This is a genomic window from Zoogloea sp. 1C4 (assembly GCF_009469605.1).
GTDB lineage: Bacteria > Pseudomonadota > Gammaproteobacteria > Burkholderiales > Rhodocyclaceae > Zoogloea > Zoogloea oryzae.
Map to the genome: position 1 here is coordinate 1 of NZ_SSXU01000015.1, position 105,338 is coordinate 105,338.

Genomic DNA, 105,338 nt, shown 5'->3' on the forward strand with positions numbered 1-105,338 from the left:
TTGCGGTGTTTGATGAACTGGACGTGCTCGATGCCCTGGCCCGCGGTGCCGAGCAGGACGCCCCCGACGCGCCGCCCTTCCTGCGCCTCGCCCCGGACGCCCTCGAAGCCTTCACCGACTGGCGCACTGGCCTTCCACCTGGCGGACGGGCACGCCGGCCCGGTGGGCTTCGCCTCCACCCTGCGCGCCCTGCATTGGGCCGTCTATCTCGAAAGCCACGCCCGCCGTTGCTACGGCATGGCCCACGACGGCGAAGCCGACGCGGCCCGGCGGATCGTGGAGCGGATCAAGAAGGGCGATCTGCCGCGGGAGGGGTTCGGGAGCCGGGACGTGTGGCGCCGGGGATGGTCCGGCCTGGCCGATCAAAAACGGGTCGCTGCCGGGCTTGATCTGCTGGTGGAGCTGGGGCACCTGGAGGCTTGGCAGGAGCCGACCCGGACCAAGCCCCGAACGCTGTACTTCGCCAACCCCAAGGCGAACCCGCCAGCCCGGCACTGATGGCAGAAAAAACCGCCCATACGTGCCGGGCGGGCACTGCCAAAACTGTCTTTTCTCAATTTGGCAGTTTTGGCAGTGACCCCGCGGGGGTGTTATGGGGGATATTTTCGTGGGCGAGCGGATGCGCTATCCCTCGCCCTGGCGATAGGGGAACGGGTTTGCTGCAGCTCGCTCAATGTGTATCCTACACACCATGAACAGCGCCGACGTGATCCGAATGCTCAAGGCCGATGGCTGGGAAGAAGTCGCCGTCCGCGGCAGCCATCACCAGTTCAAGCACCCTAGCAAGCCTGGCCGGGTGACAGTGCCGCACCCGAAGAAAGACCTTCCGGCCGGCACCCTGCATTCGATCCTGAAGCAAGCCGGCATCAAGTAACGGAGACCCTGCCATGCGCTACCCCATTGCAATTGAACCCGGCGACGATACGCACGCCTGGGGCGTAGTCGTTCCCGATCTGCCGGGCTGCTTCTCGGCTGGCGATACCCTTGATGAAGCCATTGAACAGGCCCGCGAAGCGATCATCCTTCATCTCGACGGCCTCCTTGACGATGGGGGGGCAATCCCCCAGCCGCACCCGGTAGGCGAGCACCAGGGCCGGCCCGAGTTCGCGGGCTGGGTGTGGGCAGTGGTTGAAATCGATCCTGCCATGCTCGATACCCAAGTCGAACGGGTGAATATCACCCTGCCGCGGCGGGTGCTGTCCCGCCTGGATCGTGCTGCCCGCGCTGCCGGCGAAACCCGCTCAGGCTACATCGCCCGCCTGGCCCTGGGGGAGCGGGTGTAGATCGCCCCTTCCGTACTCTCGATCCGAGCAACGCCGGGCACGCCCCGGCGTTGTGCTTTCTGGCCCGGTGTGAACCTTTCGAGTAGATCAAAACCCAAACCTTTTGAGCCACCCCAAAAGGGGCGCTTCCTCTATAGCTCAAAACAGTTGTTTTGAGTTTTGAGCTAGGCTAACATCTGACCCATAGATTTTGAGCCAGAAGGAAGCCTGCCATGTCTGCAATCGTCGCCTACGTCCGCGTCTCCACCGACGACCAAACCTGTGAGAACCAGCGCCGCACCATCTCGGCACGCTACACCGTGGGGAAGTGGTTCTCTGACGATGGCGTGTCGGGTGCGGTGGCTGCTACCCAGCGCCCGGCCATGTCCGCCCTGCTCGCCTACGTGCGCGAAGGTGACGTGGTGATCGTCGCAGCAATCGACCGTCTGGGCCGCAACACCATTGACGTGCTCTCGACGGTGGAAGCCCTGAAGGCGAAGGGCGTCTCGGTCGTCTCGATGCGGGAAGGCTTCGACCTGGCGACACCGGCCGGCAAGCTCATGCTCACGATGCTGGCCGCAGTGGCGGAACTGGAACGGGAAAACCTCAAGGCCCGCCAGCTCGCGGGGCTTGAGCGAGCAAGGGCCGAAGGCAAGAGCCTTGGGCGAACCAAGGCCATTGATGATGCCGCCGTGGTCGCATGGCGTGCGGAACACTCTGCCAGCATCAAGGCGACTGCGGATCACTTCGGAATTTCGGCCGCAAGCGTGAAACGGGCTTGCAGCAAGGGCTAAATGCAAAGCACGAACACGGTCAGGCGTGTGGCTGGCACAATCGCTGAAACCCCTTCAGCGATTGTGTAGCTAAGAGCGTAGCTAACAGCAAAACTAAAACGCGAAACCCGCTCCACTACTGGATTTCAAGCCTTCATGAAGATCGCCACCTGGAACGTCAACTCCCTCAAGGTCCGCCTGCCCCACGTGCTCGACTGGCTGGCCGTCAACCAGCCGGACGCCCTGTGCCTTCAAGAGCTCAAGTGCGAGAACAAGGCCTTTCCCCTGGCCGAGATCGAAGCTGCCGGCTATCAGGCCCAGTTCAACGGCCAGAAGACCTACAACGGCGTGGCCATCCTCACCCGCAAGCCGCTGGCCGACGTGAGCTTCGACATCCCCGGCTTTGCCGACGACCAGAAGCGCATCATCGCCGGCACGCTCGACGGCGTGCGCATCGTGTGCGGCTACTTCCCCAACGGGCAGGCGGTCGGTTCCGACAAGTTCGCCTACAAGCTGGCCTGGCTCGAAGCCCTCACTGGCTGGCTGCGCGCCGAGCTGCTCGTCACGCCCCGGCTGGTGCTGGCCGGCGACTACAACATCGCCCCTGAAGACCGCGACGCCCACCCAGACTGGGAGCACGAGATCCACGTCTCGGTGCCCGAGCGCGACGCCTTCAAGGCGCTGCTGGGGCTGGGCCTCGTGGATGCCTTCCGGCTCTTCGAGCAGCCCGAAAAAAGCTTCTCCTGGTGGGATTACCGGATGATGGCCTTCCGCCGCAACTTCGGCCTGCGCATCGACCACCTGCTGGTGTCGCCGCCGCTGGCCGAAAAGTGCACCGCCTGCGTGGTGGACAAGACCCCGCGCAAGCTCGAACGCCCCTCGGATCACGCCCCCGTGATCGTCGAGTTCGCCTGAGCCATGAACACCGACGCCCTGCCGGCCACGCTGCCCGCCCTCTACCCGATCCTCGCCGCGCTGCCCGAGGCCGCCCGCCAGCGCCTGGCCGAGCGCGCCCGGAAGATGCAGCTGCCGCCCGGCACGCCGGTGTTCGACGAGCGCCAGTCGTGCCAGGGCTTCCCCTTCGTGATCGACGGCAGCATCCGCGTCGTCAAGGCCGCCCCCAACGGACGCGAGCTGCCGCTGTACCGGGTCGCCCCGGGTGAGACCTGCGTGATCTCCTCGGCCTGCCTGCTCGGCCACACGCCCTACAACGCCCGCGGCATCACCGAGACCGACACCACCCTGCTGGTGCTGCCCAGCGCCGATTTCCAGGCCCTGCTGGCCGAGCCAGCGTTTCGGGATTTCGTGTTCCAGCTGTTCTCCGAGCGCATCGCCGATCTCATGCAGCTGATCGAAGAGGTGGCCTTTCGAAAGCTCGACCAACGCCTCGCCGCGCTGCTGCTGGGCAAGGGCCAGCGCCTGCACACCACCCATCAGCAGCTCGCCGACGAGCTTGGCAGCGTGCGCGAGATCGTCTCCCGGCTGCTCAAGAACTTCGCCGCCCAGGGGCTCGTTGCCCTGTCGCGGGAGCAGATCGAAATCCTCGACCCGGCCGGCCTGCGCCGGGTTGCCGGCGGCTGATCCGCCATCCGGCGGCTATGTAACCTTGGTTACAGACGCCCCAAGCAGCAGATGCTGAAATACGCTCACTCAACTAACCAGTGCGCCAGGAGGCCATCATGAAGACGAATGTGGGCGGTATCGACAAGGTTTTGCGGATTGGCGCAGGTGTGGCGCTGGTGGCCTGGGCGGCCCTCGGCGGCCCGGTTTGGGCGTGGATCGGCGTCGTGCCGCTGGCCACCGGCCTCACCGGCTTCTGCCCGGTCTATCCGCTGCTGGGCATGAACACCTGCCCCATGAAGAAGGACTGAGCATCCGCCGGCGGCCTGCGCCGCCCGATGTCGAAACCCGGCTCCGCCCTGTGGCGCAGCCGGGTTTTTTTACGACATTTAACGGCAGATGGCTGCGTGTTTTGCAAACTTTTGTCCCTCTTGCAGACGTTGCCACAGGGCATCCTGGCGCCCCCTCCTATCCTGCGGCGGTCCCGTTCCGGGCTCAACTCGCAAGAAAGGATAACAACGATGAACAAGATTTCCATGCTGGGCATCGCCTCCCTGCTGGCCTGCGGTAGCGCCTTTGCCGACGCGCCGCCCGCCGATGGCCAGTGGCGCGGCGCCGGTGGTGCCGGCATGTCGATGTCCACCGGCAACGCCCGCAACAGCAGCCTGAACCTGGTGGTGGACGCCGCCCGCGTCACCGCCGTGGACAAGCTGTCGGTGTACGGCCAGGCCCTGTTCGCCCAGTCGAAGAAGGACAACGACACCAGCACCACCGCCAACATGTGGCGCGCTGGCACCCGCTACGACCACAACCTCAACGAGCAGCTCTTCGGTTTCGGCGGCCTCGACCTGGAACACGACCAGCTCAAGCACCTCGCCCTGCGCGGCGTGCTGAGCGGCGGCCTGGGCTACCACCTCATCAAGAACGCCGACACCACCTGGGACGTCTTCGGCGGTGTGGCCTACAAGATGGATCGCTACATGTCGCCCGGCGTGATCATCGACAACGACAGCCGCCGCAGCTACACCAGCCCCGAGCTGATCCTCGGCGAGGAATCCACCCACCGCCTCACCGAGACCACCAGCTTCCGCCAGCGTCTGGTGCTGTTCCCCAACCTGCGTGACACCGGCGAATACCGCGCGATCTTCGACGCCGGACTGGCCGTCGCCATCAACAAGACGATGAACCTGACGCTCAGCTTCCAGGATCGCTACGACAGCCTCGCCACGTCCCCGGCCAAGCAGAACGACACCCTGTTCATCGCTGGCGTGAACGTGAAGTTCGGCGCCCAGTAAGCTGCACCACCCTGCGTGCTGCTCGCCCGGGCGGCACGCATCCTACGCGCCTTCAGCGCACGCTCCAGAACCCGATCCGCCCCAGGCTGGCCGCCAGCCGCAGCCGCGTTGCCCGCCACGTTGCCAGGGTATTGATGCGCTGCTGGGCCGCGTCGGCCATCGCGCGCTGGGCCTCCAGCAGCTCGAGGGTCGAACCCACGCCCGCCTTGAAGCGCCCTTGGGCCACCTCCAGGGATTTGGTGGCGTAACCCAGGAGCTTCTCGGTGCTGCCCAGGGCCTGGGTCTCGCTCTGCAGGCCCTGCCAGGCCTGCCAAACCTCCAGCGCCACCTTCTGCTCCACGCTCTGCAAATCGGCCGACGCCAGATCGAACTCGGCCTTCGCAGCGCGGGTCTGGTAGTGGCGCGAGAAGCCGTCGAAGATCGGTACCGAGAGCTGCAGCGCCACGCTGCGGTCGCGCTGGGCGATGTCCGGCAGATCGGCGCTGAAGTCGCGCCCTGTGTGGCTGCGGCTCGCCGCCACGCTGAGGGTCGGCAGGTAGGCCCGCTCGGCCACCGCGATGCGCGACCGGGCGGCCGCCAGCCGCGCGCGGGCCGCGGCGAGCTCCGGATGGCTGGCCTGGGCCAGCTCGAGCATCTCGCCCACGCCCTTCACGAAGCTCGTATCCGGCAGCCGGGCGTCGTCCGCATCCACCGCCAGCGGGCGATCCGGCGATTCGCCGATCGCCACCGCCAGCCGGCCGCGGGCGTTGGCCAGCGTGCCCTCGGCCCGCACCCGGGCCAGCACGGCCTGGGCGAAGGCGGTCTGGGTCTGCAGCTTGGAGGTCAGGTCGCCCACCCCGGCCGCGTGCTTGGCCTCGGCCGACATGAAGCTCTGCAGGTTGATGCGCTCCACCTCCTGGGCCACCGCCAGCTCGCCCTGGGCGCTGAGGAGCGCGAAGTAGGCGTTGGCGGCGTCGAGAAAGACCGTCTGCACGCCCAGGTTCTGGCTGGCGACGGCGGCCAGCAGGGTCTGGCGGACGCTGTCCACGTTGGCCTCGCGCTGGCCAAAATCGAACAGGTTCCAGGCGAGGTCGAACTGGGCGACGCGGCTTGAGCCGTCGTTGCGCGCCGTGCTGCCGCCCTGGGCAACCGTCTGGCCAGTCTTCGCCCGCGAGAGCGTGCCGTTGATGGTCGGCAGATAAGCCGACCGGGCCGCGCCCAGCCGGGCCGCCTGAAGCTGGCTCTCCGCCCACGCCGCGCGAGTGCGCGGATCGCGGCACAGGGCGCGCTTGACCACCTCGGCAAGGCTGATCGTGCCGCCCGCCACTGGCGCCGGCAGCGGCCCCGGGCAGGCCGGGCCGCCCACCAGCTCGGCGTCCAGCGGCAACTGGCCCGGCTGGGGCAGGCTCGCCAGATCACGCCCGCTCACCAGCGGATCGAAGGCGGCGGCGCTGCCCCAGGCAGCCGCGAACATCAGGGCCAGGGCGAGGCGGCGCATCAGGAGGCCTCCGCCACGGCCGGCGCACCGTTCTGGCGAGCCAGCAGCTCGGTGATGGTCATGTCCTCCACCACCTTGCCGCCGCCCAGCGCCACCACGCGCTCGGCGCTGAGGATGGTCTCGGGCCGGTGGGCGATCAGGATGCGGGTCAGGTTGAGGGACTGGATGGCCTGGTTCACGGCCTGCTCCTTTTCCACGTCCAGGTGGCTGGTGGCTTCGTCGAGGATCAGGATGCGCGGCCGCTTGTACAGCGCCCGGGCCAGGAACAGGCGCTGCTTCTGCCCGCCCGAGAGCACCGTACCCATGTCGCCCACCAGCGTGTTGTAGCCCATCGGCAGCGCCGCGATCTCTTCGTGCACCTGGGCCATGCGGGCGCATTCCTCGATGCGGGCGCGGTCCGGCGTCGGGTCGAAGAAGCAGATGTTGTCGGCGATGGAGCCGGCAAACAGCGTGTCGTCCTGCATCACGGTGCCCACCACGCTGCGCATCGCCTCGCCGCCGTTGCGACGCAGGCTGGCGTCGCCGATCATCACGTCGCCCTCGCCGGGCGGAAACACGCCGAGGATCAGGTTGATGAGCGTGGTCTTGCCGCAGCCCGACGGGCCCACGAAGGCCACCGACTGGCCCGGCGGGATGGTCAGGTCGATGCCGTCCACGACCCACGGGTCGGTCTCGGCGTAGCGGAAGCGCACGCCCTGCAGGCGGATCTCCGGCACCGGCACGGTGTCGGCGGTCTGAGCCAGGGCTGGCGCGGATTCGGGCTTGGTAAGCACGATGTCGGCCAGCCGCTCGCCCTGCAAACGCAGCATGCGCAGCTCGAAATACTTTTCCACCAACCCGGCAACGCGGTTGTCGAACTGGTCCTTGTAGGCCTTGAAGGCCATCAGCACGCCAACGGTCATCGCCCCGTCGAGCGCCAGCCGGGCCCCCATCCACAGGATGGCGATGCCGACGAGCCCGAAAAGCAGCCCGTTGGTGGTCTGGAAGGCGATGGACAGGCGCTGGGTGCGCACGCCGGCATTGACCTGCTCGGCCACCAGCCCGAGCCAGCTCGAACGCCGCTCATTCTGGCGCTGGAACAGCTTGACCGCCTTGATCCCGCGCACCGTCTCGAGGAAGTGCGACTGCTGGCTGGCGTGATGGACGATCTCCTGCTCGGTGGCGAGGCGCAACGGGCGGAACCACATCGCGCGGATCAGCCCGTAGGCGACCATCGCCCCCACCGCCAGCCAGGCCAGCGGCGGGCTGTAGATGAACATCATGGCCAGCGTGACCGCCGACATCAGCCCGTCGATCAGCGCCGAGAAGAAGGACGCGGTGAGCTTGGACTGAATCTCGTCCACCGCCCCGAAGCGCGACACGATGTCGCCCAGATGGCGGCGCTCGAAGTACGACACCGGCAGCCGCACCAGATGGGCGAACACGTTGGTGCGCCACTGCAGGCTGAGGTTGGTGCCGATGTGCAGCAGGATCCACGAACGCAGTGCGCCGAAGATCTCCTGAATGATGAGCAGCAGCCCGAAGCCCAGCGCCAGCGTGGTGAGCAGGTCGCGGTCGGCCGACACCAGCACGTGGTCGATCACCCACTGCAGGTAGAAGGGGCTGACCAGCGCGAAGATCTCCAGCGCCACCGCCAGCGCCAGCACCTGGGCACCGGCGCCGAGCAGGCCATCGACGCGGCCGATGAGATCGCGAAAACGGATCGCCGGCGGCGGCGCCGAGGGTTTGAAATCGGCCGACGGCCACAGCTCCAGCGCCACGCCGGTAAAGCTGCGCGAGGTCTCGTCCAGACTCACCCGACGCAGCCCGCTGGCCGGATCATGGATGAGCAGGCCGCGGCGGGTCACCTTCTTGAGCACCACGAAGTGGTTGAGGTTCCAGTGCAGGATGCACGGCGTGCGCAGCTGGTCCAGGTCTTCCAGATCCAGCCGCAGCGGCCGGCTGGCGAGACCCAGGGCGCCCGCGATGCCGATCAGCTGGCCGAGGGTGGCGCCATGCTGGGAGATCGAAAACTGGCGCCGCAGCTGGGCCAGATCGGTGCGCCGGCCGTGGTAGCCGGCCACCATGCCGAGACAGGCGAGGCCGCACTCGGTGGCTTCGGTCTGCAGGATGACCGGCAGGCTGCGGCCAAGGAAAGGGGGCAGGCTCGGGATCAGGGACATGGGCGGGAACAGGTTGAGGTCGGCATCACAGCTTGCCGGTGATGCTGATGAGGGGCTCGAGCACCCATTCGTAGAGCTTGCGGCGCTCCTGCATGATGTCGGCCTGCAGCTGCATGCCCACCTGCAGCGGGCGCGCCTCGCCGTAGGCCTGGATGGTCTGGGCGTCCAGGTCGGCGGTGATGCGATACACCGGCTCGGCGCTGGCCGTCTCGCTCATCAGGCCGAGGGCCGACAGCTCCTGGCTGGACAGCGACACCCGCGCCACCTGGGCCACCCGGCCCGGCAGGTGGCCGAACTTCTGGTAGGGGTAGGGATCGAGGCGGATCATCACCCGATCGCCCTCCCGCACGAAGCCCACCGCCTTGCTGGGCGCAAACAGATAGGCCTGCAGCCGCCCGCCCGGCGGCACGATGGACACCACCGGCCGGCTGCCGTCGACGCTGTGGCCCACTTCGGCGGTCACCGCGGTGGCCACGCCATCCCGCGGAGCAACCACCAGCACCTGACGGCGCAGTTCGCTCTCGACCAGCTCCTGATCGGTGCTCGACAGGCCCCGGCGCAGCTCGGAAATCTGTTTGGACTGCTCCAGCGGCAGGCGCGTAAGCTCGCCCCGCAGCAGGGTGAGTTCGCGCTGCACATTGAGCCGGTCCCGCTCCAGCGCCTGCAGGCGCGAGCGCTGGTCGATCAGGTCGGCCTCGCGCAGCTGCACCTGCTCGGCGGCGATGTAGTCCTTGTCGAGCAGGCCCTTGTAGCGGCGCAGGGTGTCCTCGGCCAGCGCGACGCGGCTCTTCTGGCCGTCGATGGACTGAGCGATGACGCGCAGCTCGGCATCGAAGGCGGCCTCCTTGCGCTGCAGGTTGGCGCGCTGCTCGATCTGCAGGGATTCGGTCTTGCCCAGCTCGGCGCGCAGGCTGTTGCGACGGGCGGTGACCTGCTCCGAGATTCCAGCCAGCCCGCTGGACGCGGTGTCGCTCCGGCGGTCGAGGGACAGCACATAGAGCACGTCGCCCTGGCGCACGGCCTGCCCTTCCTGCACGCGCTTCTCCACCACCACCCCGGCCTCGCGGGGATAGACCTTCGACCATCCGCCGGCGGGCAGCAGCTGGCCCGGCACGGTGGCTCGCTTGGTGTAGCTGCCAAAGGCAAAGAAGGCGATCAGCGCCGCGCCGCACAGGGCTGCGACAAGCGCGAACACCGCAAAGGACAGCGGCTGGGCCAGCACCACGGGCCCGAGCCAGTTGGTCCGCTGGGCCTCGAGGGCTTCGGTTCGAAACAGGGAATCGTCGTTCACGGAATGCGGCAATCAGCGCTGGGCGGGGTCATGGCGCGCAGGATGGCAGCGCTGCCCGAAACGGGCGAAGAACTATTCCATAGGGAACAGCGCCAATCCGGCCAGAGCGTGCGAAATGACCTACTGCCTGGAAATGACAACGGGCCACCTCGAGAACCGGGGTGGCCCATCGGTGCCGGGCACCTCAAAAGGCGACCGGCTCAACCCGATTCAGCAGCGATCAGCAGCCGTACTTCGGGGCGGTGTAGCAGGTGGTCGGAGCCGGCTGGCAGGGGGTGGGGGCCGGCTGACAGGGCGTCGGGGCCGGGGTGCTGCAGGACTTGAACAGGCTGGAGAGCAGGTTCAGCTTGAAGGACAGCAGGCCACCGAGCAGACAGAAGGTGCCACCGGAAACGTTCTGGACTTCCTTGGCGGACAGTTCGCGAATAGCCATTTGAAACCTCACTTGGTTGATTGAAGGCGAAAATTTTATTTGCCGCAACGCCCCGGAGTGGGTTTCGCTGCGACACCTCCAATCTATTCGTCCCCTGCCGGGCGGGCCGTGATGTATTCACGCCCCTGGAAGCCTATTTTTCAAATTTGACAGCAACCAACAAAACCACCCGAAAGACATCTTTAACTGCTGTCAATTTACGGGTTTTGCCGATTAACCCGATTTTTTCGCCACGTGATTGGCGATGCGCACGAAGTCCTCGACGCTCAGGCGTTCGCCGCGCAGGCCGGGGTCGATCGCCAGCGCGGTGAAATCCCCTTCGTCGAGGTAATCCCGCAGGGTGTTGCGGAGGGTCTTGCGGCGCTGGCCGAAAGCCGCGGTGACGATCTTGCCCAGCAGCGCGTAGTCGTCGGCGGTGCATTCGGCTGCCGGGCGCGGCACCATCCGCACGATGCTCGACATCACCTTGGGCGCGGGCCGGAAGGCCCCCGGCGGCACGTCGAACAGCCGGGCCATGTTGAAGCGATACTGGAGCATCACCGACAGCCGGCCGTACTCCTCGGTGCCGGGCTCGCCCACCATGCGCATCACCACCTCCTTCTGCAGCATGAAGGTCATGTCCTTCACCTTCTCGGCAAACTCGGCCAAGTGAAACAGGATCGGGGTGGAGATGTTGTAGGGCAGGTTGCCCACCACCCGCAGCGGCACGCCGTCGGGCACGATGCTGGCGAAATCGAACTTCAGCGCGTCGCCCTCGTGGATGGTCAGCCGCTCGGGCGGGTGCTTCTCCTTGAGGCGCGCGATGAGGTCGCGGTCGATCTCCACCACGTGCAGGTGGCCCATGGCCTCCATCAGCGGCTCGGTCATGGCGCCGAGGCCGGGGCCGATCTCGACGATGCGCTCGCCCTCCTTGGGGCGGATCGCCTCGATGATCTTGCGGATGATGTTGGGGTCGGACAGGAAGTTCTGGCCAAAGCGCTTGCGCGCCTGATGTTGCTCGCTCATCCGGGTTTCCTTCCGGTGTGGTTGCACTGCCCGTGGCGGGCAGCGGTGTCAGTTCCTGCGTTCCCAGGCGGCGATGGCCTCGCGCACCCGCGGCACGGCGGCAAAGCCGGCCTTCTCGCCTTCGAGGATGGCCTCGTGGCGCTGCTGGAAGTTGGTGGCCGCAAGGCCGCGCAGCTCGGGGCGGATCACGATGTCGGCGGCAGTGAGCTCGTGCTTGCCGAGCGCCCCGCCCATGATCGAGATGGTGTCGAGGAGCAGGTCCAGCGTGCCCTGATTACGCTTGCCGCTGGGGCGCGCCGAGATGTCCACGGCGATCACCAGATCGGCGCCCAGCGCGCGCGCCTCGCGGGCCGGGATCGGTGCCACCAGGCCGCCGTCCACGTATTCGCGCCCGCCGATGACGACCGGCGGAAAGACGCCGGGGATCGACGACGAGGCTCGCACCGCAGTGCCGGTGTTGCCGCGCTGGAAAACGATCGGCTCGCCACTCGCCAGATCGGTGGCGACCGCGGCAAAGCGGCGCTTCAGGCCATCGATGGGGCGGTTGCCCACGTTGGCGTTGATGAACTGCTCCAGCCGCTCGCCCTTGATCACGCCGCGATCGAACAGGCTCCAGTCGGTGACGGACGCCTCATCGAGCTGGATCGCCAGCTTCTGCAGCTCGAAAGGCCCGTGGCCGGCGGCGTAGAGGGCGCCGACCACCGAACCGGCGCTGGTGCCGATCACGATGTCGGGCGCGATGCCGCTGGTCTCCAGCGCCTTGATGACGCCGATGTGGGCAAATCCGCGGGCCGCGCCACCGCCCAGGGCCAGCGCGATCTTCGGCTTGCGGGCGATGCGCGGCTCGGGCTTGACCGGCTGGGCGCCGCAGGCCGCGAGGCCCAGCGCGGCAAAGCCGCCCAGAAGGATGCGACGACGGTCGATCATGCCCGCCCCCGCGCCTTGGCCATGGTGATGGCCAGCTCGACGGCAGCGAACAGGCTGCCCGGATCGGCGCGGCCGGAGCCGGCGAGATCCAGCGCGGTGCCGTGGTCGACGGAGGTGCGGATGATCGGCAGGCCGAGGGTGACATTCACCCCGCCGCCGAAACTGGCGTGCTTGAGCACCGGCAGGCCCTGGTCATGGAACATCGACAGCACCGCGTCGCCCTGCTGCAGGGTGTGGGGCACGAACAGGGTGTCGGCGGGCAGCGGGCCGACGAGATCCATGCCCTCGGCGCGGAGTTGTTCGAGCACCGGGATGATGGTGTCGATCTCTTCGGTGCCCATGTGGCCGCCTTCGCCCGCGTGGGGGTTGAGCCCGGCGACGAGGATGCGCGGCGCCGGCAGGCCGAAGTCGCGCACCAGATCGGCGTGGAGGATGCGCAGGGTGTCGCTGAGGAGCGGCCGGGTGATGGCGGCGGACACGTCCTTCAGCGGCAGGTGCGTGGTGACCAGCGCCACGCGCATCCCGCCGCCCACCAGCATCATCACCACCAGCGGCGTGCCGGTGGCTTCGGCGAGGTATTCGGTGTGGCCGGAGAAAGGCACACCCGCATCGCAGATGATGCCCTTGTGCACCGGCGCAGTGACCATCCCGGCGAACTCGCCCGACTTGCAGCCGGCGATGGCCCGGTCGAGGATGTCGAGCACGTAGCGGCCATTGGCGGCGTCGAGCCTGCCGGGCACGGCGGGCACGGCCAGCGGCACGTGCAGGACTTCGATCGCGCCGGGCCGGGCGCTGCCGCCGGGCTGGTAGTCGATCACGTCGACCGAGGGTTCGACGGCATGAACCCGCGCCGCGATCATCGCCCGATCGCCCAGCACGACCAGCCGCGCGGGCCATTCATGCCGCGGCAAGGCCGCACAGAGATCGGGACCGACGCCGGCCGGCTCGCCGCTGGTGATGGCCAGGATGGGATGGGACATGATGTTCAGGGCTTTCGGGAGCTTCAAGGGCGAAGGGCTGGCACCTGGGCCAGCCCTTTGTCGGGAATCACCGCGGGCCCGACGGCGAGGGCCGTCGAGCCGGGCGGCTTACTTGTCTTCGAGCCGGTATTCGACGTAGGCCCGGTCGCGCAGCTGGCGCAGCCAGTCCTGGTAGGCCTCGTCGGACTTGCGCTCGCGCAGGGCGTTGCGGGCGGCGGCGCGCTTGCGGTCGTCGGAGACATCCTGCACCCGGCGTTCCTCGACGAGGATCAGGTGCCAGCCAAAGGGCGATTTGACGGGCTGGCTGAGCTCGCCGGGCTTGAGGGCGTCCATGGCCTGCTCGAAATCGGGCACGGTGTCGCCCGGGTAGATCCAGCCCAGATCGCCACCCTTGGCGGCGGAGATGTCGGCGGAGTGCTGGCGGGCCAGATCGGCAAAGCTGGCTCCACCCTGGACGACGCGCTCGCGCAGGTCGGTGAGGCGGCGCTTCGCGTCGGCGTCGGACACCACTTCGCTGGTCTTGATCAGGATGTGGCGGGCGTGGGTCTGCTGCACCTGGGCGGGCGGCACACCCTGGCTGCCGCCCTTGCGCTCGATCATCTTGACCAGGTGGAAGCCCGCCGCGCTGCGCAGGATCGGGGTGACCTCACCCGGACGCAGGTTGGCGATGGCCTCGGCGAACAGGCCGGGCAGCCGCTCGGCGCTGCGCCAGCCGATGTTGCCGCCAGACAGGGCGTCGGGCGCGTCGGAATAGCTGGCAGCGAGTTTGTCGAAGGCTTCGCCCCGGGCGATGCGGGCGGCGACGTCTTCGGCCTTGGCGCGCAGGCGGGCGAGCTGCTCGGGGCTGGCGCTCTCGGGGGCGCGGAACAGGATGTGGGCGAGGTTGTACTCGGCCTGGCCGACCACGTTCTCGGGGTGGGACAGGAAGTTGTTCACCTCGGCGTCGGACACCACGATGCGGCTCTCGACCTCACGCTCGCGCACGCGGCCGAGGAGGATCTCGTTGCGCACTTCCTCGCGGAAGCGTTCCCAGGTGATGCCGTCCCGCTCGAGGGCTTTGCGGAAATCGGTCATCGACAGCTTGTTGTTGTCGGCGATGCGGCCCAGGGCGCGTTCGAGGGTGACGTCGTCCACCCGCAGGGAGGTTTCGCCGGCGAGCTGGATCTGCAGGCGTTCGATGATCTGGCGTTCGAGCACCTGACGCTCGAGCACGTCGGACGGCGGCAGCGGCGTGCCCTGGCGATTCAACTGGCGGGTGACCTGTTCGACCCGCTGACGCAGCTCGGCCTTGGTGATCACCTCGCTGTTGACGACCGCCACGATTCGGTCGACCTCGACCGGGCTGGCTGCCAGGGTGGCGTGGGCAAACAGGGACGCTGCGATCAGGGTAGCGATGAGTTTCATGGGGTTGGGGTGGTCTTTCAGAATTCGTCGTCGTCACTGCCAACGTAGGGCGTCGAGCCCTCGTTGATCTTCCCATATCCGGGCACGTTGCGCTTGAGCATGGTGAGCGGGCTGGAGCCGATGCTGCCGGCGCCGTTGAACTCGAGCTGGAAGAAGAACGAGCGGTTCACGTCGGTGGAGGTGGTGACGAGCTGCTGCACCACGCCGCGGAACACCCAGCAGCCGGCGTTGTATTCGATACCGGCGATCCCCTGGGTGAGGCGGTGGTCACGCAGGTTGCGGTTGTATCGGGCGACGCCGTACAGGTTGCCCCACAGCGGCCACTGGCCGGAGATGTCCAGATCGCGGAAGCCGTCGGGCGACTTGGGATCGGTGGAGTAGTTGTGCTTGTAGCGCCAGCTGACCGACACCGCCCGGGCGTAGGCGGGCTGGAAGCGCACGCCGACATTGAAGCGCTCGGTCCAGTTGTCCCGCGGGTTGTACTGCCACGCGGTGTCGAACTGGAACTTGGGCATGAAGGTGGCGCTGAAGGCGGCGAGCAGGTCGGCCTGTTTGCCGGTTCGCATCGGCGCGCCGTCAGCGAGGGCGACGCGCTGATCCACCAGGTAGTAGCGCTGGCCCAGCGCGGCACGCACGGTCTCGGCGCCGGTATTGGGGTCGATCAGGCGGCTCTGCAGCGCGGTGGTGACCTGGTTGGCGTTGGAGATGCGGTCGCCGCCGGTGTAGACGTTCTCGGCGAAGATCTGCGCGAAGTTGAAATCGTAGAAGCCGGAGTCGAAGTTGGGGATCTTCGACTGGTCGGTGTAGGGCACGTAGAGGTAGTACACCCGCGGCTCGAGGGTCTGGATGTAATCCCGGCCGCCGAAGCTGGTGTCGCGCTCGAAGGTCACGCCGGAATCCACCGAGAAGATGGGCAGCGAGCGCGACTGGCTGGTGTCGCCGGTGGGGGTGCCCCGGTAGTCGATGTCGTAGCGGGTGGCGTGGACACCGATCTTGGGCGTCACGTAGAAAGCGGAGGTCTGCAGCGGCAGCGACAGCTGCGGGTAGAGCGTGAGGCGGCGGCCTTCGGTCTGGGTCGGATGCGAGAAGGAGACGAACTCGCTGGCCAGATGGAAGGTGGTGCCGCCGGGCAGCTCGGGCCGCAGGGCGTTGAGGGTGAGCTGCGGCAGGCGCTTGTAGGGCTCGGAGCGGACGCCGGTAAGGGTGTCGGGCAGGGTCTGGAACGACTGCAGCATCGCGCTGGCGTTCCACCAGCCGCCCCCGCCGTAGGTCAGGCTGGCCTGGCGCGGGATGTTGACAGTGGAGGTGAGCGTCAGACGCGTGGAGAGATCGGTGAAGTACTTCGGGTCGGAAATGCCCGCAAAGTTGATGTTGCCGGCCCAGCCATCGCCGAAATTGTGATCGTGGCGGATCGTGCCGGCGTAGCGGCTGCGCTGTTCGACCTGGTCGTTGGGCAGGTATTCGAGGTAGGTGATGCCCCGGTAAGTCGGCGTGACGTAGCGCGTCTCGTTGCGCATCTGCAGGCCGCGCAGGCCCATGTAGCGCAGCGTGAGGGTGTCGTCGTAGTTGGGCGCCAGGTTGAAGTAGTAGGGCACCGACAGATCGACGCCGACCTTGTTCGAGGTGCCGAAGGTGGGCGACAGCACGCCCGAGCGGCGCGCCTCCGACAGCGGGAAATCGGCCCACGGCAGGTAGCCCAGGGGCAGGCCCTTGAACACCAGGGTGCCGCCCTTGGCTTCGCCCACTTCCCGGTCGTAGTCGAGCTGCAGCTCGTTGGCGCGGATGTACCAGTCGGGCCGCTCGGGCTTGCAGCTGGTCCAGGTGCCATTGAGGAAGCGGAACTGGTTTTCGCCTTCGAGTTCGAGGCTTTCGGCCGAGCCGTGGCCGGTGAGGGGCTGCTGGGCGCGCGGCACGGACTGCCCCGGCAGCAGGATCTGCCCCGGCGGCGCCGGGCGGCCCGGACGGCTGATGGTGTACTCGGGCGAATCGAAGGTGCCGACCTGCTCCTCCACCTTCATGCGCATGTGAGGGCCGGTCATGGTGTCGCCGGCGCGGGTCACGCGGACGTTGCCGGTGGCCTCGACCTCATCGGTCAGCTCGAAGTAATGGAGCTTCTCGCCCTCGACGCGGGTGTTATCGCGCCGCAGCTCGGCAGCACCTTCGGCCACCGCGTCCACATCCTGCAGGCCCGACACCTTGTCGCCGGTGATGACCGTGGTGCCGGGCTTCAGCGCCTGGACGGGGGCTGGCGCGACCGCTACGGGCACGCCCCGGCTCACCCGGGCCGGCGGCACGGGCTTGTCGGCAGCCTTGGCTGCGGGCCTGGACGTGGCGGCGGCCGGCGTCGGGGCCGGTTTCAAGGCCTGTTTGTCGGTGACCACCGCGGGGGCCGGATCGGAGACCGCCGGTGCGGCCGCAGGCGTCGGCGCGGGGCCGAGCAGTGCAGGCGACACAAAGAAGGGCGGAAGCGTTTCGGCTCCGGCACGCCCCCACAAGGCGAACAGGGCGATCGACAGAAAGCGCAACTGGGTACGAGGTTTCATCCCGGGACAGGAACCAGCCGGCGAGCCGACCGCATGGTTTGATAAACTGCGCGATTTTACACGAACCCCTCACCGACTCCCGTGGAACGACGCCAACAACTCCAGTCCTGGATCGCCGCCGAATTTCCCGGCCGCGCCTTTGAAATCGCTCCGGCCAGCGCCGACGCCAGCTTCCGGCGCTACTTCCGGGTTACATTCGCTGACGATTCCGTGCCGCTGATCGTCATGGACGCCCCGCCCGCCCACGAAGATTGCCGGCCCTACATCAAGGTGGCCGAGCTTTTCGGGGCCGCCGGCGTGCATGTGCCGCACATCCACAAGCAGAATCTCGAAGAAGGTTTCCTGCTCCTGTCCGACCTGGGCAGCACCACCTACTTCCAGGCGCTCACCAAGGACAACGCCCACAACCTCTACGCCGAAGCCCTCGGCGCGCTGATCTCGATCCAGCTCGCCAGCCGCCCCGGCGTGCTGCCCGAGTACAACCGCGAGCTGCTGATGCGCGAGCTGGAGCTCTTCCCGGTGTGGTTCGTGGGCCGCCACAAGGGCGTCACCCTCACCGAGAAGCAGACCGCCGACCTCTACGACGTGTTCGACCGCATCGTCGACGTGAACCTCGGCGAGCCGCGCGTCTTCGTTCACCGTGACTACCACTGCCGCAACCTGATGGTGAGCACGCCCAACCCCGGCGTGCTGGATTTCCAGGACGCCGTGTACGGCCCCCTCACCTACGACCTCGCCTCCCTGTTCAAGGACGCCTACATCCACTGGGAAGAGGATTTCGTGCTCGACATGCTGGCCCGCTACTGGGAAACCGCCCGCCGCCTGGGCCTCCCGGTGCGCCCCGATTTCGCCGAGTTCCATCGCGATTTCGAATGGATGGGCGTGCAGCGCCACATCAAGGTGCTGGGCATCTTCGCGCGGCTGTATCACCGCGACGGCAAGGACGGCTACCTGAAGGACATGCCCCTCGTCATGCAATACCTGCGCAAGGCCTGCGAGCGCTACGGCGAGCTCAAGCCCCTGCTGCGCCTGCTGGAGCAGCTCGAGCCCACCGTCACCGAAGTCGGCTACTCCTTCTGAGCGCCCCGCGATGAAAGCCATGATCCTGGCCGCCGGCCGCGGCGAACGCATGCGCCCCCTCACCGACACCTGCCCCAAGCCGCTCCTGCCGGCGGGCGGCAAGCCGCTGATCGTCTGGCACATCGAACGCCTCGCGGCCGCCGGGGTCACCGGCCTCGTCATCAACCACGCCCACCTGGGCCAGATGATCGAGGACGCGCTGGGCGACGGCGCGCGCTTCGGCCTGCCCATCGCCTACTCGCCGGAAGGCACGGCACTGGAAACCGCCGGCGGCATCGCCCGCGCCCTGCCGCTCTTGGGTGACGCGCCCTTCATCGTGGTCAATGGCGACGTGTTCTGCGATGCCGACTTCGCCGCCCTCGCCCGGGTGGCAGAAGGCCTCGCTGCCGACGGCCCGCTCGCCCACCTGCTGCTGGTACCCAACCCCACCCACAACCCCGCCGGCGACTTCGGCCTGCTGCCCGACGGCCACCTGGCGGACGACGGCCGCGGCGAACGCCTCACCTTCTCGGGCATCGGCGCCTACCACCCCGCCCTCTTCGCCGACGTGGCCCCGGACCAGCCCGCCAAGCTCGCCCCGCTGCTGCGCGCCGCGATGGCCGCCGGCAAGGTCACCGGCGCCCGCCATGACGGCCGCTGGGTGGACGTGGGCACGCCCGAACGCCTCGCCGAGCTCGACGCCAGCCTGCGCACCGCCTGAACAAACCACCAAACCTGTCGCCCCCGATATTTGCCCTGGATCAACACGCAGTAATTCAGGGAGAATAAAGTGAAATCCGCTGCCGCCTTTGGGCCTGGCGGCGCCTTTCATCGTCGGGAGAACAACAATGCGCGCCAGGCACCTGCGCCACCTGATCACACTGGCCGCCGCCGCCATCCTCGCAGCCTGCGGCGGAGGCGGCGGCGGTTCGTCGCCCACCACCCGCGCGCCCCTGCCCCAGGTGGTGTCCGACACCAATCCGGTCGGCGACCGGATCGACCTGCGCAGCCGCAACTACTTCCCGGCTGCGGCAGGCGACAGCTGGACCTACGACTACATCCAGAACGGCGTCACGACAAGCAACCTGGTCACCCGCACGGTCGGCAGCACCACCGCCGACGGCTACACGATCTCGGAGCGCGTCGGCAGCGACCTGCCCGATACCGAGACCTATCGCCGCACCGGTGCAGGCCTGGCAGTGCCCGACTTCACTGACGGCAGCACGCCCGCCGCCGCACGCACCCTCATCGGCGAGATCCTGATGTATCCCGAGCCCTTCTACCCGACGGGCGCCACCCGCAGCATCGTCCGGCAGGGGGACTGGGGTGCCGATGCGGACGGCGACGGCATCAACGAGAGCTTCCGGCTGGAGATCACCCAGCAACTCGTTGGTCTCGAGAACATGGCGCTGCCGCAAGGCGCCGCCGAGACCGCGCGTTTCCGCACCGTCACGGCGCTCACCCTTTCGCCCTCGTCCCTGGCGAATACCCCCTACACCGTCACCGCCACCGAAGAGACCTGGTGGGCGCCGGGCATCGGCCTCGTGCAAGCCGACCGCACGGCAGTGGACTCCAGCAGCGCAACGGTCATCGCGCCGTACCGGCTGCGAATCGCGAGCGGCACTGTCGGCGGCACGACGTTATTCGAGCTGCCGCCTGACGGCACCGTCACCAAACTCACCCTGACCCACAACGCCCTCGTCTTCGACGCCACCCGCAACCGCTACTACGCGTCGATTCCCGGCAGCGTGGCGGGCACCGGCAACAGCATCGCCACCATCGACGCCAGCACCGGCGCCGTCAGCAACTCTCTGGCAGTGGGCTCGGAGCCCTTTGCGATGGCCCTCGCGCCGGATGGCTCGGCCCTCTACGTGGGCCTGAACGGAAGCGGCGAAGTGGTCAAGCTCAGCCTGCCCGGCATGACCGAACAGTACCGGACGCGCCTGCCAACCTCCTACTTCTTCGGACGACAACTGGTGGCCAAGTCCATCGCCGCCTCGCCAGCAGAGGCCGACGTGATCGCCGTCTCCCTTCTTGATCCGCAGTCGTCCCCTGGCAGCGCGGGCGTTGCCCTCGTACGCACGGGCACGCTCCAGCCGCAGATCGCGGGCGGATTCATCTCGACCTCGGCAGCGATCGGCCCCATCGCATTCAACGGGACGGGCACGACGGTATATGGCTACGAGGATGAGACCAGTGGATACAACCTCTACGCCATGTCCGTCCGTGGCGACGGCCTGGTGATGGCCAATTCCACCGGCACCACTGGAGACTTCAGCTTGCGCAATGTGGACTGGACCAGTCAGGGCATCCTCATTGGCCGCAGCATCTACCGCGATGGCGACCTCGCCCTGCTCGGCACCAGCCCGTACGGCAGCTGTCGCCCCCTGCGGGTAGCCAACCGGATGGTGTGCGTTGTCAATTACGGCACCGGAAAACTGGTGACGGTCGACACCACGAGCTTCGCCACGGTCACGGTGCTCACTTTCAACACGGCGTACCGTCCGGACGATCCGAGCCAGCTCGTCCCGGGCGCCGCCGGCCAGGTCGCGATCCGCCTCGGCAGCAACTACCGCACCCAGCCCGCCACCGCCATCTGGCTGTTCAACAGCCCGATGCTCCAGTAAGCCGCCCTTTTCGCCGGGCGCGGACTTCTGCGCCGCGTCCGGCGATTGTCAGCAGGGGCGGAAGCGGCATATCCTCGCCGGTTCCCGACGCATCAACGGTTCTGCCCCATGCCCGTAGACATCGCCCCCTTCCAGGCCCGCCGCGCGCGGCTTCTCGCCACCATGCAGGCCGCCGGTGGCGGCGTGGCGGTCATCCCCACGTCGCCCGAGCGCCATCGCAACCGCGACACCACCTACGCCTACCGCTTCGACAGCTATTTCTACTACCTCACCGCCTTCCGCGAGCCCGAGGCGGTGCTGGTGCTGGTGGCCGGCGACACGCCCCGGAGCATCCTGTTCTGCCGCACCAAGGACGTTGAACGCGAGATCTGGGACGGCTACCGCTTCGGCCCCGACGCCGCCCGTGACGCCTTCGGCTTCGACGAGGCCCGCCCCATCGACGAGCTCGACGAGCAGCTCGGTCAGCTCCTCGCCAACCAGCCGGCGGTGTTCCACTCCATCGGCTACGAGCCCGAATGGGACCGGCGCATCGCCGACGCCCTCAACCGGGTGCGCGCCCAGGCCCGCACCGGCGCCCACGCCCCGGCCCAGATCCGCGACGTGCGCAGCCTGATCGACGACATGCGCCTCATCAAGGACGCGTCCGAGATCGCCACCATGCGCCGCGCCGCCGAGATCTCCGCCGGCGCCCATATCCGCGCCATGCGCGCCGCCCGCCCCGGCGTCTTCGAATACGAAGTCGAGGCCGAGCTGATCCACGAATTCCGCCGCCACGGCAGCCAGGCACCGGCCTACAGCTCCATCGTCGCCACCGGCCCCAACGCCTGCGTGCTCCACTACGTCGAGAACGACCGCCAGCTGGCCGACGGCGACCTGCTGCTGATCGACGCCGGCTGCGAGCTCGACGGCTACGCCTCCGACATCACCCGCAGCTTTCCGGTGAATGGCCGCTTCAGCGGCCCCCAGAAGGCGGTGTACGAGCTGGTGCTCGCCGCCCAGGCCGCCGCCATCGCCGAAATCCGCCCCGGCGCCAGCTGGAACGCCGGCCACGACGCCGCGGTGCGCGTGCTGGCCCAGGGCTATCTCGACCTGGGCCTCCTCACCGGCAGCCTCGACGGCGCCATCGAATCCGGCAGCTACCGTCAGTTCTACATGCACCGCACCGGCCACTGGCTGGGCCTCGACGTGCACGACGCGGGCGAATACAAGCTCGCCGGCGAGTGGCGCAACCTTGAGGCCGGCAACGTCCTCACCGTCGAGCCCGGCACCTACATCCGCCCGGCCGAAGGCGTGCCCGAGGCATTCTGGAACATCGGCATCCGCATCGAGGACGACGCCCTCGTCACCGACACCGGCTGCGACATCATCACCCACGCCACACCCAAGTCCGTGGCCGACATCGAAGCCATCATGGCAGCGCGCTGAAATGGAACGACACGACATCGCCATCGTCGGCGCTGGCCCGGTGGGCATGACCCTCGCGCTGGCCCTCAAGGACGCCGGCCTCGACCTCCTGCTGCTGGACGCCCGCACCCGCGGCGCCGCGCGGAGCGATCCGCGGGTGCTGGCCCTGTCCCACGGCACCCGGCTCACCCTGGAGCGCCTGGGCATCTGGGCGCAGCTGCCCGCCACACCCATCGAGACCATCCACGTCTCCCAGCAGGGCGGGCTCGGCCGCACCGTGCTCGACGCCCATGAATACGGCCAGCCGGCCCTGGGCTACGTGGTCGGCGCCGGCCCCCTCGCCGCCGCGCTCGACGACGCCCTCGCCGCCGCCGGCATCCCGATCCGCGACCACGCGGCGGTCACCGGCCTCGCCGCCGGGGCCAACGACGTGATCCTCAGCCTCGCCGACGGCAGCAGCGTCACTGCGCGCCTCGCCGCCTGCGCCGAAGGCCTCATCGACGGCGCCGACGACGCGCAGCTCGTCGAGCGGGACTACGCCCAGCACGCGGTGATCAGCATCGCCACCCCGGCCACCGGCCACGGCCGCCGGGCCTGGGAACGCTTCACGCCGCAAGGCCCGCTGGCCGTGCTGCCCTGTGGCGACGACTGCGCCATCGTCCACACCGCCAGCCCCGACGACGCCGACACCCTGATGGCCCTCGACGACGCGGCCTACCTCGCGCGCCTGCAAAGCCACTTCGGCGACCGCCTGCGCTTTGCGTCGGTGGGCGAGCGGGCGCGCTACCCCCTCAAGCTGCGCTACCGGCCGGAGCCCGTCGGCCAGCGCACGGTGTGGCTCGGCAACGCCGCGCAAACCCTGCATCCGGTGGCCGGCCAGGGCTACAACCTGGCCCTGCGCGACGTGTGGGCCTGCGCCCAGGTGATCCTGCGGGCCGGCGGCGATCCCGGCGCGGCGGAAACCCTCGCCACCTACGCCCGCGAACGGCGCGTCGACCGCAGCGGCACGATCCGCTTCACCGACACCCTGGTACGCCTGTTCAGCAACGCCGTCGCGCCGCTCCACCATGCCCGCGGCGCCGGCCTCTTCGCCCTTGATCTGCTGCCCCCGGCGCGGCATTTCGTGGCCAAGCGGATGATGTTCGGGGCCCGCGCCTGGCCTTGATCGCCGGGGCGCCGCGCGACGTGCATTTGCAGGTCGCCGCGGCGCAGCAAACCCCGTAGAATTCGCCTCCCTGCGCGCCGCCCGGCGCCCCGCCGCCCACGGGAAGTTCCAGCATGGCCGATACCGACGACCTCCAGCACCACGACGACCTGGACAGCCACCTGAAGGAGGTCCAGCACCTGCTCGCCCGCCACAAGCTGGTGGAGGGCCTCGTGCACCGGCAGGACATGCCCAAGCATGATCTGGTCGAGAGCCTCGTCCACAAGCAGCACGTCCAGGAACTCACCCACAAGCTCGACAGCCTCCACTCGGCCGACGTCGCCCACATCCTCGAAGCCCTGCCCCTCGAAGACCGCCTCTTCGTCTGGGATCTGGTCAAGGCCGAGCGGGACGGCGAGATCCTCCTCGAAGTCTCCGACGCGGTGCGGGAATCCCTCATCGAGTCGATGGACCCGGCCTCCCTACGGGCCGCCGCCGAACAGCTCGACGCCGACGAGCTCGCCGACCTCGCGCCCGACCTGCCCCAGGAGGTGATGGAGGACGTCTACCGCGGCCTCGACCCCGAGGAGCGCGAGCAGCTGCGGGCCGCCATGTCCTACCCCGAGGATTCGGTGGGCGCGCTGATGGATTTCGAGATGGTCACCGTGCGCGAGGACGTGACCCTCGAAGTGGTGCTGCGCTACCTGCGCCGCTTCGAAGAACTGCCCGATCACACCGACCAGCTCTTCGTGGTCGATCGCGACGAACACCTGCGCGGCGTGCTGCCCATCAACCGGCTGCTGCTGAGCGACCCGGAAACCGAGGTGAGCGACATCATGCTCACCGACACCCTCACGCTCGAACCCGCCGACGAGGCCGAAACCGCTGCCCAGGCCTTCGAGCGTTACGACCTCGTTTCCGCACCGGTGGTGGATTACCACCGCAAGCTGGTGGGCCGGCTCACCGTGGCGGCGGTGGTGGACTTCATCCGTGAAGAAACCGAGAACGAGCTGCTCTCCCAGGCCGGTCTGAAAGAAGGCGAAGACATCTTCGCCCCGGTGTGGGATTCGGTGAAGAACCGCTGGGCCTGGCTGGCCGTCAATCTGGTCACTGCCTTCTTCGCCAGCCGGGTGATCGGCGCCTTTGAACACTCCATCGAGAAGCTCGTCGCACTTGCCGCGCTGATGCCCATCGTGGCGGGCATCGGCGGCAACTCGGGCAACCAGACGATCACCATGATCGTGCGCGGCATCGCCATGGGCCAGGTGCAGGAAGACGCCCTGACCCGCCTGCTCAAGAAGGAGATGGGCGTCGCCCTCATCAACGGGCTGGTGTGGGGCGGGCTGCTTGGCGTGCTGGCGTGGATTCTCTATGGCAGCGGCAAGCTGGGCGCGGTGATGACCGCCGCAATGACCCTCAACCTGCTCCTCGCCGCCTTCGTGGGCGTGATGGCCCCGATGATCCGCCACCGCCTGGGGCAGGACCCGGCGGTCGGCTCCAGCGTCATCATCACCGCCGTCACCGACTCCGGCGGCTTCTTCATCTTCCTCGGGCTGGCGACGATCTTCCTGATGTAGGGCACGCATCAGGAAGATCTCGGACATGTAGGTCGGACTTCAGTCCGACACTACGCGTTGATCCCGCGGCGGCTGTCGGACTGAAGTCCGACCTACAGGAACGCCCCCACCCACACAAACATCGTTTCAGCGCGAGAAACGTCGATTCAGCGCCTGAAACCGAGTTTCAGGGGCGCGCAATAAAGATTCAGGCGCTGAAACCTGGTTTCAGCGCCTGAATCGAAGACCTTCTGCCGGGAAACTGCGTTTCAGCGTCCGAAACGACGCCTACGGGCCGAGAAACGAAGTTTCAGGCCCGATCAGCCCGCGTTGGCCGCGAACCACGCGTCGGCAGCGGCGATGGTCGAGTCGATGTCGGCCTCGGAGTGCGCCGCCGACACGAAGCCCGCCTCGAAGGCCGAGGGGGCGAAGTAGTGGCCGGCATCCAGCATGGCGTGGAAGAAGCGGTTGAAAGTCTCGCGGTCGGAGGCCATCACGTCGGCGTAGCTCTGGGGCACGGCCTTGGCAAAGTACAGGCCGAACATGCCGCCCACAGAATCGGCGATGAAGTTCACGCCGTGCTTCCTGGCTGCGGCGTTGAGGCCGGCCACCAGCCGCTCGGTGCGGGCGGTGAGGGTTTCGTAGAAGCCCGGGCGGGCAATCTGCTCGAGGCTGGCGAGGCCGGCGGCCACCGCCACCGGGCTGCCGGAGAGGGTGCCAGCCTGATACACGCCGCCCAGCGGAGCGATCTTCTCCATGATGTCGCGACGGCCGCCAAAGGCGCCCACCGGCATCCCGCCGCCGATCACCTTGCCGAGGGTGGTGAGATCCGGCGTGATACCGTACAGGCCCTGCACGCCCCGCGGGCCGACGCGGAAGCCGGTCATCACCTCGTCGAAGATCAGCACCGCGCCGTGCTCGGTACACAGCCGGCGCAGCAGGTGCATGAAGTGGGCCGATGGCTTGACGAGGTTCATGTTGCCGGCGATGGGCTCGATGATCACGCAGGCGATCTCGCTGCCCCGGGCCTGGAAGGTTTCTTCCAGCTGGGCCGGGTTGTTGTAGTCGAGCACCACGGTGTGCTTGGCGAAGTCTTCGGGCACGCCGGCGGACGACGGGTTGCCGAAGGTGAGCAGGCCCGAGCCGGCCTTCACCAGCAGGCTGTCGGCGTGGCCGTGGTAGCAGCCCTCGAACTTGATGATCGCGTCGCGGCCGGTGAAGCCCCGGGCGAGGCGGATCGCGCTCATCGTGGCTTCGGTGCCGCTGGAAACCAGGCGCACCATCTCCATGCTCGGCAGCAGCTCGCACAGGCGCTCGGCCATGTCGATCTCGCGCTCGGTGGGGGCGCCGAAGGACAGGCCCTCGAGCGCGGCCGAACGCACCGCCTCGACCACCACCGGATCGGCGTGGCCGAGGATCGCCGGGCCCCAGGAGCCCACGTAGTCGAGGTATTCCTTGCCGTCCGCGTCCCACACCCGCGCGCCCAGCGCCTTCTTGAGGAAGCGCGGGGTGCCGCCCACCGAGCGGAAGGCACGGACCGGCGAGTTGACGCCGCCGGGAATGGTGCGCTGGGCGCGGGCAAAGAGTTCTTCGTTGCGACTGGTCATGCTGGGAGCTTCCTGAGAGGTCAATCGAACAGCCCGGCGTAGGCCGCCGCGCGGGCGGCCGGGTCGGGCGCAGAGAATACGTCGCTGATCACGGCGAGGAGATCGGCACCGGCCGCCACCAGGGCCGGCGCGTTGTCGAGGGTGATGCCGCCGATGGCCGCCACCGGCAGGCGCAGCTCGCGGTGGGCGCGGGTGAGCAGGTCGAGCCCGGCCCGCGGGGCGTCGGGCTTGGTGGAGGACGTGAACATCGCCCCGAAGGCCACGTAGTCGACACCCGCCGCGGCGCCGGCCACCGCCCGCTGCCATTCGTTGTAGCAGCTCACGCCGAGGATGCGCCCCGGCCCCAGGGCCGCGCGGGCGAGGGCCGGATCGCCGTCGTCGCGGCCCAGGTGGGCACCGTCGGCACCGATCTCGAGGGCCAGCGCGAGGCTGTCGTTGATCACCAGCGGCACCCCGGCGGCCCGGCACAGGGCCAGCAGGCGCGTGGACTGCTCACGCTTGAGGGCGGCGTCGGCGAGCTTGTTGCGGTATTGCACGATCGCCGGGCGCGACGGCAGCACCGTCGCCACGGCGGCGAGCAGGGCGTCGGTGTCGAGGAGATCGGGCGTGACGAGATAAAGACCGCGCCGCATCTTCAGCCCCCGCCCCGGTCGGGCGGGCCGGCCCAGAAAAAACGGTCGGGAATGTACTGCCCCATGCCGGGGCGGAAGGCCGCCGAGAGGGTCTGCCAGGTGAAGCCCTGGGCCTCGAAGACGGCATTGGACATGTCGAGCCCGTGGGCCAGCGCGGCCGCAGCCGCCGACGCCAGGGTGCACCCGGAACCATGGTAGCTGCCGGGCAGACGCTCCCACGGATCGGCCCGCAACACCCCCTTCGCCCCATAAAGGGTATTAACCACCTGCGGGGTGTTGGCGTGGGAACCGGTGATCAGCACATACTCGGTGCCCATTTCGAGCAACATCGTGGCGCAGTCGGCCATGCTGCGCTCTTCACCGTCATCGCCGTAGCTGGCGACGAGACGCCGGGCCTCCATCGTGTTGGGCGTGATGAGGGTCGCCTGGGGAATGATGAACTCCCGCAGCGTGGCCAGCATGAGCTCGGAGGCCAGCTCGTCACCCCGACCCGAGGCGACGATCGGATCGACGATGACCGGGATATGAGGGTAATCGGAGATGATCTCGGCGATCACCTCGATGTTCTCGACGCTGCCCAGCACGCCAAGCTTGAAGGCCTGCACCGGCATGTCTTCAAGCACCGTGCGGGCCTGTTCGATGACGAAATCCGCGTCCACGGGCAATACCTCCTCGACGCCGACAGTGTCCTGGACGGTGAGGCCGGTGATGACCGTCAGGGGATGACACCCCATGCTGGAAATCGTCATTATGTCTGCCTGGATTCCGGCGCCACCGGTAGGATCGGAGGCGGCGAACACGAGAACCAGGGGAGGAGAGGGATCGCTGCGGTTAGTAGTCATTCCGGGAAACGAGGACGCACAATTTTGACTGCGACTGCGCTACCATTCACGATCCAAGCGATTCTAGCCGAAATCACAGCGACGCACCCACATGGCAAGCCCCCCGTACAAGACCTGGATGTGCCTGATCTGTGGCTATATCTACAACGAAGAAACCGGTTCCCCCGAAGAAGGCATCGCCCCCGGCACCCGCTGGGAGGACGTTCCGCCCAACTGGACCTGTCCCGAGTGCGGCGCACGCAAGGACGATTTTGAAATGATCGCGATCTGAGGGCCCGAGGCCCCACTCGCGGAAGGCATTGACAGCAGCAAGAAGACCGGAGGGTCATGTGAATCTCAGCGGAATCAAGGTCATGGTCATCGATGACAGCAACACCATCCGCCGCAGCGCAGAGATCTTCCTCGCCCAGGCCGGCTGTCAGGTCGTGCTCGCCGAGGACGGCTTCGATGCACTCGCCAAGATCACCGACCACGCGCCCGACCTGATCTTCGTCGACATCATGATGCCGCGCCTCGACGGCTACCAGACCTGCGCCCTCATCAAGAAGAATCCCCGCCTCAAGGCCACACCGGTCATCATGCTGTCCTCCAAGGACGGTCTCTTCGACCGCGCCCGCGGCCGCCTCGCCGGTTCCGACGAATACCTCACCAAGCCCTTCACCAAGGAAAGCCTGCTGCGTTCGGTTGCCAGCCACACGCAGTCACGCCAGCTTTCCGCCCTCGACTGAACCCACGAGACGCTGCGCCCATGCCGATCAAGAAAATCCTCGTCGTCGACGACTCCCCGACGGAACGGCTCGCCCTGTCGGAAGTCCTCGTCAAGAATGGCTACCAGGTCGTGACCGCCGACAGCGGCGACGAAGCCGTCATCAAGAGCAAGACCGAACACCCCGACCTCATCCTGATGGACGTGGTCATGCCCGGCACCAACGGCTACCAGGCCACCCGCACCATCGTGCGCGACGAGGCCACCCGTGACATCCCGGTGATCATCTGCACGAGCAAGGGCCTCGAGACCGACAAGATCTGGGGCATGCGCCAGGGCGCGTTCGACTACATGGTCAAGCCCCTCGACCACGCGGCCCTGCTCGACAAGATCCGCGCCTTCAGCTGAGAAACCCCATGGCGAAGCGGATCAGCCTCCACGAATTCCAGGCCGGCCTCGCGCGGCGACTGGCCGACGCCAAGGACAGCCGGGCATCGGCCCTGCTCGGCGTCCAGGCCGGCAAGCGCAACTGGCTCATCGACCTCACCGAGGCCGGAGAAATCCTGGCCGTCCCCCCTCTTGCAACGGTTCCCCTCGCCGAGCACTGGTTTCGCGGGCTCGCCAGCGTGCGGGGCAACCTGTTCGGCGTCGTCGATTTCGCAGCCTTTCACGGCGACGCGCCGATCGCGCCGGTGGGTCAATCCCGGCTGCTGCTGATCGGGGTTCGCCACAGCCTCAACTGTGCGCTGCTCGTGACACGGGCCCTGGGCCTTCGGGCCGTCGAGGATTTCGAACCCCTCGCCACACCGCCCGACCCGGACCAGCCATGGATCGGCGATCAGGTTCAGGATGCCCACGGCACCCACTGGACCCGCCTCAAGGTTTCCGAACTACTGAATCACGCGCGTTTTCTCGACGCCGCCCAATCGTGACCAAACAATCTGGAGGAGCAGCGGGTCGCACCCGCTGAAGGAAGAAAAAAATGGCATTCAAGCTACCGGGACTGTCGCTGGGCGGCAACAAGGCCGCCACGACCAATGTGGACACGATCATCGACACCAGCGACGGGGCGCAAACCAGCGCACTCCCCTTCCTTGCGGGCAAGAGCGCATCCGAGCAGCTGCGTACCCTGCGCGTCCCGTTCCTGATCTTTGCCGTCCTGACCGCCGCGCTGGTCATCTACCAGATCCGGGTCAGCAGCTTCGGTACCGCCTATGTCACGGCCGCCGGCCAGATGCGAACCCTCTCCCAGCAGATCGCCAAGGCCAGTCAGCTCGCCCTGCAGGGTGACACCAACGCCTTCGGCGAACTCAAGCAGAGCCGCGAACAGTTCAACGCCCTGCACGGTGCCGTCACCGACGGCGGCGATGTCAACGGCACCGGCGTGCCCGGCGGCAGCAGCGCCGTCACCGCCGAGCTCGAAGCCGTCACCACCCTCTGGAAGAAGACCGACGCCGACGCCGAGAAGCTCCTGAAGGAAGAAAAGAAGCTCACCGACCTGGGCAAGGCCGTTGCCACCATCAACAACAAGAACCCCCAGCTCCTCGAACTGTCCGAACAGGTCGCCACGCTCAAGCTGCAGGGCGGTGCCGCCGCACGCGAGATCGCCACCGCCAACCAGGTGGTGATGCTCACCCAGCGGATCGCCAAGAACGCCAACGCGCTCCTGATCGCCAACGCCATCGACCCGGAAGTCGCCTTCCTCCTCGGCAAGGACACCAACACCTTCCGCGAGCAGATCGAGCAGCTCCAGAAGATGACCGCCGACGGCACCGACGCCAAGGCCAAGCTCGCCGAACTCGAAACCGTCGGCAAGGACAACCTCTCCGCCGTCCAGACCATCCTCGGCAGCATCCAGCTCCTCGTGAAGGCCAAGGAAGCCGGCAGCCACATCTTCAAGGATTCCGGCCCGCTCCTCGAAAAGACCTCCGAACTGGCCGAAGGCTACTCCAACGCCTACACCGGCTTCTTCACCTGGGTATCCCTGTCGATCATCGTCTGCGCCCTGCTCGCCCTGGCCTGCCTGGCCCTGATGGCCAAGACCTACAACGACGACATCGCCCGCCGCCGCGCCGCCTCCGAACAGCTCCGGGAAGCCGCCGAAACCGAACGTAACGGCACCCAGCAGGCCATTCTGCGACTGATGAACGAGATGGGCGACCTCGCCGACGGTGACCTGACCGTCCGCGCCACCGTCACCGAAGACATCACCGGCGCCATCGCCGACTCGGTGAACTACACCATTGAAGAACTCTCCGTGCTGGTGCGCCGGATCAACGACGCCGCCATCCGCGTGACCACCGCCACCGAATCCGCCCAGCGCACCTCCGACGAACTGCTCTCCGCCACCGAACGTCAGGCCCAGGAACTGCGCCTCGCCGGTGAAACCGCCCAGAGCATGGCGAGCTCCATGAGCGCGGCGTCCGAAGACGCGCTGCAGTCCGCCCAGGTGGCCCGCCGCTCCCTCGAAGCCGCCCAGAAGGGCGCCGCCGCGGTGGAAGACACCATCAAGGGCATGAACGACATCCGCGAGAAGATCCAGGAAACCTCCAAGCGCATCAAGCGCCTCGGCGAATCCTCCCAGGAGATCGGCGAAATCGTGGAGCTCATCTCCGACATTACCGAACAGACCAACGTCCTCGCCCTCAACGCCGCCATCCAGGCCGCCTCCGCCGGTGAAGCCGGCCGTGGCTTCTCGGTGGTTGCCGAAGAAGTGCAGCGCCTCGCCGAACGCTCCGCCGAGGCCACCAAGCAGATCGGCGCGATCGTGAAGACCATTCAGACCGACACCGGCGACGCCGTGGCGGCAATGGAAAACGCCACCCGCGACGTGGTCGACGGCGCCCGCCTGTCCGAAACCGCCGGCCAGGAACTCGCCGAGATCGAACGCGTGTCCGCCGAAACCGCCGAGCTCATCGAACGCATCTCGGTCAGTACCGAAGTCCAGGCCAAGGCCGCAACCCAGGTGGCCGAGAAGATGCGCGGCATTCTGGCGATCACCGACCGCACCACCACCGGCACCCAGCAGACCGCCGTGTCGATCGGCGAACTGGCGGATCTCGCAGTTGAACTCAAGGGTTCGGTCTCCGGCTTCAAGGTCTGACCCGCACACCCCGACCAGGAACGGAATCCGTCCCCCACGTACCGATGAGCTCAGCACATGAACTCGACCTGGGTCCGCTGACCTGGGTCAAAGGCGAAATCGACCTGGCCCTCGAAAGGGCCCTGGGCGCGCTCGCCGAGGCCGGCAACGCGCCAGACCGTCCTGGTCGCATCAAGTTCGCCCAGACCCACCTGCACCAGGCCCACGGCGCCCTGTCCATCGTGGGCCTCGACGGCCTGACCCAGTTCTCCGAACAGCTCGACCGGCTGCTCGGCGAAATGGCGTCCACCCAGGTGCCTGCCACGCCTGACACCATCCGTCTGGCGACCCGCTGCATCGCAGCCATCGGCAACTATCTCGACGAGCTCACCCGTGGCCAGCCCGACCAGGCCCTGCGCCTGTTCAGCCTGTACGGCGAACTCGCCCACGCCCGCGGCCAGGACGCCCCCACCGCCGGCGAGCTGTTCTTCCCCGATCTGACCCTGCGCCCGGCCTTCCCGGCCGCCGCCGAAGGCGGCGACGATCCCAAGCGCCTGCGCGCACTGCGCGGCCGCTTCGAACGGGGCCTGCTCAAGTGGTTCCGCAACGCCGACGATACCGCCGGCCCGCAGGAGATGCGCGAATCCGTTGCCGGCATCGAAAGCCTCCAGGCCGTGCCCGCGTCCCGCGCCTTCTGGGCCGCCGCCACCGCCTTCTTCGACGCCCTGGGCCAGGGCGCCCTGCCCGCCGACGCCGCCACCAAGCGCCTGTGCGGCCGGATCGACGCCCAGATGCGTCGCGTCATGGAAGGCTCCAGCATCGTCGCCGAGCGCCTGATGCGCGACGTGCTCTACCACGTCGCCACCACCTCGGCCCACTCGCCGGCCATCGACAGCATCCGCGGCACCTACCAGCTGCAGGACCTGATCCCCGACGCCGACCGGCCGATCCGCGACACGCCCATCGCCCCGATCCTGCGCAAGCTGCGCGAAGCACTCTCCGATGCCCGCGAAGCCTGGGACCAGTTCTCCAAGGGCGGCGCCATCGGCCTGCCGCGCTTCCAGGACACCATCGCTCCGATCATCGACCAGGCCCGCACCGTGGGCCAGCCCGAAGTCGCCGACCTCGCCGCCGCCCTGGGCGAGCTCGCCCGCTGGCTGCGCCAGGACCCCCTGCGCCTCACCGACGCCCTGTCGATGGACGTCGCCACCGCGATGCTGCTCCTCGACACCCGGCTCGACGCCCATGCCCGCGCCGACAACCGGGAAGACGTGCAGATCGACGCCATCCTCGAGCGCCTGCGCGCCCATCAGCGCGGCGAGAAGCTCGCCCCGATGGCCATCTCCGAGCCCGACGCCCAGGCCCGCCAGGTCAATCGCCAGCTCGCCCACGAGATCCTCACCAGCCTCAACGAAGTCGAGACGAGCCTCGACGGCTTCTTCCGCTCGCCGGGCAACACCGACATCCTCGCCACCGTCCGCGCGCCCCTCAAGCAGGTCGAGGGCGCCCTCTCGGTGATGAACGACGACGGCGCCGTGCGCCTCGTCCAGGACGCCGCCGCGCGCATCGCCGCGCTGCCCGCCGAAGCCGGCGACAACACCCGCGCCTTCGAAGAGATTGCCCACCGCCTGTCGGCCCTCGGTGTCTACATCGAAGCCCTCCAGCACGGTCCCGCCGACCTCGCCCGCATCCTGCGCCCCGACGACGTGCCCGACGTGGCCGACAGCGTCGAAGCCGAGCTCGCCCAGCAGAAGCGCGAAGCCGCGGCCCTCACCGCCGCCCTCAAGGACAACCCGGACGACATCGGCCTGCGCACCGAGCTCCAGCTCAACCTCGAGAGCCTGCGCCAAGACGCCTCCCTCACGGCCGACCTCGAACTCGAAAAGCAGGCCCGTCAGGCCCTCACGATGCTCGACGCCGGCGAGCTGTTCAGCGCCCCCGCACCGATCGCCGCAGCCCCCGCCGCGCCAGCCCTGTCCGCCGAAGCCACCCGTCTCCTCGACGCCAGCGAAGAGGAGATCGACGCCGAACTCCTGTCGATCTTCATCGAAGAGGCCATCGAAGTCCGCAGCACTATCGCCCGCAAGATCGTCGAACTGCGCGAGCGTCCCCGCGACGTGGAGGTGCTCACCACCATCCGCCGCAGCTTCCACACCCTCAAGGGCAGCGGCCGGATGGTCGGCCTCAAGGACTTCGGCGAAGCCGCGTGGAGCATGGAGCAGACGCTCAACCACTGGCTGCGCCTCGAACTGCCCGTCAACGCCGAGCTCCACACGCTCATCGACGACGCCCATGCGGCCTTCTCCGCCTGGATCGACCAGCTCAATGCCGGCGCCGGCACCCACAAGGACGTCAGCCAGCTGCTCGCCGACGCCGAGCGCCTGCGCTCCGAGGCCCCCGCCGAGGCACCCGCCCGGGTCACACCCGCGCCTGCCGCCCCCGCCACGCCCCCGAGCGCCGCCGGCGACACCGAAGAGATGGATCTGGAATCCACGATCATCGTGCCGGATGCCAGCTTCACCGAAACCGACATCGGCACGCCAATGGCCCTCCATCACGAGGCCCCCGACGCACCGCCGCTGATCGAACTGCAGTTCCCCGACCTGAGCTTCGTCGAACCCGAAGCCGAGCCTGCCCCCGCGGCCCCGGCCCCGGCTCCGGCCGACGACTTCAGCCTCGACTTCGACCTGCCCACCGACTTCCCCGCCGAAGCACCCGCAGCCGAAACGGCCCCGCCGACGCTCATCGAAGCCCCGCTTCCCCTCGAAGATCTGGCCCCCGAAGACGAGCCCGAAGCCCTGCCAGCGCTGCCCGACAGCATCCAGACCGTCGAGGAAGCCCTCGCCGATCTCGAAGAGAGCATCGAGCTGCCCGACACCTTCGAAGCTGTCGAAGCCCTGCCAGTCGAAGCCATCGACGCTCCGACCATCGAGATCCCGACCCTCGACGAAACGCCCACCTTCGATCTGCCCGTCACCGACGAACCGCTGGAGCCCCTTGAGCCGCTCGAAACGGTGGAAGTCGAGGCCGCCGGGATCGAAGCCGAGCCCGAAACCGAAGAAGCCATCAACATCGAAGAGATCGACGCCGAAAACGTGGCCGACGACGACATCAGCCAGGACGAAGTGCGCCTGGGCGATGTCGTGCTGTCCCGCCCGCTGTTCGACCTCTACCTCGTCGAAGCCCGCCAGCACGTGGCCACCCTGCGCCACGAGCTCGCCCGGCTGTCGGTCAACCCGAGCCTTGTCCCGCCCCAGTCGGCGATCCGGGCCGCCCACACCCTCTCCGGCATCTCCGGCACCGCCCGCTTCGTCGCGCCCCAGGCGCTCGCCAAGGCCCTTGAGCTGGCCGAACAGCGCCTGTCCGACCACGACCGCGCGCCCACGGCCGACCAGACCATCCTGCTCAACAGCGCGGCCACCGCCCTCGAAGGCATGCTGGTCCAGCTCTCAGCCCGCAGCCTGCCCCAGCCCGCACCGGATCTCGTCGAACAGCTCGACGGCATCCTCGCCTCGCATCTGGCCGAAGTCATCAGCCTGCGCCCCGAAGCACCGCCGGCCCTGGTGACCACGCCGATCAATCCGGTGCCTGCGGCGCCGCGTCCGGCCGAACCCACTGCCGCGGCACCGCAACTGCGCGACGAGCTCGACACCGACCTGCTGCCGATCTTCCTCGACGAAGGCAACGAACTCCTCGACCAGCTCGACGTCGCCGTCCACAACTGGCGCGGCAACCCGACCGACACCACCAACGCCGCCGGCATCGCCCGTCTGCTGCACACCCTCAAGGGCAGCGCGCGGATGGTCGGCGCGATGAGCCTCGGCCAGAGCCTGCACGATCTCGAAACCCGCCTTGAGCGTGTGCGCGGCCAGAACGCCGCCGAGTCCGGCATCCTCGACGAGCTCGAAACCGCCCTCGACCAGACCCGCCAGGCCCTCGACACCCTCGGCAACCCCGAGGCCGCCGCGCCGGCGCCCGAGCCCGTCCAGCCGGCAAGCCCCGTCGCCACCCACATCGATCTGGACGACACCGCCCCGGCCCAGCCCGGCGAACTCGCCGCCCAGGCCGCCCGCACCATGCTGCGGGTCGAAGCCAGCCGCATCGACCAGTTCGTGAACGAGGCCGGCGAGATCTCCATCGCCCGAACCCGGATCGAAGGCGAACTGCGCACCCTGCGCCGCTCCCTGCTCGACCTCACCGAAAACGTCATCCGCCTGCGCAACCAGCTGCGCGAAGTCGAAATCCAGGCCGACACCCAGATGCAGTCCCGCCTGTCCCAGGTCGAGACCCATCACACCGAGTTCGACCCCCTGGAGATGGACCGCTACACCCGCCTCCAGGAACTCACCCGGATGATGGCGGAGAGCGTCGGCGACGTGACCACAGTCCAGCAGAACCTCCTCAAGAACCTCGACGGCGCCGAATCGGCCCTGCACGCCCAGTCGCGGATGGCCCGCGAGCTTCAGCAGTCGCTGATGTACGTGCGGATGGTGCCCTTCGACAGCCTCGCCGAGCGTCTCTATCGCCTCGTCCGCCAGACCGCCAAGGAGCTCGGCCGGCGCGCCAACCTCGACATCATCGGCGGCCAGATCGAAATCGACCGCAGCGTGCTCGAGGCCATGACCGGCCCCCTCGGCCACCTGGTCCGCAACGCCGTCGCCCATGGCATCGAGCCGCCCGACGTGCGCCGCGCCGCCGGCAAGCCCGAGATCGGCCAGATCACCCTGCGCGTCGCCCACGAAGGCAACGACGTGGTGATCGAATTCCGCGACGACGGCGCCGGCCTCGACTTCGCCCGCATCCGCGCCCACGCCCTCGAAACCGGGCTGATCGAAGCGGGCGAGGAAACCGACGACAAGCGCCTCACCAACCTGATCTTCGTGCCGGGCTTCACCACCGCCAGCCTGTCCAGTCTTGCCGGCCGCGGCGTCGGCATGGACGTGGTGAAGAGCGAGACCGCCGCCGTCGGCGGCCGCATCAGCGTCGCCACAGAAGCCGGCCAGGGCACCACCTTCCGCATCCACCTGCCGCTCACCCTCGCCGTCACCCAGGCGCTGCTGGTGCGCGCGGGCGGCCGTACGCTGGCGATTCCGTCGTCGATGGTGGCCCAGGTGCTCGAACTCAAGCCCAAGGCCCTCGAAGAGGTCCGCGCCAAGCGGGGCACCGAATGGCTCGGCGAGCACTTCAGCTACCGCTACCTGCCGCGTCTCCTGGGCGATAACGAATCCCAGCCCCAGCTCGACCGCTTCAACTGGGTGCTGCTGCTCCGGGCCGGCTCCGAAACCCTCGCCCTCCACGTGGATGCCCTGCGCGGCAACCAGGAAGTCGTCGTCAAAAACGCCGGGCCGCAGTACGCCCGGATGGTCGGCTACTCCGGCGCCACGGTGCTTGGCGACGGCGAGATCGTGCTGATCCTCAACCCGGTCGCGCTGGCCGGCCGCGCCCACGCCAGCGCCGAAGACGTCCTGCCGGCCACCAGCCGCAGCAGCCTCACCCCGGCCCAGCCGACGGTAATGGTGGTGGATGACTCCCTCACCGTGCGCAAGATCACCGGCCGCCTGCTCGAACGGGAAGGCTACCGGGTCATCACCGCCAAGGACGGCGTGGACGCGCTGGAGCAGCTCCTCACCGCCAGCCCCGACGTCATCATCGCCGACATCGAGATGCCGCGGATGGACGGCTTCGACCTCACCCGCAACATCCGCGCCGACGCCCGCCTGAAGGCCGTGCCGATCATCATGATCACCTCCCGCACGGCCGAGAAGCACAAACGTTACGCGGAAGAGATCGGCGTCAACCACTACCTCGGCAAGCCCTACGACGAGGACGTGCTGCTGCAGCTGATCCGGGATTTCGTCACCAACGCCACACTCTGACCCGGACTAAAGCGCCGCTTTCGTCCGGGGCGGGCCCCGGCTTGGCTATAATCGGTCGTTTTCCCTGCGCGACCGCCCCATGAACCTGCTCTTCGAAGAGGATGGTGCCTTCAAGACCGGCACCATCCTGACCGACAACGACGCCTCCCTGCAGGTGGAAACACCCCACGGCAAGCGCCTCAAGCTGAAGAGCAACCACGTGCTGATGCGTTTCGCGCAGCCGGGTGCGGGCGATCTGCTCGACCGCGCCGAGACCGAGGCCGAAGGCCTCGACACCGAATTCCTTTGGGAAGTCTGCGGCGACGACGAGTTCGGCTTTGCCGAGTTCGCCCGCGAATACTTCGGCCACGAGCCCAGCCCCGTCGAATCCGCCGCAGTGCTGCTGCGCCTGCACGCCGCGCCGATCTACTTCCACCGCAAGGGCCGCGGCCGCTTCCGCAAGGCTCCGGCCGAGATCCTCCAGGCCGCCCTCGCCGGCCTCGAGAAGAAGCGCCAGCAGGCCGCCGCCGTCGAGCGGATGCGCGACGAACTCCTCGCCGGCCAGTTGCCCGAAGAGCTCAAGCCGCTGGTGCGTCAGCTGCTCTACAAACCCGACCGCAACCGCCTCGAAACCAAGGCCCTCGAAGCCGCCTGTGCCGAAAGCGGCAAATCGCCGGCCCGGCTGCTGCTCGCCTGTGGCGCGCTGGCCTCGTCCCACGAGCTGCATTTCGACCGCTTCCTGTTCGAGTACTTCCCCGCGGGCACCGACTTCCCGGCCTTCGAGCCGCCGGTCGCGCCGACCGACCTGCCGCTCGCCGACGTGCGCGCCTTCTCCATCGACGACGCCGCCACCACCGAGATTGACGACGCCTTCTCGGTCACGCCGGTCGATGGCGGCTGGCGCATCGGCATCCACATCGCCGCGCCCGGCCTCGGCTTCGGCCGTGATTCCAGCCTCGACGCCATCGCCCGCGAGCGCCTGTCGACGGTCTACATGCCGGGCAACAAGATCACCATGCTGCCCGACGCCATCGTCGAGGGCTTCACCCTGGGCGAAGGCCGCGACTGCCCGGCGCTGTCGCTCTATCTCGACGTGAGCCGCGACCTCATCGTCACCGGCAACCACTCGCGCATCGAGCGCGTGCCGGTGGTCGCCAACCTGCGCCACCACGACATCGAGCCGGTCTTCAACGAGACCACCCTCGCCGAAGGCGGCCCGGACTTCCCCTGGAAGACCGAGCTCACCCTGCTGTGGGAGCTCGCCACCGTGCTCGAAGCCGGCCGCGGCAAGCCCGCCGCCAACCAGAACCTCGTCGATTTCAACTTCAGCGTCGATTGGTCCGAAACCACCGCCGACGGGCCCGGCCGCATCGAGATCGGCCGCCGCTCCCGCGGTTCGCCCCTCGACAAGCTGGTGGCCGAGCTGATGATCGCCGCCAACAGCACCTGGGGCAAAGCCCTCGCCGACGCCGGTATCCCGGCCCTGTATCGGGCCCAGACCGGCGGCAAGGTGCGCATGACCACCGCCGCTGCGCCCCACGAAGGCCTCGGCGTCGATTGCTACGCCTGGTCCAGCTCGCCCCTGCGGCGCTACGTGGATCTGGTCAATCAATGGCAGCTCATCGGCTGGCTCAGCGGCAGCACGCCGGCCTTCCCGCCCAAGTCGCCCGAGCTGATCGCTGCGATGCGCGACTTCGAGCTCACCTACGCCGCCTACGCCGAGTTCCAGCGCGGCATGGAGCGCTACTGGTGCCTGCGCTGGCTGCGCCAGCAGGGCCACCCGGCCATGAGCGCCCGGGTGCTGCGCGAGAGCCTCGTGCGCCTCGAAGCCATCCCGCTGATCTTCAAGGTTCCGTCGATGCCCACCCTGCCGCCGGGCACCCGCGTGCAGCTGGCCATCGACAGCACCGACCTGATCGACGTGGACGTGCGCGCCACCTATCTCGAAACCCTCGCGCCGGCCGGCAGCGAGCCCATCGAGATCGACGACGAAGACCTGCCGGAGGCCGAGGCTGCGCCCTCAGCGCCGGAGGCCCCCGTCGCCACCACCGAGGCCCCGCCCGCCGCCTGAGTCCGCCATGCAGCCGCTCCAACGTCCGCCCGCCCCGTCGCCCTCCCCGACGCCCGTCTCCGGCCCTGCCGCCGGCGCGGGCGGCGCGTGGCCGACCTTCGCCGGGCGGTCGGCGCGCTATGCGCTCGAATGGGGCGTCGGCATCTCGCTGGCGATCCACGCCGTGCTGCTGTCGATCCACTTCGTGATGCCGGACCCGGCCAAGTTCAAGCGCAACGACAAGGGGCTGGAGGTCGTGCTGGTCAATTCCCGCCATGCCCAGCGCCCCGACACCGCCGACATCCTCGCCCAGACCAACCTCGACGCCGGCGGCAACTCCGACAAGAAGGCCCGTCCCGCCACCCCACTGCCGCCCATGGAGCAGACCCGCGCCGGCGACAGCCTGATCGAAGCCCAGCGCCGCAGCGAACAGCAGCAGGCACCCCAGGTCCAGGCGATGACCACCAGGCAGGCCAAGGCCGCGCTCGCCGTCGATCCCCGCCACGCCAACCCCTCCGAGGCCCCGCGCCAGGTGTCCGGCTACGACCTCCTCGACAGCTCCGCCGCGGTTGCCCGCATCGAGGCCCAGATCGACAAGGATCTGATGGACTACGCCTCGCGGCCGCGCAAGAAGTTCATCGGCGCCCGCGCCCACGAATACCGCTTCGCCCAGTACGCCGAGGACTGGCGCCAGAAGATCGAGCGCGTCGGCACGCTCAACTACCCCGATGCCGCCCGGGGCAAGCTCTACGGCAGCCTGCTGCTGTCGGTCACCATCCGCGCCGACGGCAATGTGGAGAGCGTCGAGATCCTCCGCTCCTCCGGCCACAAGCTCCTCGACGACGCCGCCCGCCGCATCGTGCAGCTCGCCGCGCCCTACGCCGCCTTCCCGCCGGACATCCGCAAGGACACCGACGTGATCGAGATCACCCGCACCTGGACATTCACCAACGCGGACATGCTGCAGACCTCCGCCCGCAAGGATTGACCCGATGGACCGTTACGCCGTGATCGGCAACCCGATCGGCCACAGCAAGTCGCCCCGCATCCACGCCGCCTTCGCCGCGCAGACCGGCCAGCAGCTCAGCTACGAGGCGCTGCTCGCCCCCCTCGACGGCTTTGCCGCCACCGTGCGCGAGTTTCAGGCCGCCGGCGGACGGGGGATGAACGTCACCGTCCCCTTCAAGCTCGAAGCCTTCGACCTGGCCGACCGGCTCACCCCCCGCGCCCAGGCCGCCGGCGCGGTGAACACCCTGGCCTTCGGCGCTGACGGCACCCTCGGCGACAACACCGACGGCGCCGGCATCCTGCGCGACATCACCGTCAATCTCGGCTTCGCCGTGACCGGCCGGCGGGTGCTGCTCCTCGGCGCCGGCGGCGCGGCCCGCGGCACCGTGCTGCCGCTCCTCGACGCCCGCCCGGCCAGCCTCACCATTGCCAACCGCACCGCCTCCAAGGCCGCCGAGCTGGCCGACGAGTTCGCCACCGCCGGCACGGTCGCGCCCACCGGCAGCGGCCTCGCCCAGCTTGCCGGCCAGCAGTTCGACCTGGTCATCAACGCCACCAGCGCCAGCCTGTCGGACGCCGCGCCCGATCTGCCCGCCGGCCTCTACGCCCCCGGCAGCCTCGCCTACGACATGATGTACGGCAAGGGCGAGACGCCCTTCCTCGCCGCCGCGCGCGCCCAAGGCGCCGCTCGCCGCGCCGACGGCCTGGGGATGCTCGTCGAACAGGCCGCCGAGAGCTTCTTCCTGTGGCGCGGCGTGCGCCCCGAGACGGCCCCGGTGCTCGCCGACCTGCGCGCCAGCCTCTGAGCCCGCCCGCCATGGCCCGAGTCTGGCACTGGACACGGCGCGCCCTCGTGGCGCTGGTGCTGCTGTTCGTCGCCTATCAGGTCTGGCTGCTCGGCCACGTGCTGTGGTGGAAGTGGAACCCGCCCTCCGGCACCAGCTTCATGAGCCTGCGCCTGGACGAGCTCGCCGCCGACAAGCCCGACGCCGAGCTCCACTACCGCTGGGTGCCCTACGAGCGCATCTCGATCCACCTCAAGCGCGCCGTGGTGGCCGCCGAGGACGACAAGTTCGTCGATCACGAAGGCTTCGACTGGGAAGGCATCCAGAAGGCCATCGAGAAGAACCAGAAGAAGGGCAAGCCCGTCGCCGGCGGCTCGACGATCAGCCAGCAGCTCGCCAAGAACCTCTTCCTCAGCCCCGCCCGCAGCTACTTCCGCAAGCTCGAAGAGGCCATCATCACGGTGATGATCGAGACTTTGTGGGACAAGCGGCGCATCCTCGAGGTCTATCTCAACGTGGTCGAATGGGGTAACGGCATATTCGGCTGCGAGGCCGCCGCCCAGCGCTACTTCCGCGTCCCGGCGGCGCAGCTGGCGCCCAACCAGGCCGCCCGGCTGGCCGTGATGCTCCCCAATCCGCGCAAGTACGAGAAGAATTTCAGCCCCCGCCTGGCCGCCCACGCGGCCCGCATCCAGGGGCGCATGCAGTACTCCGACGTGCCCTGAAAAGCGCCGTCGCGCCCTCCTTGCGGAACTTGAGCCCCTGCCCGACGTCCCGCCCTTCGGGTAGAATGTCGCGTTTTCCCAAGCACCGCCTCCCCCGATGCAATTCGCCGGATTCACCTTGCGAAACAATCTGTTCGTTGCGCCCATGGCCGGCGTGACGGACCGTCCTTTCCGCCAGCTCTGCAAGAAGATGGGGGCCGGGCTCGCCGTCTCCGAGATGGTCACGTCCAACTCCCTGCTGTACGGCAGCGCCAAGACCCAGCGGCGCGCCAACCACGACGGCGAAGCCGATCCGATCTCCGTGCAGATCGCCGGCGCCGATCCGGCCATGATGGCCGAGGCCGCCCGTCACAACGTCGACCGCGGCGCCCAGATCATCGACATCAACATGGGCTGCCCGGCCAAGAAGGTCTGCAACGTGATGGCCGGCTCCGCGCTGATGCAGGACGAGCCCCTCGTCGCCCGCATCCTCGAAGCCGTCGTCGGCGCCGCCGGCAACACCCCGGTCACCCTCAAGTTCCGCACCGGCTGGAACAAGGCCAATAAAAACGCCGCCACCATCGCGCGCATCGCCGAAGAGTCCGGCATCCAGCTGATCGCCATCCACGGCCGCACCCGCGCCTGCCAGTACACCGGCGACGCCGAGTACGACACCATCGCCGACGTCAAGACCCGCGTGCGCATTCCGCTGATCGCCAACGGCGACATCACCACGCCCCAGAAGGCCAAGTTCGTGCTGGATTACACCGGCGCCGACGGCGTGATGATCGGCCGCGCGGCCCAGGGCCGCCCGTGGATCTTCCGCGAGATCGAACACTTCCTGAAGACCGGCGAGGAGCTTCCTCCCCCGCTCGTCTCCGAAATCCTCCAGGTGTGCAAGGACCACCTCGCCGATCTCTACGCCTTCTACGGCGAAGACACCGGCGTCAAGGTCGCCCGCAAGCACATCAGCTGGTACACCAAGGGTCTGGTCGGATCGGCGCAGTTCCGCCGCGTCATGAACACCCTGCCCACCGTACAAGAACAGATTGCCGCCATTGACGAGTTCTTCGGCCGGCTCGCCGACAGAGACAGCCGCCTGGTTTACACCGAAGAAGAATTCCCTCAGGAGCTTGCAGCATGAGCAGCACCAGCAATGACATCGCGGAATCTGTCTGCCGCGCCCTCGACACCTACTTTCGCGATCTCGACGGCGAGAAGCCCAACGCCCTCTACGAGATGGTGATCAAGAACGTCGAACGCCCGATGCTCGAGTTCGTCCTCAAGCAGGCCGGCGGCAACCAGACCCTCTGCGCAGAGATGCTCGGCATCAACCGCAACACCCTGCGGCGCAAGCTGTCCGAGCACGAACTCCTGTAATCGCCTTTCCGTCATTTTCGAGCCGCGTCCTCCGCGGCCATCCAGAGAACACCCCATGAAAGTCACCCAAGCCCTGCTCAGCGTCTCCGACAAGACTGGCGTCATCGAATTCGCCCGCGAACTGTCCGCTCTCGGCATCAAGCTGCTGTCCACCGGCGGCACCGCCAAGTCCCTGCGCGATGCCGGCCTGCCGGTCACCGACGTGTCCGACTACACCGGCTTTCCCGAGATGCTCGACGGCCGCGTCAAAACGCTGCACCCGAAGGTCCACGGCGGCATCCTCGCCCGTCGCGACCTGCCCGAGCACCTGGCCAAGCTCGAAGAGCACAGCATCCCGCGCATCGACCTCGTGGTGGTGAACCTCTACCCGTTCCAGGCCACCGTCGCCAAGCCCGACTGCAGCCTCGAAGACGCCATCGAGAACATCGACATCGGCGGCCCGACCATGGTCCGCGCCGCGGCCAAGAACCACGGCAATGAAGCCGGCGGCGTCGGCATCGTGACCGACCCGGCCGACTACGCCGGCATCGTCGCCGAGCTCAAGGCCAACGGCGGCGCGCTCAGCTACAAGACCCGCTTCGACCTCGCCCGCAAGGCCTTCACCCACACCGCCCGCTACGACTCGGCGATCTCCAACCACCTCACGGCCCTCGCCGACGACGGCAGCAAGATGGCCTACCCGGAGCGCTTCCAGCTGGCCTTCGACAAGGTGCAGGATCTGCGCTACGGCGAGAACCCCCACCAGACCGCCGCCTTCTACCGCGAATCCGAGCCTCAGGCAGGCGCCATCGCCGCCTACACCCAGCTGCAGGGCAAGGAGCTGTCGTACAACAACATCGCCGACTCCGACGCTGCCTGGGAATGCGTCAAGGCCTTCGACTCAGTTGCCAACACTGTGGCCTGCGTGATCGTCAAGCACGCCAACCCGTGCGGCGTGGCCGTCGCCGCCAGCCCGCTGGAAGCCTACAAGAAGGCCTTCTCCACCGACCCCACCTCCGCCTTCGGCGGCATCATCGCCTTCAACACCACCGTTGACCGCGCCGCAGCCGAAGCCGTCAGCGCCCAGTTCCTCGAAGTGCTGATCGCCCCCGCCTACACCGACGAAGCCCTCGAGCTCCTCAAGGCCAAGCAGAACGTCCGCGTGCTGGTCAATCCGCTGGGCACCGTCAAGCAGCCCGACTACAAGCGCGTCGGCGGCGGCCTGCTGGTGCAGAGCGCCGACTTCGCCCCGATCACCGCGGCGGATCTGAAGGTCGTCACCAAGCGCGCGCCCACCGAACAAGAGCTCGGCGACCTGCTGTTCGCCTGGCGCGTGGCCAAGTACGTCAAGTCCAACGCCATCGTCTACTGCAAGGACGGCATGACCATCGGCGTCGGCGCCGGCCAGATGAGCCGCGTGGATTCCGCCCGCATCGCCAAGATCAAGGCCGAGAACGCCGGCCTGGTGATCCCCGGCTGCGTGGTCGCGTCGGATGCCTTCTTCCCGTTCCGTGACGGCCTCGACGTGCTGGCCCAGGCCGGCGCCACCGCCGTCATCCAGCCGGGTGGCTCGGTGCGTGACGCCGAAGTGATCGCCGCGGCCGACGAGCAGGGCATCGCGATGGTCCTCACCGGCTTCCGCCACTTCCGTCACTGATCCGGGCACACCCATGAAGATCCTCGTCATCGGCTCCGGCGGACGCGAACACGCGCTGGCCTGGAAGCTCTCCCGCTCGCCGCGCGTGCAGAAGGTGCTGGTCGCCCCGGGCAACCCCGGCACCGCCCGTGAGCCCGGCATCGAGAACGTCGCCGTCACCGCGATCCCCGAGCTCATCGAGCTCGCCCGTCGCGAGCAGATCGCCCTCACCGTCGTCGGCCCCGAGGCACCGCTGGCCGCCGGCGTGGTGGATGCCTTCCGCGCCGCCGGGCTGCCGATCTTCGGGCCGACCAAGCTCGCCGCCCAGCTCGAAAGCTCCAAGGACTTCGCCAAGCAGTTCCTGATCCGCCACAAGATCCCGACGGCCAAGTACCAGACGTTTGCCGACTCCGCCGCCGCCCACGCCTACGTGGACGCCGAAGGTGCGCCGATCGTCATCAAGGCCGACGGCCTGGCTGCCGGCAAGGGCGTCGTGGTGGCGATGACCACGGACGAAGCCCACGAAGCCATCGACGCCATGCTCACCCACAACACGCTGGGCGTGCAGTACGACGAGCGCGGCCCGCGGGTGGTGATCGAGGAGTTCATGGACGGCGAGGAAGCCAGCTTCATCGTGATGGCCGACGGCCGCCACGCCCTGCCGCTGGCCACCTCCCAGGATCACAAGCGCCTGCGTGACGCCGACCAGGGCCCCAACACCGGCGGCATGGGTGCCTACTCGCCCGCCCCGGTGGTCACGCCCGAAGTCCACGCCCGCGCCATGCGCGAGATCATCATGCCGACCCTCGTCGGCATGGCCGCCGAAGGGCTGCCCTACACCGGCTTCCTGTACGCCGGCCTGATGATCGACGCCAAGGGCGCACCGCGCGTCGTCGAGTTCAACTGCCGCATGGGCGACCCGGAAACCCAGCCCATCATGATGCGGCTCAAGACCGACCTGGTCGATCTCGTCGAAGCCGCCATCGCCGGCAAGCTCGACAAGATCGAAGCCGAATGGGACCGCCGCTTCGCCCTCGGCGTGGTGATGGCCGCCGCCGGCTACCCGGACAGCCCCCGCAAGGGCGACGCCATCCACGGCCTGCCCGCCAGCGCCCCGGAAGACGTGCACGTCTTCCACGCCGGCACCACCGAGAAGGACGGCCAGGTCGTCACCAACGGTGGCCGCGTGCTGTGCGTCACCGCCCTGGGCGACAACGTGCGTAGCGCCCAGAAACTCGCCTACGAACAGCTCGACCAGATCCACTTCGACGGCATGCAGTGCCGCCGCGACATCGGCTACCGCGCCGTCGCCCGCAAGGGCTGAGCCATGCCCCACCTGCGCATCGAGTACAGCACCAACATCGCCGGCCGGTTCGACCCGGTCGCGGTGCTGGTCGCCGCCACCGACGCGCTGGTGGCCAGCGGCGTGTTCGCCCCCGCCGACGCCATCAAGGCCCGCCTGATGCCCGTCGAGCACTTCCGGGTCGGCAGCGGTGCCGATCACGGCTTCATCCACGCCGGGCTGGCCCTGCTTTCCGGTCGCGACAGCGCCACCAAGCAGCGCCTCACCGCCGCCCTGGTGGACGCCATCGCGCCCCTCGTCGCACCTGGCCCGCAGGTGGTGCAGATCACCTCCGAAGCCCGCGACATGGATCGCGACACCTACTCGAAGCGCCTCATTCCCGGCGCCTGATCTCTGCCGGCCGCTGGCCGGTTTTTTCCATCCCCGGAGCCCACCCATGCCTGACCGCGCCGCTGTCAAAGCCTATCTCCTCGACCTTCAGGAGCGCATCGTCGGCGCCCTCGAAGCCTTCGACGGCAAGCCCTTCGTCACCGACAGCTGGACCCGCCCCGCCGGCGGCGGCGGCCTTACCCGTCTCATCGAGGAAGGCAACTTCTTCGAGCGCGGCGGCTGCAACTTCTCCCACGTGATGGGCGAAGGCCTGCCGCCTTCCGCCACCGCAGCCCGGCCCGAACTCGCCGGCCGCAGCTACGAGGCGATGGGCGTCTCACTGGTGCTCCACCCGCGCAACCCGTACTGCCCCACGGTGCACATGAACGTGCGCTTCTTCATCGCCTCGGCCCCGGGCAAGGCCGACGTGTGGTGGTTCGGCGGCGGGATGGACCTCACCCCCTATTACCCGTTCGAGGAAGACGTTCGCCACTTCCACGCCACCTGCAAGGCCGCCGTTCTGCCCTGGGGCGAGGCCGAATACCAGCGCCTCAAGGACTGGTGCGACCGCTACTTCTTCCTCAAGCACCGCAACGAGCCCCGCGGCGTGGGCGGCCTGTTCTTCGACGACCACGGCGCCGACGGCAAGGTGGATTTCGACGCCGCCTTCGCCATGACCCGCAGCGTCGGCGACGCCTTCCTGCCGGCCTACATCCCCGTCGTCGAACGCCGCCGCGACACGCCCTATGGCGAGCGGGAGCGCGACTTCCAGGCCTACCGTCGCGGCCGCTACGTCGAATTCAACCTCGTCTTCGACCGCGGCACACTGTTCGGCCTGCAGTCCGGCGGGCGCACCGAATCCATCCTCATGTCCATGCCGCCCATCGTGAAGTGGCGCTACGACTGGCACCCGGAAGCCGGCAGCCCCGAAGCCCGGCTGTACACCGACTTCCTCGTCCCGCGCGACTGGGCCTGACCAGGTCCATGTTCGACGCCGCCCGCCAGCAGCTCAAGGCACAGCTGGCGACGGGCTTTGAGCTCGGCATCGGCGTGCTGTCAGCCCTTGGCGTGCCGATGGCACTGATCCTCGGCAAGCTGCTGCTGGCCGGATTGCTGGGAATGATTGCGATCGGTGTCGGGCTTCGCTTTGTCCGGGCTCGCAAGCCGACCGCCACGGATCAGTGAGCCGGCGCGACGAGCCCGCCCGGCGGATAACTGCGCAGATAGCCCAGCAGCGTCTCCACCCGCCCGCGGATCAGCGCGGCCCGGTACGCCGCCCGCGACGTGGCCGACGACGAGCCAAAATCCTGCGGCGTCCAGTTGTTGGCGATGAAGCGCAGCTCCGCGTCGCGAAAGATCAGCCAGCTCTTCTGGCTGCGCACCAGATCCTGCCGACGGCTGTCGCGACCCTGGCGCACCAGCGCGGTGTAGGCGAGGTTCAGCTCCCGGTCGAGAAACTGCTCGTACTGGGCATAAACCGCCAAGGCATCCCGGTCCGTCCCCGCGCCAGCGATGCGAGTTTCAAAGTCGCCCGCACGGGTCGCAAACTCGGCCACCGGATCGGGCCGGTCCGGGTTGTCGATGGCCAGCGCCGCACCTGCGGGCAAGCCCAGCGCAAGCACCAGCGCCCAACCGGCCAGCCAGGCCGGAAAACACTCACCAGTTCTTCTCATATTTCCCCAGGGAATAGACGTTCCACTCGCACTGCCGGCGCCGCTCGAGCCCCAGCATCACCTTGCCCTGGGACTTGTTCCAGGACTTCCAGGCCGCTTCCAGCGTCTTATACATGGTCTGGGCGGTGGGGTCATTGACCATCTTTGCCACCGACGAGCGGGCCAGGTTGGCCGCGCCGATGTTGAAGGTGAGGATCACCAGCGCGTCAAACTGGTTCTGGCTGAGCCTAGCGGAGATCGTCGAATTCACCGCCGCCTCGAAGGGCTGCAGATCCTTGTCGAGCAACGCGTTGGCGCCCGCCTCGGTGATGCCACCCTTGTAGGTATCCCATTCTGCCTTGGCGATCAGGTGGCCATAGCCGATCGTCGCACCCTTCACCCACACATGGGTCGCCTTGCCGGTCTGGTCGTCGTAGGTGAACAGGAACAGGCTCTCGAGCTTGCGCAGCAGCTCCCGCGCAGCCGTGCTCATGCGCATCGAGCCGGTCGGCTGGGCGGCAGGCGGCTGGGTCGGCGGCGTAGGGGTGACGACCACCGCGGGCGGCTGGTTGAGGGCCTGCCAGGTCTTGCCACCCGGGTCCACCCGGCCGTCGGGCTTCTTGAGCTTCATCACCCGGCGCTGGAACTCCTCGATGGCGCCGTAGGTTTCATCGCCCTGGCCGCCATCTTCGGCGATCCTCGGCAGGGACGGCGGTCGATGGCGGTTGAGCAGCTGCTGGACGAGCAGGACTTCGCGCTTGAGCGGCTTGTCGGCGCCGCGCCCGACCGCACGTGTGAGACTGGCCATGAACCTCTCCCCAACAGGAATGGATACGCCATCTCACTATAGCCAGCCCCACCGGCAGCAACCAGGACGAGAATGCAAAAAGGCCTCCCGGGCGGCAACACCCGGGAGGCCTTTGCCGGCAACTGCCGGCGCTCAGTTGCGGATCAGGTGATCGAAGGCCGACAACGACGCCTTGGCGCCCTCGCCCATCGCGATGATGATCTGCTTGTAAGGCACGGTGGTCACGTCACCGGCGGCAAACACGCCCGGCACCGAGGTGCGGCCGTGGTCATCGACGATGATCTCGCCGCGGGACGACAGCTCGACCGTGCCCTTCAGCCACTGGGTGTTGGGCAGCAGGCCGATCTGCACGAAGATCCCGGCCAGCGCCACCTGATGCATTTCGCCGGAGACGCGATCCTTGTAGGTGAGGCCGGTCACCTTCTGGCCGTCGCCATTCACCTCGGTGGTCTGGGCGTTCACGATGATCTTCACGTTGGGCAGGCTTTCGAGCTTCTTCACCAGTACCGCGTCGGCGCGCAGCTTGCTGTCGAACTCCAGCAGGGTCACGTGGGCCACCACGCCGGCGAGGTCGATGGCCGCCTCGACGCCCGAGTTGCCGCCACCGATCACCGCCACCGGCTTGCCCTTGAAGAGCGGGCCGTCGCAGTGAGGGCAGTAGGTCACGCCCTTGGTGCGGTACTCGGTCTCGCCGGGCACGTTCATGTCGCGCCAGCGGGCGCCGGTAGAGAGGATCACCGTTTTCGACCTCAGGCTCGCGCCGCTCGCCAGCTTCACCTCGATCAGCTCGCCCGGCACCAGAGCCTCGGCGCGCTGCAGGTTCATGATGTCCACGGCGTACTGTTTGACGTGCTCCTCCAGCGCCGCGGCGAGGCGCGGACCTTCGGTCTCCTTCACTGAGATGAAGTTTTCGATGGCGAGTGTATCCAGCACCTGCCCGCCGAAGCGCTCGGTGACCACGCCGGTACGGATGCCCTTGCGCGCGGCATAGACCGCCGCCGCCGCGCCGGCCGGCCCACCGCCCACCACCAGCACGTCGAAGGCTTCCTTGGCGGCGATCTTCGCGGCGGCGCGGGCTTCGGCGCCGGAATCGACCTTGGCGAGGATCTCCTCGAGCTCCATCCGGCCCTGGCCGAACTCCTGACCGTTGAGGAGGATGGTCGGCACGGCCATGATCTGCAGGCGGGTCACTTCATCCTGGAACAGCGCACCATCCACCGTCTCGTGGCGGATTTTCGGATTAACCAGCGCCATCAGGTTGAGGGACTGGACGACCTCCGGGCAGTTCTGGCACGAGAGCGAAATGTAGGTGACGAAGTTGTACTCGCCGTCGAGGTCACGGATCTGGGCCAGCACCTCGTCGCTCACCTTGGGCGGATGGCCGCCCACCTGCAGCAGGGCCAGCACCAGCGAGGTGAATTCGTGGCCGAGGGGGATCGCCGCGAAGCGGATGCCGATCGGCTCGTCCGGGCGGGTGATGCGGAACGAGGGCTTGCGCTCGGCGCCGTCGTCGCGCTCGACGAGGCTGACCAGCGGCGACAGGCTGGCGATCTCCTGCAGCAGTTCGCGCATCTGGCGGGCGGTGTCGCTGTCATCGAGGGACGCGACGATCTCCACCGGGCGGCTCACCCTGGTCAGATAGGCTTGCAACTGGTTCTTGAGGTCGGCATCCAGCATGACGAATTCCTTTCTTGTTCGAAGCGCAGAAGTAAAAACGCCCGGCGCGCCGTGAGACGCCCGGGCGTTCTGGAACAGCGTGAAGCGCTGTCCGGCGGAAGACTTAGATCTTGCCGACGAGGTCCAGGGACGGCTTCAGGGTCTCGGCGCCTTCCTGCCACTTGGCGGGGCAGACTTCGCCCGGGTGGGAGGCAACGTACTGGGCAGCCTTGACCTTGCGCAGCAGCTCGGACGCGTCACGGCCGATGCCCAGGTCGTGGATCTCGGCGACCTTGATGACGCCTTCCGGGTTCACCACGAAGGTGCCGCGCAGCGCCAGGCCGGCTTCTTCAATCATCACGTCGAAGTTGCGGGCGATGGTGCCGGTGGGGTCGCCCAGCATCGGGTACTTGATCTTCTTGATGGTGTCGGAAGCGTCGGCCCAGGCCTTGTGCACGAAGTGGGTGTCGGTGGAGACGGAGTACACCTCAACGCCCAGCTTCTGGAATTCGGGGTAGACGTCGGCCATGTCGCCCAGCTCGGTCGGGCAGACGAAGGTGAAGTCGGCGGGGTAGAAGAAGAACACGGACCACTTGCCCTTGACGTCGGCTTCAGTCACGTCAACGAACTTGCCATTGTGGAAAGCGGTGGACTTGAACGGCTTGATTTCGGTGTTGATCAGGGACATTGATGTTTCCTTCACGGGTTGGGAGTTGGGTCTTCGGAAGTCACATGATAGGCCCGGATGCGCCATCGCTCAAATTGATTGATGAAATCATCCAGATTAAAAAAAGCTATCAAGGAACACGCCCCGCTGGGACGCTCCGGAATGACAATATTATTCCGGCTGAAACAAAGTGGGAAGACGGGAAAGTGCGGGAAATACGCGGGGCGAAGCAGGCTTCGCCCCGGAAAGATCAGCGGCGCGAGAGCACTGCCGCGGCGCGGTAATGCCGATTGGCATCGTCGGTGCGGTTGATGCGCTCGGCCAGATGGGCGAGCTCCACGTGGGCTTCCCAGCCCGGCTCGATGGCCAGCGAGGCCTCGAGATAGCTTTCGGCCTTGCCCCACAGCTGCGACTGCACGCACAGCCGGCCAAGGGTGAGCAGGAGCTGCGGATCGCGCGGGTTGCGGGTGAGCCAGTCTTCGGCCTTGGCGAGCCGGCTGCGCACCTCGCCGCCTTCGCAGCGGCCGTAGATACCGGCAAGGGTGGTGTCCCAACCCAGCGCGAGCTGCGTCTCGATGGCCTTCTGGGCACCGCTGCCGTCGCCGGCCGCGATCAGCGCGCGGGCCAGGGACGCGACCAGCCGCGGGTCGCGCTGCTCGTCGCGGGGCACATCCTGCCAGTAGGTGTTGATGGCGAGGGCGTCGCCCGTGCGCTGCTTGAGCCCTTCCTGGTGGGCGCGGCGCTTGACCGGTTCGGCCAGTTCGGGCGTGAGCGCCTTGACCTTGACGAGCTGACGCACCACGCGCACGGCCTCGCCCCAGTCGCCCTTGGCCTGGGCGGTGCGCAGCGCCAGGCGCAGCGCGGCGATGTGACGCTGACCGCCCACCTGGAGTTCGGCAAGGCTTTCGGCCGCGTCGTCGAAGCGGCGATCCTCGACGGCCAGCTTGGCCTCGGTCATCAGGCGGGCCAGACGCATCTCCTCGCCCTCTTCGGCCACCTTGCCGAGCCAGTAGCGGTAGCGCGTCTCGTCACGCAGGGAATGGGCCGCGCGGGCTGCCAGCAGTGCCGCGAGGCCGCGGGATTCGCCGGCTTCATAGGCCGCAGTGGCCTGCTTGAGGGCCTGGCCGAAGCGGCCTTCGATGCGCAGCCGAACCGCGTCGTAGATCGCCTGGGCGGCGCGCTCGCGGCCGACCCGCTGGCGATAGCGCTGCACCGCCCGCGGGAGGGCCATGGTGCGAGCGACGAGCCGGGTAAGGGCGTAGATCGCCGCAAACCCGCCCACCAGCAGCACGATCAGCAGGTTGAGGGAGATCTGGATCCGATACGGGGGCCACACCAGCAGGGCGTAGCCTTCGTTGTAACGGCCGGCCACCGCAAGGATGGCGGCCAGGGCGAAGAGGCCGAGCAGCCAGAGCAATCCGCGCATGGCTGCCTCAGTTCTTCTTCGCCGGGGCGGCGGGCTTGGCCGCGGCCGGGGCGTGCGTCGGCGCGGCCGCTTCGATGCGTCGGTCGGGCACCGCCTGCAGACCGCGCAGGGCGGTGAGGCTGGCCTGCAGGTTGGGCAGATCGACGCCCACCGGGGTCTTCTGCAGTTCGATCAGATCGGCCTTGGCCGCTTCGACGCCGGCATTGGAGAGGTCGAAGTAGCGGCCCATCCACTCGGCGCTGATCCGCATGTCCTCGCGGAAGGTGTTGCCGTCGCGGGAGAGCAGCGCGAGGCGGGCGTTCATCAGGCGCAGCTTGAGGTTTTCGCGCAGGAACACGGCGTTGCTCGGGGCGAGGAGCGCCGGATCCGGGCGATCCATGCGCTCGACCCGCACCAGCTGGCTGAACTCGGCCCAGAAATCGAGCCAAAGCCGCTTTGCCCAGGAGGGCGCGGCTTCGTCGGCCTTGACGGCTTCGGCCTTGGGCCGGGCTTCGAAGGCCAGCGGCAGGTTGTCGATGCGGCCGATGAGGGTTTCGAGCTTGAGGGCAACGCCGGCGGAATCCACCTGCGGCAGTGCCTTGAGGGTATCGAGATCGCTGGCGATGGCCTTGCGCAGCGGCAACCAGTGGGGCCGGTCGACGGTGCCGAGGCGGGCGTCGGCCGTTTGCAGCGCGAACAGCGCGGCCTGCACGTTGCCGGCCAGCTGGAGCTGCTGGGCGGCGATCAGCACGGCCTGTTCGACTTCGGACAGCAGGCGGTCGTCCCGGGAACGGGAGAACTCGTGGTACATGGCCTCGAGGGCCACCTGCTGCCCCTGGGATTCGGAGAAGCGGGATTCCAGCGCGCCGATCTTGGTCTGGATGTCCTGCAGGTTTTCCTGGGCCAGCTTGGCCAGCGCGCGGCTTTCGGTGGCGGCGGTGTCGCTCGTGGAAAGGCGGCGGGCCAGCTCTTCCTGCATGTCGGCAAGGCGGCTGCGGGTTTCGACCCACTGCCAGCCGAGGAGCGCGAGCGCGACGGCGGCAACGATGGCGGAAGGGCGGCGCCACAACGAGGGCGCGGGCGCCGGCCGGGCGTCGGCGGGCGGGAGGCTGGGGTTTTCGCTGCTCATGGGCGTGAGTTTAACCCGGATAGGCGTTGTGGTTGCGCGCCGAGAAGTGGTCGATGAGGCCGTCGATGAGGCCCTGGTCGCCCGCCCCGGTGGCGATGACGGTGGAGAATCCGGCGTCCCGGGCCGCCGCGGCGATGCGCGGGTGGGGCACGAAGACGGGCACCGGACGCAGTTCGGCCGCGCCGGGCAGAGCCGTCAGATGGGCGACGCCTTCGCTGCTGGTGAGGGTCAGGGCGTCGAGCCGGCCGTCGCGGGCCCGGGCGACGAGGGGCGCGGGGTCATCCGCCGGACCACTGCGGTGGTAGCAGGTGAGGTATTCGACGGTGGCGCCGCGCTGGACGAGGGTGTCGCCGAGGAGATCACGCCCGCCATCGCCGCGCAGGATCAGCACGCGCCTGCCGGCCACGGCGCCAGGCTGGAAAGCCGGCAGGGCAAGCACGGATTCGCTGTCAAAACCGCTCTGCGGCGCGATCACGTCGGCAAAGCCGCGGGCCGCCAGGGCTGCTTCACTCCCCTTGCCCACCGTGGCGACCAGGGTCGAGCCCGGCCACGGGGCGATTGGCAGCATCGCGTCCAGCGCCAGATTGACGGCGTTGGGGCTGACGAAGAAGGCCAGCGCGAAATCCGCCAGCCGCCGGGCCGCATCCTGCAGCGGGGCTGGATCGGCCACCGGCGTGATGGTGAGGAGCGGAAAGCGCAGGGGCTCGGCGCCGAGGGCCGCCAGCGCCGCGCACAGGCTGTCGGCCTGCCCGGCCGGGCGGGTGACGACGACGCTGCGCCCGGCGAGCGGCTGGCCAGCCATGCTGCGAACCTTAGAGCCCGGCGAGGATTTCGTCGGCGCCGTCGGCACGCAGATCTTCGGCCAGCGCGAGGCCAAGGGCTTCCGGCTGGTCGATCGGGCCACGGCGCTCGGCGCGGGCGATGCGCGAGCCATCGGGCAGGGCGACGAAGCCGCGCAGCCACAGCTCGCCGTCCTTCACCTCGGCATAGGCGCCCAGCGGCACTTCGCAGCTGCCGGCCAGCGCGCGGGAGGTGGCGCGCTCGGCGCGCACGCAGGCGGCGGAGTTGGCGTCGGCCAGCGGGGCGATCCAGGCGGCGACTTCGGGCCGGTCGGACAGCGCCTCGATGCCCAGGGCGCCCTGGCCTGCGGCCGGCAGCGAGACCTCGGACGGCAGCGTGCCGCGGATGCGGCTGGCGAGGCCCAGGCGGGTGAGGCCGGCGGCGGCGAGGATGATCGCGTCGTACTGGCCTTCGTCGAGCTTGCGCAGGCGGGTGTCGAGGTTGCCACGCAGGCTGGTGACGGCCAGCATCGGGTACTGGGCGTGGATCTGGGATTCGCGGCGCAGGCTGGAGGTGCCCACCACGGCGCCCGGCGGCATGTCGTCGAGGCTCTCGTACTTGTTGGAGACGAAGGCATCCAGCGGCACTTCGCGTTCGGCGATGGCCACCAGCGCGAACTCGGGCGCGAGGGTCATCGGCACGTCCTTCATGGAATGCACGGCGATGTCGGCGGCGCGGTCGAGGAGCGCGGTTTCGAGTTCCTTGACGAACAGGCCCTTGCCGCCCACCTTGGCCAGCGGCCGGTCGAGGATCTGGTCGCCGCGGGTGGTCATGCCCAGCAGTTCGACCTTGCAGGACGGGTAGAGGGCTTCGAGGCGGGCCTTGACGTGCTCGGCCTGCCACAGGGCGAGGCGGCTTTCACGGGTGGCGATGACGATGCGGTCGGGCGTAGGGGCGCTCACGGTATTCGGGCTCGGCAAGGGTTGAGGGGTGGTTCGGGGATGGACAGCGGCGGCCTTGGACGGCAATCTGCAGCTTCTGCAGTGCAGCATCAGGGTTGCCACCTATGGCGGTCATCCGGGCCGCGATTCTAGCATGGCCCCCTGCTGCGCCTCCCGCGCCGACCGCAACCGACTGGACAGGATTTCCGATGAGCGAACACAACAAGAGCGACGACAAAGACCTCCCCCTGCGCGACGACATCCGTCTGCTCGGCCGCATTCTCGGCGACACCGTCCGCGCCCAGGAAGGCGAAGCCGTGTTCGATCTGGTCGAGGCGATCCGCCAGTGCTCGATCCGCTTCCGGCGCCACGAAGACCACGCCGCCCGCCGCGAACTGGAAGCCACGCTCGATTCGCTCTCCCGCGACCAGACCATCGACGTGGTGCGCGCCTTCAGCTATTTCTCGCACCTGGCCAACATCGCCGAGGACCAGCACCACATCCGCCGCTCCCGCGCCCACCAGATCGCCGGCTCCGCGCCCCGCGAGGGCAGCCTGGCCCACGCCCTGGCCCGGGCCTTCGACGCCGGCATGGGCAGCGCCGAACTCACCGCCTTCTTCGAGACCGCCAACGTAGTGCCGGTGCTCACCGCCCACCCGACCGAAGTCCAGCGCAAGAGCATCCTCAACTGCCAGATGGTGATCGCCCGCCTGCTCGACGAGCGCGACCGCATGCAGCTCACGCCCGAGGAGCAGGAGGCCAACGACGAGGCCCTGCGCCGCGCGGTGCTCACCCTGTGGCAGACCCGCATGCTGCGCACCGAGAAGCTGTCGGTGATGGACGAGGTGACCAACGGCCTGTCGTACTTCGACTACACCTTCCTGCGCGAGCTGCCGCGCCTCTACGCCAACGTCGAGGATCGCCTCGCCACCCGCGACCGCAGCTGGGGCGCGCTGGAGCTGCCCAATTTCATGAAGGTCGGCAGCTGGATCGGCGGCGACCGGGACGGCAACCCCTTCGTCACCGCCGAGATCCTCGAGAAAGCGCTGGCCGTGCAGGCCGAGAAGGTCCTCACCTACTACATGGACGAGGTGCACACCCTGGGCTCGCAGCTCTCCATCGCCCAGGGCCTGGTGAGTGCTTCCGACGCCCTGCTGCGCCTCGCCGAAGCCTCGCCCGACGGCTCGCCGCACCGCTCCGACGAGCCCTACCGCCGCGCCCTCACCGGCGTGTATGCGCGCCTCGCCGCCACCTACGCGCGCCTGCTCGGCCACCAGCCGCCGCGCCACGCCGTGGCCCCGGCCGCGCCCTACGACAGCCCCGACGCCCTGGCCGACGAGCTCGAAGTCATCCACCGCTCCCTCACCGCCAACGGCCTGGGCAGCCTCGCCCGCGGCCGCCTGCGCATGCTGCGCCGGGCAGTGTCGGTGTTCGGCTTCCATCTGGCGCCCATCGACCTGCGCCAGAACTCCGACGTGCACGAGCGCGTGGTGGCCGAGCTCATCAAGTCCATCGACCCCGCCCGCGACTACCTGGCGCTGGACGAAGCCGGCCGCATCGAGATGCTGCTCGAAGAGCTCGCCACCCCGCGCCTGCTCGCCTCGCCGTGGCTGGATTACTCCGACGAGACCCGCGGCGAGCTGGCGATCTTCCGCGCCGCCCGCGCCGCCCACCTGCGCTACGGCAAGGCCGCGGTGCCCAACTGCATCATCTCCAAGACCGACGACGTCTCCGACCTGCTGGAAGTCGCCGTGCTCGCCAAGGAAGCCGGCCTGCTGCGCCCCGCCGAAGGCGTGCTCGACGTGAACATCATCCCGCTCTTCGAGACCATCGGCGACCTGCAGAACGCCGCCGGCGTGATGGACCGGCTGTTCGCCATCCCCGCCTACATGGCGCTGCTGGAATCCCGCAAGCTGGAGCAGGAAGTGATGCTCGGCTACTCCGACAGCAACAAGGACGGCGGCTTCCTCACCTCCGGCTGGGAGCTCTACAAGGCCGAGATCGGCCTCGTGGATACCTTCGCCCGCCACAACGTGCGCCTGCGCCTGTTCCACGGCCGCGGTGGCTCGGTGGGCCGCGGCGGCGGCCCCAGCTACCAGGCGATCCTGGCGCAGCCGGGCGGCGCCGTGCAGGGCCAGATCCGCCTCACCGAACAGGGCGAGGTCATCGCCTCCAAGTACGCCAACCCCGAAGTCGGCCGCCGCAACCTGGAGGTGCTCGCCGCCGCCACGCTGGAAGCCACGCTGTTTGCGCCGCGCGATCCGGCGCCGCGCCCCGAGTACCTCGAGGCGATGGACGAGCTCTCGGATGCCGCCTTCAAGGCCTACCGCAACCTGGTGTACGAGACCGACGGCTTCGAGCGTTACTTCTGGGAATCCACCGTGATCTCGGAAATCGCCGCCCTCAACATCGGCAGCCGCCCGGCGTCGCGCAAGAAGTCGACCGCCATCGAAGACCTGCGGGCGATCCCGTGGGTGTTCAGCTGGGCCCAGTGCCGGCTGATGCTGCCGGGCTGGTACGGCTTCGGCTCGGCGGTGCAGGCCTATATCGCGAAGCACGGCGACGCCGGCATGGCGCGCCTCTCGGCGATGCACAAGGAGTGGTCGTTCTTCGCCACCCTGCTCTCCAACATGGACATGGTGCTCGCCAAGAGCGACATCGCCATCGCCAGCCGCTACGCCGATCTGGTCAAGGACGGCGCCCTGCGCGAGGCGATCTTCCCGCGCATCGAGAAGGAGCACGCCGACACCCTGGCGGCCCTGCTCACCATCACCGGCCAGCAGGCACTGCTGGACGCCAACCCGCTCCTCAAGCGGTCGATCCACAACCGCTTCCCCTACCTCGACCCGCTCAACCACGTGCAGGTCGAACTCCTCCACCGCTACCGGGAAGGCCACCAGGACGAGCGGGTACAGCGCGGCATCCTGCTGTCGATCAACGGCGTGGCGGCGGGGCTGCGCAACAGCGGCTGAGCACGGCCTCCGGTCGACAAGGTGCAATACAGCCGGTGCAGGCTAGCCCCTGCAACCGGCTTTTTTGCGCACTCTGACCAGAGACCCCATGGACAATCAGGAAATCGGCGACCTGCACCGTCGCCTGGAACGCGAACTCCTCGACAGCTACGACGAAGAGCTCGAGCTGGAACTCGACGACCGTCGTTTCGAGGAAATCGGCAGCGGCACGGCGCACCCACCCACCGACGAGGAGAAGGCTCAGCGCCAGCGCTATTTCAAGGAGCTGCTGCGCCTGCAGGGCGAGCTGGTCAAGCTGCAGGACTGGGTGGCCACCACCCGGCACCGGGTGGTGATCCTCTTCGAAGGCCGCGACGCCGCCGGCAAGGGTGGCGTCATCAAGCGCATCACCCAGCGCCTCAACCCCCGGGTGTGCCGGGTCGTCGCCCTGCCCGCCCCCAATGACCGGGAACGTACCCAGTGGTACTTCCAGCGCTATGTTCCGCACCTCCCCGCAGCAGGCGAGATGGTGCTGTTCGACCGCAGCTGGTACAACCGGGCCGGCGTGGAGCGGGTCATGGGCTTCTGCTCCGACGACGACTACGAGGAGTTCTTCCGCTCGGTGCCCGAGTTCGAGCGCATGCTGGTACGCTCCGGCATCCAGCTGATCAAGTACTGGTTCTCGATCACCGATGAGGAACAGCACTTCCGCTTCCTGTCACGCATCCACGACCCCCTCAAACAGTGGAAGCTGAGCCCCATGGATCTGGAATCCCGCGCCCGCTGGGAGAAATACACCGAGGCCAAGGAGATCATGCTGGAACGCACCCACATCCCCGAAGCCCCCTGGTGGATCGTCCAGGCCGACGACAAGAAGGCCGCCCGCCTCAACTGCATTCACCACCTGCTGGGCGAGATCCCCTACGCCGAGGTCGAGCGGCCGCTGGTGGATCTGCCCGAACGGGTGAGGCACCCGGACTACGTGCGCCACGAGGTGCCGCCCGAGATGTTCGTGCCGGACTACTTCCGCTGAAGGCGAGGCTCAGTCCAGCACCTCCAGCCCCCGGGTGGCCCAGTTGAGCACGGCCGAGTGCACCGTCATCCGGGGCGCCAGATCGGGCAGATCGCGGCGGATCACCTCGGCGGCAAAGTGGGCCATGAAGCGCGCCTTGAGCTCGGCCCGGGCCCGGTCCGAGCCGATGTCCTGATAGGGGGAGGACGCCAGCAGCAAAAAACCGTCGTCCGGAATGCGCCCCTTGTGCATGTTGGACGCAATGATCGCGCCGGCCTTGCGGATGGGGTCGGCGAGATCGGGGCTGTAGGGGCCGATGATCAGCGCCAGGTTGGGGGCATGCAGGAAGTCGAAGCCGCGCCCCACGCAGATCATCCACTCCCGGTGTTCGATGTCGAGCTGTCGGTCAAGCTTGCGCACCTCGGCCACGTGGGCGACATTCCCCGCCACCAGCCGGGCCAGATCGGCCAGCATCGCACCCGGCATGTCCGGAAACAGGGGCTGCAGGCGCGCCCGCAGGCTGGCCTCGGTTTCGTCGGCCCCCAGGGTGGACACATCCAGGGTTGCCCCCCCGGCCCCGTGCAGCACCAGCGCGTCCTCGTCGGTTTCGAAACCGCAGACCAGGGGATAAACCGTGGCATGCCCCCGCCCGAACACGTGCTCCACCTGGCCCTTGACGCCGAACACGTGGGCGATGGCCTGGTCCGTGTGATAGTTGAAGCCGGCGCAGCAGCGGTGGGGCTCGCCCCGGGAGAAGTGGTAGGTGATGAACATCAGCACCCGCTGACCACTGCGCACCCGGTCGTGGACGTAATGCTCGATCACCTCGCCCAGGTGCGGCCACCCCAGATCAAAGAAGCCTCCCAGGTTGCGGAAGGGCTGGATGATGCCGGGCGGGGTGTTGGTGGCGATGGGAATGTTGATGCGTCCGTCCATGCACTTGAGCACGGCGATGGCGGTGGGATGCCGCGCCCGATGGCGCTCCCGGGCCATGCTGGCCTCCGGGTCACAGTAAGCCGCCGAGTACCGGCGTGCCACGTCGTAGAGCCAGTCGATGCGTTCGCCGATGGGCTTCCGGTGGATGCTCATGATGTCTCCCGCCTTGTTTTCTTGTAACGGGGAAGGTGCATCACCCCCGCCGCCAGGTCAACGGCACGCAGCTCACCTTCAGCAGCGCCATGCCCGAGCCGGCCACCGCGGCCCTCGCCGCCCTCGGTCTGGCCGGCCTGGGCGCACTCCGCCACCGCCGCGCCCGAGCGATCCGCAAGACCACAAAACAGAACGGCCAGGCGCGCAAGCCTGGCCGTTTTGCTTTGATCTGTCGCGGTGCCGCTCAGACGCCGATGGCGTTCCTCACGTCGCGGATGAAGGGCTTCACGTCCTTCAGGCTCCACACGTAGTAGCACACTGACGGGCGCAGGAAGTCGCCCACGAAGCGCAGCACCTCGCGCACCGGACGCACCTGGAAGGTCCGATCGCGGATCTGCCCCGGCTGCAGCAGGATGCGCCGCAACCGCTTGATCTCGGTGGCCACCATCCGGCAGCGCAGGTTTTCGCGCAGAGCCGGCAGGCTGGGCATCACGCCCTGCCCCTGCAGGCTGTAGGCCAGCAGGCCGAAGCCGGCGCCGCTGTACATGGCGAGGGGGAAGCTGCCCCAGAAGCGGCCGTTCACCTCCATCAGCACCGCGCGGCCCGAGGCCGGGTCGTAACGGTACTCGACCATCGCCACGCCCTCCCAGCCGATCGACTGGAGCAGGCGGATGGACTTCTCCTGCAGATCCGTGAACTGATCCAGCGGCACCCCATCGCACACGCTGGAGAACCCGCCCTCGGGCGGCCACTCGGCCACCCGCAGGTGCTGGAAGCGCCGCACGGCCTTGCCTTCGTGCATGAAGAAGAACTGACCAAGACCCACGCCGGGGCAGTACTCCTGCACCAGCGGCCACATTTCCACCGGCCGGTAGCGCTCGGCAGCGCGCAGGAACTCGTCGGCGGTATAGACATATTCGGCCTTCACCAGCTCGATGCCCGCCGCGTGAAGCGCCAGCGCCACGCCGTTGGGGTCGGACCACTTGAGCACCGCAGGAAAAGGGAAGCTCGCCGCCACCCGCTCCACATCGGTCCAGGTGGCCGGGCTGGCGCTCTTCGGCACGTCGATGCCCACCGCCGCGGCGGCTTCGAGGGTGCGCCCCTTGTCGAGCACGATGGCGAAGGCGTCCTTCGAGGGCAGCAGCGGGGTGATCACGCCGAGCCTGTCGCGGTTCTCGATCAGCCAGGTGGTATTGGCTTCGGAGACGGTCAGCAGATAGCCGGCGCCGTGGCGCTCGCCGCTGGCGCGCAGCTCGGCCAGACCCGCATCGGTGCGCGGCTTTTTCAGGATCTCGCCGTGGGCGAGGTAGCGCGACTGCAGGCCGATGGCCTTGTCGCCCGTGGCGATGCCGATCACCGGCACGCCGGCCTCGCCCAGTTCACGGACGAGGCTCAGGCCAATCTGCGTCTCGATGCCCAGCACGTAGCACGGCGGGCGGACTTGCTTGTCGGTCATTCGGGATACTCGTTGAAACATGCGCCCAGATCGGGCTCAGCGCCGCACTCTGCCAGCAACGGCCAGGGCGATCAACACACCGAACGATGCCATCGAAATCCAGCGGGCCCGCTCGAAAAGCGGCGTTTCGGTCCAGATCAGGCGCACTTCGTGGGGGCCGGGGGCAAGATCCACCTGCATCAGCCCGTTTTTGGCATCAAACTGCGTCGGAACCGGCTGCCCGTCCCGCTCCAGCGCCCACATCGGGAAGTAAAACACGGGCAGATGCACGGTAGTGTCCGCCAGCGCCTCGATTTTCCATGTGACGGTGTTGGCCACGTGGTGCGCGGGGCCGCAGCGGGCGCCATCGTTTTGACATTCCTTTTCAAAACCGGCCACGGCGTAGTCCACCCAGGCCGGTGGCGCAAAACGCGTGAGGTATTCCGAGGTGCCCCGGAAGGCCCCGGCACTGAAAGGCAGCGCCTCACAGGCCGCAGGCTCGAGATCGCAACGGAAACCGCCATTCGGCGTGCGCTTCCACTGGGCCAGGTGGGCAAAGGTGTACTCGTCCTTGACTACCGTGGACGGCAACGGGCCACCGTCGAGATAGGTGGCCTTGGCGGCGATCAACAGGCCCAGAACACCAATAGCCAGCACCGACCGCACCAGGCCGGCGGCCCAGCCCTGTCGCCCGACCTTGCCGGCAACCTGGGCGGCCACCACGCCGATGACGATCACCATCACATAGCCCACCGACAGGAAACGGTAGGGCAGCTGGATGCGCAGCAGCGGCCATTCGAAGGTCCACAGGGGATACGACAGCTCCGACGCAAAGAACACCGACACCGCCAGCACCATGAACAGCCGGATCAGCAGCGGATTGGCCCCCTGCCCGGCACCCGCCCGCAGGCGGAACAGGAACCAGCCCTCGACGATCACCAGCGCCAGCACCGGCACCGCCAGCGGCCACTGGAACGAGAACCACTGAACCCCGTTGATCAGCGCCGAGAACGTCGGCCACGCAAAGGCCTGCAGGATGTGCGGGCCCGTCCAGCCCTCAACATTGATCAGCGAGGTCGAACCCAGCGCCGGCAGCAGGTAGAAGGCGCCCAGCCCGAGCCCGATGGCCACCGTGCCGGCCCACGCCAGCAGCCGCCGCACGAGGCCGGCAAAGCTCACCCCGCCCCACGCCGTGGGCGCGACGAACACCGCCGCCGAGTAGGAGATCAGCATCACCAGGGTGCTCATGGTGTGGCCCACCACCGCGATGCCCAAGGCCGCCGCGGCCCACAGGTTGATCCGCTCGAACGAGGCCTTGGGGCGGAACATCGACCACAGCAGCATGCCGTGGGCCGCGTAGCCCACCGACGCCCACGCGAAGCCCTGGAACTTGTAGTGCAGCATCACCAGAAAGGGGTTGGCGGAGGCAGCAAACGCCGCCACCAGCGCCAGCCGGTTCGAGGTGTAGTGGCGGCAGGTGAGGTAGATGAAATAGCCGAACACCGCATTGCTCAACACTTCCACCACATGCATGGCGTTCCAGGTGCCGAGGCCCGTCAGGGTGATCAGCGCGGTGAGCAGGTAATACAGCGGCGAATAGAACACGAAGATCGGCTCGCCCAGCCCGTAGCGGGCGAAGAAGGTCCATCGCGGATACAGCCAGCCTTCGGCAAAGCGCTGGGCGTACTCCTTGGCCCAGTGGTAGTGCAGGTAGAAATCGAAGTTCGGGTCGCCGGTGTGCGACCCGAAATGGGGGAAATGCAGCACCAGCGCCAGCGCGAGGAGCAGCCCGAAGGCGATCACGCCCTGCCGGAGGCTCATCGGCGCCGGGGCCGAAGGGGAGTAGATCATTCACCATCTCCAAAATCGCGGCCGCCGGCGATCACCAGCGGCGGACGCTCGCTGCCGCCGCCGTGGGGCGGGTGGAGTCGCGGGCGGCGGATGATGAACATCGGCCGCTGCTTCTGTTCGTCGTACATGCGCGCCAGGTAGATGGAAATCACCCCCAGCGCGGTCAGGATCATGCCGCCCAGCATCACCTGCACGGCGATCACGGTGGTGAAGCCGATCGCCGCGGTGCCGGAGAAGTAGCGGTAAAGCGTCTGGATGAGCAGCAGCGTGCCGAGGCCCACGGTGGCAAAGCCCACGTAGGCCACCGCCACCAACGGCAGCGACGAGAAGGCCAGCAGGTTGCCGAGGGAATAGCGGATCAACCCGCCCAGCGACCACTTGGTGCTGCCGATCTCGCGCTCCTGCACGTCGAACTCGACATCGGCGACCCGGTAGCCGACCCACGTGACCATGCCGCGGAAGAACCGGTTACGCTCGGGAAACTGCAGCAAGGTGTTGACCACCTGCCGGTCGAGCAGCTTGAAATCGCTCGCCCCCGCCATGTCGCCCCCCACCGCGTGGCTCATCAGCCCGTTGAAGATCGCCGCAAACTTGCGGTAGAGCGCCGGCTCGTGGCTGCGCCGCCGCTTGCGGCCATTCACCACGTCGAAGCCTTCGCGCCACTTGGCGAGCATCTCGGGCAGGGCTTCGGGCGGATGCTGGAGGTCGGCGTCCATGAACACCACGCATTCACCGGTGGCCACCGCGAGGCCGGCGGCCAGGGCGGCCTCCTTGCCGAAGTTGCGCGAGAAATTGACCGGCACCACATCCGGACGATGCCTGGCGATGTCGGCCAGCACCCGCTCGGTGGCATCCCGCGAGCCGTCGTTGACGATGACCAGTTCGGCGCGGACGTTCAGCGGCGCGAGCACCCGGTCGAGCACCTCGACGAAACGGCACAGTCCGTCCGCCTCATTGAAGGCGGGCACGACCACCGACACATCGACCCTGTCCGCACCGAGCTTCATCGGAACACCTTACTGAGGCAGAAGTAATTGAAGGCCACCATGACCACCTCGGTGCCGAGCTTGGCCACCAAAAGGTTGTCGATCAGCGCGAGCAGCCCCACCAGCACCAGCGGCGAGATGGAGATCGTCACCACCGTCACGAGACCGTATAGCAGCGCCTGACGCAGAGGGACTGCCGCGCCACGCCCCCCATTGCCGAACGAAAAATACTTGTGCCCGAAAAATCCGGCTACCGCGCCGGCCGTCCGCGCAGCCAGCTGAGAGTACGCCGGCGCCACCATGAAGACCCTGGCCAGCACGAAGAACACACACATGTCGAGCACCAGCAACCCGACGCCGGTCAGCGCGTAGCGGGCTACGGTGGCCCGCCGCCGGTCACGCAGCAGCGGCGCAGGCCCGGTCACAAAGGGCTCCGCGCAGATGGAGTCCGCGCCGGACGTTGGCGAAAGGCTGGTTTCATGGCACACCACGGGCTGGATTCAACAGATCGCCCGTTCCGCTCGGCCAGGCGCTCAGGCGCGGGCTGGGCGGTCAGGTGACCGGCCTCAGCCAATAAAACGCCGCGCGGCCTGCTCGCCAAGACGCCACAGCGTTGCCGGCAGGCCAACGGAAGGCAACGACACCTTCTGCGGGTTGGCCTTGAATGTTGGCAGCATAGCCGTGGTCGAAACAGTAAATTCGTCACGCCGCGCCGCCAAAAGTTTGCACAATTTTTCAAACCGGCGCACGACGATACCATCCGGATTGCTTCGTCCCTGTTTCAGCATCTCGAAATTGTGGGACAGCAGCACAAAATGGCCGATGCCCAGCGCGCGGATCGATTCCAGCGCGCCTTCCAGCTCAGCCACGCTGCAGCTGCCCAGCTGAGCCGGACGCAGGCGTCCGGTGCCGTCGCGGAAGATCGTCATCGGCACGCTCTTGACCGCCCCGATGTGGCTGGGCTGGAGGAAATCCGCCTGCCCGCGCAGGTCGGGCGCGCTGTCGGCGCTCACCTCGTTGAGGCTGAAATCCAGCCCCAGCCCGCAGGCCTCGAGGGCGCGGAAGGTGTCGGCGCTGGCGGCAAAGCTGCCGGCGCGAAAGGCGATCGGGTGGCAATCGACCTGGGCCATCAGGTCGAGCCCCTTGCGGATCAGGATGGTCTGCTCTTCGAGCGTGTAATAGGCCAGATGCTGGCGCTTGCGGCTGGCGCCAGGAAACGGCAGCGGCCGCAGCTCGTCCGACCATTCCGGGTGAAGATGCAGCTGAACATCATGACCGCCCGCGCGGATCAGGTCGACGATGGTCGCCAGATGCTCGACGCCAAACCGGGCGGCAAACAGCGGCTCGACGAAGAACACGCCTTTCAGGCCGTTACGGTCGAGGATCTCGAGGGTTTTCGGCAGCGCGTAGTCGCCGGCCGACGAGCGGCCGTACACGTAGCGCTCGAAGCTCGCCGGAAACTTTGCGTCGAGATCCTTCCAGCCTCCACACCAGACTTCGATGTCGAAGGTCAGGTAGACCTTTACCGGGTCAGGCATGGGCTTTCCCCCTCGCGCAGCTCCTCGATCAGATTGGCCACGGCGGAGTGGATGATCGCGAAGCAGGTCCGGAAATACTGATCGGTGTGCAGGTGCGGATCGTGGATGTGGATGCGGTGCGGGCGCGACCAGTGCCCCAGCAGGGCGATGGCGTCGGCGGGAATGCCGCGACGGATGAGTTCGTGGGCGTGGCGCACTTCCATCGCCAGCAGCAGGTCGCCGGGCTGGTATTTGAAGTCGGTGAAGTTTGTGGCCCGGTGGGCGGTGAGATCAAAGCCATACACCGGCGCAGCGGCAATGGCCTTCTCGAAGGCCGGCGCACCGGTGGTGGTGGACAGCCCCAGCGACGCCACCCGGGCACCCATGCCCTCGGCCACCACGTGGCCAAAGGCGCTGCGGTTGATGTTGCCGAGGCACACGAAGACCAGCCGCTTCACCGCCTTCGGGCGAATCTGCACGAAGGGGCCGAGACGTCCGCCGAGAAACTCGAGCTCGCCCAGGACCAGCCGCACGAAGCCGCGGAAAGTCCCGAAACTCACATCGATCAGCGAGGCGAGCCGTCCGGAGAGACTCGGGCTATAGACCAGCTTTTCCACTCTTTCACCACCCGTATTTAATGGACATGAGGTGTCCGCCTGCGTGAGCGTAACAACACTTCATCGACAAATGAAACCGTCACGCGCCGCGGAAGCCGGCTTATGTTGCCTACCGCACACACGCGAGAACCCACTCGACATGGGTGGCCGGATGATACCGGCGACAGGAGAGTGCACCCCGTGCAGCCCTGGCGCTGCGACGCACAAATTTACCTTATCGCGTCGGCTTTCCGCCACGGCGGGGTGGTGGCGCCCGGCGCGCGCCCACCGGGCTGGCGGCCTTGCCGGTACGACGCGCGCCGCCACCGGGGTTGCCGCCGCTCCGGTCGAGCACCACCGGCTGGTCGCGGGGCACCAGATGGCGCGGCGCCGTGCCAATCAGGTCGGACCGGCCCATCGCCCGCAGGGCCTCGCGGATCAGCGGCCAGCCTTCCGGATCGTGGTAGCGCAGCAGCGCCTTGTGGAGCCGGCGCTGGCGGCCGGACTTGGGCGTATCCACGGCCTCCGAATCCGCCGACACCTTGCGCAGCGGGTTCTTGCCGGAGTGATACATGGTGGTGGCCATGGCCATCGGTGTGGGCAGGAAGGTCTGCACCTGGTCGAGCTTGAAGTTGTTGGACTTCAGCCACAGGGCCAGGTTGACCATGTCCTCGTCGCTGGTGCCCGGGTGGGCGGCGATGAAGTAGGGGATCAGGTGCTGCTTCTTGCCGGCCTCCTTCGAGAAGCGCTCGAACATCTCCTTGAAGAGGTCATAGGTGCCGATGCCGGGCTTCATCATCTTGCCCAGCGGGCCGTCCTCGGTGTGCTCCGGGGCGATCTTGAGCAGGCCGCCCACGTGATGGGTGACGAGCTCCTTCACGTATTCGGGCGAGCGCACCGCGAGGTCGTAGCGCAAGCCGGAACCGATCAGCACCTTCTTCACGCCCGGGATCGCCCGCGCCTTGCGGTACAGGCGCACCAGCGGGCCGTGGTCGGTGCCGAGGTTTTCGCAGATGCCGGGGAACACGCACGACAGCCGGCGGCACGACGACTCGATCTTCGGGTCCTTGCAGGCCATGCGGTACATGTTGGCGGTGGGGCCGCCGAGATCCGAGATGGTGCCGGTGAAGCCCGGCGTCTTGTCGCGGATCTCCTCGATCTCGCGCAGGATCGACGCCTCGGAGCGGCTCTGGATGATGCGCCCCTCGTGCTCGGTGATCGAGCAGAAGGTGCAGCCGCCGAAGCAGCCCCGCATGATGTTGATCGAGAAGCGGATCATGTCCCACGCCGGGATGCGCGCCTCGCCGTAGGCCGGGTGCGGCCGGCGGGCGTAGGGCTGGCCGAAGACCCAGTCCATCTCCTCGGTGGTGAGCGGGATCGGCGGCGGGTTGAGCCAGACGTCGCGGCAGCCGGGTCCGACGCCGTGGGCCTGGACCATCGCCCGGGCGTTGCCGGGGTTGGACTCGAGGTGGAAGGTGCGCGACGCATGGGCGTACATCACCCGGTCGTCCTTCACCACCTCGTAGGCCGGCAGGCGGATCACCTGCTTCGCGCGGTCGGCCTTGCGGGCGGCGACGCGCTCGGCAGCCGGGATGATGCGCACCGGTTGGGCGCCGTCGGCGGCGGGCGCCGTCTGCTGGGGCTCCATGGCGTAGGGATCGGGGTGCGGCTCGACGGGGCCGGGGCGGTCGATGGCGATGGAGTCCACCTCGACGAAGCCTTCCGGCCGCCAGCCGGGCTTGACCATGAAGGCGGTGCCGCGCAGGTCGCGGATCTGTTCAATCGGCTCGCCGGCCGCAAGGCGATGGGCCAGCGCGATCACCGCCCGCTCGCCGGAGCCGAACACCAGCAGATCGGCCTTGGAATCGGGCAGCACCGAGCGGCGCACCTTCTCGGACCAGTGGTCGTAATGGGCGATCCGGCGCAGGCTGGCCTCGATGGAGCCGATCACGATGTTGGCGTCCGGGTAGGCCTCGCGGGCGCGCTGGGCGTAGACCACGACGGCGCGGTCCGGGCGCTTGTCGGGCTCGGCGCCGGGCGTGTAGGCGTCGTCAGAACGGGGTTTGCGATCCGCGGTGTAGCGGTTGATCATCGAATCCATGTTCCCGGCGGTGATGCCGTAGAACAGGCGCGGCTTGCCGAGCGCCCGGAAGGCGTCGGCCGAGTGCCAGTCGGGCTGGCTGATGATGCCGACGCGGAAGCCCTGGGCTTCGAGGGCGCGCCCCACCAGCGCCATGCCGAAGCTCGGGTGGTCGATGTAGGCGTCGCCGGTGACGATGATGATGTCGCACGCGTCCCAGCCCAGGGCGTCCATTTCCGCCCGGCTCATGGGCAGGAAAGGCGCCGGCTTGAGCTCGGGCCGGTAGCGGGGATACGAAAGCAGGGAGGGGGTGGTGCCGGGGTTTTCCATGGGGCGCGATTGTACGGGAGCCCATGTTGGAACACCCGCGAAAGCGGACGTTCCCGCCCCGGAATCAGGCCATCGCCACGCCGCGCCGCTCGAAAAGCCCGAGCAGCCAGCCACGCAGCCGGTAACGCTGCGCCTCGGTCTGGCGGCTGATCAGCACCACGCTCGCCAGCATCAGGCCGGTCACCGTCAGCCAGTACCACGGCTGCGCCGGATTACCGCCCACGACCGCGCTCCACATGAGGAACAGCGGCATGTGCAGCAGGTAGAGCGTGAAGGTGCAGGCGGCGAGCAGACGCACCGGGCGCTCCACGGCAATCAGCCAGCCGCCCGACCCGGCCAGCAGATTGCGCATGCCGGCGAAGTTCATGCACACCAGCAAGGCCAGCAGGTAGTCGCCGACAACGTAGTTGGCAAACCCCAGGTACTGGGCCCGATCCTGCCCCAGCGTGGCCTTGAGCCACTCGCAACTCCAGGCGTCGATCCCCCGGGCGTGGAACTGCCAGATGCCGATCAGGCTGAGCGCCACCAGCGCGAGGGACGGCCACTGCCCCAGCCGTCGCGGCCAGCGCCAGCGGTACAGCACGACGCCCGAGCACCAGATCGGCGCCAGCAGGATGAACTTCGGCCCCAGCCCGAGCGCCAGCAGCGCCGCCGCCACCCAGCCTTTGCGCCGGGGCAGGAAGACCACCAGCGCAAACGCGGCGTAGTACCAGAACTCCACGCAGATCGACCAGAACGGCAGGTTCGAGAAGCTCATCACCGACATCAGCCACACCTCGTTGAGCATCAGCAGGCTCAACACGACCCGCGCCAGCACCTGGCCGGACGCGCTGTGCGCGTAGATCGCCGGCTCGACGGCGCGGCCAATGGCGTCGCAGATCAAGGTGAGGAAGATCGCCGGCACGGTGACCGAGAAGATGCGGGCGATGCGACTGGCGGCGTAATCCGGCCAGTGCATCTCCTTGGTGTCGGTGACGTGGCGGATGACGAACCCCGACAACACGAAGAACACCACCACCGCGCTGTGGCCGTAGCCACTGAAGGGAAGCTCGGTTTCGCTCAGGAAGCGCTGGTTCGAGTGGTACAGATAGACAAGAAACGCTGCAGAAACACGTATCAGATCAAGATAGATCGAAAAGGACCGCCCCACTCCACCGCTCCGTCATCATATGCGAACGGCGAATTTACAGTTTTTTACGTTGATGCCATCCGGTAATCAGCAGATCACCGTGACATTATTGACGACCGCACGACTCAGACGCCGAGCGCCTCCTTCACCGCCGGCCACTGGCGGCGGCTAACCGGCAGCTGCTCAGGCAGGCCTTCGAGGAGGATCACCCAGTGGGCCTCGCCATCCACGCCGGTGGTGGCCCGGGCCACGCCGCGCACGGCGTCCCGGGCGATCAGGCAGTTGCGGTGGATGCGCAGGAAGCGGCCGGGGAACTCCTCCTCCAGCTGCACCAGGGATTCGTCCAGCAGGTATTCCCGCTCCAGGCTGCGGGCCACCACGTACTTCTGCTCGGCCTTGAGGTACAGCACCTCGGCCACCGGCACCAGCAGGATGCGACCCCGCTCGCTGACGCTGAAATGGCTGCGGGTGGTGGGCGCGATCCGGCGCAGCACCTCGTCGGCCGGCGGACGCAGGCGGCGGGCCTTGGCGATGGCTTCGGCGAGCCGCCCGGCGCGCACCGGCTTGAGCAGGTAATCCACCGCCGCCAGTTCGAAGGCCCGCACCGCGTATTCGTCGTAGGCGGTGGTGAAGATCACCGCCGGCGGGTGCTCCAGACGCCCCACATGGCGGGCCAGCTCGATGCCCGCCATCACCGGCATCTGGATGTCGGTGAGGATCAGATCCACGGGCGTCTTCTCGAGGATCGCCAGCGCCTCGACGCCATTGGCCGCCATCCCGGCGACGCGGGTCGGCTGGGTGTCGGCGATGTCGCCGAGCAGATCCTGGAGCCGCTCCCGGGCCGGCGCCTCGTCGTCGACGATCAGCACCGAAAGCGGGGCGAAAGCGTGGTCGGCCGGCTCGCTCATGGCGTACTCCGGAAAGGCAGGCGGATGCGCACGCGGAAGGCATCGGCATCCTGCTCGGTATCGAGGGTGGCTTCGAGGTCGTAGAAAAGCATCAGTCGTTCGCGGATGTTGTCCAGGGCCATGCGGTTGCCCGCGTGGTGGCTTTCGGCGTCGAGCAGCGGGTTGGCGATGGTGATGAACACCTCCGCCCCGCGCCGCGCGATGGTAATCGAAACCGTGCCCGGCGCCGCGCCGGGCTCGATGCCGTGATAGACGGCGTTCTCGATCAGCGGCTGGAGCAGCAGCGGCGGCACCAGCGCAGCCCCCGCGGAAGTATCCCGCTGCCAATCCACCTGCAGGCGGTCGCCCAGGCGCAGCCGTTCGAGGTTGAGATAACGCTCGCACAGGGCGATCTCGTCGGCCAGGGGCACCAGCTCCCGGTTGTCCTGCATCAGCGCGCGGAACAGATCGGCGAGCTCCTCCAGCCCTTCCTCGGCCCGCCGCGGATCGCGCCGGAGCACGCCCAGCACGCCGTTCAGGCTGTTGAACAGGAAATGCGGCCGGATGCGCGCGGTGAGCGCCAGCAGACGCGCTTCGGCCAGCACCGGCGCCAGCGCCGCGCCGCGCAGGTGAAAGTAGATGAGCACGATCGCCCCCACCACCAGCGACCACACCAGCGGCCGCGGCCCCTCGTCCACCTCGACCGGCGCCAGCAGGCTGCCGCTCAGCAGCGCAACGCCCGCCACCAGCAGCATCACCACCGCCACGCCGCCCGCGTAGGGCAGCCGAAGCAGCAGCGGCTTGAGCAGGAACAAGGCCGCCACCGAGAGAATCAGCGGAAACTCGACCCTCACCGCCATGTCGAGGAATTCGCCGAACAAGGCCTCGATCTGATCGTTGCGCACGAGCACCGCGGCCAGCCCAAGGGCATTGACCAGCACCACCGTGCGCAGCACGACGCCAAGGTTGTGAAAATCAGGCAGGCTCGCCGGATACCGGCTTCGACCGGCGGGGCGCGCTTTTTGCTTTATACTCATGAATCGAAATCCGGGCCAACAGCTTGAATCCACGGGATTCTCGCCGCAGATAGCCCCCCTTTATCGCAGAGAGCATTTTCAATTATGGCAGATCAATCCGTACCGCAGGACGGCGCCGCCAAGGCCTGGTCCGGTCGCTTCTCCGAACCCGTCTCCGAGCTCGTCAAGCGTTACACCGCCAGCGTCTTCTTCGACAACCGCATGGCCGCGCAGGATATCCGCGGCTCGATCGCCCACGCCACCATGCTGGCCCGCCAGGGCATCATCGGCGCCCAGGATCTGGCCGACATCGAACGCGGCATGGCCCAGATCGCCGGCGAGATCGAACGCGGCGAATTCAACTGGAACCTCGACGACGAGGACGTCCACCTCAACATCGAGAAGCGCCTCACCGCCCTTGTGGGTGACGCCGGCAAGCGCCTGCACACCGGCCGCAGCCGCAACGACCAGGTCGCCACCGACATCCGCCTGTGGCTGCGCGACGCCATCGACACCATCCTCGGCCTGATCCGCGAATTCCAGCTTGCCGTGCTCGACCTCGCCGAACACCACGCCGACACCCCGCTGCCCGGCTTCACCCACCTGCAGGTTGCCCAGCCGGTCACCTTCGGCCACCACCTGATGGCCTACTACGAGATGACCCGCCGCGACGCCGAGCGCTTCGCCGACTGCCGCAAGCGCGTCAATCGCCTGCCGCTGGGTTCCGCCGCGCTCGCCGGCACCACCTACCCGATCGACCGTGAATACGTCGCCGAGCTGCTGGGCTTCGAAGAAGTCTGCTTCAACTCGCTGGATGCCGTTTCCGATCGCGACTTCGGCATCGAATTCTGCGCCGCGGTGTCACTGCTGATGACCCACCTGTCGCGCCTGTCGGAAGAGCTCATCCTGTGGATGAGCCCGCGGGTCGGCTTCATCGATCTCGCCGACCGCTTCTGCACCGGCAGCTCGATCATGCCGCAAAAGAAGAACCCGGACGTCCCCGAGCTCGTCCGCGGCAAGACCGGCCGCGCCAACGGCAACCTGATCTCCCTGCTCACCCTGATGAAGGGCCAGCCCCTGGCTTACAACAAGGACAACCAGGAAGACAAGGAGCCGCTGTTCGACTCCGCCGACACCGCCATCGACACCCTGCGCATCTACGCCGACATGATGGGCAGCCGCGTTGATGCCGCCACCGGCGAGAAGGTCTTCAACGTCCGCGTGAAGCGCGAGGCGATGCAGGCCGCCCTCACCCAGGGTTACGCCACCGCCACCGACCTGGCCGACTACCTCGTCAAGAAGGGCCTGCCCTTCCGCGACGCCCACGAGGCCGTGGCGCTGGCCGTGCGCGCCGCCGACGCCAAGGGCGTCGACCTGCCCCAGATCCCGCTGGCCGAGCTGCAGGCCGCCATGGCCCACGTGCCCGGCGCGGTCGAACGTCTGGCCGACGACGTGTTCCAAGTACTGACGGTCGAAGGTTCGCTGGCCGCCCGCAACCACATCGGCGGCACCGCCCCGGCCCAGGTGCGCGCAGCCATCGCCCGCGCCCGGCAGCGGCTGGCCTGAGGAGGGAACGAGGCATGGAAAGGATCGGCAAATACGAGGTGCGGCGGCTGCTGGGCGCGGGGGCGACCAGCAACGTCTATCTCGGCTACGATCCTTTCGCCCAGCGGGAGGTGGCCATCAAGCAGCTTCACCCGGAGATGCTGCGGGTCACCGACCACACCACCCTCTACCACCACATGCTGCTCAACGAGGCCTCCCTCGCGGGCAAGCTGCAGCACCCCCACATCATCCAGATCCACGACGCGGTGATCGACGAGCGCGACGCCTACGTGGTGATGGAATACGTCCCCGGCGGCACCCTCGAAGCCTTCACCCAGCCCGACCACCTGCTGCCCTCCGAACGCCTCGTCGAGATCATCTTCAAGTGCACCCGCGCGCTCGACTATGCCTATCTGCACGGCGTCACCCACCGGGACATCAAGCCGGCCAACATCCTGCTCGTCTCGCCCGAGGGCCAGGACATCAAGATCTCCGATTTCGGCGCCGCGATCTTCACCGCCACCGAAACCACCCAGCTCACCACCCTCGGCTCGCCGGCCTACATGTCGCCCGAGCAGGTGCGTGAACAGCCCCTCGACCACCGCACCGACATCTATTCCCTTGGCGTGGTGATGTACCAGCTCCTCACCGGCCGCCTGCCCTTCGAGAGCAGCAGCAACGTGGGCCTGATCTACCAGATCGTCCACGAGACGCCGCCGCCCCCGTCGAGCATCCGCCCCGAGATCCCGCCCGAACTCGACGCCATCGTCTGCAAGGCCATGAGCCGCGACGTGGCCGGGCGCTACGCCACCTGGCTCGAGTTCTCCCACGACCTCGCCCAGGCTTACCGCAACCGCGGCCTCACCACCGCGCCCCACGAGATGCCTGACAGCGAGAAGTTCGAGCGCCTGCGCGCCTTCCGCTTCTTCCGCGAGTTCACCGACGTCGAGATCTGGGAGATCGTCCGCTTCGCCGAATGGCGGCAGTTCCCGCCCGACTCGGTGGTGATGAAGGAAGGCGAGCCCGGCAACTACTTCTGCTTCGTCGTCGAAGGCACCATGCGCATCGTCAAGAAGGGGCACCTGCTCAACACCCTCAGCCCCGGCGACTGCTTCGGCGAAATGGCGCTCTTCGCGGCCGGGCGCGGCGCCCGCACCGCCTCGGTCGAAACCATCAGCGAGACGCGCATCCTGACCATTCGCGCCCCGGCCCTGCTGCGGGCCACCAGCCTGTGCCAGATGCACTTCTACAAGGGATTCCTCGAAGTCCTGGCCAGCCGCCTGTCCCTCGCCAACAGCCGCATCGCCAACGTCTGAACCCGCATCGTCGCGCCATCGGCGCGGCGGAACGGATTTTGTCGGCATTTTTTACACGCCCCCGCCGTTTTCCGCCCCCGATTTCGTCGTGCCTTTTTATACCCTTAAAAATCATGACCATACTCCCCAAAGGGGGAAGCGGAACGAAACTTGCTTGACCTAATCCGACCAAAAAGCGGACCCACGTCACACTCGTGACTGGCGGGCCTGCATATACTGCAAATAAATCACGCCTGTCATGGCGCCAGTTGAACGAGGTTTAGGATGAATCTGGAACACCCCGAAAAATCTGCCGAGCAGCAAGCCAGCAACGACGGCCAGACGCCCAAGGCCAATCGCCGCAAGCTCATCCAGACCGGCCTGGCCGGCGCGCCGCTGCTGATGGCCCTGAAGAGCGTTCCCGCGCTGGCCGCCGAGTGCAAGCAGCCGTCCGGTTTTTCCGCGTCCGGCAACCTGAGCCAGAACGGCACCACCCCCTGCGCCCCGAAGATGAACGGCGTGACCTTCTGGCAGGCCTACGCGGCCGCCAACCCGCCGACCGTCGACGACCTCGACAACAAGACCTTCGGCAGCGTGTTCACCGCCTCCGCCGGTCGCACCGAAACCATCCGCGCCATCATCACCGGCTCCGACACCGCGGGTGACGCCCCCCTTGAACGGCAGATCGTCGCCGCCTGGCTCAGCGCCAAGGCCGGCAGCCCGCTGTTCACCGCAGCCCAGGCCATCGCCATGTGGAACGAAGGCGTGGTCGGCGGCTCCTGGCATCCGAACCCGAGCGTGCCCAGCGTCTCGTGGGGCAAGACCCAGGTCAAGCAGTACCTGGATTACGTCCTCAACGCCTGATCCTGCATCGAGTCTTGCTTTCGGCCGGCGCCCAGTACATCGCCTCTGAAACCCTGTTCGAGGGCCTGGCCGAAGTACGTTGGAAAGAAGTGGATGAAGGATGGGTCCGTTACGACCCATCCGCTGGTGAGACCCTGCTGCTCGCCCCGGTCACCCGGTTCGTGCTCGACCAGCTGGCCGTCCCCGGCCAAAGCCTGAACGCCGACGACCTCGTCGCCGCCGTGCTGCGCGAAGAACCCGAAGCTGCCCCCGAAGCCTGCCGCGAATTCGTCGCCACTGCCCTCGAGGCACTGCTCGGCGCGCGCCTCATCCGAGCCAAGTCGAGCCCCCGCCTTGAGAATCCGTGACCTGTCCCCCGCCGAGTTCCGCCAGCGGCTGACGGGCGACGGCATCCGGCTCGCCGCCGGCCCGTTCAACTGCTGCCTCCAGAGCGGCATCCCCGAGATCGCCGACGAACTCGCCCGGCTCTACGCCCACCACCCGCTGGCCGACGCCTCGGATTTCACCGACTTCCACGTCGCCGTCCAGCCCGGCCACGGCGTGCGCCGCTGGGTCAAGCCCCAGGCCCGCTTCGTGGTCGATGCCGTCGAGCCCTTCACGCCGCTCCCCCGCGCCCAGGCCCTGCCAATGCTCGAGTGGGGCCTCAACTGGTGCGTCACGGCCTACTGCCACCACATCCTGGTGATCCACGCCGCCGCCGTCGCCCGGGGCAACCGGGCCGCGATCCTGCCGGCGCCGCCGGGCTCGGGCAAGAGCACCCTGTGCGCCGCGCTGGTCAATCGGGGCTGGCGCCTGCTGTCGGACGAACTCACCCTGATCCGCGTAGACACCGGCCAGATCATGGGCCTCGCCCGGCCGGTCAATCTCAAGAACGCCTCCATCGACATCATCCGCGCCTACGCGCCGGACGCCTTCCTCACCCAACCGGTGCGTGACACCACCAAGGGCACCGTGGCCCTGATGGCGCCCACCCGGGCCAGCGTCGAAGCCGTCGGCGAGTGGGCCGATCCCGCCTGGATGGTGCTGCCCCGCTACCGCGCCGGCAGCGAGGCCGTGCTCGCCCCGATGGGCAGTGGTGCGGCCTTCATGCAGCTCGCCGACAACGCGATGAACTACCACGTGCTGGGCCCCGAGGGCTTCGACACCGTGGGCCGCGTCATCGACAACTGCCGCAACTACAGCTTCGAATACAGCCGCCTCGACGACGCCATCGCGGTGTTCGACCGCCTCGCCACCGAGGACGCCCGATGAACCTGCTCCTCCAGGCCTACCGTGATCCCCAGTCGGTCCGCCGGCTCGGCCCCTCGCAATGGGATCTGCTCGTCCGCCAGGCCCGCCACGCCAATCTGCTCGGCCGGCTCTACCTGCGCCTGCAGGCCGCCGGCGTCGAGGATGACATCCCCGAGCGCCCGCGCAACCACCTGCTGTCCGGCGCCCAGATGGCCGGCGAGCAGCGCCACGCGATCCGCCGCGAAGCCCGCTTCCTGCGCGAAGCCCTCGAACCGCTTGGCATCCCGGTCATCCTGCTGAAGGGCGCCGCCTACGTGGCCGGCGCGCTGCCCGCGGCCCAGGGCCGGCTGTTCTCGGACGTGGACATCCTGCTGCCCAAGGCGCGCCTGGCCGACGCCGAATCGGCGCTCCAGCTCAAGGGCTGGATCAGCAGCGCCACCGACGACTACGACCAGCGCTACTACCGCCGCTGGATGCACGAGCTGCCGGCGATGCGCCACGTCTTCCGCGGCTCGGCCCTCGACGTGCACCACACCATCCTGCCGCCCACCGCACGCCTCAAGCCGGACGCCAAGCTGCTGATCGAAGCCGCGGTGCCGCTGCCCGACCTGCCCGGCGTGAGCACCCTGTCGCTGCCCGACCTGATCCTGCACAGCGCGTCCCACCTCTTCCACGAGGGCGAACCGGACAACCTGCTGCGCGACCTGACCGACCTCGACCTGCTGCTGCGCCACCTGGCCCGCGACCCCGCCGCCTGGGACGTGCTGGTCCACCGGGCCGAACAGCTCCAACTCGCCGGCCCGCTGCGTCTCGCGCTGCGCTACTGCCACCAGATGCTCGACACCCCGCTGCCCGAGCGCGTCCAGGCCCGCACCCGCTGCCTCGAAGGCGGCATCCGCCAGCAGTTGCTCGACGCCATGTACGCCCGCGTGCTGCGCCCCCAGCACCCCAGCACCGCCGACGCCCTCACCCCGCTGGCCCGCCGCAGCCTGTACATCCGCGCCCACTGGCTGCGGATGCCGCCGCTGCTCCTGGCCTACCACCTGGCCCACAAGGCGGTTTTGCCCGCCAGGCAGGAAACCCACCCCCTCAGCACCGAGCAGGTTGCGCTGCCGGCAGACGTAAAAAAAGCGGCCTGAGCCGCTTTTTTTACGTGAGCGAAAACCCCGCTCAGGCGGCCAGCATCTGCTGGAGTTCGCCCGACTGGTACATCTCGCGCATGATGTCGGAGCCGCCGACAAACTCGCCGTTGATGTAGAGCTGCGGGATGGTCGGCCAGTTGGCGTATTCCTTGATGCCTTGGCGGATGCCTTCGTCGGCCAGCACGTCCACCGCAAAGATTTCCTTCGCGCCGCAGGCCTGCAGGATCTGCACGGCGGTGGCGGAGAAGCCGCAGCGGGGCATGGAGGGCGAGCCCTTCATGTACAGCACGACCGGGTGGGTTTTGACTTGTTCGTCGATGATTTGTTGGACGTCCATCGTGGTCTCGCAAAAATAGTTGAGCAATTCAGTCGGAAAAGTCTAGGCCCGACCGCCTGCCACGTCAAGGGCGGCGGCCGAGGGTGATGCGTTCGATCCCGGCGAGATCCCGCGCCGACGCCACCTCGGCAAAGCCGCCGGCCAGCAGCAGCTCGCGCACCGCTGGCGCCTGATCGTAGCCGTGCTCCAGCAACAGCCAGCCCCCAGGTTCAAGAAAGGCCGGCGCGGCCGCCACGATACGCACGATGTCGTCGAGCCCCGCCGGGCCCGAGGCCAGCGCACTGGCCGGCTCGAAGCGCACATCGCCTTCGGCGAGATGCGGGTCGCCCGCGGCCACGTAGGGCGGGTTGCTGACGATCACACCGAAGCATTCACCTGCGGTCAGCGCAGCAAACCAGTCGCTTTCAACGAAACGCACCCGGGCGCCGAGGGCCTCGGCGTTGGCCCGCGCCACAGCCAGCGCGGCGGGCGAAAAATCCACCGCCGTCACTAGGGCGGCGGGCAGTTCGAGGGCCAGCGTGACCGCCAGGGCGCCGCTGCCGGTACCGAGATCGAGGATCGCCGGCGCTGCGTTGGCGGGAACGCGCTCGCGCACCAGATCGACGATCAGCTCGGTCTCGGGCCGGGGGATCAGCACCGCGGGGCCCACCTTGAAATCCCGCCCGTAGAACTCCCGCACGCCCAGCAGGTAGGCCACCGGCTCGCCGGACTCGCGGCGCGCCAGCAGATCGGCAAAGCGCTCGGCCTGTTCGGGCGTGAGGGTGTCTTCCGGATAGGCGGCGATGCGGGCGGCGGAGACGCCGAGGATCTCCCGCAGGAAGAGCCGCGCCTCGCCCGCGGGGATACGCCCGCGAGCGGCGGCCAGCGCCGCGCCGACGGAGGTGGGCAGATCAGCCATTCTCGTCGGCCAGCTGGGCGAGGAGTTCGGCCTGGTGCTCGGCGGTGAGGGCCGCGACCACCTCGCCCAGATCGCCCTGCATCACTGCATCGAGCTTGTAGAGGGTGAGGTTGATGCGGTGGTCGGTGAGCCGGCCCTGGGGATAGTTGTAGGTGCGGATGCGCTCCGAGCGGTCGCCGCTACCTACCAGACTCTTGCGGGTGGCGGCCTCCTTGGCCTGCTGCTCGCGCACCTGGATGTCCTTGATCCGCGCCGCCAGCACGCGCAGGGCCGAGGCCTTGTTCTGGTGCTGGGAGCGCCCATCCTGGCATTCGGCGACGATCCCGGTGGGGAGGTGGGTGATGCGCACCGCCGAATCCGTCTTGTTGATGTGCTGGCCGCCAGCGCCGGAGGCGCGGAAGGTGTCGATGCGCAGATCCGCGGGGTTGAGCTCCACATCGCCCACTTCGTCCGCCTCGGGCATCACCGCCACAGTGCACGCCGAGGTGTGGATGCGGCCCTGGGTTTCGGTGGCCGGCACGCGCTGCACGCGGTGGCCGCCGGATTCGAACTTGAGCTTGCTGTAGGCGCCGTTGCCGGCGATGCGGGCGATGACTTCCTTGTAGCCGCCCAGCTCGGAATCGCTGGCCGAGATGATCTCGACCCGCCAGCCCTGGCCTTCGGCGTAGCGGGTGTACATGCGCAGCAGGTCGCCGGCGAACAGTGCGGCCTCGTCGCCGCCGGTGCCGGCGCGGATTTCGAGGAAGAGATTGCGGTCGTCGTTGGGATCGCGGGGGAGCAGCGCGGTCTGCAGCTCGGCGTCGATGCGGGCCTGGGCTTCCTGGGCGGCGTCGAGTTCGGCGGCGGCGAGCTCCTTCATTTCGGGGTCGGCAAGGAGCTCCTTCGCGGTGGCCTCGTCCTCCAGGGCCTGGCAGTAATCCCGGTACAGGCCCACCACCGGCGTGATCTCGGCGTGCTCGCGGGTGAGCTTGCGGTAGTTGTCCATGTCGGCCGCGGCTTCGCTGGTGGCGAGCAGGCGGTCGAGCTCCTGCAGACGGTCGGCAAGGTTTTCCAGCTTGTCGCGGATGCGCTGTTTCATGGTGGTTCGGCCCGCGGCGGCGGGCAGGTGAGGTGCCCGGGAGGGCTAGTGGTTCTTGTCGAGATTGAACAGGCGCTGCACGAGTTCGGCGCAGTCGCCCGGCGCGCCGTCGGCTTCGTTGAGGAAGCGCGTGGGGGCGTGGAGGAGCTTGTTGGTGAGGCCGTGACTGAGGGCCTCGATGACCTTGGCCGGGTCTTCGCCCTTGGCGAGCAGGCGCACGGCGCGCTCGACCTCGGCCCGGCGCAGGGCGTCGGCGTGTTCGCGCAGGGCGCGGATGGTCGGCACGGTGCCGCGGGTGTCGAGCCAGTGGAGGAAACCATCGACCCGCTGGTCGATGATGCTCTCGGCCTCGACCACCGCCTGCTGGCGCGATTCGAGGCCAGAATCGACGACCTTGGCGAGGTCATCGACGGTGTACAGGAAGACGTCGTCCAGGGCGGCGACTTCAGCCTCGATGTCCCGCGGGACGGCCAGATCGACCATCACCATCGGGCGATGCCGGCGGGCCTTGAGGGCGCGCTCGACCATCCCGAGGCCGATGATCGGCAGCGGGCTGCCGGTGCACGAGACCACGATGTCGTAGCCGGCGAGGGCCTCGCCCACCTGGTCGAGCCGCAGCACGTCGGCGCCAAAGCGCGCGGCCAGCGCCTCGGCGCGGGTTACGGTGCGGTTGGCGATGGTCAGTTTGCGGGGCTGCTCGCCGCCGAAGTGGGCGGCGCACAGCTCGATCATCTCGCCGGCACCGACGAACAGCACGCGCTGGTCGCGCACGCTCTCGAAGATGCGCTCGGAAAGATGCACCGCCGCCGCCGCCATCGACACGATATTGGCGCCGATGGCCGTGGTGGAGCGCACTTCCTTCGCCACCGAGAAGGTGCGCTGGAACAGCTTGTGCAGCGTGGAGCCGAGGGTGCCGGCCTCTTCGGCGTGGCGCACCGCGTCCTTCACCTGGCCGAGGATCTGCGGCTCGCCGATCACCATCGAATCGAGCCCGCTGGCCACGCGGAACACATGGCGCACCGCGTCGCGCTGGGGAAAGGTATACAAGTAAGGCGACAGATCCTGCAGCGCCACCCGGTGGTATTCGGCAAACCAGTCGGCCGCGTGCTGGGGCTGCTGGGTGGCGAAGTAGAGCTCGGTGCGGTTGCAGGTGGAGAGGATCGCCGCTTCCTTCACCGGTTTTGCCCGCACGAAATCACCCAGCGCCTGCCCGAGCAGCTCCGGCCGAAAGGCCACCTGCTCCCGGATCGAGAGCGGCGCAGTGTGATGGTTGAGTCCGAGGGCAAAGAGTTGCATGCGCAACACCGGGGGCGGGCGGAATTTTTCAGCCGGCGATTATAACACCCGGACTTTTAACGCAAAGAAGGAGGATCAGCGTCGTTTTACCTGGAGCGTCACGGCCGGCGCGGCAAGGAACTCGGACGGTATACGTTAAAATTTCACGATCTTTGCCCAAACTTGTCGCCCATGCCCCATTTCCCGGATGTCCTTCGGACAACCAAGCTCCGCCTGTTGCAGCTACACCGTGATGCAAACTGCGGGCACCTGGGCGGCAATTTTTCGTGCATCGACGCGCTGATGACCCTCCACCACCGGGTGATGGGCGCGGACGACCGCTTCGTGCTGTCCAAGGGTCACTCCGCAGGCGCCCTGTACGCCACCCTGTGGAGCCTCGGGCGCATCTCCGAGACCGAACTGCGCACCTTCATCCACGACGACACCCTGCTCCCCGGCCACCCCAGCGGCACCGGCATTCCCGGGCTGCTGTTCTCAACAGGTTCCCTCGGGCACGGGCCGTCACTGGCTGCCGGTCTGGCCCTCGCCGCCCGGCACCGTGGGCTCGGCCACCAGGTGTTCTGCCTGTGCTCCGACGGGGAGTGGCAGGAGGGCAGTTGCTGGGAGGCACTCAGCTTTGCCGTCCACCAGCGCCTCACCAACCTCACGCTGATCATCGACCAGAACGGCCTGCAGGGCTTTGGCCGCACCGCCGACGTGATCTCCTGCGACGACCTCACCCCGCGCATCACCGCCTTCGGTGCCGACGTGCGTCAGGCCGACGGGCACGATCCCGATGCGATCGCCAGCGCCCTCGCCGCCCCTGCCGAAGGCGCTCCCCGTGTGCTGATCCTCGACACCGTGAAGGGCCGCGGCCTGCATTTCGAGGATTCCCTCGAATCCCACTACCTCCCCCTGTCCGAGGCCCAGTACGCAGCGGCACGCCTCACTCTCGAACAGGACGGTGCGCGATGAGAAAGGCCTTCGCCGACGCCGTGGTGGCCCACTGCAATCACGACGACTGGTTCTTCCTCACCGGCGACCTGGGCTTCATGGCCCTGGAGGAAGTCCAGACCGCTTTTGGTAGCCGCTTCGTCAATGCCGGCGTGGCCGAGCAGAACATGATCGGCGTGGCCGCAGGGCTGGCACGGGAATCCCTGCGGGTGATCGTCTACAGCATCGCCCCGTTCTGCTACGCCCGGCCTTTCGAGCAGATCCGCAACGACCTGTGCCTGGGAGGCCTGCCGGTGTGCCTGGTCGGCAACGGCGGCGGCTACGCCTACGGCCACATGGGCCCGACCCATCACGCCCTCGAAGACTGCGCGGCGATGAACGCCCTGGGCGTGCGGGTGCTCGTCCCGGCCTTCGACGACGACCTGCCCGCGCAACTCTCGCGGCTGGATGCGCCCACCTACCTGCGCCTGGGCTACGACGTCCGCCCGGCGGGCCGGCCCGTTCCGGCCTATGCCGCGTGGCGGGAGGTTCTGCCCGGCCGCCGCGGCGCCATCGCGGCGCTGGGCCCCCTTGCCGGCCTTGCGTGGCAGGCCCTGGACGATCTTCCCGTCGAACAGCGCCCGGCCGTGTGGGCGGTGTGCGAGTTCGACGCGGCCGCGATCCCGCCGCGCTTCATCGAGCAGGTCAACGACCAGCCCCTCTACGTCCTCGAAGAACACGTGGCCCAGGGCGGGCTCGGGATGCACCTGACACTGGCCCTCGCCAGCCAGGGCGTCAGCGCCGGGCGCTTCATCCATCGTCCGGCCCTCGGCTACCCCACCGGGCGTTTCGGCTCCCAGGCCTTCCACCGGGCCCAGTGCGGGCTCGACGCACCCTCCATCCGCGCGATGGTCACCGGCTGACACGATGAACCTCGACGACAAGCTCAGAAATCTGGCCGGCCCCGTGCTGGTCCTCGGCGCCAGCGGCTTCATCGGCGCCAACCTGCTGCGTCGCCTGCTGGCCGTGCGCACCGACGTCACCGGCACCGTCTTTTCCGGCGACACCTGGCGACTCGATGGCATCCCCTCGGCCCACATCGCCTTCCTCAACCTGCAGGATCCGATCAGCGTTGGCTCCGTGCTGCGCCGCGTCGCGCCCCGGACGATCTTCGACTGCTCATCCTTCGGCGCCTATTCCTTCGAGCAGGACCACGAGCGCATCCACGCCACCAATTACCTCAGCTTCATCCGGCTGATGGAAGAAGTGGCCGGGCTGGATCTGGCCGCCTTCGTCCATGCCGGCAGCTCGTCCGAATACGGGCTCAACTCGGCCGCACCTGCCGAAGACGCCGCCCTCGTGCCCAACAGCCACTACGCGGTGAGCAAGGCTGCCACCAGCGCGGCCATCGCCTATTTCGGCAAGGTGCGCGGCGTGCCGGTGGTCAATCTGCGCCTCTACGCGGTGTATGGCCCCTTCGAGGACAGCTCGCGCCTCATCCCCGTGCTGTGCGAAACCAGCCTGCGGGGCGAGCTCCCGGTGTTCGCCCGGGCCGAGGTGAGCCGCGACTTCATCCACGTGGATGACGTGGTCGAAGCCTTTGCCGACACCGCCATCCTGATGGGCCCCGAGCTCGCGGGCGAATCCATCAACATCGGCAGTGGCCAGCCCACCACCCTCGCGGCGCTCGCCGAGCTGGCCCGAACAAGCTTCGGCCTCACCGCCGAGCCGCGCTTCAACCCCGCCGCCGGCCGCGCCTGGGACACCGACAACTGGTACGCCGACACCACCAAGGCGCAGCGCCTGCTCGGCTGGTCGGCCAGGGTCGGGCTCGCCGACGGGCTCGCGCGCACCCGCGACTGGTGGCGGGCCCACCTCGCCACGGCGGATTTCACCCGGCTCACCAAACGCACCCAGCCCCGCAAGGAGAAAAACTCCATCTCTGCGGTGATCGCCTGCTACCGCGATGGCCAGGCCATCCCGATCATGCACGAACGGCTGGTGGCGGTGTGCCAGCGCCTGGGGCTCGACTACGAAATCATCTTCGTCAACGACAACTCCCCCGACGACTCCGCCGAGGTGATCCGCGAGATCAGCGCCCGCGACCCCCACGTGATCGGCATCACCCACTCGCGCAATTTCGGCTCCCAGGCGGCCTTCCGCAGCGGGATGGAGATCGCCAGCAAGGAAGCCGTGGTGCTGATGGACGGCGACCTGCAGGATCCGCCCGAACTCATCGAGGCCTTCGTGGAGCGCTGGCGCGCCGGCGCCGACGTGGTCTATGGCCGACGCATCAAGCGGGAGATGCCGATCCTCCTCGAAGCCTGCTACCGGGGCTTCTATCGGCTCTTCGCGGCGATGAGCGAGGTGCCTGTTCCGAAGGACGCAGGCGATTTCTCGCTGATCGATCGCAGCGTGGTTTACTGGCTGCTGCAGTGCCAGGAGCGCGACGCCTTCCTGCGCGGCCTGCGCGCCTACGTCGGCTTCCGTCAGGAAGGGGTGGATTACCTGCGGCCCGAGCGGATGTTCGGCGTCAGCACCAACAACTGGATCAAGAACATCGGCTGGGCCAAGAAGGGCATCTTCTCCTTCTCCCGGATGCCCCTGCACCTGCTCACCGCCGCCGGCGGCATCACCTGCCTCGCCACCGTGCTGCTGGCCATCTTCAGCATCCTGGTGCGCATCTTCGACGCCGACTCGGTGCCCAAGGGCGTCACCTTCCTGTCGCTGCTGGTGATGTTCTTCGGCTCCTTCACGCTGCTCGGCATCGGCCTGCTCGGCGAATACATCGGCAAGATCTTCGAAGAAACCAAGGCCCGGCCGGCCTTCATCCGGCGCAGCCTGATCGTCCGCGGCGAGATCCGCCCCGCCGATCCGCGAGGGCAGCCATGAGCGTCGAGCGCGCCTGCCCGGTCTGCCACGGCCGCAGCCACGCCCCCTTTGCCGACGAGCGCATCGACCCCGAGCGCGTCGGCGCGCTCACCTACGCCTCCCGCAAGCCGCCGGAGTTCATGTGCCTGCGCCTCGTGCGCTGCACCGCCTGCGATCTCGTGTACGCCCCTTCGCCGCCAACCGCGGACAGCCTCCACGCGGCCTACGCCGACGCCGGCTTCGACTCCGGCCCCGAAGCCCAGGCCGCGGCCCGCACCTACGCCGACGCCCTCGCGCCCCACATCCAGCGCCTCCCAGGCCGCCACGCGGCGGTGGACGTGGGTGCCGGCAGCGGGCCGCTGCTGCCGTGGCTGCAGGCCCAGGGCTTTGCGCCCGTGATCGGCATTGAGCCGTCCCGGGCCGCCATCGACGCTGCCCCGCCCGCCGTGCGCCCGCTGCTGCGGGAAGGCATGTTCTCGGCCGACCTGCTCGCGGGCGAGACGCCCTCGCTGATCTGCTCCTTCATGACCCTCGAACACCTGCCCGACCCGGGCGAGTTCGTCGCCATCGCCCACGCCCTACTGGAGCCCGGCGGCGCGCTGGCCGTCGTCGTCCACGACTGGCGCGCGCCCCTCAACCGGCTGCTCGGCCTGCGCTCGCCGATCATCGACGTGGAGCACCTGCAGCTCTTCAGCCCCCGGGCGCTGCGCGAGCTGCTCCAGCGGGCCGGCTTCGAGGCCGTCGAGCTGCGCCCCATCCGCAACGCCTACCCGCTGCGCTACTGGCTGCGCCTCACGCCGCTGCCCGCCGCAATCAAGAACGCCCTCCTGGGCGTGCTCCAGCGCCTCGGCCTCGCCGACCGCAGCCTCGCCATGAACGTCGGCAACATGCTGGCTGTCGGCATCAAGCCCCGCTGAACCCATGACCCACACCCCGCCCCCCACCACCAAGCAGAACGTCCGCCGCTTCGACGAAGATGTGCGCGAGCAGGGCGCTTACGCCTATACGGGCGACCGCCTGTCGGCCCGCCTCGCCAACGCCCGGATCAGCCGCAGCATCGCCGAGTCCTTCGATTTTCGCGGCGCGTCGGTGCTCGACCTGGGCTGCGGAGACGGCGCCTACACCGTCGAATTCCCCACCCTCGGCGTGCGTCAGGTCGTCGGGCTCGACCCCGCCGCTGTCGCCATCGACGCCGCCCGGGCACGCGCCCAGGCGATGGGCGTTGCCGACAAGGTGAGCTTCGAGGTCGGCAACATCTACGCCCTCGACGACTACCTCGTCCCCGGGCGCTTCGACTGCATCGTGATCCGCGGCGTGCTCCACCACCTGCCCGACCCGGCCCGCGCCCTTGCCGGGCTGGCCGCCTTCGAGGGCAGCGTGGTCGTCCTCGAACCCAACGGCAACAACCCGGTGCTCAAGCTGCTGGAGCGCTTCTCCCGCTACCACATCGAGCACGAGGAACGCTCCTTCCGCCCCGGCCTGATCTGCAACTGGCTTCGCGCGGCCGGCCTGACGGTGCGAAGCTGCCGCCTGCTCAATCTGGTGCCCTTCTTCTGCCCGGATTCCATGGCCCGCGCCCTGCGCGTGGTCGAGCCCCTCGTCGAAAGCCTGCCCCTTGTGCGCGACATCGCCTGCGGCCAGAGCATCATCGTCGCGCGCAAATGAGATCCGTCGCCAGCCTCGCGGGGATGATCCTGTGCATGACCATCTCCCAGATCCTGCTCAAGATGGCCGGCCAGCATTCGGCCGCCCACGCCGGCGCCGTGGAAGGTTTCATGCGCAACCCGTGGCTGTGGGCCGCGCTGGGCGCAGCGGCCGGCGGCATCGGCTGCTGGCTGCTTACCCTGCGCCGGATGCCGCTCTCGGCGGCCTATCCCTGGACGGCGCTGATCTACGTCCTCACCCCGCTGGCGGGCGCCGCGCTCTTTGCCGAGGCGCTCACTGGCCGCTACGCCTTCGGGATGGCCCTGATCCTGGCCGGCGTGGTCCTCACCAGCCGGAGCGTGACGCGATCGTGAGCCCTGCCGAACTCGGTCTGTGCCTGTCGTCCCTGGCCTGCAGCAGCGTCTCCCAGCTCTTCATGAAGGGGGCGGCGCTGCCCGGCGGACGCCTGCAACGCCTGCTCCGGCTGGGCACGGCGGGTGGTCTCCAGCTGCTGTCCATCGGTCTCGTGGTGCTCGCCCTGCAAACCCTGCCCCTGTCGCAGCTGGTGCCTTTTGCGGCAGGCGCCTACCTGCTCGTCCCCCTCGGCAGCCGACGGCTGTTCGGCGAACATCTCCACCCCCGCTTCTGGGTGGGCGCCCTTCTCATCGTTTCGGGAATCCTATGTACTCAGGCATGACTTCCGGCAGCACCTCGTCGCCGGCCTTCCCCCGCACCCCGGCCCTCGTCGTCATCCTCGTCGCGCTCCTGGCCGTGGCGCTGCCCCGGCTGATGGTGGTCGGTGGCCTGCCCACCACCGATGAAGGCTTCCAGGCCTACTACGCACAGATCATGCACGCCAGCCTTGCGGCAGGTCACGGGCTGCCCGACACCGGGCCCCTGATGTTCTACTCGCTGCTGGTCAACTGGGTGTTCGCCTTCGGCGCCAACCCGATGATCGCCCTGCGTCTGGTGGATATGCTGGTGGCGGTGGCGGCGGGTTACGCGCTCTATCGGGTGGTCGAGGTGGAAAGCCGCAGCCGGCTGGGCGCGCTGCTCATCGCGCTGCTCTTCCTGTTCACGATGAACCACCCGACCTTCACCCAGCACGGTTTCAAGAACAGCATCCACGCGGCCTACCTGCCCCTCTTCGCCGCCCTGTGGCTGGGCCTCACCGCGCCCACCAACGCCACCGCCCGACGCTGGCTCGGCGTCGGCGCGCTGCTGTCGGTGGCCGTGCTGCTGCGGGAAACCTTCCTGCCGCTGATGGCCCTGGGCGCCCTGGCGGTGCTGGTCGGTCACGGCCCGCGCGCCTTCGGCCGGCTGGTGGCCGGCGCGGCCGGCGCCGGGCTGCTCATCACCGGGGTGATCCTCGCCGCCCGCGGCGGCATTGCCGCCACCCTCGAGGGCTACCGGGACGCCGGCCTCGTGTATGCAGCCATCGCCGACAAGCGCGTCGAGTTCTTCTTCAACTACGGCGGCCAGGCCCTGCGCGAAGGCACGGTGGCGCTGATCGTGGCGGGCGTCGGGCTCGTCGTCACCCTGGCCCGCAGCCTGGGTGGCAGCTGGCTCACCAGCCTGCCCAGACTCGCCTTCTGGCTCGCCGCGGCCCTCATCCCGCTGATCGAGCCCGCATCGAAGATCGGCTTTCCGTATCACTTCGGCGTGTGCCTGCCGGGCCTGGCGGGCCTTGCCGCCCTGGGCTGGCGCAACGCCTGCGAGGGCGGTCCGGCAATGCGCCGAAACCTGGCTGCCGGCGCCCTGGGCATCGCCCTGCTGGCAATGGTGATCCCGCGCCTCGGCCCCCTCAGCGCCAACTGGCCCCAGACCCGGGAAGCCCTGGCAAGCTTCCAGACGGGCAACTGGCCGGAAAGCTTCACCGACAAGACCAACTACCTGCTGGCTGCCCAGGCGATTCGCCAGGCAACGCCCCCCGGCGGCACCGTGGCCATCAGCGGCTTCATGTTCACCCTCTACCCGCTCACCGGCCACGTGCCGCCGGCGCCCGAACTCGCCAACCTGAGCGCGACCCTCATCAAGCTCGGGCTCTCCGGCCCAGCCCTTCGCGACGCCCTCCTGCGCTGCCCGCCGGATGTGCTGATGACCACCAGCCGCACCGACTGGCCCGGCGGCCCCGATCTCCTCGCGGCGGTCCGCGACACCGGCATCTACGAGCAGGTCGCCGAAATCCCCACCACCAACGACCGGGCCTATGGCGCCTTTGGCGGGCTCGTCTTCCGCCGCACCGAAGCCCGCGCCTGCGCCCACTGATCCGCAACGGCCGGTCGGAAGCACCGGCCCATCGTGCTGCAACGCACCACAACACGCTAAAGTAGTGCCTCGCCCCCGCCACTCCGGCGCGCCGGGCCCATCCCTCGCAAGGCCCCATCGCCCATGATCGTCCGCCCCCGCCCGCGCATGCGGGAGCTCTTCTTCATCTGGAAGGGCTCCATCATCCCGCTGATCCTGCCCCAGGTGCTGTTCGTCACCGTGGTCGCCGCGATGGTCACCGGCGCCGCCGAATTCCTCGGCCCGCGCTTTCCGGATTTCGCCACCGGCCCGTTCACCTTCCTGGGCCTGTCCCTGTCGCTGTTCCTGGGTTTTCGCAACAACGCCTGCTACGACCGCTGGTGGGAAGCCCGCAAGCACTACGGCAACCTGCTGGTGGTGATGCGCTGCCTTGCCCGCGACAGCGCGCTGCTGGTCACTGACGACGCCGGCCGTGAGGAGCGCCAGACCCTGCTGCGCCTCGCCACCGCCTTCATCCTCGCCCTCACCGCCCGCCTGCGCGACCGCCCCATCGCCGCGGCGGCCGCGCCCCAGCTCACGGCCGCCGAGCACGCCGCCGTGGCCACCAGCCACAACGTGCCCGATGCGATCCTGCGCCTGATGACTGCCCTGCTGTGCGACGCCCGCCAGGCCGGCCGGCTCGATTCGGTCACCTACTGCGCGCTGGCCGAGCACATCAACCAGCTCACCGCCATCCAGGGCGCCTGCGAGCGCATCCGCCACACCGCGCTGCCCTTCGCCTACACCCTGCTGCTGCACCGCACGGCGCACATCTTCTGTTTCCTGCTGCCCTTCGGCGTGGTGCATTCGCTGGGTTACGCCACCCCGCTGCTCACCGCCCTGGTGGCTTACACCTTCTTCGGGCTGGACGCCCTCGGCGACGAACTGGAAGAGCCCTTCGGCACCGCCCAGAACGACCTCCCCCTCGACGCCATCACCCGCACCATCGAGATCGACCTGGCCAGACGGCTTCGTGCTGATGTAAGCTTCATGCGCGATGCATCCGGCAGCGGGAACCAAAGCCCGCCACCGACGCTCCGATCTGATCCCGACCAATCAACCCGAACCGCCATGCTCCGACATCCAGCCCGCTCCGCACTCGGCGCCCTCGCCCTGGCCGCCAGCCTCCCCGCCCTTGCCACCGACCGGATCGATCACCAGACCGAATCCGCCGTCCCCCACGTCCGCAACCTCTATGGTTTCGGCGTGGGCGTCATGCCGGCCACGTCCGGCTCCGACCAGCTGCGCACCCGGGTGCTGCCCATCATCCAGGCCAGCTATGGCGACCGCTTCTACATCAACGCCCTGCGCGCCGGCGTGTGGCTGCTCGATTCCGACGACAAGCGCCTGCGCTTCGGGCTGTCGGCCGACGCACGTTTCGGCTGGAAAGCCGAAGACGGCCGCCGCACCAAGGGCATGGAAGACCGGGATTTCGCCGTCGACGTGGGTCCGACCCTGCGCTGGCAGACCGACTACGGCACCCTCAACGCCCAGTGGGGCTTCGACGCCACCTCGGCGAGCAATGGACAGAACGTCCAGCTGCAGTTCGTGCGGGCCCTCGTCCGCGGGCAGGGGCTGCGCGTGAATGGCCTGGTGGGCGCCACCTGGAACAACCGCAAGATGAACCACTACTACTTCGGCGTCGCCCCCGCCGAAGCCACCCCCGACCGCCCCGCCTACACCGCCAGCTCGGGCACCCAGCTCCAGGCCGGCGTCAATGGCGCCTGGAGCACGGGCGGCAACGGCTCGGTGCTGTTCAGGCTGACGATCACCCGCCTCGGCGGCGCCCAGGCCGACAGCCCCATCGTCGAAACGCGCATCCAGCCTCTCGCCTACGCGGGCTACGGCTGGAACTTCTAGCCCCACCCACCGGGGGATGCCGGCCCGCCGAGCGCGGGTGGCAGCCCCACACAGCCTCGACGCGACTTCCCGGCGCCACACCACCCCCAAGTTGGGTGACAAGCCCCACCCCTGGGGCTTATCACCCGACGCACTGCTCACCACCTCCCCAGCCAGAACAAAAAACCCTTCCCGGCCAAGGCCTTGCCAAAGCCATCCAATTTCGGCACGGCACTTGCAAAAGATTCGGGGGCTTTGCGCCAACGACACAACAAAGAGGGAGGGGTCATCACCATGAACTTTCAGTTCACGCCAGCACGTATCGCCATCAGTCTTCTCGCCGCCGCGCTCGCCCCGGCCAGCCACGCAGCGTCGATCACCCTCGACAGCACCAGCTGGGCGGAAACCGGCACCAGCGGCCTGATCACCGGCGACGGCACCGTCACCACCTCGCCCACCGGCAACGCGCAGTTCGGCTACGTGAGCACCTTCGGCGGGGTATCCGGCGTCTCGCCGCTGCTCCTCAAGACCGACGGCAAAGGCAACGAGGCGGCCAACAACGGCTCGACGGTCCGCTCCAGCGCCTTCAGCGCAGCCACCAGCGACACCCTGTCGCTACTGTTCAACTACGTCTCCACCGACGGCCGGGGCTACGACGACTACGCCTGGGCCCGGCTGGTGAATGCGGCCTCCGGCAGCACCGCCGCGTGGCTGTTCACCGCCCGCAGCACCAACTCGGCACGGGGCAACGTGGTGCCCGGCGACGTGCTCAAGCGCCAGCAGGACAACAGCCTGCCCGACAAGCTCGACGCCGTGCTCAACAACGGCGCATCGATCGGCTTTGACGTGGCAAGCACCGTGTGGGACCCCCTCGGCACCTCCAGCGGCTTCTGCTGGGATGCGGCGAACACCTGCGGCCCGTCGGGCTGGATTCACGCCGACTACACCTTCTCCGCCACGGGTGACTTCTATCTGGAGTTCGGCGTCGTCAACTGGGGCGACGAAGCCTTCGACTCGGCGCTCGCCTTCGATTTCACGGGGCTGACCCGCGCCAGCTTCCCCGACGCCACCAGCACCGGCACCGTACCGGAGCCCACCACCGCGGCGCTCGCGCTCCTGGGGCTCGGGCTGCTGGCCCGACGCCGCCGGGGCTGATCCTCAGCCCTCGGGCGTGACGCCCCCACCATGGGCCTCACGCCTGCTTCGCCCACGGCCCGTAGGCGCAAAAGCCCGGCCGCGGCCCCACCTGCGGGTGCTTGCGGCAGGTGTCGGGGCGCTGCTCATACACCGTGTAGCGCCGCGTCACGGCATCGAGGAACAGACAGTCGCCACTGGCCCGACGGGCCAGGGTGAAGATGCTGTTGCGGACATTGAAATGCCCCACCAGCCCGGCCTTGGTCAGGCGCCGGGCGATCTGCTTGGGCGCCTCGTGCTCGGTCTCGAAGGCGTCCACCACCTCCAGGCGCACCTCCACCGACATCGTGCAGCGATTGGCCGCGCAGTCGTTGCACAAGCCGCTGCGATAGCGGGTCCAGGTGTCGAGACGGTCCACGTCCACGTTGAAGAAACCGGTGGCTGCCATTCAGATTTGCTCCAGACATCAGGACGTCCGCGCCCACCACCGGGGCGGACGCGGGGGGCAAAAGGACAGGGCCCGCAGGCCATGGCAGCAATCCGACGGCCCTCACCACCACCTTCGCGCCGCCCAGAATGAGCAAATTTGATGTTTTTATCAAAAAAATCAATTTAGCCATAAAGACCGGACCTGTCGTGTCGTAATCGCCTCTTTGCCATAACCATTGCGCGCCTGGAATCAAGGCCACACTCCCGCCCCCCGGCGCGCGCACATTTGGTCGAGGATGAACCCAACATGCGACGAGCGTCCCTGAATCACACCTACCGCCTGGTCTGGAACGACCGCACCAACGCCTTTGTGGCAGTTGCCGAGACGACCCGGGCCCGGGGCAAGATGTCCCGCGCGGGCCGTGCGCTGCTGATCACCCTCGGGGTGGTCGCGGCCAGCGCGGCAGGCGCCACCAACCTGCCCACGGGCGGACAGATCGTGGCGGGCGCCGGCACCATCAGCCAGAGCGGCAACACCCTCACCATCACCCAGAACACCGCGAAGCTCGCCACCGACTGGCAGAGTTTCAGCATCGGCCAGGGCAGCCGCGTTAACTTCGTCCAGCCCTCGGCCAGCGCCGTGGCCCTCAACCGGGTGCTCGGCTCCGACCCGTCGGTGATCCAGGGCGCGCTGTCGGCCAACGGCCAGGTGTTCCTGCTCAACCCCAACGGCGTGCTGTTCACCCCCACCGCCCAGGTCAACGTGGGCGGCCTCGTGGCCTCCACGCTCGGGATGAGCAACAAGGACTTCCTTGAAGGCAACTACCGCCTGGAGGGCGCCAGCAGCAACGCCGTCATCAACCAGGGCAACATCACCGCGGCCAACGGCGGCAGCATCGCCCTCATCGCCGCCCGGGTCATCAACGACGGCGGCCTCACCGCCACCGGCGGCAACGTGCTGCTGGGCGCCGGCAATGCAGTGACCCTCGACCTCGGCGGCCCGGTGAAGCTGCAGATCACCCAGGGCGCGATCGACGCGCTGGTCGAGAACGGCGGCGCCATCCGCGCCGACGGCGGCCTCGTCTATCTCACCACCAGGGCGGCCAACGCCCTGACCAGCGCCGTCATCAACAACACCGGGGTGATCGAAGCCCAGACCCTCGCCACCGGCGAGAAAGGCGAGATCCGCCTGATCGCCGACATGCAGTACGGCACCCTCAACGCCGGCGGCACGCTGGACTCCCGCGCGCCCAATGGCGGCGACGGCGGCTTCATCGAGACCTCGGCGGCCACCGTCAATACCCTGTCGGGCCTGAACGTCATGGCCGGCGCGGCCAGCGGCACCGGTGGCACCTGGCTGATCGACCCGTACGATTACACCATCAACTCGACCGCAGCCAGCACCATCGGCACCTCCCTGAGCGGCGGCACCAGCGTCACCGTGACCACTCAGAGCAGTAACGCAAGCTACGGCGCCACCGGAGCCGGCACGGGCGACATCACCGTTGCCAGCGCCATCACCAAGACCGGCTCCGGCACCGCCACCCTCACGCTGCAGGCCGACCACAGCATCATCCTCAACAACAACATCACCGCCACCGGCGGGGCGCTGAACATCAACCTGAGCGCCGCCAACGGCGCCGCGGTCACCACCGGCGGCGTCAACATCAATGGCAACCTCGACTCGAACGGCGGCTGGATCCGGATCGGCGGCGCCGGCGGCAGCCTGACCACCGCCCAGTCGTACGGCACCGGCTACGCCCTCAACCTCGACAGCAGCAACCCGGCCGTCCTGATCGGCACCAGCAAGAGCATCCTGTCCCGCGGTGGCGACATCACCATCAACGGCCGCTCCAACGCCACCACCGCCAGCTACGACGGCACCAAGGGCGGGGTGTACGTGAAGTCCGGCGCCACCGTCGACTCGGGCGGCGGCAGCATCTACATGAGCGGCGTCAGCACCGGCGACGCCAAGGAATTCGGTTTCGGCGTGGAGGCCAACTCCGGCACCGTCACCACCTTCAAGACATCCCAGACCACCGGCAACATCCGCGTCGACGCCCAGAACACCATCGACCCGCTGGGCGCCCTGGGCCTCGTGAACAACGGCAACCAGGCCCGCGTCCAGTTCATCGGCCCCTCCGTTGCCAACCTGCTGTTCCTGATCAACGGCTCCAGCAAGCTCGCCACCTTCACCATCCACCCGCCCTGCGGCTCGTCCTACCCCAACTGCGGCACGCTGGTGATCCCCGGCGGCAACGAGAGCTACACCAACGCCGGCTACCAGGTCGTCAACATGTCGACCGTGCCCCTCTACATCTTCACCAGCAGCGGCACCAAGGAATACGACGGCACCACCGCCGCCACCGGCCTCACCCTGAGTTCGCTCGGCGGCCCGGTCGGTTTTGGCACCGGCGACCTGGGCGCTCTCGACTTCGTCACCGCCAGCAAGAACGTCGGCAGCTACCCGTCGGTCAGCCCCACCGCCAGCAATCCGCTCAACTACAGCTCGGGTGGCACCACCTACGCGGTCGGCTACTTCAGCAACGGCAGCTACAGCATCACCCCCAAGCCCCTGAGCGCCGTCATCAGCAACAAAGTCTATGACGGCACCAACACCGCTTCCGTCTCGGCGAGCGGCGTCGTCGGCGGCGACAATCTGGTGTTCGGCTACACCGCCGGCACCTTCGCCGGCACCAGTGTCGGCACCTGGAGCGTCAACGTCTCGGGCATCACCCTCGGCGGCACCGACGCCGGCAACTACAGCCTGTCGGGCAGCACCTCCCTCACCGGCACCGCCAGCATCACCCAGCGGCCGGTCACGCTCACCGGCTCGCGCACCTACGACGCCACCAACACCGTCGCCTCGGGCATCTTCACGCTCGACAACGTCGTGAGCGGCGAAGACCTCGCCCTCAGCGGCAGCGGCACCGTGGCCGACAAGAACGTCGCCACCGGCAAGGCCGTCACCCTCGGCACCCTCGCCCTGGGCGACGGCAGCAACGGCACCGCCAGCAACTACACCCTGGCTAGCGGCACCGCCGACATCACCAAGGCCGCGCTGACGATCTCCGGCCTCGCCGCCAACAGCAAGACCTACGACGCCACGACTGCCGCCACGCTTACCGGCACCGCCGCGCTCCACGGCGTGCTCGGGAGCGATGTGGTCAGCCTCGGCGGTTCGGCCACCACCGGCAGCTTCGACACCAAGAACGTCGGCACCGGCAAGGCCGTCACCGCCAACCTTGCTGGCCTGTCCCTCGGCAGCACGGATGCCGGCAACTACGAGATCACCGGCGTCACCTCGCCGCTCACCGCCGATATCACCAAGGCGGCCCTGACGATCTCCGGCCTCTCCGCCAACAGCAAGACCTACGACACCACGACCGCCGCAACGCTCACCGGCACCGCCAGCCTCGACGGCGTGCTCGGGAGCGATGTGGTCAGCCTCGGCGGATCGGCCACCACCGGCAGCTTCGATACCAAGAACGTCGGCACCGGCAAGGCCGTCACCGCCAACCTGGGCGGTCTAAGCCTAGGCAGCACGGATGCCGGCAACTACGAGATCACCGGCGTCACCTCGCCGCTCACCGCCGCCATCACCAAGGCGGCCCTGACGATCTCCGGCCTCTCCGCCAACAACAAGACCTACGACGCCACGACCGCCGCAACGCTCACCGGCACCGCCAGCCTCGACGGCGTGCAGGGCAGCGACGCGGTGAGCCTCACCGGCTCGGCCACCACCGGCACCTTCGACACCAAGAACGTCGGCACCGGCAAGGCCGTCACCGCCAACCTAGCTGGCCTGTCCCTCGGCAGCACGGATGCCGGCAACTACGAGATCACCGGCGTCACCTCGCCGCTCATCGCCGACATCACCAAGGCGGCCCTGACGATCTCCGGCCTCTCCGCCAACAGCAAGGCCTACGACACCACGACCGCCGCAACGCTCACCGGCACCGCCAGCCTCGACGGCGTGCTCCTGACCGACGCGGTGAGCCTCACCGGCTCGGCCACCACCGGCACCTTCGACACCAAGAATGTCGGCACCGGCAAGGCCGTCACCGCCAACCTTGCTGGCCTGTCCCTCGGCAGCACGGATGCCGGCAACTACGAGATCACCGGCGTCACCTCGCCCCTCACCGCCAACATCACCAAGGCCGCGCTGACCATCTCCGGCCTCTCCGCCAACAGCAAGACCTACGACACCACCACCGCCGCCATCCTCACCGGCACCGCCAGCCTCGACGGAGTGCTGGGCGGCGACGCCGTCAGCCTCACCGGATCAGCCACCACCGGCACCTTCGACACCAAGAACGTCGGCAGCGGCAAGGCCGTCACCGCCAACCTCGGCGGCCTGTCCCTCGGCAGCACGGATGCCGGCAACTACGAGATCACCGGCGTCACCTCGCCGCTCACCGCCGCCATCACCAAGGCGGCCCTGACGATCTCCGGCCTCTCCGCCAACAGCAAGACCTACGACACCACGACCGCCGCAACGCTCACCGGCACCGCCAGCCTCGACGGCGTGCTCGGGAGCGATGTGGTCAGCCTCGGCGGATCGGCCACCACCGGCAGCTTCGATACCAAGAACGTCGGCACCGGCAAGGCCGTCACCGCCAACCTGGGCGGTCTAAGCCTAGGCAGCACGGATGCCGGCAACTACGAGATCACCGGCGTCACCTCGCCGCTCACCGCCGCCATCACCAAGGCCGCGCTGACCATCTCCGGCCTGTCGGCAAACAGCAAGACCTACGACGCCACCACCGCCGCCACCCTCAGCGGCACCGCCGCGCTCCACGGCGTGCTGGGCAGCGATGTGGTCAGCCTCGGCGGTTCGGCCACCACCGGCAGCTTCGACACCAAGAACGTCGGCACCGGCAAGGCCGTCACCGCCAACCTCGGCGGCCTGTCCCTCGGCAGCACGGATGCTGGCAACTACGAGATCACCGACGTCACCGCGCCGCTCGCCGCCAACATCACCCCGGCCCAGCTGACCCTGACGGCCGCAGCCACATCCCGCAGCTACGGCGCCGACAACCCGGCCTTCACCGGCACGGTCAGCGGCTTCGTGGGTGGCGAGACCCTGGCCAGCGCCACCACCGGCGGCCTCGCCTTCAGCACTGCCGCCAACGCGGCCAGCAATGCCGGCGGGCACGGGATCAGCGGCGGCGGCCTCACCGCCAACAACGGCAACTACGTCTTCGTCCAGGCGCCCGGCAACGGCACCGCGCTGACCATCACCCCGGCCCCGCTCAGCGTCACCGCCAACAACGCCAGCAAGGACGCCAACGGCGTGCCGTACGCTGGCGGCAACGGGGTCGTGTTAAGTGGCTTCGTGAATGGCGAATCGGCCACGGTGCTTGGCGGCACGCTGGGCTACGGCGGCAACAGCCAGGGCGCCACCAGCGCCGGTAGCTACACGATCACGCCCCAGGGCCTGACTGCCGGCAACTACGCCATCAGCTTCCGCGACGGCGTGCTGACGATCAACAACAGCCTGCCGTCCGACCCGCAGAAATACCTGCCCAAACCCGTGCAGGTGCAGCAGTTCCTGACCAACACCGCAGCCCTGCCGGCCGGCACGCCGCCGGTCGCCACGCCTGACAGCCTCAACTACGTGGCAGTCGGCAACGGCCCGACCGGTCAGGGCACGCCCGCCCTCGGCAGCAACGCCGTTCCGCCGGGCACGCCGAACACGGTGAACTACGTCTCCCTCGCCCCGACCACCGGTGGCCAGTCCGGCAACGGCACCACGGCCAGCGCTGGCGAAGCTCCGCGGGACAACCGCAGCGGCGGCGCATCGAACGGCCGCGCGGCGGATGACATCAACGTCAACAACTTCAGCGGCGGCACCTTCAAGCCCACCGACATCTTCGTCATCAACGGCGGCGTGAACACCAACGGACTCAGCAGCCTGCAATAACGCGAGCCCCGCCCCGGACTGCTGCGCGCCGCAAGGCGCCAGCTGATCCGGGCCCGTCCATCACGCGCCACTGCAACCCCATTGATGCCATGAAAAAAATGACTCCCCGATTCGTGCTCTCCAGCCTCACCCTCGCCCTGCTGTCCCTGCCCGCCTTCGCGCAGACCGCGCCGGACGCCGGCCAGATCCTCCAGGAAGTGAAGCGTCCGCCTGCCCAGCCGGGCGCCAGCAAGGTGCCCGACATCCAGATGCCGGGCAGCGCCGCGGTCACGCTCCCGGGCGGCGCCCGGGTGACGCTGAACGCCGTCGCCATCACCGGCAACACCCTGTTTGACCAGGCCACGCTCGCCACCGCGATCGGCGACGTCTCCGGTCGTCACTTCGACCTCGCCGGCCTGCGCGAGCTGGCCGACCGCATCACCACCCACTACCGCAGCAAGGGCTACCCCTTCACCCGTAGCGTCATCCCACCCCAGGACATGAAGGACGGCGTGCTGCGCATTCAGGTGCTCGAAGGCCGCTACGGCAAGGTCGAAGCCACCTCGTCCGACGCCTGGCTCGCCAGCGGCAGCCAGAAGTTCCTCGGCGCCCTGCAGACCGGCGGGGTGATCGAGAGCACCGACCTCGAACGGGTCATGCTCATCCTGGGCAACCAACCGGGCATCAAGATCATGCCCGTCATCAGCCCGGGCCAGCAGACCGGCGCCGGCGACCTGAATGTCAAGGTCGAGCGCGAATCCAACTACTCCGGCCAGATTGGCATCGACAACGCCGGCAGCCGCTACACCGGCGAGCACCGTTTCCAGGCCACCCTCAACGCCAACAGCCAGATGCTCTTCGGCGACCGCCTGACCCTGCGCGGCATGGTCAGCGACCACAGCATGTGGCTCGGCTCGGTGGATTACGAGGCCCCCATCGGCGGCTCCGGCCTGCGCGGCCAGATCGGCTACGGCGACAACTACTACCAGCTCGGCGGCCAGTTTGCCGCCCTCGACGCCACCGGCTTCGCCAAGGTCACCACCGCGCGGCTGAGCTACCCGATCCTGCGCTCCCAGGCCTCCAACGTCACGGTATCCGGCGCCTACCAGAACAAGCGACTGGAAGAACGCTACGGCGCCACCGGCACGGTCAACGAGAAATCCAGCAACAGCTGGCCGGTTGCGGTGCAGTTCGACCACCGCGACCGTTTTGGTGGCGGCGGCATCACCTACGGCATGGCCACCTGGACCAGCGGCAACCTCAACCTGAACGGCGCCTTCGCCGCCACGGATGCCGCCACCGCCCAGACTGCCGGCCACTTCAACAAGTACAACCTCGACATCGCGCGCATCCAGAAGCTGCCCGGCGACTTCGCGCTGTACGGCCGGTACTCGGCCCAATGGACGAGCCAGAACCTGGATTCGTCCGAGCGCTTCGGCCTCGGTGGCATCTATGGCGTGCGGGCCTACCCGCTGGGCGAAGGCATGGGCGACCGGGGCTGGCTGGGCCAGCTCGAGCTGCGCTACCTCGCCGGCCCCTACACCCCCTTCGTCTTCTACGACGCCGGCCGCAGCGACACCAACGCCAGGCCGTGGGATACCGCCTCCAGCACCAGCCGCAGCATCGCCGGCGGCGGCGCGGGCGTCCGGGTCGACTACAAGCAGTGGAGCATCGACAGCACCCTGGCCTGGCGCACCCGTGGCGGCCCGGCATCCGCCGACACCAGCGACCGCAGCCCGAGGCTGTGGTTCATGGCCACCTATTCCTTCTGAGCCCGCGTCAGCCCCAATCGGCGCGGTGCGCTACCGCTCCGCGCCGGGACAAGCCCTCGAATCGGGGCTTCGCCAAGGATCCAAAGCCCCGAAGGGGCTTCCGGACAGCCCCTTCGCCCAATTCCACTTCCCGGACATCCCCCCGCGCCCCGGCCGCTGAGGCGGACTACCGATCAGGCCAGCGTCTTGGTACGGCGATGGATCGCGCCCTGCCGGCCCGAGCCGGCGGGCCTGCCTGCAGGAAGGCCTGAGTCATGGGCCGGCCCGCCGCGCCCGCCGCAGATCCTCACACGCCCTTCGCCCGCGGCCCGTAGGCGCAGTAACCCGGCCGCGGCCCCACCTGGGGATGCTTGCGGCAGGTGTCGGGGCGTCGCTCGTACACCGTGCAACGGCGGGTGGTCGCATCCAGAAACAGGCAATCCCCGCTGGCCCGCCGGGCCAGGGTGAAGATGCTGTTGCGGAAATTGAAATGGCCCACCAGCCCGGCTTTGGTGAGCCGCCTGGCGATCTGCTTGGGCGCCTCGTGCTCGGCCTCGAAGGCATCCACCACCTCCAGGCGCACCAGATCCGCCAGCCGGACCTCCACCGGCATCGTGCAGCAGTTGGCCGCGCAGTCGTTGCACAAGCCGCTGCGATAGCGGGTCCAGGTGTCGAGACGATCCACGTCCACATTGAAAAAACCGGGGGCAGCCATTCAGATTCACTCCAGACGTTACGGCCTCCGCCCTGCCACCGGGAGCCGGGGCAACGCGAGGGGCTGAAGGATATGACCCGCAGGGCGAGCCGGCAACCACCCCGCTCATGGCGCTCGGCGGCGCCGCGGGCCTCGGCCGCCGATCAGGCAGCAACGTCTTCGACACGACCGGCGCTGCCGACAAGCGCCCGGGCTTCACTCGCCTAAACGCCAGAACGCCGACCCGCAGGCCGGCGTTCTGGCTTCAAACCACGCCGTCAGCCGACGACGCGCCTCAACTCACCTCCCGCATCACCCCGGACGCGAATCGGCGCCGACGGTCTCCGAAAGGTCGCGGATCACATCCACCACTCGACGGGCATCCTGGCGGATGAGCTTGATGGCCTCGCCGGCCCGGTTGGCGAGGGCGACGCCGGCCGCCACCTCGGTGAGGTTGGCGTTCATGTTCGCCGTCACCGCGTTGTTCTCGGTCTGGATCGCCACGACCATGCCGGTGATCTCCTCGGTGGACTTGGCCGTGCGCTCGGCCAGCTTGCGCACTTCATCGGCCACCACCGCGAAACCGCGCCCCGATTCGCCCGCCCTCGCCGCCTCGATGGCGGCGTTGAGGGCCAGCAGGTTGGTCTGGTCGGCGATCTCCTTGATCGTCCTGGTGATCAACGAGATCTCGGAAGTCCGCTGCCCCAGCGCCGCCACCTGCACCGCCGCGTCATCCACGGACCGGGAGATCTGCAGGATCTTGGCCACCGTCTCGAGGATGATCGCCTCCCCGTCGGCCGAAATCTTCTCGGTCTCCAGCGCGGCGGCCGAGGCCATGGCCGTGCTTTCCTTTTCGGCGTGATAGCGCTGCACCTGGGCGGTGACGTCGGACGCCGTCTTGACGATCCGCACCACCTGCCCGTCCTCGTCGAACACCGGGTTGTAGCTCGCCTCCAGCCAGACCTGATCGCCGCGCTTGTTGAGCCGACAGAACTGCCCGGTGAAGAAGCGCCCGGCCCGCAGATCGCGCCAGAAGTTCTCGTAGCCGACGCTGTCGGCCAGGTCCGGCAGGCAGAACATCCGGTGCGGGCGCCCGACGACCTCGCGCTCGGTGTAACCCATGGTGGCCAGGAAGTTGTCGTTGGCGCGCAGGATGGTGCCATCCGGGGCAAACTCGATCACCGCCATCGACCGCTCGATCGCCTTCACCAACGCCGTCATCCGGGCCGCCTCCTCGACGCTCCGGGTCACGTCAGCGGCAAACTTGATCACCTTCACGATCTGCCCGGTCTTCTCGTCGGACACCGGGTTGTAGGTCGCCTCCAGCCAGACGACGCGGCCCGAGCCGTGGCGCCGCCGGAAACGTCCCTGAAAATGCTTGCCAGCGCGCAGATCGGCCCAGAACTGCTGGTAGGCCACGCTGCGCGCATAGTCGTCGTCGCACAGGCTGGCGTGTTTCTGGCCGACGATGTCGTCCCGGCGGACGCCCATCACCGCGCAGAAGTTGTCGTTGGCCGAGAGCACCAGGCCGTCCGGGCTCAGCTCGACGACCGCCGAAGAACGATCCAGCGCGCGGCTGACCGCCATCTGCTCGACCAGCCTCGCCTCCGCCGCCTCGAGCTGCGCCTTCAACTTTCCACAAAACACGATCCCTACCTTCACCCCTCTCAGTCCCGGAACGGCAGTGACCTCCCGGAACGGCAACCCACTGCCATTGCGCCATTTCTGGTCCATCTGCCTGTACGGCAAAATCGGGAGCAACTTGAGCTGCCCCGCCGGGCGTCGGAGAGCGCTCCGGCAGCCGCAGGCAGGCCGGATATCCGCACCAGATCAAGGGGCAAGGCAACACAGCCACCGGCGCAAGCCCTCCGGCAACCGCCGCTACAAAAGGAAGAAAACCGGGCGCGGCCGACCGGATTTGGCAGGATCCGGCGGGCTCCGCTGGCCGCCCTGCCCACATCCATCAGGGCGACCAGATCGGACAGCGCAAATACATCGAAATGCATATGCGCTTCGCCATACATCCCATTTGGAAAGTATCATTTTGCATTGACCCAATCACTCGCCGGCGGCCCTAACATCATGAACACGCAGCACAAAACCCTCCTCGTGTCCTTCTCCTGTGCCCTGACGCTCACCGCCTGCGGGGGCGGCGGCGGCAACACGCCCGCACCGGTGGCATCCGACGCCAGCTTCAATCTGCAGAGCGCCCAGCGCAGCGAGTTCGTCACGCCTTCCGTACGCAATTTCAGCGTGAGCGGCACCTCGAACGGCTTCGCCGTCACCGGCAGCGGCACCGAAACCGCCGGCAGCGTCACCGCGGGCACTTTCGAAGGCACCGCTGCCCTGCAGCGCACCACCACCGTCAGCGGCAGCGTCGTGGTCAATGGCATCACGCTGCCTCTCGCATCCTCCACCACCGACTGGACCGACACCAACTACGTCCCCAAGGGCAGCGCCAGCACCAGCGAATACACGGTGATCCAGGGCACCCCCGCCATCCCGACCGCCGCCCGCGTCGGCGACCTCGGCACCCTCTTCACCGCCACCCGCTACGCCGACAGCACCAGGACCGGCCTCATCGGCACCATGCGCACCACCTACAGCCTCGCCGCCGACACCGCCACCACCGCCCTCGTATCGGTCACCAGCCTCTACTACAGCGCCTCCGGCGCCCACACCCGGACCGTCTCCAGGCAATACCGCATCAACACCTCGAACCAGTTGACCCCGGTACTCGTATCGGACGTGGACTTCACGAGCAATCTGAATCTGCTGCTGCAGTATTGAGTCGGTCCTGAAGAACTCCTCGGAGCCTTTCCTCACGCGGCCTGCGCGCGGTTGAGACCTTGCCGAATCCTCCAGTTTCCAGTGCAATCGCATTCACTTTCTGGAAGATTTGGAGCGCAGGTTTGCGATGACCACCCCGGACTTTTTCCGCGCCCGGCTGGACGCAATGATCGATCTGCGTCACCCGCTGGCCGTATTGGCAACCCGAATGCGGTGGGCCGAGATCGAATCGGCGCTGGCGCCGTGCTTTGCTCGCCAGGACCGCCAAGGGCGTCCGATCGAGGGCCTGGACCTGTTTGGCCCGACCTTGCAGATGGCGGGCGCAGGCACGAGCGCAGCGGGTCGCCCGCGCTTGCCGATCCGGCTGATGGTTGGGCTGCTGTACCTCAAGCACGCCTTCGGCGAGAGCGACGAGAGCGTCGTTCAACGATGGGCCGAGAATCCCTATTGGCAGTTCTTTTGCGGCGGCGAGTATTTCGAGACCCGGCTGCCCTGCGACCCGAGCAACCTCACCCGCTTCCGTCGTGCGCTGGGGGATGCGGGGGTGGAAGAGCTTCTGGCCAAGACCATCGAGGCGGCGGTGTCGATGAAGGCCATCGCCCCGAAGGACCTGGAGCGGGTCATCGTCGATTCCACGGTGC

The 105,338-nt window shown here is 68.1% G+C and carries 92 protein-coding genes; 54 read left to right on the forward strand and 38 right to left on the reverse strand.

Features of this window, described 5'->3' with window-relative positions; all coding sequences use genetic code 11:
* Window positions 1-30 precede the first annotated feature (30 nt).
* The 8 genes from GH681_RS16440 to GH681_RS16475 all read left to right on the forward strand — a co-directional run bounded on the left by GH681_RS16440 (window position 31) and on the right by GH681_RS16475 (window position 4,890).
* Window positions 31-498: a hypothetical protein gene (locus GH681_RS16440; RefSeq protein ID WP_153162588.1), complete on the forward strand. Its 468-nt coding sequence runs from the start codon at window positions 31-33 to the stop codon at window positions 496-498.
* 193 nt (window positions 499-691) lie between these two features.
* On the forward strand, window positions 692-874 hold the full coding sequence (locus GH681_RS16445) for a type II toxin-antitoxin system HicA family toxin (RefSeq protein WP_153162589.1): 183 nt from the start codon (window positions 692-694) through the stop codon (window positions 872-874).
* A 13-nt stretch (window positions 875-887) separates the two neighbouring features.
* Window positions 888-1,283, forward strand: coding sequence for a type II toxin-antitoxin system HicB family antitoxin (locus tag GH681_RS16450; RefSeq protein ID WP_153162590.1), 396 nt, complete (start codon window positions 888-890; stop codon window positions 1,281-1,283).
* A 212-nt stretch (window positions 1,284-1,495) separates the two neighbouring features.
* Window positions 1,496-2,056, forward strand: a complete 561-nt coding sequence (locus GH681_RS16455; protein WP_153162591.1) for a recombinase family protein — start codon at window positions 1,496-1,498, stop codon at window positions 2,054-2,056.
* Window positions 2,057-2,191: 135 nt separating this feature from the next.
* Entirely contained in the window at window positions 2,192-2,950 is a 759-nt protein-coding gene (gene xth / locus GH681_RS16460; RefSeq protein ID WP_153162592.1) for an exodeoxyribonuclease III, read from the forward strand.
* 3 nt (window positions 2,951-2,953) lie between these two features.
* On the forward strand, window positions 2,954-3,616 hold the full coding sequence (locus tag GH681_RS16465; RefSeq protein ID WP_153162593.1) for a Crp/Fnr family transcriptional regulator: 663 nt from the start codon (window positions 2,954-2,956) through the stop codon (window positions 3,614-3,616).
* A gap of 98 nt (window positions 3,617-3,714) precedes the next feature.
* The gene (locus tag GH681_RS16470; protein ID WP_153162594.1) at window positions 3,715-3,906 is read left to right on the forward strand and encodes a DUF2892 domain-containing protein; all 192 of its coding nucleotides are present in this window, start codon (window positions 3,715-3,717) and stop codon (window positions 3,904-3,906) included.
* Between the two features lie 210 nt (window positions 3,907-4,116).
* Window positions 4,117-4,890, forward strand: coding sequence for a YdiY family protein (locus GH681_RS16475; RefSeq protein WP_194271259.1), 774 nt, complete (start codon window positions 4,117-4,119; stop codon window positions 4,888-4,890).
* A 52-nt stretch (window positions 4,891-4,942) separates the two neighbouring features.
* Here GH681_RS16475 and GH681_RS16480 read toward each other — a convergent pair whose 3' ends face one another.
* From GH681_RS16480 to lptD, 9 genes are all read right to left on the reverse strand, one after another.
* The gene (locus GH681_RS16480) at window positions 4,943-6,367 is read right to left on the reverse strand and encodes a TolC family protein (RefSeq protein ID WP_153162596.1); all 1,425 of its coding nucleotides are present in this window, start codon (window positions 6,365-6,367) and stop codon (window positions 4,943-4,945) included.
* The gene (locus GH681_RS16485; protein WP_153162597.1) at window positions 6,367-8,529 is read right to left on the reverse strand and encodes a peptidase domain-containing ABC transporter; all 2,163 of its coding nucleotides are present in this window, start codon (window positions 8,527-8,529) and stop codon (window positions 6,367-6,369) included. The genes GH681_RS16480 and GH681_RS16485 overlap by 1 nt, the downstream gene beginning before the upstream one ends.
* Window positions 8,530-8,554: 25 nt before the next feature.
* A complete protein-coding gene (locus GH681_RS16490; RefSeq protein WP_228111944.1) occupies window positions 8,555-9,820 on the reverse strand; it encodes an HlyD family secretion protein in 1,266 nt (421 codons plus the stop codon).
* 220 nt (window positions 9,821-10,040) lie between these two features.
* Window positions 10,041-10,253, reverse strand: coding sequence for a hypothetical protein (locus GH681_RS16495; RefSeq protein ID WP_153162598.1), 213 nt, complete (start codon window positions 10,251-10,253; stop codon window positions 10,041-10,043).
* 213 nt (window positions 10,254-10,466) lie between these two features.
* Window positions 10,467-11,258 (reverse strand): 16S rRNA (adenine(1518)-N(6)/adenine(1519)-N(6))-dimethyltransferase RsmA, encoded by a 792-nt coding sequence (rsmA, locus tag GH681_RS16500; RefSeq protein WP_153162599.1) that lies wholly within the window; start codon window positions 11,256-11,258, stop codon window positions 10,467-10,469.
* Window positions 11,259-11,306: 48 nt separating this feature from the next.
* A complete protein-coding gene (locus GH681_RS16505) occupies window positions 11,307-12,185 on the reverse strand; it encodes a patatin-like phospholipase family protein (RefSeq protein WP_153162600.1) in 879 nt (292 codons plus the stop codon).
* Window positions 12,182-13,165, reverse strand: a complete 984-nt coding sequence (pdxA, locus tag GH681_RS16510; protein ID WP_153162601.1) for a 4-hydroxythreonine-4-phosphate dehydrogenase PdxA — start codon at window positions 13,163-13,165, stop codon at window positions 12,182-12,184. The genes GH681_RS16505 and pdxA overlap by 4 nt, the downstream gene beginning before the upstream one ends.
* 108 nt (window positions 13,166-13,273) lie before the next feature.
* On the reverse strand, window positions 13,274-14,569 hold the full coding sequence (locus tag GH681_RS16515) for a peptidylprolyl isomerase (protein ID WP_153162602.1): 1,296 nt from the start codon (window positions 14,567-14,569) through the stop codon (window positions 13,274-13,276).
* A gap of 17 nt (window positions 14,570-14,586) precedes the next feature.
* The gene (gene lptD / locus GH681_RS16520; protein WP_153162603.1) at window positions 14,587-17,112 is read right to left on the reverse strand and encodes an LPS-assembly protein LptD; all 2,526 of its coding nucleotides are present in this window, start codon (window positions 17,110-17,112) and stop codon (window positions 14,587-14,589) included.
* An 81-nt stretch (window positions 17,113-17,193) separates the two neighbouring features.
* Between lptD and GH681_RS16525 the strand changes: the two genes are divergently transcribed.
* From GH681_RS16525 to mgtE, 6 genes are all read left to right on the forward strand, one after another.
* Window positions 17,194-18,192 carry an aminoglycoside phosphotransferase family protein gene (locus GH681_RS16525; RefSeq protein ID WP_153162604.1) on the forward strand — a complete coding sequence of 333 codons (999 nt, stop codon included), beginning with the start codon at window positions 17,194-17,196 and terminating at the stop codon, window positions 18,190-18,192.
* 19 nt (window positions 18,193-18,211) lie between these two features.
* A complete protein-coding gene (murU, locus tag GH681_RS16530) occupies window positions 18,212-18,892 on the forward strand; it encodes an N-acetylmuramate alpha-1-phosphate uridylyltransferase MurU (protein WP_153162708.1) in 681 nt (226 codons plus the stop codon).
* A 127-nt stretch (window positions 18,893-19,019) separates the two neighbouring features.
* Window positions 19,020-20,798, forward strand: a complete 1,779-nt coding sequence (locus GH681_RS16535) for a YncE family protein (RefSeq protein WP_153162605.1) — start codon at window positions 19,020-19,022, stop codon at window positions 20,796-20,798.
* A 108-nt stretch (window positions 20,799-20,906) separates the two neighbouring features.
* The gene (gene pepP, locus GH681_RS16540) at window positions 20,907-22,223 is read left to right on the forward strand and encodes a Xaa-Pro aminopeptidase (RefSeq protein ID WP_153162606.1); all 1,317 of its coding nucleotides are present in this window, start codon (window positions 20,907-20,909) and stop codon (window positions 22,221-22,223) included.
* 1 nt (window position 22,224) lies between these two features.
* Complete coding sequence (locus GH681_RS16545; protein WP_153162607.1) at window positions 22,225-23,367, forward strand: FAD-dependent monooxygenase; 1,143 nt, start codon at window positions 22,225-22,227, stop codon at window positions 23,365-23,367.
* Window positions 23,368-23,480: 113 nt separating this feature from the next.
* A complete protein-coding gene (gene mgtE, locus GH681_RS16550) occupies window positions 23,481-24,923 on the forward strand; it encodes a magnesium transporter (RefSeq protein WP_153162608.1) in 1,443 nt (480 codons plus the stop codon).
* A 299-nt stretch (window positions 24,924-25,222) separates the two neighbouring features.
* Here mgtE and hemL read toward each other — a convergent pair whose 3' ends face one another.
* From hemL to GH681_RS16565, 3 genes are read right to left on the reverse strand one after another with little or no spacing between them, the layout of a single operon-like run.
* On the reverse strand, window positions 25,223-26,509 hold the full coding sequence (gene hemL, locus GH681_RS16555) for a glutamate-1-semialdehyde 2,1-aminomutase (protein ID WP_153162609.1): 1,287 nt from the start codon (window positions 26,507-26,509) through the stop codon (window positions 25,223-25,225).
* 20 nt (window positions 26,510-26,529) lie between these two features.
* Window positions 26,530-27,141: a thiamine phosphate synthase gene (gene thiE, locus GH681_RS16560; protein WP_153162610.1), complete on the reverse strand. Its 612-nt coding sequence runs from the start codon at window positions 27,139-27,141 to the stop codon at window positions 26,530-26,532.
* Window positions 27,142-27,143: 2 nt separating this feature from the next.
* Complete coding sequence (locus GH681_RS16565) at window positions 27,144-27,983, reverse strand: hydroxymethylpyrimidine/phosphomethylpyrimidine kinase (RefSeq protein WP_153162611.1); 840 nt, start codon at window positions 27,981-27,983, stop codon at window positions 27,144-27,146.
* 118 nt (window positions 27,984-28,101) lie between these two features.
* Here GH681_RS16565 and GH681_RS16570 point away from each other — a divergent pair, with 118 nt between their 5' ends.
* From GH681_RS16570 to GH681_RS16650, 17 genes are all read left to right on the forward strand, one after another.
* Window positions 28,102-28,254 carry a rubredoxin gene (locus GH681_RS16570; RefSeq protein WP_228111947.1) on the forward strand — a complete coding sequence of 51 codons (153 nt, stop codon included), beginning with the start codon at window positions 28,102-28,104 and terminating at the stop codon, window positions 28,252-28,254.
* A gap of 58 nt (window positions 28,255-28,312) precedes the next feature.
* On the forward strand, window positions 28,313-28,711 hold the full coding sequence (locus tag GH681_RS16575) for a PleD family two-component system response regulator (protein ID WP_153162613.1): 399 nt from the start codon (window positions 28,313-28,315) through the stop codon (window positions 28,709-28,711).
* Window positions 28,712-28,731: 20 nt separating this feature from the next.
* Entirely contained in the window at window positions 28,732-29,097 is a 366-nt protein-coding gene (locus GH681_RS16580; RefSeq protein ID WP_153162614.1) for a response regulator, read from the forward strand.
* A gap of 8 nt (window positions 29,098-29,105) precedes the next feature.
* Window positions 29,106-29,621, forward strand: coding sequence for a chemotaxis protein CheW (locus GH681_RS16585; RefSeq protein ID WP_153162615.1), 516 nt, complete (start codon window positions 29,106-29,108; stop codon window positions 29,619-29,621).
* A 50-nt stretch (window positions 29,622-29,671) separates the two neighbouring features.
* On the forward strand, window positions 29,672-31,792 hold the full coding sequence (locus GH681_RS16590; protein ID WP_153162616.1) for a methyl-accepting chemotaxis protein: 2,121 nt from the start codon (window positions 29,672-29,674) through the stop codon (window positions 31,790-31,792).
* 44 nt (window positions 31,793-31,836) lie between these two features.
* Window positions 31,837-37,647, forward strand: coding sequence for an Hpt domain-containing protein (locus tag GH681_RS16595; protein ID WP_153162617.1), 5,811 nt, complete (start codon window positions 31,837-31,839; stop codon window positions 37,645-37,647).
* A 79-nt stretch (window positions 37,648-37,726) separates the two neighbouring features.
* Complete coding sequence (locus GH681_RS16600; RefSeq protein WP_153162618.1) at window positions 37,727-39,697, forward strand: ribonuclease catalytic domain-containing protein; 1,971 nt, start codon at window positions 37,727-37,729, stop codon at window positions 39,695-39,697.
* A 7-nt stretch (window positions 39,698-39,704) separates the two neighbouring features.
* Complete coding sequence (locus tag GH681_RS16605; RefSeq protein WP_153162619.1) at window positions 39,705-40,664, forward strand: energy transducer TonB; 960 nt, start codon at window positions 39,705-39,707, stop codon at window positions 40,662-40,664.
* Between the two features lie 4 nt (window positions 40,665-40,668).
* Window positions 40,669-41,490, forward strand: a complete 822-nt coding sequence (gene aroE / locus GH681_RS16610) for a shikimate dehydrogenase (RefSeq protein WP_153162620.1) — start codon at window positions 40,669-40,671, stop codon at window positions 41,488-41,490.
* A gap of 11 nt (window positions 41,491-41,501) precedes the next feature.
* On the forward strand, window positions 41,502-42,194 hold the full coding sequence (gene mtgA / locus GH681_RS16615) for a monofunctional biosynthetic peptidoglycan transglycosylase (RefSeq protein ID WP_153162621.1): 693 nt from the start codon (window positions 41,502-41,504) through the stop codon (window positions 42,192-42,194).
* Between the two features lie 97 nt (window positions 42,195-42,291).
* The gene (dusB, locus tag GH681_RS16620) at window positions 42,292-43,317 is read left to right on the forward strand and encodes a tRNA dihydrouridine synthase DusB (RefSeq protein ID WP_153162622.1); all 1,026 of its coding nucleotides are present in this window, start codon (window positions 42,292-42,294) and stop codon (window positions 43,315-43,317) included.
* Window positions 43,314-43,553 (forward strand): helix-turn-helix domain-containing protein, encoded by a 240-nt coding sequence (locus GH681_RS16625; RefSeq protein ID WP_153162624.1) that lies wholly within the window; start codon window positions 43,314-43,316, stop codon window positions 43,551-43,553. Before dusB ends, GH681_RS16625 begins: the two co-directional genes overlap by 4 nt.
* A 55-nt stretch (window positions 43,554-43,608) precedes the next feature.
* Window positions 43,609-45,189, forward strand: a complete 1,581-nt coding sequence (purH, locus tag GH681_RS16630) for a bifunctional phosphoribosylaminoimidazolecarboxamide formyltransferase/IMP cyclohydrolase (RefSeq protein WP_153162626.1) — start codon at window positions 43,609-43,611, stop codon at window positions 45,187-45,189.
* 13 nt (window positions 45,190-45,202) lie between these two features.
* On the forward strand, window positions 45,203-46,492 hold the full coding sequence (gene purD / locus GH681_RS16635; RefSeq protein ID WP_153162627.1) for a phosphoribosylamine--glycine ligase: 1,290 nt from the start codon (window positions 45,203-45,205) through the stop codon (window positions 46,490-46,492).
* A gap of 3 nt (window positions 46,493-46,495) precedes the next feature.
* Window positions 46,496-46,861, forward strand: coding sequence for a 5-carboxymethyl-2-hydroxymuconate Delta-isomerase (locus GH681_RS16640; RefSeq protein WP_153162629.1), 366 nt, complete (start codon window positions 46,496-46,498; stop codon window positions 46,859-46,861).
* Window positions 46,862-46,907: 46 nt separating this feature from the next.
* The gene (gene hemF / locus GH681_RS16645; protein ID WP_153162630.1) at window positions 46,908-47,816 is read left to right on the forward strand and encodes an oxygen-dependent coproporphyrinogen oxidase; all 909 of its coding nucleotides are present in this window, start codon (window positions 46,908-46,910) and stop codon (window positions 47,814-47,816) included.
* A gap of 8 nt (window positions 47,817-47,824) precedes the next feature.
* A complete protein-coding gene (locus GH681_RS16650) occupies window positions 47,825-48,025 on the forward strand; it encodes a hypothetical protein (RefSeq protein WP_153162632.1) in 201 nt (66 codons plus the stop codon).
* On the opposite strand, the gene GH681_RS16655 is transcribed toward GH681_RS16650, so the two are convergent.
* The 8 genes from GH681_RS16655 to hemC form a co-directional block, all read right to left on the reverse strand.
* On the reverse strand, window positions 48,019-48,513 hold the full coding sequence (locus tag GH681_RS16655) for a lysozyme inhibitor LprI family protein (RefSeq protein WP_153162634.1): 495 nt from the start codon (window positions 48,511-48,513) through the stop codon (window positions 48,019-48,021). The genes GH681_RS16650 and GH681_RS16655 overlap by 7 nt on opposite strands.
* Window positions 48,497-49,300: a glycoside hydrolase family protein gene (locus GH681_RS16660; RefSeq protein ID WP_228111946.1), complete on the reverse strand. Its 804-nt coding sequence runs from the start codon at window positions 49,298-49,300 to the stop codon at window positions 48,497-48,499. The genes GH681_RS16655 and GH681_RS16660 overlap by 17 nt, the downstream gene beginning before the upstream one ends.
* A gap of 132 nt (window positions 49,301-49,432) precedes the next feature.
* Entirely contained in the window at window positions 49,433-50,977 is a 1,545-nt protein-coding gene (gene ahpF / locus GH681_RS16665; protein WP_153162635.1) for an alkyl hydroperoxide reductase subunit F, read from the reverse strand.
* A gap of 103 nt (window positions 50,978-51,080) precedes the next feature.
* Complete coding sequence (gene ahpC / locus GH681_RS16670) at window positions 51,081-51,644, reverse strand: alkyl hydroperoxide reductase subunit C (RefSeq protein WP_153162637.1); 564 nt, start codon at window positions 51,642-51,644, stop codon at window positions 51,081-51,083.
* Window positions 51,645-51,873: 229 nt separating this feature from the next.
* Complete coding sequence (locus tag GH681_RS16675) at window positions 51,874-53,049, reverse strand: heme biosynthesis HemY N-terminal domain-containing protein (RefSeq protein ID WP_153162639.1); 1,176 nt, start codon at window positions 53,047-53,049, stop codon at window positions 51,874-51,876.
* Window positions 53,050-53,056: 7 nt separating this feature from the next.
* The gene (locus GH681_RS16680) at window positions 53,057-54,157 is read right to left on the reverse strand and encodes a uroporphyrinogen-III C-methyltransferase (protein WP_153162641.1); all 1,101 of its coding nucleotides are present in this window, start codon (window positions 54,155-54,157) and stop codon (window positions 53,057-53,059) included.
* Between the two features lie 10 nt (window positions 54,158-54,167).
* Entirely contained in the window at window positions 54,168-54,959 is a 792-nt protein-coding gene (locus tag GH681_RS16685) for a uroporphyrinogen-III synthase (RefSeq protein WP_153162642.1), read from the reverse strand.
* Between the two features lie 10 nt (window positions 54,960-54,969).
* Window positions 54,970-55,899 carry a hydroxymethylbilane synthase gene (gene hemC / locus GH681_RS16690; RefSeq protein WP_153162644.1) on the reverse strand — a complete coding sequence of 310 codons (930 nt, stop codon included), beginning with the start codon at window positions 55,897-55,899 and terminating at the stop codon, window positions 54,970-54,972.
* Window positions 55,900-56,087: 188 nt separating this feature from the next.
* On the opposite strand from hemC, the gene ppc reads away from it, so the two are divergent.
* Both ppc and ppk2 read left to right on the forward strand, forming a co-directional pair.
* Window positions 56,088-58,850 (forward strand): phosphoenolpyruvate carboxylase, encoded by a 2,763-nt coding sequence (gene ppc / locus GH681_RS16695; RefSeq protein ID WP_153162646.1) that lies wholly within the window; start codon window positions 56,088-56,090, stop codon window positions 58,848-58,850.
* Between the two features lie 88 nt (window positions 58,851-58,938).
* A complete protein-coding gene (gene ppk2 / locus GH681_RS16700; protein WP_153162648.1) occupies window positions 58,939-59,862 on the forward strand; it encodes a polyphosphate kinase 2 in 924 nt (307 codons plus the stop codon).
* A gap of 9 nt (window positions 59,863-59,871) precedes the next feature.
* On the opposite strand, the gene GH681_RS16705 is transcribed toward ppk2, so the two are convergent.
* Entirely contained in the window at window positions 59,872-60,930 is a 1,059-nt protein-coding gene (locus GH681_RS16705; RefSeq protein WP_153162650.1) for a carboxysome shell carbonic anhydrase domain-containg protein, read from the reverse strand.
* A gap of 35 nt (window positions 60,931-60,965) precedes the next feature.
* On the opposite strand from GH681_RS16705, the gene GH681_RS16710 reads away from it, so the two are divergent.
* Window positions 60,966-61,241: a PEP-CTERM sorting domain-containing protein gene (locus tag GH681_RS16710; RefSeq protein ID WP_153162651.1), complete on the forward strand. Its 276-nt coding sequence runs from the start codon at window positions 60,966-60,968 to the stop codon at window positions 61,239-61,241.
* Here GH681_RS16710 and GH681_RS16715 read toward each other — a convergent pair.
* From GH681_RS16715 to GH681_RS16760, 10 genes are all read right to left on the reverse strand, one after another.
* Window positions 61,175-62,386 (reverse strand): carboxylate--amine ligase, encoded by a 1,212-nt coding sequence (locus GH681_RS16715; RefSeq protein WP_194271261.1) that lies wholly within the window; start codon window positions 62,384-62,386, stop codon window positions 61,175-61,177. The two genes, GH681_RS16710 and GH681_RS16715, sit on opposite strands and share 67 nt — an antisense overlap.
* Before the next feature lie 36 nt (window positions 62,387-62,422).
* Window positions 62,423-64,216, reverse strand: a complete 1,794-nt coding sequence (locus GH681_RS16720) for a hypothetical protein (RefSeq protein ID WP_153162654.1) — start codon at window positions 64,214-64,216, stop codon at window positions 62,423-62,425.
* Window positions 64,213-65,223, reverse strand: coding sequence for a glycosyltransferase family 2 protein (locus tag GH681_RS16725; RefSeq protein WP_153162656.1), 1,011 nt, complete (start codon window positions 65,221-65,223; stop codon window positions 64,213-64,215). The genes GH681_RS16720 and GH681_RS16725 overlap by 4 nt, the downstream gene beginning before the upstream one ends.
* Window positions 65,220-65,627: a GtrA family protein gene (locus tag GH681_RS16730; RefSeq protein ID WP_153162658.1), complete on the reverse strand. Its 408-nt coding sequence runs from the start codon at window positions 65,625-65,627 to the stop codon at window positions 65,220-65,222. Before GH681_RS16730 ends, GH681_RS16725 begins: the two co-directional genes overlap by 4 nt.
* 141 nt (window positions 65,628-65,768) lie before the next feature.
* Window positions 65,769-66,740 (reverse strand): polysaccharide deacetylase, encoded by a 972-nt coding sequence (locus GH681_RS16735; protein WP_153162659.1) that lies wholly within the window; start codon window positions 66,738-66,740, stop codon window positions 65,769-65,771.
* The gene (locus tag GH681_RS16740; RefSeq protein ID WP_153162661.1) at window positions 66,725-67,336 is read right to left on the reverse strand and encodes a phosphotyrosine protein phosphatase; all 612 of its coding nucleotides are present in this window, start codon (window positions 67,334-67,336) and stop codon (window positions 66,725-66,727) included. Before GH681_RS16740 ends, GH681_RS16735 begins: the two co-directional genes overlap by 16 nt.
* Before the next feature lie 214 nt (window positions 67,337-67,550).
* Window positions 67,551-69,644 (reverse strand): YgiQ family radical SAM protein, encoded by a 2,094-nt coding sequence (locus GH681_RS16745; protein WP_228111948.1) that lies wholly within the window; start codon window positions 69,642-69,644, stop codon window positions 67,551-67,553.
* A 145-nt stretch (window positions 69,645-69,789) separates the two neighbouring features.
* Window positions 69,790-70,875, reverse strand: coding sequence for an acyltransferase (locus GH681_RS16750; RefSeq protein WP_153162665.1), 1,086 nt, complete (start codon window positions 70,873-70,875; stop codon window positions 69,790-69,792).
* Window positions 70,876-70,979: 104 nt separating this feature from the next.
* Window positions 70,980-71,762: a LytTR family DNA-binding domain-containing protein gene (locus tag GH681_RS16755; RefSeq protein ID WP_153162666.1), complete on the reverse strand. Its 783-nt coding sequence runs from the start codon at window positions 71,760-71,762 to the stop codon at window positions 70,980-70,982.
* Window positions 71,759-72,778, reverse strand: a complete 1,020-nt coding sequence (locus tag GH681_RS16760) for a sensor histidine kinase (protein WP_153162668.1) — start codon at window positions 72,776-72,778, stop codon at window positions 71,759-71,761. Before GH681_RS16760 ends, GH681_RS16755 begins: the two co-directional genes overlap by 4 nt.
* Window positions 72,779-72,862: 84 nt before the next feature.
* On the opposite strand from GH681_RS16760, the gene argH reads away from it, so the two are divergent.
* The 6 genes from argH to GH681_RS16790 all read left to right on the forward strand — a co-directional run bounded on the left by argH (window position 72,863) and on the right by GH681_RS16790 (window position 78,830).
* Window positions 72,863-74,323, forward strand: a complete 1,461-nt coding sequence (gene argH / locus GH681_RS16765; protein WP_153162669.1) for an argininosuccinate lyase — start codon at window positions 72,863-72,865, stop codon at window positions 74,321-74,323.
* Between the two features lie 14 nt (window positions 74,324-74,337).
* On the forward strand, window positions 74,338-75,618 hold the full coding sequence (locus GH681_RS16770; protein ID WP_153162671.1) for a serine/threonine-protein kinase: 1,281 nt from the start codon (window positions 74,338-74,340) through the stop codon (window positions 75,616-75,618).
* A 264-nt stretch (window positions 75,619-75,882) separates the two neighbouring features.
* The gene (locus GH681_RS16775; RefSeq protein WP_153162673.1) at window positions 75,883-76,461 is read left to right on the forward strand and encodes a hypothetical protein; all 579 of its coding nucleotides are present in this window, start codon (window positions 75,883-75,885) and stop codon (window positions 76,459-76,461) included.
* Window positions 76,462-76,475: 14 nt separating this feature from the next.
* The gene (locus GH681_RS16780) at window positions 76,476-76,808 is read left to right on the forward strand and encodes a hypothetical protein (protein WP_153162675.1); all 333 of its coding nucleotides are present in this window, start codon (window positions 76,476-76,478) and stop codon (window positions 76,806-76,808) included.
* Window positions 76,795-77,712 carry an HprK-related kinase A gene (locus GH681_RS16785; protein WP_153162677.1) on the forward strand — a complete coding sequence of 306 codons (918 nt, stop codon included), beginning with the start codon at window positions 76,795-76,797 and terminating at the stop codon, window positions 77,710-77,712. Before GH681_RS16780 ends, GH681_RS16785 begins: the two co-directional genes overlap by 14 nt.
* Window positions 77,709-78,830: a nucleotidyltransferase family protein gene (locus GH681_RS16790; protein WP_153162679.1), complete on the forward strand. Its 1,122-nt coding sequence runs from the start codon at window positions 77,709-77,711 to the stop codon at window positions 78,828-78,830. Before GH681_RS16785 ends, GH681_RS16790 begins: the two co-directional genes overlap by 4 nt.
* A 31-nt stretch (window positions 78,831-78,861) precedes the next feature.
* Here GH681_RS16790 and grxD read toward each other — a convergent pair whose 3' ends face one another.
* The 4 genes from grxD to hemA all read right to left on the reverse strand — a co-directional run bounded on the left by grxD (window position 78,862) and on the right by hemA (window position 82,442).
* A complete protein-coding gene (gene grxD / locus GH681_RS16795; RefSeq protein WP_153162681.1) occupies window positions 78,862-79,170 on the reverse strand; it encodes a Grx4 family monothiol glutaredoxin in 309 nt (102 codons plus the stop codon).
* Window positions 79,171-79,234: 64 nt separating this feature from the next.
* Entirely contained in the window at window positions 79,235-80,068 is an 834-nt protein-coding gene (gene prmC / locus GH681_RS16800) for a peptide chain release factor N(5)-glutamine methyltransferase (RefSeq protein ID WP_153162683.1), read from the reverse strand.
* A complete protein-coding gene (gene prfA, locus GH681_RS16805; protein ID WP_153162685.1) occupies window positions 80,061-81,146 on the reverse strand; it encodes a peptide chain release factor 1 in 1,086 nt (361 codons plus the stop codon). Before prfA ends, prmC begins: the two co-directional genes overlap by 8 nt.
* A 45-nt stretch (window positions 81,147-81,191) precedes the next feature.
* Window positions 81,192-82,442 (reverse strand): glutamyl-tRNA reductase, encoded by a 1,251-nt coding sequence (gene hemA, locus GH681_RS16810; RefSeq protein ID WP_153162687.1) that lies wholly within the window; start codon window positions 82,440-82,442, stop codon window positions 81,192-81,194.
* 171 nt (window positions 82,443-82,613) lie between these two features.
* Here hemA and GH681_RS16815 point away from each other — a divergent pair, with 171 nt between their 5' ends.
* The 10 genes from GH681_RS16815 to GH681_RS16860 all read left to right on the forward strand — a co-directional run bounded on the left by GH681_RS16815 (window position 82,614) and on the right by GH681_RS16860 (window position 93,149).
* Entirely contained in the window at window positions 82,614-83,396 is a 783-nt protein-coding gene (locus GH681_RS16815; protein WP_153162689.1) for a 1-deoxy-D-xylulose-5-phosphate synthase N-terminal domain-containing protein, read from the forward strand.
* Window positions 83,393-84,277, forward strand: a complete 885-nt coding sequence (locus GH681_RS16820; protein WP_153162691.1) for a transketolase family protein — start codon at window positions 83,393-83,395, stop codon at window positions 84,275-84,277. Before GH681_RS16815 ends, GH681_RS16820 begins: the two co-directional genes overlap by 4 nt.
* A gap of 4 nt (window positions 84,278-84,281) precedes the next feature.
* Window positions 84,282-86,246 (forward strand): NAD-dependent epimerase/dehydratase family protein, encoded by a 1,965-nt coding sequence (locus GH681_RS16825; protein WP_153162693.1) that lies wholly within the window; start codon window positions 84,282-84,284, stop codon window positions 86,244-86,246.
* Complete coding sequence (locus tag GH681_RS16830) at window positions 86,243-87,142, forward strand: class I SAM-dependent methyltransferase (protein ID WP_153162694.1); 900 nt, start codon at window positions 86,243-86,245, stop codon at window positions 87,140-87,142. The genes GH681_RS16825 and GH681_RS16830 overlap by 4 nt, the downstream gene beginning before the upstream one ends.
* A gap of 4 nt (window positions 87,143-87,146) precedes the next feature.
* The gene (locus GH681_RS16835; RefSeq protein ID WP_153162696.1) at window positions 87,147-87,890 is read left to right on the forward strand and encodes a bifunctional 2-polyprenyl-6-hydroxyphenol methylase/3-demethylubiquinol 3-O-methyltransferase UbiG; all 744 of its coding nucleotides are present in this window, start codon (window positions 87,147-87,149) and stop codon (window positions 87,888-87,890) included.
* Window positions 87,887-88,243: a multidrug efflux SMR transporter gene (locus GH681_RS16840; protein WP_153162697.1), complete on the forward strand. Its 357-nt coding sequence runs from the start codon at window positions 87,887-87,889 to the stop codon at window positions 88,241-88,243. The genes GH681_RS16835 and GH681_RS16840 overlap by 4 nt, the downstream gene beginning before the upstream one ends.
* Window positions 88,240-88,566, forward strand: coding sequence for a 4-amino-4-deoxy-L-arabinose-phospho-UDP flippase (locus GH681_RS16845; protein WP_153162698.1), 327 nt, complete (start codon window positions 88,240-88,242; stop codon window positions 88,564-88,566). Before GH681_RS16840 ends, GH681_RS16845 begins: the two co-directional genes overlap by 4 nt.
* Window positions 88,563-90,137 carry a hypothetical protein gene (locus tag GH681_RS16850; protein ID WP_153162699.1) on the forward strand — a complete coding sequence of 525 codons (1,575 nt, stop codon included), beginning with the start codon at window positions 88,563-88,565 and terminating at the stop codon, window positions 90,135-90,137. The genes GH681_RS16845 and GH681_RS16850 overlap by 4 nt, the downstream gene beginning before the upstream one ends.
* Window positions 90,138-90,260: 123 nt before the next feature.
* Window positions 90,261-92,015 carry a bestrophin family ion channel gene (locus tag GH681_RS16855; RefSeq protein ID WP_153162700.1) on the forward strand — a complete coding sequence of 585 codons (1,755 nt, stop codon included), beginning with the start codon at window positions 90,261-90,263 and terminating at the stop codon, window positions 92,013-92,015.
* Between the two features lie 273 nt (window positions 92,016-92,288).
* The gene (locus GH681_RS16860) at window positions 92,289-93,149 is read left to right on the forward strand and encodes an NF038132 family protein (protein WP_153162701.1); all 861 of its coding nucleotides are present in this window, start codon (window positions 92,289-92,291) and stop codon (window positions 93,147-93,149) included.
* A gap of 37 nt (window positions 93,150-93,186) precedes the next feature.
* Here the strand turns inward: GH681_RS16860 and GH681_RS16865 are convergent, their stop codons facing one another.
* On the reverse strand, window positions 93,187-93,576 hold the full coding sequence (locus tag GH681_RS16865) for a YkgJ family cysteine cluster protein (protein WP_153162702.1): 390 nt from the start codon (window positions 93,574-93,576) through the stop codon (window positions 93,187-93,189).
* Window positions 93,577-93,864: 288 nt separating this feature from the next.
* Between GH681_RS16865 and GH681_RS24055 the strand changes: the two genes are divergently transcribed.
* Window positions 93,865-99,483, forward strand: coding sequence for a YDG domain-containing protein (locus GH681_RS24055; RefSeq protein WP_153162703.1), 5,619 nt, complete (start codon window positions 93,865-93,867; stop codon window positions 99,481-99,483).
* A gap of 98 nt (window positions 99,484-99,581) precedes the next feature.
* Complete coding sequence (locus GH681_RS16875) at window positions 99,582-101,234, forward strand: ShlB/FhaC/HecB family hemolysin secretion/activation protein (protein WP_153162704.1); 1,653 nt, start codon at window positions 99,582-99,584, stop codon at window positions 101,232-101,234.
* A 286-nt stretch (window positions 101,235-101,520) separates the two neighbouring features.
* On the opposite strand, the gene GH681_RS16880 is transcribed toward GH681_RS16875, so the two are convergent.
* Window positions 101,521-101,928, reverse strand: coding sequence for a YkgJ family cysteine cluster protein (locus tag GH681_RS16880; protein ID WP_153162705.1), 408 nt, complete (start codon window positions 101,926-101,928; stop codon window positions 101,521-101,523).
* Between the two features lie 291 nt (window positions 101,929-102,219).
* A complete protein-coding gene (locus tag GH681_RS24060) occupies window positions 102,220-103,539 on the reverse strand; it encodes a methyl-accepting chemotaxis protein (protein ID WP_304951762.1) in 1,320 nt (439 codons plus the stop codon).
* 450 nt (window positions 103,540-103,989) lie between these two features.
* Between GH681_RS24060 and GH681_RS16890 the strand changes: the two genes are divergently transcribed.
* Window positions 103,990-104,697, forward strand: coding sequence for a hypothetical protein (locus tag GH681_RS16890; RefSeq protein ID WP_153162706.1), 708 nt, complete (start codon window positions 103,990-103,992; stop codon window positions 104,695-104,697).
* A gap of 127 nt (window positions 104,698-104,824) precedes the next feature.
* The coding region (locus GH681_RS16895) for a transposase (protein WP_194271263.1) at window positions 104,825-105,338 on the forward strand (514 nt) is incomplete at its 3' end.

What these genes read in the sequence shown, in the direction of transcription:
- ahpF (WP_153162635.1), bottom strand. Translation starts at nt 50,977, where the DNA reads ATGCTGGATGCCGACCTCAAGAACCAGTTGCAAGCCTATCTGACCAGG.
- GH681_RS16835 (WP_153162696.1), top strand. Translation starts at nt 87,147, where the DNA reads ATGACCCACACCCCGCCCCCCACCACCAAGCAGAACGTCCGCCGCTTC.
- GH681_RS16440 (WP_153162588.1), top strand. Translation starts at nt 31, where the DNA reads ATGCCCTGGCCCGCGGTGCCGAGCAGGACGCCCCCGACGCGCCGCCCT.
- prfA (WP_153162685.1), bottom strand. Translation starts at nt 81,146, where the DNA reads ATGAAACAGCGCATCCGCGACAAGCTGGAAAACCTTGCCGACCGTCTG.
- GH681_RS16515 (WP_153162602.1), bottom strand. Translation starts at nt 14,569, where the DNA reads ATGAAACTCATCGCTACCCTGATCGCAGCGTCCCTGTTTGCCCACGCC.
- GH681_RS16775 (WP_153162673.1), top strand. Translation starts at nt 75,883, where the DNA reads ATGAATCTGGAACACCCCGAAAAATCTGCCGAGCAGCAAGCCAGCAAC.
- GH681_RS16820 (WP_153162691.1), top strand. Translation starts at nt 83,393, where the DNA reads ATGAGAAAGGCCTTCGCCGACGCCGTGGTGGCCCACTGCAATCACGAC.
- GH681_RS16455 (WP_153162591.1), top strand. Translation starts at nt 1,496, where the DNA reads ATGTCTGCAATCGTCGCCTACGTCCGCGTCTCCACCGACGACCAAACC.
- GH681_RS16655 (WP_153162634.1), bottom strand. Translation starts at nt 48,513, where the DNA reads ATGAGAAGAACTGGTGAGTGTTTTCCGGCCTGGCTGGCCGGTTGGGCG.
- rsmA (WP_153162599.1), bottom strand. Translation starts at nt 11,258, where the DNA reads ATGAGCGAGCAACATCAGGCGCGCAAGCGCTTTGGCCAGAACTTCCTG.
- GH681_RS16850 (WP_153162699.1), top strand. Translation starts at nt 88,563, where the DNA reads ATGACTTCCGGCAGCACCTCGTCGCCGGCCTTCCCCCGCACCCCGGCC.
- GH681_RS16470 (WP_153162594.1), top strand. Translation starts at nt 3,715, where the DNA reads ATGAAGACGAATGTGGGCGGTATCGACAAGGTTTTGCGGATTGGCGCA.
- GH681_RS16450 (WP_153162590.1), top strand. Translation starts at nt 888, where the DNA reads ATGCGCTACCCCATTGCAATTGAACCCGGCGACGATACGCACGCCTGG.
- GH681_RS16720 (WP_153162654.1), bottom strand. Translation starts at nt 64,216, where the DNA reads ATGATCTACTCCCCTTCGGCCCCGGCGCCGATGAGCCTCCGGCAGGGC.
- GH681_RS16685 (WP_153162642.1), bottom strand. Translation starts at nt 54,959, where the DNA reads ATGGCTGGCCAGCCGCTCGCCGGGCGCAGCGTCGTCGTCACCCGCCCG.
- prmC (WP_153162683.1), bottom strand. Translation starts at nt 80,068, where the DNA reads ATGGCTGATCTGCCCACCTCCGTCGGCGCGGCGCTGGCCGCCGCTCGC.
- GH681_RS16815 (WP_153162689.1), top strand. Translation starts at nt 82,614, where the DNA reads ATGCCCCATTTCCCGGATGTCCTTCGGACAACCAAGCTCCGCCTGTTG.
- pdxA (WP_153162601.1), bottom strand. Translation starts at nt 13,165, where the DNA reads ATGTCCCATCCCATCCTGGCCATCACCAGCGGCGAGCCGGCCGGCGTC.
- GH681_RS16865 (WP_153162702.1), bottom strand. Translation starts at nt 93,576, where the DNA reads ATGGCAGCCACCGGTTTCTTCAACGTGGACGTGGACCGTCTCGACACC.
- GH681_RS16880 (WP_153162705.1), bottom strand. Translation starts at nt 101,928, where the DNA reads ATGGCTGCCCCCGGTTTTTTCAATGTGGACGTGGATCGTCTCGACACC.
- GH681_RS16640 (WP_153162629.1), top strand. Translation starts at nt 46,496, where the DNA reads ATGCCCCACCTGCGCATCGAGTACAGCACCAACATCGCCGGCCGGTTC.
- GH681_RS16625 (WP_153162624.1), top strand. Translation starts at nt 43,314, where the DNA reads ATGAGCAGCACCAGCAATGACATCGCGGAATCTGTCTGCCGCGCCCTC.
- GH681_RS16675 (WP_153162639.1), bottom strand. Translation starts at nt 53,049, where the DNA reads ATGCGCGGATTGCTCTGGCTGCTCGGCCTCTTCGCCCTGGCCGCCATC.
- ahpC (WP_153162637.1), bottom strand. Translation starts at nt 51,644, where the DNA reads ATGTCCCTGATCAACACCGAAATCAAGCCGTTCAAGTCCACCGCTTTC.
- dusB (WP_153162622.1), top strand. Translation starts at nt 42,292, where the DNA reads ATGCAATTCGCCGGATTCACCTTGCGAAACAATCTGTTCGTTGCGCCC.
- aroE (WP_153162620.1), top strand. Translation starts at nt 40,669, where the DNA reads ATGGACCGTTACGCCGTGATCGGCAACCCGATCGGCCACAGCAAGTCG.
- GH681_RS16840 (WP_153162697.1), top strand. Translation starts at nt 87,887, where the DNA reads ATGAGATCCGTCGCCAGCCTCGCGGGGATGATCCTGTGCATGACCATC.
- GH681_RS16475 (WP_194271259.1), top strand. Translation starts at nt 4,117, where the DNA reads ATGAACAAGATTTCCATGCTGGGCATCGCCTCCCTGCTGGCCTGCGGT.
- argH (WP_153162669.1), top strand. Translation starts at nt 72,863, where the DNA reads ATGGCAGATCAATCCGTACCGCAGGACGGCGCCGCCAAGGCCTGGTCC.
- mgtE (WP_153162608.1), top strand. Translation starts at nt 23,481, where the DNA reads ATGGCCGATACCGACGACCTCCAGCACCACGACGACCTGGACAGCCAC.
- GH681_RS16580 (WP_153162614.1), top strand. Translation starts at nt 28,732, where the DNA reads ATGCCGATCAAGAAAATCCTCGTCGTCGACGACTCCCCGACGGAACGG.
- GH681_RS16570 (WP_228111947.1), top strand. Translation starts at nt 28,102, where the DNA reads ATGTGCCTGATCTGTGGCTATATCTACAACGAAGAAACCGGTTCCCCC.
- GH681_RS16465 (WP_153162593.1), top strand. Translation starts at nt 2,954, where the DNA reads ATGAACACCGACGCCCTGCCGGCCACGCTGCCCGCCCTCTACCCGATC.
- GH681_RS16595 (WP_153162617.1), top strand. Translation starts at nt 31,837, where the DNA reads ATGAGCTCAGCACATGAACTCGACCTGGGTCCGCTGACCTGGGTCAAA.
- GH681_RS16790 (WP_153162679.1), top strand. Translation starts at nt 77,709, where the DNA reads ATGAACCTGCTCCTCCAGGCCTACCGTGATCCCCAGTCGGTCCGCCGG.
- GH681_RS16585 (WP_153162615.1), top strand. Translation starts at nt 29,106, where the DNA reads ATGGCGAAGCGGATCAGCCTCCACGAATTCCAGGCCGGCCTCGCGCGG.
- mtgA (WP_153162621.1), top strand. Translation starts at nt 41,502, where the DNA reads ATGGCCCGAGTCTGGCACTGGACACGGCGCGCCCTCGTGGCGCTGGTG.
- GH681_RS16705 (WP_153162650.1), bottom strand. Translation starts at nt 60,930, where the DNA reads ATGAGCATCCACCGGAAGCCCATCGGCGAACGCATCGACTGGCTCTAC.
- purH (WP_153162626.1), top strand. Translation starts at nt 43,609, where the DNA reads ATGAAAGTCACCCAAGCCCTGCTCAGCGTCTCCGACAAGACTGGCGTC.
- GH681_RS16590 (WP_153162616.1), top strand. Translation starts at nt 29,672, where the DNA reads ATGGCATTCAAGCTACCGGGACTGTCGCTGGGCGGCAACAAGGCCGCC.
- GH681_RS16855 (WP_153162700.1), top strand. Translation starts at nt 90,261, where the DNA reads ATGATCGTCCGCCCCCGCCCGCGCATGCGGGAGCTCTTCTTCATCTGG.
- grxD (WP_153162681.1), bottom strand. Translation starts at nt 79,170, where the DNA reads ATGGACGTCCAACAAATCATCGACGAACAAGTCAAAACCCACCCGGTC.
- GH681_RS16545 (WP_153162607.1), top strand. Translation starts at nt 22,225, where the DNA reads ATGGAACGACACGACATCGCCATCGTCGGCGCTGGCCCGGTGGGCATG.
- GH681_RS16495 (WP_153162598.1), bottom strand. Translation starts at nt 10,253, where the DNA reads ATGGCTATTCGCGAACTGTCCGCCAAGGAAGTCCAGAACGTTTCCGGT.
- GH681_RS16535 (WP_153162605.1), top strand. Translation starts at nt 19,020, where the DNA reads ATGCGCGCCAGGCACCTGCGCCACCTGATCACACTGGCCGCCGCCGCC.
- thiE (WP_153162610.1), bottom strand. Translation starts at nt 27,141, where the DNA reads ATGCGGCGCGGTCTTTATCTCGTCACGCCCGATCTCCTCGACACCGAC.
- hemL (WP_153162609.1), bottom strand. Translation starts at nt 26,509, where the DNA reads ATGACCAGTCGCAACGAAGAACTCTTTGCCCGCGCCCAGCGCACCATT.
- GH681_RS16505 (WP_153162600.1), bottom strand. Translation starts at nt 12,185, where the DNA reads ATGATCGACCGTCGTCGCATCCTTCTGGGCGGCTTTGCCGCGCTGGGC.
- GH681_RS16760 (WP_153162668.1), bottom strand. Translation starts at nt 72,778, where the DNA reads ATGAGTATAAAGCAAAAAGCGCGCCCCGCCGGTCGAAGCCGGTATCCG.
- lptD (WP_153162603.1), bottom strand. Translation starts at nt 17,112, where the DNA reads ATGAAACCTCGTACCCAGTTGCGCTTTCTGTCGATCGCCCTGTTCGCC.
- GH681_RS16485 (WP_153162597.1), bottom strand. Translation starts at nt 8,529, where the DNA reads ATGTCCCTGATCCCGAGCCTGCCCCCTTTCCTTGGCCGCAGCCTGCCG.
- GH681_RS16725 (WP_153162656.1), bottom strand. Translation starts at nt 65,223, where the DNA reads ATGAAGCTCGGTGCGGACAGGGTCGATGTGTCGGTGGTCGTGCCCGCC.
- ppc (WP_153162646.1), top strand. Translation starts at nt 56,088, where the DNA reads ATGAGCGAACACAACAAGAGCGACGACAAAGACCTCCCCCTGCGCGAC.
- purD (WP_153162627.1), top strand. Translation starts at nt 45,203, where the DNA reads ATGAAGATCCTCGTCATCGGCTCCGGCGGACGCGAACACGCGCTGGCC.
- GH681_RS16680 (WP_153162641.1), bottom strand. Translation starts at nt 54,157, where the DNA reads ATGAGCAGCGAAAACCCCAGCCTCCCGCCCGCCGACGCCCGGCCGGCG.
- GH681_RS16650 (WP_153162632.1), top strand. Translation starts at nt 47,825, where the DNA reads ATGTTCGACGCCGCCCGCCAGCAGCTCAAGGCACAGCTGGCGACGGGC.
- GH681_RS16745 (WP_228111948.1), bottom strand. Translation starts at nt 69,644, where the DNA reads ATGAGCCGGGCGGAAATGGACGCCCTGGGCTGGGACGCGTGCGACATC.
- GH681_RS16715 (WP_194271261.1), bottom strand. Translation starts at nt 62,386, where the DNA reads ATGACCGACAAGCAAGTCCGCCCGCCGTGCTACGTGCTGGGCATCGAG.
- hemA (WP_153162687.1), bottom strand. Translation starts at nt 82,442, where the DNA reads ATGCAACTCTTTGCCCTCGGACTCAACCATCACACTGCGCCGCTCTCG.
- murU (WP_153162708.1), top strand. Translation starts at nt 18,212, where the DNA reads ATGATCCTGGCCGCCGGCCGCGGCGAACGCATGCGCCCCCTCACCGAC.
- GH681_RS24055 (WP_153162703.1), top strand. Translation starts at nt 93,865, where the DNA reads ATGCGACGAGCGTCCCTGAATCACACCTACCGCCTGGTCTGGAACGAC.
- GH681_RS16445 (WP_153162589.1), top strand. Translation starts at nt 692, where the DNA reads ATGAACAGCGCCGACGTGATCCGAATGCTCAAGGCCGATGGCTGGGAA.
- GH681_RS16755 (WP_153162666.1), bottom strand. Translation starts at nt 71,762, where the DNA reads ATGAGCGAGCCGGCCGACCACGCTTTCGCCCCGCTTTCGGTGCTGATC.
- hemF (WP_153162630.1), top strand. Translation starts at nt 46,908, where the DNA reads ATGCCTGACCGCGCCGCTGTCAAAGCCTATCTCCTCGACCTTCAGGAG.
- GH681_RS16480 (WP_153162596.1), bottom strand. Translation starts at nt 6,367, where the DNA reads ATGCGCCGCCTCGCCCTGGCCCTGATGTTCGCGGCTGCCTGGGGCAGC.
- xth (WP_153162592.1), top strand. Translation starts at nt 2,192, where the DNA reads ATGAAGATCGCCACCTGGAACGTCAACTCCCTCAAGGTCCGCCTGCCC.
- GH681_RS16565 (WP_153162611.1), bottom strand. Translation starts at nt 27,983, where the DNA reads ATGACTACTAACCGCAGCGATCCCTCTCCTCCCCTGGTTCTCGTGTTC.
- GH681_RS16860 (WP_153162701.1), top strand. Translation starts at nt 92,289, where the DNA reads ATGAACTTTCAGTTCACGCCAGCACGTATCGCCATCAGTCTTCTCGCC.
- GH681_RS16890 (WP_153162706.1), top strand. Translation starts at nt 103,990, where the DNA reads ATGAACACGCAGCACAAAACCCTCCTCGTGTCCTTCTCCTGTGCCCTG.
- GH681_RS16660 (WP_228111946.1), bottom strand. Translation starts at nt 49,300, where the DNA reads ATGGCCAGTCTCACACGTGCGGTCGGGCGCGGCGCCGACAAGCCGCTC.
- GH681_RS16825 (WP_153162693.1), top strand. Translation starts at nt 84,282, where the DNA reads ATGAACCTCGACGACAAGCTCAGAAATCTGGCCGGCCCCGTGCTGGTC.
- ppk2 (WP_153162648.1), top strand. Translation starts at nt 58,939, where the DNA reads ATGGACAATCAGGAAATCGGCGACCTGCACCGTCGCCTGGAACGCGAA.
- GH681_RS16735 (WP_153162659.1), bottom strand. Translation starts at nt 66,740, where the DNA reads ATGCCTGACCCGGTAAAGGTCTACCTGACCTTCGACATCGAAGTCTGG.
- pepP (WP_153162606.1), top strand. Translation starts at nt 20,907, where the DNA reads ATGCCCGTAGACATCGCCCCCTTCCAGGCCCGCCGCGCGCGGCTTCTC.
- GH681_RS16770 (WP_153162671.1), top strand. Translation starts at nt 74,338, where the DNA reads ATGGAAAGGATCGGCAAATACGAGGTGCGGCGGCTGCTGGGCGCGGGG.
- GH681_RS16605 (WP_153162619.1), top strand. Translation starts at nt 39,705, where the DNA reads ATGCAGCCGCTCCAACGTCCGCCCGCCCCGTCGCCCTCCCCGACGCCC.
- GH681_RS16600 (WP_153162618.1), top strand. Translation starts at nt 37,727, where the DNA reads ATGAACCTGCTCTTCGAAGAGGATGGTGCCTTCAAGACCGGCACCATC.
- GH681_RS16875 (WP_153162704.1), top strand. Translation starts at nt 99,582, where the DNA reads ATGACTCCCCGATTCGTGCTCTCCAGCCTCACCCTCGCCCTGCTGTCC.
- GH681_RS16830 (WP_153162694.1), top strand. Translation starts at nt 86,243, where the DNA reads ATGAGCGTCGAGCGCGCCTGCCCGGTCTGCCACGGCCGCAGCCACGCC.